The organism is Deltaproteobacteria bacterium, from assembly GCA_019310525.1.
Classification (GTDB): Bacteria; Desulfobacterota; DSM-4660; order Desulfatiglandales; family HGW-15; genus JAFDEE01.
This window is the reverse complement of the sequence record JAFDEE010000012.1, coordinates 1-115,343: the sequence shown is the minus strand read 5'-3', so window position 1 is coordinate 115,343 and position 115,343 is coordinate 1. Positions and strand designations below refer to the sequence as shown.

Here is a 115,343-nt window from a genome sequence, read left to right as displayed (position 1 = left end):
CCGCCTTTTTCCCGATCGGGATAACGGCGATTTCCCGATTGACCAGCTTAGGGGACCGCAGCGCCTTTACGGGGATGACCGTGGCCATGGGGGTGGTTTTCGGGTTGGGTGTGGCTCCGGTTGTGCTTGGAGCGATTGCGGATGAATGGAATTTCCGGGTGGGAATCCTTATGCTTGGAGTGCTTGTGACCGTATCAGGGTTTTTGCTCCGGTTTCTTCACGGCATAGAGGCCCGTGGGGAGTAATGGGAGGAGATCCTCCCCTTGCCAGGAGTTGGATTTGATCCCGTGACGGGACCTTTCCTGGAGAGGAACGTCCTGTCACGGGAATCCCTTTACAGATCGGGGATCAGCGGTCCAGGAGGGTGAGAATCAGCCGTTCCGCCTTTTCCAGGGAGATGTGTTCCATGTTCAGGGTCAGGTCATACGACCGGGGGTCCTCGTGGGTGCTGGGATCGGCAAAAAAACTCAGGAAGTTGGTGCGGATCCGGTCCTTGGTCCTAATGAGCCGCTCGGCATCTGATTCGCTTACCTTGTGGGTTTTCGAGACCATCCTGATCCGATCTTCCATGTTGTCCACCAGGAAGATCCGCCACACCCCCCTGAAGCCCTTAAGGATATATTGCCCTGCCCTTCCGACGATGACCACATTGTCCTGCTTGTGAAGCTCGTGAAGGATGGCTTCAACGGCCCGTGTGTAACGCTTTTCATCCACGTAGCCGCTCTTATTCGATACATGCCGATCGATGAAATTCCTGCTCACTACCATGTCCAGGAACTTGTTGAGCCGGGTGGCTCCTTCCTGCTCAAAGGCCCTTATGCATTCTTTCGTAACTCCGATCTTTTCAGCGATTTCGTTGATCATGCGTTCGTCGACATACCGATATCCCAGTGTTTTCGCAAGCCTTTGCCCCAGGGTCCATCCCCCGGCACCGAACAGCCTTGATACGGTGATGACTGCCATCCTTCTTTACCTCCCTGCTTTTCGGTTTCACCCACCTTAAAAACCTGATCTTCCATAGGGCCTTTTGCCGATTCTTATTTTAACACGGTCATCTCGCAGAATATACTGGATTCGTCCACCTCCATGACCAGTGGGGAGACGTCGAAATCCGACGCAAGGGTGAGGAATTCCTCGGCCCCGAAGGTAGTCGCCCTGAATCCGTCCTTGCAGACGATAACCCCGTTGCCGGTGGCCTCGTAATCGATCTCCCCGAGGAGACCCTGTTCCGCCTGCCTTTGAAACCACTCCAGGCGTTCGTTCCAGAATCTGTGCGAATAACTGGAAAACAGGACTTTCCCTCCCCGGCGGGTTACGCGGAGGGCCTCCTGGACAAGGCGGCGCGGCTCCACCTTGAAGGCGGAAATACCGTTCTGTATGCACAGTACCCGGTGGAAAACCCCTTTTCGAAATCCGAGCCTGGATGCGTCCATGGCAGCCAGGCGGCATGCAGGATGGCTGCCCACTTCTTCCCGGGCCAGGGCCAGACTCTCCAGGGAGTTGTCGATCCCCACCACGATTTGGGCATGCCCCAAGATCCGTTTCAGGACCCGGCCATAGCCGCAGCCCAGTTCCAGGACCAGGTGTCGGTGCCGGATTCTTTCCAGTACGAAAGCGATTTCGGCCTCCAGGTATTGTTTCACCCGGGGCGGGGCGATTTCGTAACACCGCCTGAGGCGTTCGGCGGAAAGTTTCTCCTTATAGTAGTGATCGTCCATCCTTTAGCTCCAAGTTGGAGCCCGGGGGATGCCGCTCCAGGGTCAGGTCCCTTCCGGGAGCCGGATCGAAAGTTTCTTCGCCAGGGTAGAGAAGTTCAGCATCCATTCAGCGGCGGTCTTGTCCCCCTGCTCGGCTTTCATTTTCATGGCTTCATAGCTTATTTCCAGGATGTCGTAACAGGTGTTCTGAATGGTCCAGAGATTGACCTGGAAGGGAAGTGTGTTAAGGATTTTCAGGGCGGTTGCGAGTTCCCGGAGCCTCTCCAGATCACGGGGAGAACGGGAAAGATCCTCCGCCATGGCTTCCAGGGATTTCCTCAAGGCGTATTCGAGGGTTTCCCCCTTGAGGGAAGAACCCGTGAGCCGGGCCTCTTTCAGGAGATCGTTGATCCGACCGGGATCAAGGGGCCGCTTTTCAAAGGCCCGCTTGAGGTCTGCGTTGATCACGAATTCAACGGCGATGGAGAGGGCCCTGGGGATGGGGTTTTTCGTGGCCTTGAGAAAGCGGATCATGGAGCCATAATATTCATAGAGCTGCCGGTAGGCATTCTCCGCCTCCGCCAGCACGGGGGACATGATTAGACGGAGAATCCGCCTTTGTTCGTCCCGAAAAAGGGATTTCAAAGTATAGGTGAAGGGGGCGAAACGGGCGTCCATTCGGCGGATAGTGCTCGGAACGTCTCCACCTTCGAAGGCCTGGAAAATTTCTCCCAGAAGGGCCTGATACGCGGTTTCATCCCGGAATTCCCGGATCCCACAGACCATGTTGTGGTCTCCAAGGTGAAGGGCGCAAAATACAAGACGGGCGGATTCGGTGGTGATCCGGGAGGTCAATTCCGCCTTACCGGCCAGGAGACGGGTCTTTCCGGACCGGGCCGCTTTTTGGTCCTCCCTACGGACGTCGTAACAATAAATGCGGGCTTTTTCCTCATAATCCCTGAAAAGGGAGCTGAGGGCATAATGGGCGCAGACACTGTGGAGATCAGCCACCGCCGGTTCCACGAATTCCCGGAAGACCTGCCGGCCGTCCCCGTATTCGGGCAAGTTGCTCTGGGCTCGCCCCAGGATCTCCAGAAAAGGCCCCTCGAGATCCATACCCAGGGCCTCCCGGGCCAACTGGAGGACCCTGCCTGCGTACTGGAGGACCTGGAGGGTCTCTATGCCCGTGAGTTCGTCAAAGAACCAGCCGCAGCTCGTATACATGAGCAGGGCGTACCGCTGGAGCTCCAGCAGTTGGAGAAGGACCCGCGTCTCCTCAGGCCTTAGGTGTCGGATCCCGTGCCTTTCGAGGAAGGCCGCGAGGGTTGATGGGGACCGGTCGAGAACGATATCAATATAGTCGTCCCTGGCCTTCCAGGGATCTCGCAGAAAGATCCCGGCCTTTTCCTCGAATGCGGGGACCAGGGAATCCCGAAGCCGGTCAAGGGCCTCCCTCAGGGGCCTCCGCCAGCGCTGGTTCCATTCGGGATGGGTTCCCGTGTGGCAGCCGCAGTGCTCCCGCCATCGCTCCACCCCATGGGCACAGCTCCAGGATGTGTTTTCAGCGATCTTCACCTCCCAGGTGGGAGGGTGTTTTTCCAGGAATTCCCCGTAGTTGGTGAGCCTTACGGAACCGTCATGCTCTATGATGTTCAAAGCATAGGCCAGGGCCATGTCTCCGAAGCGGTGATGATGTCCGTAACTCTCTCCATCCGTGGCGATGTGGACGAGTTGATGATGGTCGCGGTCCTTGGAGAAGGCCTCCATGAGGCGCCGGGCGAACATCTCACCGTTTTCCAGAAGGTTTTCAAAGGCGACGGCCCGGGAAAGACCTCCGTTGTAAAAGAAGAGGGCGATGGAGCGGCCAGAAGGGAGGGTGAGGCTATAAGCCATGGTCGGGTCGATCTTCCCCTTGCCCGCATCCCGCCACTCCTTCTCCCCGATGGGACGGACGCTTTTGGCTTGATGGGGCGCCAGGATCGTAAAAAGAATGCCTTGTTCGGCAAGGATATCCAGGGTCTCCAGGTCGACGGCCGTCTCCGGAAGCCACATCCCTTCGGGAGGCCTCCCGAAGCGGTGCTCGAAGTCCCGAATTCCCCAAAGCACCTGGGTGACCTTGTCCCGGTGGTTGGCAAGGGGGAGGATGAGGTGATTATAACCCTGGGCCAGGGCGGCTCCATGACCCGAGCAGCGTTTCATGCTCTCCCGGTCGGCCTCTAAGATAGCCTCATAGACCCAGGGAACATTCACTTCAATCCACGAGAGCAGGGTGGGGCCGAAGTTGAAGCTGATCCTGGAATAATTGTTGACCAGGTGGACGATTCTGTTTTTTTCATCAAGGATCCTGGACTTCGCGTTCGGGGCATAACATTCCGCTGTGATCCTGCAATTCCAATCGTGGTAAGGGTAAGCCGAGTCCTGCAGATCCACGGCCTCGATCCAGGGGTTTTCCCTGGGGGGCTGGTAGAAGTGGCCATGGATGCAAATGTATTTTTCCATCGGATTTAACGCCTCTTCGGTTTATCCTCAGAGAGCAAATAATCCCGTCACCTGATAGAAGACTCCGGTTCTCGGTTTGGTCCTGTAAGGTTCAAGGGGTCGAGGGTTCGAGTGTCGGTGTTTCATCCATTTTATCATGGCCCCGAGCAATCGCCACCCCCTTGAAATAAAGCACTCCTAATGGGGGGAGTGTCAGGTTCAGGGAAAACCCCCTGCCATGGGCCGGAACAGGCTCAGCCTCCATCCCTCCCATGTTCCCCAATCCGCTTCCACCGTACTCCCTGGCGTCACTGTTCAGGATTTCCCTCCAGAACCCTCCGTTCGGGACTCCGATCCGGTAACCGATCCGGGGGACCGGGGTGAAGTTGCAGACGATGAGAAGAGGATTCTTGTTGGATCGGTCCTTACGGAGCAGGCTTACGACAGAGGCATGGGAGTCGGTGCAGTCCACCCACTCGAAACCCTCCGGATCAAAATCCAGTTCGTGGAGGGAGGGATCTTCCCGGTAGAGGAAGTTGAGGTCCCGCACCCATTGTGAAATCCCGAGGTGGAGGGGAGATTCCAGCAGGTGCCACTGGAGGCTTGTCTCGTGGTCCCATTCGTTCCATTGGCCGAACTCTAATCCCATGAATAGAAGCTTTTTCCCGGGCAGGGCGTACATGTATCCGAAGAGGAGCCGCAGGTTGGCGAATTTCTGCCATTCGTCCCCGGGCATCTTCCTGAGGAGAGAGCCCTTTCCGTATACGACCTCGTCGTGGGATAACGGGAGCACGAAGTTTTCATGAAAGGCGTAGAGCATTCTAAAGGTCAGCTTGTCATGGTGGTAGCCCCTGTGGATGGGGTCCTTTGACATGTATTGCAGCGTGTCGTGCATCCAACCCATGTCCCATTTCATGCCGAATCCCAGTCCACCCAGGTAAGTCGGCCTGGATACCATGGGCCAATCCGTGGATTCCTCGGCAATGGTCTGCACCTGGGGATAGTTTCGGTAGATTTCTTCGTTAAGTTTTTTCAAAAAGGCGATGGCGTCGATGTTTTCCCTTCCCCCGTAAGGATTCGGGATCCATTCTCCATCCTTTCGCCCGTAGTCCAGGTAGAGCATGGAGGCCACGGCGTCCACACGAAACCCGTCCACATGGTACTTGTCCAGCCAGAAAAGAGCGCTGCTGATCAGGAAGCTTCGGACCTCGTTTCTTCCGTAGTTGAAGATAAAGCTGTTCCATTCCGGATGGATGCTCTTGCGGGGATCCTCGTGTTCATAGAGATGGGTGCCGTCGAAGAAGCCGAGCCCGTGCTCATCCGTAGGAAAGTGAGACGGGACCCAGTCCAGGATGACACCGATGCCCTCCTGGTGGAGGGTATCGATAAGGAACATGAAGTCCTGGGGCGTCCCGTAACGGCTGGTGGGTGCAAAATAGCCCAAGGTCTGGTATCCCCAGGAACCATAAAAGGGGTGTTCCATGACAGGGAGAAATTCCACGTGGGTGAACCCCATTTCCCTCACATGTTCAACGAGCCTGGGTGCCATCTCCCTGTATGTCAGGGACCGGTTCCCCTCTTCGGAAACCCTTGCCCAGGATCCGAGGTGGACCTCGTAGATTGCCATCGGAGCCTCAGGTCGCATGCGTTCTTCACGATGAGTCATCCATTCCCGATCGTTCCAAGGGTAATCAAGGTCCCAGACCCGGGAGGCGGTCCGCGGGGGCACCTCGGTGTAAAAAGCAAAAGGATCGGCCTTGTCCGCTCGGTAAAGATGATAGCGGGACCGGACGTGGAACTTGTAAGTATCCCCCTTGGTTACCCCAGCTATGAAACCCTCCCAGATCCCCGATCGGCCCCTGGGGCGCAAGGGATGACTCGTTTTGTCCCATCCATTGAAATCCCCGATGACGAATATCTGCTCCGCATCCGGCGCCCAGACGGCGAAATAGGTCCCCTGCTCTCCGTCGTGCCCCATAGTGTGGGCCCCCAGCTTCTCGTAAAGACGAAAATGGTTGCCTTCATTGAACAGGTGAAGATCTTCTTCACTCAACAGACTGATGTCCGTGCGAACAGGTTCAGGCATTTGTTTTTCCTCGGCGTTTCTTGAGCAGGCCATGATAAAGTCTAACATATTCCCGGGCCGATCGGGTCCAGGAGAAGTCCTCCGCCATGCCGTTTCGCATAATGATCTCCCAGAGATCCTTTCTCTGGAAGAGCCGGATGCCCTTTTTCAGTGCTTTCAGAAAGGCCTTTCCGTCGAAAGGGCGGAATTTGAACCCGGTCCCCTTCCCTGTGGATGGACTAAAGGGTGTGACCGTATCCTCCAGTCCGCCGGTAGCCCTTACCAAGGGTACGGTCCCGTACTTAAGGGCGTACATTTGGGTCAGCCCGCACGGTTCATACCGGGACGGGATGAGCAGGAGATCCGCGCCGGCCAGGACCCTGCGGGCCAGGGGCTCGTTGAAACCAAGAGAAAGCCCGAACCGCCGCGGGTAGCGTCCTGCGGCCTCCCGAAGGTCTCGTTGGATCTTTTCATTCCCGGAGCCCAATATTACCAGCCCAACGTCCAGGGCCATGACCTCATCCAGGACAGCAATGAGTAGATCCAGGCCTTTCTGACGGTCAAGTCGAGTCACCATGCCCAGGAGGGGCCTTTTCAGGAGGGAAGACTCCAGGCCCATCTCTTCAATCAGGGCCTTTTTGCAGGCCTTTTTAGGGGTTAAATGTTCCGGGGTGTAGCGGGCCGGGAGACAGGGGTCCCGGGCCGGGTCCCAGTGGTCGTAGTCCGCACCGTTGAGGATGCCGTAAAGGTCCTTCTTCCTTTTCCTGAGGATGCCTTCCATTCCTGCGCCGTATTCCGGGGTTTGGATCTCCTTGGCGTAGGTTGGGCTCACGGTGGTAACGGCCCGAGAGTAAACTATACCTGCCTTGAGGAGGCTGATATTATCGAAAAACTCCAGGCCCTCCGGGTGGAAAAATTCTTTGGGAGAGAGCCCTGTTACAGGCAGCTTTTCGCCGGGAAACAATCCCTGGTAGGCCAGATTGTGGATCGTGAACACCACGTACGGGGATCCGAGCTTCGAATCGTTTCGGTAAGGCCCCTTTAGGAGGGCGGGAACCAGGCCGCATTGCCAGTCGTTGCAATGGATGACGTGGGGGCGGAAGGAGAGGTGCCTGGCAATTTCGAGCGCACCCCGGGTGAAAAAGGTAAAGCGCTCCAGGTTGTCATAGTAATCTCCCTCCGTATTTCCGTAAAGGTTGGGCCGGTCGTAGAGATCTTCCCTCTCTAAGAGGTAAACCGGGATTCCATCTTCAGTAGATGTTTCGAAAATCTTCGCGGGAAGTTTTTCCCTGCCCAGGGCAATGGACAGCCTTTCTTTGAAAGGCCGGACATGGAAATCCTTTCTTCGTACCGAACGATAATAGGGGAGAACAAGACGGACGTCGATCCCCAGGGCCTTCAGGGCCCGCGGCAAGGCCCCGGCGACGTCGGCCAGCCCTCCCGTCTTGGCAAAGGGTACGGCTTCCGGGGAAAGGAAAAGCACCTTCAGCTTCGATTTCATAGGAAGAACCTTTTTAGTGATCGATCGTACCGATTGTAACAGCTTAGCTCTTTTCTAACCTGTCGATAGAGGGTCAGTATCCTTTCGGGGTGACTGTCGTAAGGGCGCCGTCTTTTGGTGACTTATCCGTGGGGGAAACCGCAGCTCGAGGAAGTCGAGAATGCGGAGGGGGCAGGGATCCCCCGCAGATTAGTCGCCTAAAAAGACCAGCCGGGGAGACTTTCGAACATAGAAAGGATGCTGATCCTCTATTCATGTATTTCATAAGGGCAAAATGTTACTACCGATTTAAGATGGAGGCCCCTCAAGCGTTGTCCGTCTCAACCGCCTCAAGGAGCATGTTGTAGATATTGGGGACACTGTATGCGACCCGGTTCCAGGGAGGGATAAGGGTGCTTTGATGGGGTCCCTTGATCTGCTCCCAGGCCGTCCAGAGGAACCCTCGAAAGTATTGGGCCGTCAGTTCTTCCTGGTACCGGTCATAGTAGAGACCGTTCACTTCCGCATCGTCGCTGTAACTCTTGATGAAGCCCAGGGTGTTCTCGTAATAGGAATGGAGGATCATATCCACGGTGGCATCGTCCAAGGGGAATCCGTGGGATCGGACATAGTTCAGGAAGAATTTGGCGATATCCACGACCATCCTGTGAAGACCTTTCCCGGCGTCCTCCTGGGACAGTTCCTGGTGCTTGTGGTCGTAGTTGGGGGCGAGATCTATCTGGGCGATCTTTGGGGGAATGACCCTTTTGTAAACTTCCGAGAGGGTGCTCACTTCGAGCCCCCAGTCGTAAGCGATGCTGATGCCACGGGCGAGTCGGGTCACGAAACTGATTTCCCCGGCGAGGGGATAGTTGAAGGTCCGATGGTAGCTGAAAAAGCGGCGAAGTTCGTTCATTCCCCTCTCTCGCATTATGCGGCTCATGGTGTCCACAAAGGGGGTTACGAAGATCCGGGTGACCCGGCCCTTCATGGTGCGCTCCTCAGGCGAGATCCGCGGATAGTATCCCTTGCAGAACTCGAAGTCGTTGTTGGGATTGGCCGTGGGTTCTATGAGCCGCCCGAGGAGGATGCGGTCATAGGTAAGGATGTCACAATCATGAAGGGCGATGACGTGGCAGTCCTCCTTGGCGAAAAGATAACCAAGGGCGACCCAGACAGATTGACCCTTCCCCTGTACACCCGTGGAGATGTCCCTCTCCTGGATCTCCTGTAATACCTTTTGAATACGCGACCCTTCGACCCATACCACCTTTACATCCAGGTCGGGTTTCCGGAGCCGGCTGAAATACTTTTTCGCTTTCCGGAACTTGGATTCTTCCTGGGCGCCGCCGAGGGCCACAACGACCCTGTGAAGGTAATTCACCTTTCCGATTTCTTCCAGGATCTGGTCGAGGGCAACGGGGTTTTGGATCTCAGAATAAAGGGAAGGGAGAAGGAGGCTGATGTGGACGTGACGCGCGTATTCCTCCAGCTTCCGTTCAAGTATATCCAAGTATTCTTCTCGGTCAAAGGCCTCGTATAGCCCGTGGAGGGTCGTGATGATGCCTTCCTGGTGAAAATCGGCCATGATTATGTCTCCCTTTTCGGATTCCGCAGGATGCCGGCGGAATCAAGATCTCCCTGAACCGGCCGGGTACCCCAAGCGCGCGGTATTGTACCGCCTGGATCGAATTTTTCTGGGGAAAACGATTATGAAAGTCTTTCATCTTAACACAAAAGGAATTTCCTGTGCAAAAGGGCGTCAACCCTTAAAGAAGTTCGAAAAAAGCCAAAACCCGGCGTTGGATTCCTTTTTTCCATGCCGGCAGGGATCCGGGTGCTCTATTCCGGGTTGGAGACAGATATCGCATTGAAATACCCACTCACTGGGTTTTTTTGTTTGATTCCGAATTTTCCGGCCTGGTTATTTCAAGGGATTAGGGGAGGATCAAGGGGAAGCTTCGAGCGGCTCAGAGCCCATAACCTGTTTTATTAAGAGAGAAAACATGTTAATTCTAATATTAAACTCCAGGTAGATCCTTTGTGAATAAAAATGCCGTTTCTCTCGTGAATGGGAAATCGCAGATAAATACAACCGAAAAAGTCCGGAACCTGACGGGTTTTATCGACCCATAGTTGTCTATTCAAATGCAACAAATCCTCCGGACCCCTTGTCCCACGTTTGCGAGATTTAACCCCGTATTTTCTTCCCCCACCCCAGGGAGGCAGCAGGACATGGGAAAGATACCCAATTACGAAGAATTGGAGCAGAGGCTGGCGAGACTCGAGAGAGCGATCGCAAAGAGACCCGGCGTGGAAAATTCCGTTTCCGCAAGGAGGAAACGATTCCAGAACCTCATAGACAATGCCCTTGTCGGGATATTGCGTTCCACCGAAGAAGGGAAGATCCTCCTGGTGAATCGGAAGCTTGCCAATATATTCGGCTTTTCCTCACCTCAAGAATTCATGGAAGCCATTCCCAATGAATCGATCCTCTTTTTGAATCCCGAAGACAGAGAGAACATTCTGCAGGAGATGAAGGAAAAGGGCTTCGTGGACGGGGTAGAGGTGGAAGCCCTGGGCCGGAATGGAAGAGCCATCTGGATCAGTCTGAGCGCTCGGGTGATCTTGAAAAATTCCCGTGCGGTTTTTCACGAGGCTTTCATCGTGGATGTCACGAAAAGAAAGGAGGCCGAGAATTCCCTCCACGAAAGCGAGAAGCGGTTCAGGATGCTCGTGGAACAGGCCGGTGACGCCTTCTTTATCCACGACTTCAACGGCAAGATATTCGATGTCAACCGGCAGGCCTGCGAGAGCCTGGGTTACACCCGGGAAGAACTCCTGGAAATGAAGATCTCGGACGTGGATATCGAAGTCGGCCACAAGCGGCACAAACCGCGCTTTTGGAATTCCCTGTCTCCAGGCCAGTACATCACCTTTGAAGGTGTTCATCGGCGAAAGGACGGGAGCAGGTTTCCCGTCGAGGTCCGCCTGGGCCGTCTGAACCTGGGGAACCAGGCCCTGTTTCTTTCCTTGACCCGGGATATCACGGAGAGGAAGGAGGCGGAGAAAAACCTGAAAAGGGCCTTCGAGGAGATCAAGGCCCTGAAGAACCGCCTGGAAGAAGAAAACATCTATCTCCGCCAGGAGATCGAGATCCGTTACAGGCATGAGGAGATCATCGGGGAGAGCCTTGCCATCAAAAAGGTTCTGAGCGCCGCCGAAAAAGTGGCCAAGGAGGATACCTGCGTCCTCATCCTGGGTGAGACGGGTACTGGAAAGGAACTCCTGGCACGGGCGATTCACAACATGAGCCCCCGCAAAGGCCGGTCCATGATCAAGGTAAACTGCGCCGCTCTCCCGGCCACCCTGATCGAGAGCGAGTTGTTCGGGCGGGAAAAGGGGGCCTTTACCGGTGCCGTCTCCAAGCAGGTGGGGCGTTTCGAAGCGGCTGACGGTTCTACGATTTTCCTTGACGAGGTAGGAGATCTCCCCCTCGAACTCCAGGCCAAGCTGTTGCGGGTCTTACAGGACAACAAATTCGAACGGCTCGGGAGCCCGGAGACGATCTCCGTGGACGTCCGGGTGATCGCCGCCACCAACCACGACCTCGCCGAACTGGTCAAGGAGAAGAAATTCAGGAGGGACCTCTATTACCGCTTGAATGTGTTCCCCATCACCTTGCCGCCCTTGAGGGAGCGCAGGGAGGATATCCCTCTCCTCGTCTGGGCCTTTGTAGAGGAGTTTTCCCAGAGCATGGGAAAATCCATCAAGCACATCCCCAAGAAAACCATGGAATTCCTGCAGGGCTATTCATGGCCGGGAAATGTGAGGGAACTGAGGAATGTCATTGAGAGGGCGTTGATCCTGAGCAACGGAGAAACCCTGATCATCGACCGGCTGGAAACGGAGGTTTCCAATCCGGAGGAGATCAAGACACTCGAAGAGGTTGAAAGGCAGTACATTGTAAAGACCCTGGAAAAGACAGGCTGGCGTGTGAGTGGAAGGAGGGGCGCCGCGGAACTCCTGGGCCTGAAGGAGTCTACCCTGAGATCAAGAATGAAAAGACTCGACATCGAAAGGCCAAGGTGATCTGCGATATATTGCGAAACTCGCGACATTTCACGCAAGCAATTCCCGGTGTTTGTCCGGACCTCTTTTCCTTAGGGAATAGAAAAGCTTTGATATCGGCGGCTTGGAACGTATTTCCGGCCGCCGATTTTTTTGGCAGGAATCTTGATTTCGTTAAAGAAGGGACCCCTTATTGGGATGTTCGCGTAAGGAGCAAGAGATCGAGGAAAGTGAAAGGTTCCCGGGATGTATCTGGTGGTTTTGACCGTAAAGGTCCCGTCTTCTAAGAGATCCGATGTCATCAACATCTTCGAGTCCTTTTCCGGGCCGATCTCGGTACAGCCCGGATGCAAGGGCATTCGGCTTTACTCTGACGTGAACAACGATGACGACCTCATCCTGGTGGAGGAATGGAATTCCCCGGCGGATCTCAAGCGACATGTACTCTCCGATGATTTCCTGAAGATCCTGGCCGTGATGGACATGGCCGATGACCCCCCGGAAATCCATTTCCACGAGGTGTCTTCCACGAAAGGATTCGAGTTGGTGAAGAAACTCAGGAACCATGGATCGGAAAAGGGAGAGGAGAGTCCCTGACCCGGGGGATGACAAGGCCCTTTATCCGCGAGGGTCGGAGGCTCCCGTTGCTCTGGACCGGGGGAAGGCGTACCGATGGGGGGAGATCCTCACCTTTCATGGGAGGGCTGATGACGGATATCCTGGTAGCGAGGAATCTGCGAAAGACTTTCGGAAAACTGGTGGTGGTGGATAACCTGTCTTTCGAGGTCAGGGAGGGAGAGATCCTGGGTTTGATGGGGCCCAACGGGGCTGGAAAGACCACGGTTTTCAACCTCCTGACCGGCATCCTTAAACCGGAGAGCGGCACCATCACCTTCGGGGGGGGAGACATCACCTGGTTGTCCCCCTCCAAGAGGTGCCGGCTCGGAATGGGCCGCACCTACCAGATTCCTCGCCCCTTCGGCAAGATGACCCTTTTCGAGAACCTGCTGGTGGCAGCCGTGCACGGAGGCGGCCTCAAGGAGAGGGAGGCCCGAGTGGAGGTACTCGAGATCATGGATCTGATCGGCCTTCATCCTTTGAAGGACAGGCTGGCTGGCGGCCTTCCCCTCCTGGATCGAAAGAAGCTGGAACTGGGCCGTGCCCTGGCCACCCGGCCGAAACTCATCCTTCTCGACGAGGTCGCGGGAGGGCTTACCGAGGCCGAAACGGAACAGGTCATCGGCATCGTGAAAGAGATCCAGAGGCAGGGAATCACCATTCTTTGGATCGAGCACATCCTGATGATGATGTCTGAGGGTGTGGACCGGTTGCTGGTGATTTCGGAAGGGCGGTGGCTTCACTGCGGCGATCCCAAGGAAGTGATGGGTTCCGAGGAGGTCCTGGAGTGTTACCTCGGAGCGGAGGAAGAGGAGTGAATGGAGAAACAGCCCTGAAGGTGAATGATCTGGAGGTCCATTACGGAGATTTCAAGGCCCTCTGGGACGTCTCCCTCGAAGTAAGAAAGGGGGAGATCGTTTCGGTGATCGGGGCGAACGGGGCCGGGAAATCCACCCTCTTGAACACCGTGGCGGGATTGATGCGTCCCAGCGAGGGAACCATCGAGTTCAACGGGAAGAGGGTAGACGGACTTTCTCCCCACCAGATCGTTCCCATGGGAATGACCCTCGTCCCGGAAGGAAGGCGTGTCTTCGCACGTCTCAGCGTTTACGAGAACCTCGTGATGGGCTCCTATATTCCAAGGGCGCGCTCCAGGAAGGGGGAGGTCCTGGAAAGGCTCTACGAGCTGTTCCCCCGTTTGAAGGAAAGGCGCCACCAGATGGCGGATACCCTCAGCGGGGGGGAACAGCAGATGCTGGCCGTGGCCCGGGCCATGATGAGTGAGCCGAAGTTGATGCTCTGCGACGAGATCTCCCTCGGGCTTGCGCCGGTAATCATCAAGGATATTTACAAGCGGCTCGTGAAAATCAACCAGGAGGGCATCACGATCGTCCTCGTGGAGCAGGACGTCAAGCGCAGCCTAAAGGCCGCGGATCGGGCCTACGTCATGCTCGAGGGGAGAATCGCCCTGGAAGGGAAGCCCTCCGCCCTTTCCGAAGACCAGGTGAAGAAGGCCTATTTCGGAGTTTGACTCAAGGGGGGAGAAGCCCTTGGAAAGTCTTATTCAACCGATCCTTAATGGAATACTGCTGGGCGGTCTCTACGCCGTGATCGCCCTCGGCATGTCCACCATGTTCGGTATCGTCAAGCTGGTCAACCTGGCCCATGGCGATCTCATGATCCTGGGGAGCTATCTCAGCCTGGTGCTGGTTTCCTGGTTAGGCATCAGTCCCCTCCTGACTCTTTTCGCCGTCGTTCCGGTCATGTTCTTCGTCGGTTTTTTCGTCCAGGGTTTCCTGCTGAACCGGGTCCTTGGAAAGGAAATGGAGCCGCCGCTCCTGGTGGCCTTCGGGCTTTCCATCATAATTCAGAATTTTCTTCTCCTGGTTTTCACTCCGGACGCCAGGAGCTTGATGACAGGGCTCTCCGTCAAGACGATGGACCTTGGAGGATCATTGAACCTGCCGGTGATCTATTTCGTGGACTTCGTGATTGGGGTGGCCGTCATTTTCGGGCTCCAGGCCTTCTTCAAGTTCACCTATCTCGGGCGGGCCATTCGGGCGGCCTCGGATGATGAGATCGGTGCCCGGTTGATGGGGATCAACACCAAGCACATCTATGCCTACGCCATGGGTATCGCCATGATGACCGCAGCGATTGCGGGCGTCCTGGTGGGGATGACTTTCACTTTTTATCCCCATACCGGGGCCCAGTACCTGATCATCGCATTCGGGGTCATCATTATCGGAGGGGTGGGGAGCGTCAAAGGGACCTTGGCCGGCGGGGTCATTCTGGCCGTGTCCCAGACGCTGGGCGCCCACTTCGTGGGCCCGGGATACCAGCTCCTCGTTGGATACGGGGTATTCCTCGTCGTACTCGGTATTCGGCCCCAGGGGATATTCGGAAAGATCTAAGGTGAAATAGTGAAAATTCGCGCATTGAGCAAGTGGTCGATCATCGTGTTCCTCTTCGCGGGACTGGGCACCGTGCCTCTTTGGGGAACGGAGTACGTGCTCCTTTTTTGTCTCCTTTTCTGCCTCTACCTGGCTCTGTCTCAGATGTGGAATCTCCTCGTCGGTTACTCGGGACTGCTTTCCCTTGGACAACAGGCCTTCATTGGCTTCGGCGGTTATTCCATGGCGGTGATGATCAACTATTACGGGGTCAATGTCTGGCTGAGCGTTTTCCTGGGCGGAGTCTTCTCAGTTCTTCTCGCCCTTTTCATGTCCCTATTCATCTTCAGGATGAGGGGAATTTACTTCGCCATCGGCACGTGGGTGTTCGCCGAAATGCTCATGTTGTGGTTCAGCAACTGGAAGTACGTGAAGTACGCCACCGGGCTCTTCATTAAGCCGGAGAATCCTCCTTCCATGTCCGCTATCTACTACGCCGCTTTCATCATGGGGGCGGTGGGCTTGGCCGCGGTCTACGTGATTCTGCGTTCACCGGTGGGCCTGGGGCTCATGGCCATGCGGGACAACGAGGAAGTCTCCGAGACCATGGGAGTCGAGGTCTTCCGCTGCAAGCTGTTCTGTTTCCTGGTGGCGGCCTTCATCACCGGGGCGACGGCGGGCGTGTTTTATCTTTTCCAGATTTTCATCCAGCCATACAAGGCTTTTGCCATGGACTGGACGGTGAAGCTGGTCTTCATCGTCATCATCGGCGGAATCGGCACCGTCGAGGGGCCGCTGGTGGGGACCTTCGTTTACGTGCTCCTTTCCCAGTGGTTGGCCGAGTACGGTTCCGTGAGCATGCTCATCCTGGGGATCATCGCCATTACGATCATCTTGGCTGCTCCCAAGGGAATCATGGGGACGCTGCAGGAGAAAACCGGGTTCGAGATCCTCTCTCCACGCAGGGTCTAGGAGGGCGGTCTGTGGTGGAAAAGAAAGACAACCTTTATCCGAGAAGTCAGGAGGGAGAAAAATGAAAGAGAAGAGGGAGAACAAAGGGGTAGAGCGGAAAGGCATGAACAGGCGGGAATTCATGAAGAAGGGGGCCATTGCCGTGGGAGCGGCTGTAACCTCGGGACTGGTGTTCCCGGGCTCGGCAAGAAGGGCCGAGGCCGCTAAGCGGGACTACATCCTGATCGGAAGGCCCAATCCCACAACGGGGCCTCTGGCTTCCTTCGGAGAGGGGACTCCCTGGACGGATGAAAGGGCGCTTGCGGAAATCAACCGGGACGGAGGCATCTACTTGAAGGAATTGGGGAAGAAGCTGCCCGTCAAGATCAAGGTGGTGGACACGGAGAGCAATCCGACGAAGGCGGCCGAGGTGGCCTCCAGGCTGATCGTGAAGGACAAGGTGGATCTCATGGTGTTCTACCACACGCCGGACACGGTCAACCCCATCTCGAGCATATGTGAGAGATACCGGGTCCCCGGGATTTCCCTGGACTCGCCGCTCGAACCATGGCTGGAGGGCGGACCCTATAAGTGGGTCTTTCACGCTTTCTGGTCCGTAGAGAAAGACATCGTTCCGGCTTACATCGGCATGTGGGAAAAGCTCAATACCAATAAGGTGGTTGGAATTCTCATGGGGAACGATCCCGATGGCGTGTCCTGGTCCGCCACCTTCAAAAAGGCCCTGGAACCCCGGGGGTACAAGGTCGTGGACCTGGGGCGGTTTCCTTACGGCATGCAGGACTTCAGCTCCTTTATCGACGGATGGAAGAAGGAAAAGGTCGAGATCATCCTCGGCAATATGATCCCGCCGGATTTCGTGACGGCCTGGAGACAATGCCATCGGCTGGGATTCATTCCCAAAGCGGCCACCATCGGAAAGGCCATCCTGTTCCCCTCCGCCGTGGCGGCCCTGGGGGGAGACCTTCCCAACGGTCTGACTACGGAAGTCTGGTGGAGCCCTCACCATCCCTTCAGCAGTTCCCTGGCCGGCTATTCGGCCAAGGAACTCTGTGATGCGTGGACAAAGGCCACCGGAAAACAACCTCTCGCGACCCTGGGTTACAAGTATGCCGGGTACGAGATCCTGGCCGATGTGCTCACCCGGGCGGGGAGTCTGGATAAGAAGAAGATCCGAAAGGCCATCGCCGAAACACGCCTGAACACCATGGTGGGCCCCATCCAATACAACGAGCAGAATTACAGTCGGACTCCCGTGGTGGGGGGGCAATGGGTCAAGGGGGACAAGTTCCCCTGGGAGATCAAGATCGTCTATAACGGCGAACATCCCAATATCCCGTTGACGGGTGAAATTTTTCCGATCCGCAAGTAAGGAACGCCCTTGCAACCCGGGGGAGATCCGGGCCCCTTCCGGAGCATCGTTACCGTGTCCGGGCGAGGCATTCACGGGCTCGCTGGGGGCCGGATTTTCCCTTTTTTGATGGATGCCGGGGATCGCAAGAAGGGGATTTCCCTCCTTGGATTAAAACGCCTGCTGGGTTTTTCCCAGGGGACCCGTTCCGGCGTTCATCCCCGAGTCCCCCTGGAGAGAGGAAGGATCCCGGCTGCGGCCCTTCTCCGGGGTGGGGGTATTGGGTGGATTCCGCAATAGCCGGGAAATATGCAAAAGGGAGGTTTTCAAAAAATGGGAAAGGTCAAACTTGTCGATCTCAGCCACAAATTCGGCCACAATTGTCCGCTCTGGCCCTATTTCCCTGACGTGAAGATCGAGCGCTTCCATTATCACGCCAAGTCCGGCGTCCTTTCGCAACAAATAACGACTTTCATGCATTGCACGACCCATGCCGATTCACCGGCCCACGTAATCGAGGGATTGGAGTACACCGATGAGATCCCCCTGGAGAAGTATTACGGCACGGGGGTGGTGGTGAGCATCCCGAAAGGAAAATGGGAGGTGATCACTCCGGATGATCTGGAAAAGGCGAGGCCGAAGATAGAGAAGGGAGACATCGTTATCATCAACAGCGGTTGGCACAAGTACTGGGGAGACAACAAGAAATACTTCGCCTATTCCCCGGGCTTGTACAAGGAAGCGGGGGAATGGTTCGTGGAAAAGGGGGTCAAGTGTGTGGGCGTGGATCAGCAGGCCCTGGATCACCCCCTGGGGACAGCCATCGGTCCCCATGGCCCGGGTCCCCTGCTCCCGGATGTGTGCGAGGAATACCGGAAGGAAACGGGAAGGGACGTCAAGGAGGATTTCCCTTACTGGGAACCCTGTCACCGCGCCCTGCTGGGGAACGGGATCATGGGTTACGAGAACGTCGGCGGAGACATCGATCAGGTTACCGGCATGCGGGTAACCCTGGTGGGATTTCCCATCCGTTGGGAGAAGGGAGACGGGTCCATAGTCCGCCTGGTGGCTATCGTGGACAGCGGGGATCAATAACCCGAATCTGGAAATTTGCGCTAAACGAAGCACCCGGAGGGACCGGGGTGCGGTGGATTCGGTGATTGGAATGGATCTCCCTTTTTGGGATTCGGACGTCCGGCAGCCCTGGACAGGGTCGGGGCAAGGCCTTCCAAGCAGGCAATAGAAATGATGGGGAAAGGGGGAGGCCTTGCCTTTTCCCCGCAAAGGGCCCCGGGGAGCCTGACCGGGCACGGGCGATAACCCGCAGAACAGCGAGCCGAAAGGAGGATCGGCATCATGAAAAAGGTGGAGCTGAAGGATGTAAAATCTTACGAAGCACCCGGACATTTCGGTATGACGGCCATGAGGCTTCACGGAAAAGAAGAAACGGGTACACAGAGGTTCTGGATGGGGCTGTCCCATTTCTTGCCGGGCGGGGGGGCGGAATGGGCCTATGAGGACTCCCCCCTGGAGAAGATCTACTTCGTTCTCGAGGGAGAGATCACGGTAAAGAGCAAGACGGAGGAATACGTTCTCCGAAAGTGGGACTCCATCTATCTTGCTCCTTACGAGGGAAGAGAGTTGATCAACCATACCAACAAGCCTGCCAGCATGCTCGTGGTCATCAATTACCCGGACTAGGGCCGGTACGGCCGCGAAGCGCTTAGAGCAAAAACATTCAAAACTGGAGGAAATGAATGGGTAAAGTCATTTTCACGGCCGCCTTGACGGGCAATATCCACACCCCCTCCATGTCTCCCTATCTGCCCCTTACCCCGGAGCAACTTATTGACGAGGCGGTCAGGTGCGAGCAGGCGGGGGCGGCGGTGGTTCATGTGCATGCCCGGAATCCCGAGGATGGAAAGCCGACGACGGATGTCGAGATCTACCGGGAAATCCTGAGCGGCATTAAGGCCAGGTCCAGGGTCGTGGTGAGCCCTACAACCGGGGGCACGGCCACCATGACTCCGGAGGAGCGGATCGCGGTGGTGCGGGAGCTTAAACCCGAAATGGCCACCTTCAACGCGGGGTCCATCAATTTCGCCCTGTATCCCATCGTGGGAAAGATCAAGGAATTCAAGTACGGGTGGGAAAAGGAGTTCCTGGAATCCACCGAGAGCTTCATATTTTCCAACACCTTCACCTCTCTCAAGGTGTTCTGCCGGACCATGAACGAAGTCCAGACGAAACCGGAACTGGAGGTATACGATGTCGGACAGATCACCAACCTGGCCCAGATTATCCGGGAGGGCTACCTGAAAAAGCCCCTTTACCTGCAGTTCGTGCTCGGCATTCTGGGAGGAATTCCCGCAACGATCGACAATCTGGTGTTCCTGACAAATACGGCCCGACGGGTGCTCGGGGATTTTGAGCTCTCCGTTTGCGCCGCTGGCCGGCACCAGTTCCCCATGGGGGTGGTGAACATGCTCCAGGGCGGGCACATGCGGGTCGGTCTCGAAGATAACCTTTATATCTCCAAGGGACGGCTCGCTAAGAGCAGTGCAGAGCAGGTCGAAAAAGCGATTCGTATCGCCGGGGAACTGGGTCTTGAACCTGCTTCGCCGGACGAGGCGAGGGAGATCCTTGGGCTCAAGGGCCCCGATAAGGTGAATTTCTAGCGGAAGGAGGTCGACCACATGGGAGCCTTGAAAGGAACCTACGACGTAAAATCTCTCTTCGACGTGTCCGGGAAAGTTGCGCTGATCACGGGCGCCACGGGCGGGTTCGGGCGGGCCGCATCCATGGGCTTGGCCTTGGCAGGTGCCAAGGTAATGGTCACAGGCCGAAACGAGGAGACCCTGAAACCCCTCGCCGAGGAGATCCAGGCAGCCGGCGGCCGGGCCGCTTTCTGCGCCGGGTCCCCGATCGTCCATGAGGACGTGAAAAGGGTGGTTGAGGAGACCCTGAATCACTTCGGAGAAATCGATATTCTGATCACGGCCGCTGGGGTCAACAAACCTGCTCCAATCACCGAGCAGCCCGTTGAGGAATGGCAGATGGTGATGGACGTCAATGTCAAGGGGACTTGGCTTTACTGCAAGGAGGCGGGAAGGGCCATGATCGCCCAGGGACGCGGGGGAAAGGTCATCCTGGTCTCTTCCACGAGGGGGATGCTGGGCATGGCCAACTATACGGCTTACAGCCCATCCAAGGGCGCGGTCAGCCTAATGGCCAAGTCCTTGGCCTGCGAATGGGGGCCATACAAGATCAACGTGAATGCTGTCGCGCCGACCGTGTTCCGGACCGCCCTGACCCAGTGGATGTTCGAGGATGATGCCTTTTACAAGAACTTTCTGAAACGTATACCCATCGGCAGGTTGGGGGAACCCGAGGATTTCATCGGAACGCTGATCTTCCTTTCTTCCCGGGCATCGGATTTCATGACCGGGGCCGTCCTTTACGTGGACGGGGGATACACAGCGGGCTGAAGGGAGCGCAAGGACATGGAAACAAGAAACATCGCCGTCGTGGGCGCCGGCCTCATGGGTCACGGCATCGCCCAGGTCTTCGCTGCGAAGGGATACGAGGTGAGTCTGGTGGACCTGTCGGAGGAACTTCTGGCCCGGGCCCTGGATATGGTCCGATCCAACCTGGCCTTGATGGCGGAGCACGGGATCGGACTCAGGGAAGACATTGATGGGATCCTTGGCAGGATCACACCTACAGTCGACATGAAACGGGCGGCCTCGGACGCCCATTTCGTCGTGGAGGCCGTTGTTGAAAAGGTGGAGCTCAAACAGGACATCTTTGAAGAGCTGGATTCCATCTGCCCCAGGGAGACCGTTCTTGCCACGAACACGTCGGTCATCAGCATCACGGAAATCGCCCAAAAGTCAAGATACAAGGATCGGATCGTCGGGACCCATTTCTGGAATCCCCCCTACCTGGTTCCCCTGGTAGAGGTCGTAAGGGGCGGGGAGACCTCGGATGAAACCATGGATCGAACCTTTTCCTTGCTTGAGGCGGTCGGAAAGCACCCTGTCCGGGTGAACAAGGACGTGCCGGGATTTGTCGGAAACCGGCTCCAGCATGCCCTCTGGCGGGAAGCGATCAGCATCGTGGAACACGGAATCGCGGATGCTGCGACCGTGGATGAGTGTGTTCGTTACGGGTTCGGAATGCGGCTTCCCGTGCTCGGTCCACTGGAAACGGCGGACATGGTGGGGACTGACCTGACCCTGGCCATACACGAATACATTCTCAAACACCTCGAGAGCTCACCGGACCCCTCTCCTCTTTTAAGGAAACTGGTGAAAGAGGGGTGCCTGGGGTTCAAGACGGGGCGGGGCTTCCAAGAGTGGCCCACCGAAAAGGCTGAGACCTCGCGGGCCCGGTTAAAGGAGCATCTTCTGAAGGTGACGGGTGGCGGCTAGCCCATGGCCGGGGACATGGGAGTGGAGAGAGGGGTTGGGGTTCTCCCGGGTGCTCTGGCGCCACCAATCTTGTGTTGTCAGGGTGTCGTTTCTGGAAAACCAAGGATGTAGGGGTAAGAGATGGCTCTTGAAAAAGTGCAGTTTTCGGCATTCCTTCTTGGGCTTGAGAAGTTGATGAAACATGCCGCCAAGAAACGGCCTTCCTTCAGGAAGCGGTTGAAGGAGAAGAACTTCATCGCGCAGATCAAGGTCCGGGATGAGCCCCGGGGACGGTATTTCATTTTTAAGGACGGGGAAGTGAGTTCCAAGGCCGGCATCCATCCGGAACCGGACATCACCATCACTTACCGGGATGCCCGGCTTGCAGCCAGACTCATGAGGCCGAACCGGGATCAGCTCGAGCAGATCAACGCGATGAAGAACTTCCAAATCGGAATGGAAGGCCCGGACGAGTTGACGTCCTGGTTCACGGAAACCCTCAGCCTGCTTCTTACGGGTGGATGGGAGTATGGTACAGACATGGGCGACGGGGTAAAAAGGTACACCAGCAATACCAACGGAGGCCCCGTTTTCGTCTATGTAAAAGATGGGAAAATCCAGCGGATCACGCCCATCGAGTTCGACGGGGAGGACGCCGGACCCTGGACGATTCGGGCCCGCGGGAAGACCTTCACCCCTCCGCGAAGGACCACCGTGTCCCCTCACACCCTGGCCTGGAAATCCATGGTCTATTCACCGGACCGCCTGCTCTATCCCATGAAAAGGGTCGATTTCGACCCGGAAGGGAAGCGCAACTGCCGAAACCGTGGGATATCGGGATATGAGCGGATAAGCTGGGATGAGGCCACGGATATCGTGGCATCGGAGATCAAGAGGGTAAAGCGGGAATACGGCCCGGGGGCCATCATGAACGGGAGCGGATCCCATCATACCTGGGGTGCCCTGGGATACTGGTTGAGCGCGAGGATGCGGTTTTTCAATTCAATCGGCTGGACTCCCGTGGTCCACAATCCCGACAGCTGGGAAGGATGGTACTGGGGGGCCATGCACCACTGGGGCTACAGCATGCGCCTCGGAGGAGCGGAGGCTTACGGGACTGTGGAAGATTGCCTCAAGCACTGCGAGATGGTGGTGTTCTGGTCCAGTGACCCGGAGTCCACCAGCGGGGTTTACGGCGCCTTTGAGGGGACCGTGCGCCGTCAATGGTTGAAGGAACTGGGTATCAAGACGGTCCACATCGATCCCTACTACAACCATACGGCAGCACTTCTCGGGGGAAAGTGGCTCGCGCCCAGGCCGGCCACGGGCAATGCCCTGGCCCTGGCCATCGCCTACGTGTGGATTACGGAGGGCCTCTACGACAAGGACTACGTGGCGCGGCGAACGGTGGGATTTGAAAAGTGGCGGGACTACATCCTGGGGAAGGAGGACGGCATTCCCAAGACCCCCGAATGGCAGGAAAAAGAGGCGGGAATTCCGGCTAAGGATGTCAGGGCCCTGGCAAGGGAATGGGGCACCAGGAAAACCTACCTGGCGGCGGGTGGAATAACCGGGTTCGGGAGCGCCTGCCGCTGCGCCACAGGTAACGAATGGGCGCGTTCCATGGTCTGCCTCATGGCCATGCAAGGACTGGGAAAACCCGGAATCAACATGGGGGGAATGCAGCAAGGGGCTCCCGTGGATTATACTTTCTTCTTCCCGGGCTATGCCGAGGGAGGATTGTCGGGGGACCTGGAGGGAACCGCCCTGGCGGTCAATATGTACCAACGGATGCCCCAACTCGCTACGGTGAACACCGTCTACCAAAGGGTGCCGAGGCTGAGAATCCCGGAAGCGATCCTGGAAGGACGGACCTTTGGTTATCCAACGGATCCCAAGACCATCGAAGGGCAGTTCATGCGGTTCGACTACCCGGCCCCGGGCCACTCCCCGGTCAGACTCTACTATAAGTACGGTGGATCCCATTTCGGCACCATGTGCGATACCAACCGGTATGCGAGGGCTTACAGGAGTGAAAACCTGGAATGCGTGGTCAACCAGTCCATATGGTTCGAGGGGGAGGCCAAGTTCGCCGACATCCTCCTGCCTGCGTGTACGAGTTTCGAGCGGTGGGACATCAGCGAATTCGCCAATTGCGGGGGGTACATCCAGCACAGTTTCGACCAGTGCAATCACCGGGTCGCCGTGCTCCAGCACAAGTGTATAGAGCCCCTGGGTGAGTCCAAGTCGGACTTTCAGATCTTCCTGGAAATCGCCAAGAAACTGGGCCTGGCGGCCCCCTTCTCCGAGGGGGTGACGGAACTGGATTGGTGCAAGCGCCTCTTTGACGCCACGGACCTGCCGAAGCATATTTCCTGGAAGAAGTTCCTGAAAAAGGGGTACTACGTGGTTCCGGCACCTCCCGAGGAGCTCAGGGCCCCGGTTTCCTTCAGGTGGTACGCAGAGGATCGGCCCAAGGATACCCCGGAGCTGGCCCCCCTTCCCGCGGACTACACCGAGTCATTTGGGAAGGGGCTCCAGACCCAGTCCGGCAAGATCGAGTTCGAATGTTCCAGCCTGAAGCGTTTCGATCCGGAGGACCCCGAGAGGCCGACCATCAGCAAGTATATCCCATCCTGGGAGGGCCACCACAGCAAGGAACTCTACGAGAAGTATCCATTACAGCTGATTTCTCCCCATCCCCGATACAGCTTCCACACCATGGGAGACGGCAAAGACAGCATCGTCAATGACGTAAAGGATCACAGGGTCCTGATCGACGGCTACTACTACTGGATTGTGCGGATCCACAGGAAGGACGCCGAGGCCAGGGGTATCAAGAGCAACGATCTGGTCAAGGTCTTCAATGATCGGGGGGCGGTCATCTGCGCCGCCCAGGTAACCGAGCGCGTACGCCCTGGCACCGTGCACTCTTACGAGTCTTCCGCGGTGTACGATCCCATCGGTGAACCGGGTCAATCCCCGGACCGGGGCGGGTGCATCAACCAGCTCACCTCGAGTCGGATGATGATCAAGAAATCCCACAGCCATGCCGCCAACTCCTGCCTTGTGCAGATCGAGCCATGGAAGGGAGAGTGAGGGCATCATGAAGAGGTGGAACCTGATTATCGACGTGGAGAAGTGCGAGGACTGCAACAATTGCTTTCTCTCCTGTAAGGACGAACACGTGAACAACGATTGGCCGGGGTACACCTTGGCCCAGCCCCGTCACGGCCACCGGTGGATCAACATCATGCGCAAGGAAAGAGGACAGTTTCCCCTCATCGATGTGGCCTACCGCCCGACTCCCTGCATGCACTGCGACCGGGCGCCCTGCATCGAGGCGGCCGGGGACGGCTCGGTCCACAAGAGGGAGGACGGAATCGTTTTGATCGATCCGGTAAAGGCCAAAGGGAGGAGGGACCTCCTGAAGGCCTGTCCCTACGGAGCGATCTGGTGGAACGAGGAACTGGGGGTACCCCAGAAATGCACCCTTTGCTCCCACCTCCTGGACGCCGGGTGGGAGAAGCCGCGGTGTGTCCAGGCCTGTCCGACCGGCGCCCTTCGAATCCTGCGGGTCGAGGATCCGGAAATGAAGCGTATCGTGGGTGAAGAGGGATTGGAAGTCCTCCATTCCGAATACGATACCGCCCCCAGGGTCTACTACAAGAATCTGTATCTTTTCGAGAAGTGCTTTATCGGCGGCAGTGTGGCCTTTGAGAGGAAAGGGATCAAGGATTGCGCGGCTGGGGCTGAGATCACTTTGAGAAAGGACGCGACCGAGATCGCCCGAACCTGCACCGACGCCTTCGGCGATTTCAAGTTCGACCGTCTCGAGGAGAACAGCGGAAAGTATGTCGTCGAAATCAAGTACCGGGAACATGCCCCAAAGACCCTGGAAGTGGAATTGACCAATAGCGTGAACGTAGGAACCATTGTGGTATAGGCGGAAATCAAGCCGACTCGATCTTGGAGAGAACTCGGTGGAGATGAAATCCTGGCACCTCCTTGAGCAGGGCAGATACCGGTCGTGAACGAGAGAGAGGGGGAAGACTCATGGGTGAGGTTCAAAAACTGACCAATGGCACGACGGGGGGACCGGTTTTCGTCTACGTGAAGGACGGCCGGATCATCCGCATGACGCCCATGGAACTGGACCAAAGCGATGCGCCCTCCTGGGTGATCAGGGCGAGGGGAAGAGAATTCTCTCCTCCCCGCAAAACCACCCTTTCCCCCTATTCCTTCGCATGGAGGTCGATGATCTACTCGCCCAACCGCCTTCTTTACCCTATGAAGCGCGTGGACTTCGACCCGGCGGGGAAGCGGAACTGTGAAAAGAGGGGGGAGTCGGGATACGAGCGGATCAGCTGGGACGAGGCCGCCGACATCGTTACGGGGGAGATACGGCGGATCAAACGGGAGTATGGCCCGGCAGCCATCCTGTCCACCGCCAGTTCTCACCACCTCTGGGGTCACCTTGGGTATCGGCACAGCGCCTATTTCAGGTTCATGAACCTTGTCGGCTTCACCTATGCCGATCACAATCCGGACAGCTGGGAAGGATGGCACTGGGAAGGGATGCACCAGTGGGGATTCAGCCACAGGCTTGGTATTCCCGAGCAGTACGACCTCCTGGAGGATGCCCTGAAGCATACCGAGATGATCGTCTTCTGGTCAAGCGATCCGGAGACCACCAGCGGGATCTACGCCGCCTTTGAAAGCACCTGCCGCCGGATGTGGCTCAAGGAACTTGGGGTCAAGATGGTGTTTATCGACCCGTTTTTCAACCACACGGCAGGCCTTTACGCAGACAAGTGGTTTGCCCCGAGGCCGGATACGGGGAACGCCGTGGCCTGCGCCATCGCCTTTGTCTGGATCACCGAAGACCTCTACGACAAGGAATACATCCAGGGCAGGACCATTGGGTTCGACAAGTGGAAAGACTACATCCTTGGGAAGGAGGACGGCGTCCCGAAGACCCCGGAATGGGCGGAGAGGGAGAGCACCGTCCCCGCCCGGGAGATCAAGGCCCTGGCCAGGGAGTGGGCCTCCAAGAAGACCATGCTTGCCGCAGGTGGACTGGGGGGCTGGGGCGGAGCCTGCCGGTCCGCCACAGGGGGAGCCTGGGCACGGTTGATGATCAGCCTTCAGGCCATGCAGGGCCTGGGAAAACCCGGAATCAACATCTGGGGCACGACCCAGGGGGCACCCCACAACTCCGATTTCCTGTTTCCGGGGTACACGGAGGGAGGCATGTCCGGGGACGTGGACAACTCGGCTGCTGGATTCCGGTTCGTCTACCGGATGCATGAGCGGCCGACGCGTTCGAGCATCAACACCCCGATGGGGCAACATATCCCGAGACTAAGGATCCCGGAATGCATTTTGGAGGGGCACTACGAATGGAGGGGGAAAGGATTCTGCGGCCAGTCCATCGAGGCCCAGTTCCATAAGTACAAGTACCCGGCGGACGGTTACCCGGAGATCCAGATGTACTATCGCTATGGGGGGTCCTTCATCGGCACCATGAACGAGACGAACCGGTATGTGAAGGCCTACCGGACGGATCGTTTGCCCTTCGTGGTGAATCAGTCCATCTGGTTTGAGGGAGAGGCACGGTTCGCCGATGTCCTGCTGCCGGCCTGCACCAATTTCGAGCGGTGGGATATCAGCGAATTCGCCGGTTGCCACGGATACATCCCGGACAACACCAGCCAGGTCAACCACAGGATCATCACCCTGCAAAAGAAGTGCATCGAGCCCTTGGGAGAGTCCAAGTCGGACTATGACATCTTCGCCTTCTTGTCTCGAAGGCTGGGACTCTACGATGTTTACACCGACGGTGGATTGACGGAACTGGATTGGGTAAAGAGGCTTTTCGACGCTTCCGACTTGCCCAAGCACATCACATGGGAGGAATTTTTCAAGAAGGGCTATTTCGTTGTCCCACTTCCGGAAGACTACCGCCCCACACCCGCCCTGAGGTGGTTCGCGGAGAACCGGAGGCGTGATACCCCGGACTGGGGACCTCATCCCGAGTCCCAGGAAGTATTCGGCGAGGGTCTCCAGACCACCAGCGGCCTCATTGAATTCGAGTCCTCCAGCCTGAAGAAATTCGATCCGGGAGACGAGGAGAGGCCACTCATCCCGAAATATATTCCATCCTGGGAAGGCCACCACACCACGAGACTTTACGGGAAATATCCTCTCCAGCTCATTTCACCTCATCCCAGGTTCAGTTTCCACACCATGGGCGACGGGAAAGACAGCATCATCAATGACGTCAAGGATCACAGGGTGCTGATCGACGGTTATTACTACTGGATCATAAGGATCCACACGAGGGATGCGGCGGAGCGTGGAATCAGGAACAACGACCTTGTTAGGGTATTCAACGACAGGGGGGCGGTCATCTGTGCCGCCCAGGTTACCGAGAGGGTTCCCCCGGGGACGGTTCATTCCTATGAATCATGCGCGGATTACGATCCCCTGGGCGACCCGGGAGAATCGCCGGATCGGAGGGGCTGTATCAATATCCTGACCCCGAGCCGCTTCATTTCCAAGAACGCCTGCGGAATGGCGCCCAACTCCTGCCTGGTGCAGATCGAGAAATGTTAGGGGGTGTAAGGGATGAAAAGATGGAACCTTGTCGTCGACGTGGCCAAATGCCACGATTGCAACAACTGTTTCCTCTCCTGCAAGGATGAGTATGTGGACAATGATTTTCTCCCCTATTCCCTGGCACAACCCAGGCACGGGCATCGCTGGATGAACATCATGCGGAAGGAGCGGGGCCGGTATCCCAAGGTGGATGTCGCCTACTTACCCGTCCCGTGCATGCATTGTGACGATGCCCCCTGCATCAAGGCGGCGCGGGACGGGGCCGTCTACAAGCGGGAGGACGGGATCGTTCTCATCGACCCTGTGAAGGCACGGGGACAGAAGGGTGTCGTGGATGCCTGTCCTTACGGGGCCGTATGGTGGAACAGTGAAAAGGCGGTGCCGCAGAAGTGCACTTTTTGCGTTCACCTTCTGGATGAGGGCTGGAAGGAGCCGAGATGCGTCCAGGCCTGTCCGACGGGAGCCCTGAGCATAATCCGGGCCGATGATGCCGAAATGGCCAGGATCAGGGAATCCGAGGGCCTGGAGCCCTATCTCCCGGAACTTGGTACCAGGCCGCGGGTCTACTACCGGAACCTTTACCGGTACACGAAATGTTTCATCGCGGGGAGCGTTGCGCTCAGGGACCCTGACGAGTGCGCCGAAGGGGCCAGAGTGATCCTGATGGATGGTACCCGTGGTGAGATCGGAGAAACCACCACCAATAATTACGGCGACTTCAAGTTCGATAATCTCGAGGAGGAAAGCGGGAGATATATCCTATTGATTCAGTACCCGGGGCATGAAGAAAAGAAGATCGAGGTGGAGTTGAACACGAGCCTGAATATCGGGACGGTTTTCCTGTGACCCACCAAGACGTGTCCGGGATCCAGGGGAGGTGAATTCCCTATGCATCCCGGATAAATGGCGCGTATGAATATTTGCACCTATACCTTTGAAGATTATTTATCCCTCGTTCGGTCCTTTCACGGGCACTTGGCGCCGGGCGTGGTGATCGGGGGCGTCATGGTTGACGTGGCGTACAGGCGACTTCCGGCGGAAGGGCTTTTTGACGCCATATGCGAGACGCGGGCCTGCCTGCCCGATGCCGTCCAGTTGCTTACCCCATGTACGGTCGGCAACGGTTGGCTTCGGATCGTCGACCTTGGAAGATATGCTCTCGCCCTTTATGAAAAGACCGGGGGGAAAGGCATCCGTGTGTTCCTGGATCCCGCAAGGCTTGAGAAGTGGTCTGAAATCCGGGCGTGGTTTTTCAAGACGAAACCCAAGGCCGAACAAGACCCCGACCGTCTCCTGGATCAGATCAGGGAGGCCGGGGAGAGCATTTACGGCGTTCAGGAAGTGGAGGTTCATCCCTGTTTCCTGGGAAGGCCCCACAGGGGTGGTTTCGCGGTTTGCCCCCTCTGCGGAGAATCTTACCCTGCAAGAGACGGTGGAATTTGCAGGGCCTGCCAGGGAGAGAGCCCCTATCGTGATTCCGTAAAGGGGACCCTTCCGGTGGTTTCCTAGCCCCTTTTCACCCGGATCAGTCCGTGCTTAAAACGATGAATCATCGAACAACTCCTTCATTTGTCTTTGTTTTTTTACACCCACCCTTCGCCAAAGCCATTTTTCCTCTTTCTTGAAGAGTTCCTGAAGAAAGCCCATGCCTTTTCCCGTCTTCCACACGGTCCTGTCATGAGGGTATCGCGTTGGTCAATTATTTGACGATACCGTGGAACCAAAGAAGTCGGAGGTAAGGGAAGCCTTGAGCCTGATTCCCGAAAAAGTGCGGTCAAAACAGATGGTTGGGTTCAATCGCCTTTTGGCTGTTTTGGTATGGATTATGCTATATTCAATCTCGTAAAGAAGATTTCAGGGTGAGACCGTATTCCTCGAGGGGGAAAATTTCGTGCCTGGCATCTGATTTGACCCTTTGAGAAACACACTTTAAAGGAGGCTGGGGATGAAGATATCGACAAAACTATACGCAGCGATCATCTTGCAGTTCCTTATTGCGATTTCTCTTATCTGGATTGTAATCAGTATGCAGAAACAGCAGGCCCATGACAGCGTGGTGGTGAATCTGGCAGGGCGGCAGCGGATGTTAAGCCAAAAAATGACCAAGGAAGTATTGCTTTATTTGCAGGGCGGTTTTTCATCGGACAAGGTCATGAATACGGTTGATGTATTCCACAAGACCCTGAAGGCTCTTCTTTACGGGGGTGAAGCGCCCCTTGACCTGGAACAGACTGATTTTACTACACTCCCCCAACCGGAGAGTGAGGATGTCATAGGACAATTGAAAACAGTGGAATCCATTTGGAGTGTGTTCAATGAAAAGATCCGGACCTTTCTCAAGAAAAAGGATAAGGAGTCACTGGATTATCTGAAGAACAACAATGAGACATTGCTCAAGGAAATGAATAAGGCCGTTTTCCTCATGGACCATGAGGCTTCAAACAAGGTGAAGTTGGTGGGAAATGTCTTGCGATGGGGCGCGGGTATTCTCTGTGCCCTTTTCCTCATCAGTCTCTTTATTGTGAGAAAGAATGTGCAGGTTATCTTCAGATCTCTGAATAAATTGTCCCGAGATCTGTCTGACGCATCTTCAAAGACATTGGATGTGGCTTCCATGATGAACGAAACGAGCATGCAGCTCGCCGAAGGATCAACGCAGCAAGCAGCCACGCTGGAGGAGACCTCCTCGGCTCTTGAGGAGATATCTTCCATGACCAAGCAGAGCGCGGAAAACGCAGCCCAGGCCGATAATTTGACCAAGGAGTCCGATGCGATCATCCGGCGGGCCAACGAGTCCATGTCCCGAGTCATTGCTTCTATGGAGGAGATTTCAAGGGCAAGCGAAGAGACTTCCAAGATCATCAAGACGATCGATGAGATAGCATTTCAAACAAATCTCCTTGCACTTAACGCGGCAGTGGAGGCTGCCAGGGCGGGGGAGGCCGGAGCCGGGTTCGCCGTTGTGGCCGATGAGGTGAGGAATCTTGCAATGCGGGCGGCCGAAGCCGCCAAGAGCACGGCGGAACTGATCAAGGGGACGGTTCAGAAAGTGGAGGAAGGCGGGGATTTGGTACAGAAAACCAACCAGGAATTTTCTGAAATCGCTGAAACCAGTAAAAAGGTGAATGATCTGGTCAGTGAGATCGCTGCAGCCTCAAGTGAGCAGGCCAAGGGAATCGAACAGTTGAATCTTGGTGTGGCGGAAATGGATACGGTGGTTCAGCAGAATGCCGCCCGGGCTGAGGAGTGTGCCAGTGCTGCGCAGGAGATGACCTCAGAGGCCGAGGCCATGAGGAACCTGGTCTCTGAATTGGTTACCCAGGTCGGGGTGGGTGCCGGTAAAAAGAATAAAAGAGCTCCCAAAGCGCTGTCGGACAAATCAATCGGTCCTTCGCGGGATATCCCTGACAGGGCCGGTGGGGTGGTGAATAAGAGGGCAGGAAAATCTCCCTTGCCCGCGCCGCACCGCCCGAAAGAAGTAAGGCCCGATGAAGTGATTCCCCTGGACGATGATGATTTCAAGGATTTTTAGGAGGGAATCCTAAAGACAATCCACTATTAGGCTTGTAAAGGGACTCTATCCATCTATTCCGTATGGACGGAGCACCCTGATACCCTTCTTTTCCTTTACTCATTACTACCTGAGGTGGCAGGCGACCCAATGTTCACCGCCCATGTTTCTGAAGACAGGTGTCTCCTCGGTACATATTTCCTTGCGTTCCGGGCACCTGGTGTGAAAGGGACAACCTTCGGGAGGGTTCAGGGGGCTTGGTACATCCCCCTGAAGAAGGATTTTCTTTCTGCTGATCTCAGGGTCGGGAATGGGAACCGCCGAGAGTAATGCCTGGCTGTATGGATGCAGCGGATTACGGTAGAGTTCCTTGTCTGTCGCCAATTCCACAATATGCCCCAAATACATGACGGCCACCCGGTCGCTGATGTGTTCCACGACACTCAAATCATGGGCGATAAACAGATATGAAAGGTTCATCTGTTCCTGAAGCTGGACTAGGAGATTTATTACCTGGGCCTGAATGGAGACATCCAGGGCCGAGACGGGTTCATCACAAATGATGGCAAGGGGATTGAGAGCCAGGGCCCGGGCGATACCGATCCGCTGGCGTTGTCCTCCTGAGAACTCGTGAGGATAGCGATTCATCTGGTCGGGGTGGAGCCCGACGCGTTCCATCAAATAGGCGACCTTGTCCCTGATTTCCTTTTTTGAAATCTTCATGTGGTTTTGGATCGGTTCTCCTATAATTTGGGCGACACTCATACGGGGATTCAGAGACGAGAAGGGGTCCTGGAAAATAATTTGAAGTGATGCTCGAATGTTCCTAAGTTCTTCACGGTCCAGGTCAAGCAAATTCTTTCCGTTGAAGACCACACGGCCGTCGGTAGGTTCGATGAGGCGTAATATCGAGCGACCCACGGTAGTCTTCCCGCATCCGCTTTCTCCCACCAGGCCGAGGGTTTCACCGCGATCCAGGGTGAAACTGACCCCGTCCACCGCCCGCACATACCCGACAGTACGGGAGAGTATTCCTTTTTTGACCGGGAAATACTTCTTCAGGTTTTCAACTTCTAAAAGTGCCATGGGAATCCCTTTTCCCTTTTTTTCATGGTTGCATATTATCCTTCCTTTATGACACTTCAGCCTGAAGCCAGCAATTGACCCGTCTGTGTTCGCCCAGACGGGTCATCGGCGGTTCCTGCCGGCGGCACCGATCCATTGCTTCACTGCATCGAGGATGAAACCTGCACCCGGAAGGCATTTCATTCGGACTGGGAACGATACCTGATATTTCCTGAAGGCGGCGGCCGGTTTGTTCCTTGCGGCCTATTACTGGTATCGATCCCAGCAGACCTTGTGTGTAAGGGTGCCTGGGATCTCTAAAAAGATCTTTAACCGGTGCCTCCTCCACCACCTTGCCCGCGTACATGACGATGACCCTGCTGGCCATTTCCGCAATAACACCTAGATCATGGGTAATCAACAAAATGGCGGTATTAAATTCATCTTTAAGTTGCTGTAAAAGGGCCATGATCTGGGCCTGGATGGTTACATCCAGGGCCGTGGTCGGTTCATCCGCCAAAATGAGCCGTGGGTTGCAGGACAGGGCCATGGCGATCATGGCCCTCTGTCGCATGCCTCCGGAGAACTTGTGAGGATATTGCCTGGATCTCGCATCAGGTTCCGGTATTTGAACCCTCCGCAACATCTCAACCGCCCACCGCCAGGATCCCGGGCGATTCATGGCTTTGTGCAGCCTGGCGGCCTCAGCGATCTGCTCCCCGACTTTTAAAACCGGATTCAGAGAGGTCATGGGTTCCTGAAAAATCATCGATATATCATTTCCTCTGATTTTTCTGATCTTTTCTCGGTCGAGTTCCAGGAGGTTTTCACCCTCGAAAAGAATCCGCCCTTTGATTTCAGCCGGAGGACAACGCAAAAGCCGCAAAATGGAGAGGGCAGTGACGCTTTTGCCGCAACCGCTTTCCCCGACCAACCCCAAGGTTTCGCCACTATAAACTTCAAAATCAACCCCGTCTACGGCACTTACAACTCCATCCATTGTGTGAAAGCGGGTATGCAGGTCTTGAATTTCAAGAAGGGGTTTGGGCCGTTCATTCATAGTTTGAACCTCGGATCAAGTGCGTCCCTCAGGCCGTCACCCAAGAGGTTGAATCCCAGAACAGCAAGAAAGATGGCGATGCCGGGGAAGGTGGCGACGTGGGGTGCGCGGAAGATATATGCCCTGCCGGATCCAAGCATGGTTCCCCACTCCGGTGTGGGCGGCTGTACCCCGATGCCCAGGAATCCCAGTCCCGCTGCAAACAGGATGGCCATGCCCATGGCGAGGCTCGTTTGAACAATGATGGGAATCATCACATTGGGCAGAATGTGCCTGATCAGGATGACGGAATCCCTGGTACCAACCGCCCGGGCCGCCTCCACGTAAACTTCCTCCCTGACCGCCAGGGTGCAGCCTCTGACAAGGCGGATGTAAAGTGGAATCATGGCGATACCCACGGAGACCATGGCGTTCTTGAGACCCACTCCCAGGACGGCAACGAGGCCCAGGGCCAATAAAAAACCGGGAAAGGCCAACATGGTGTCGGTTATTCGTTGAATGATGAAATCGATCTTTCCTCCATAGTATCCTGAGATGAGCCCCAGGGGCACTCCGATAAACAATCCCACCGAAACGACCCCTACGGCGATCAAAAGTGAAACCCGGGAACCATATATGATCCTGCCAAGAATGGATCGACCCAGTTCGTCGGTTCCCAGGGGGTGTTCCAGGGTGGGGGGTTCCAGGGCCATGCCGAGATTAGGGACCGATGGGTTCCCGGGAAAGAGAACCGGTGCCAGAAGCGCAGTGCATAAATAGAACAGTATCAGGACTCCTCCAGCCAGAGCTGCCTTGTTTCGCTTGAGCTTGAACCAAAAGCGTCTGAACCGGCCGGCGGGTGTTGGACGATTCAGGGTAAGACATCCTGTGCTCTGGATTTCATCAGTCATAACGAATCCTCGGATCCACAAAGGCGTAAATCACATCAACTATAAGGTTAACCAGTATGTAAAGGAGCCCAAAGATGAGGATGGCTCCCTGGATTACTGGATAGTCACGGGCCAGAATGGAATCCACGATCAAACGGCCCAGTCCTGGCCATGCAAATACAGTCTCTGTTAAAACAGCCCCCCCCAGGAGCATCCCGAATTGAAGGCCGACTACGGTGATAATTGGAATGAGTGCGTTTTTCAGGGCATGTTTTATGATGACCACCTTTTCCTTCAGCCCTTTAGAGCGGGCTGTGGTCGTATAGTCCTGGGAGAGGACCTCGAGCATGCTTGAACGGGTCATCCGAGCAATGAAGGCCACCACGAAAGCGCTCAGGGTGATGGAGGGCAGGATGAGATGTTTCCATGAACCCGTCCCGCCGGCGGGCAACCAATGAAGCAGAACGGAAAAGACGACCACCAGCATGAGCCCGAGCCAGAAGACGGGCATGGAGATGCCGAAGAGGGTCGCGGCGGTAACGAAATAGTCCAGCACAGAATACGGCCGGACGGCCGAGATGATGCCTGCGGGGATCCCAAACAGGCAGGCCAGGGTTATGGCGATCACTGCCAGGATGATGGTATTCGGTAGACGGGCCCAGATTTCAAGGATAACGGGATTCTGGGTCCTTGCCGATCTCCCCAGGTCAAACCGGATCAAACGCCAAAAAAAGGTCGCATACTGGATGTAAATGGGCCTATCCAGTCCAAGCTGGGTGCGAATGAGTTGAATGTCTTCCTGCGTTGCCATTTGGCCGGCGAGCACTTGGGCGGGATCGCCGGGAAGAGCGCGCAGCATGAAGAAGAGCATGATGGAGATTCCAATGAGAACGGGTATGGTGGAAATAAGACGTTTAACAACGTATTGGGACATGGTATTCCCCTGAAATTTTTATTGGCTTCTTCAAGGAATGGGGGAAAATCCTTGGTTGCTGCCGCCTGGCCGGCCTTCAGGTGGAGACTTGAATTTTTTGTCTGAAATGATTCGAGGGACCAAAGGTTTCCACTCCGTAATGGAGGCTGGCCTACCTCCGACCGGTTTCAGTGCTCGATCGACCGTTCCGGGCCCGGATTACCCTGGGGCATAAACCGAAATTTACGGTCCGATTTCCCAGGGATTTTTTCTTTGGATTCTAACCGTACGTTGTTTCGTAGCAGTCCAGGATCTCGCCGAAGTATAACGTATGGTAGTCTTTCTCGGGATAGAGCCTTTCGTCGTATTCCTTTGCCAGGTATTTGGGATCCATGGGCGCCTTGAAAACGATCCTGCACTCGAACTGGATCCCAGGGATGTCTATGATAGGAGAGGATGTCGTGCGGCCGTCTCTGGTCTTGAGGTTACATTCCCGGAACTTGTCCACATCCCTTCCCGATTTCGTGCCGCAGTACATGAGGGCGTCTTTCATGTCTGCCGTGGGTACCGTAACGGTAAAATCTTCGGCCTTCTCTATGATCCCGAAGGTATGGCGGGAGTCCCTCACCGCCACCATGAACACGGGTTTGTTCCACACGAACCCGACAGCGGCCCATCCTATGGTCATGGTGTTCAGGGCGTCACCGGCCTTGACGGTCAGAAAGGCACCCCTCTTGATCTGTTTCATGATTCTCTCGGCTACGGCCATGTAATCCAGCTTTTTCATGTCTTGGCATCTCCTTTTCTTGGAAGTGGGGATGGATTTATCATCCCGGTTGTTGTAAAGGATTTTCACGTGGCCGGATCGCAGCTCTGGCTGCGGTCTGTGATAGCCGGTAAGAAAAATGTGAGTGTGGTCCCTGATGATACCTAATATTGCGGCCCGCCTGGATTGGAGCCCCCGGAAAGGGCTTTACTCGCCATTTTAACCATGGAGGAAGGCGAGGGTAAGGTCGGGATCTTGGACGTTCCCGCCACCAGAGGAAAGATCAAATCGCTTCCTGTCCGGAAATTCCCGCATCAGGGTTTTCGGATACACTGATACCGACTCTCATTTCAGTTTTTCTCAAAAAGGGTTCCTTGGGTCTCGAAATGTCCAATGTGGTCTAAAGCGTTTTCGGGATGAATTATGAAATCAAGATAATATGTTTTTTTTCGTCTGTTGGCAACTTTATCTAAACGTGGACCTTGCAGCAAGGATGAGGATTTTGGTGATATGGGGCAGGGACGGGCAGAAGAGGCGAGTGGAGATATCACAGGGGACCTTTAGGGAAATACGTAATAAGGCTCCTTTGGTCCCCGAAGGTTGAATTCGCCTTAACAGGCTGTTGAAAAACCACTGCGCTTGCAATGTTTTTCAACAGCCTGTTGGATCTTGAATAATCGGGGATTTCATGCGAACGGTTTTTGTAGCGGGAAGGGAATGAGTCAGCTCCCCGAGCTTTTCAGCTTGTCCGCTTGCTTCCTGTTCCTTTCGGGGGCCTCCTCGATTTCAGAAGTGTTTTTACGTAGTTGTCTTCTCTTGGCCATATTCCTGCAATAACTGCATTGTTCCTCGATCAGTCCATGCTTACAACGATGAATCACTTATTATCTCCTTTCTGCATAATAAAAGCGGCCCTCAAAAATGGGTGCCGCGCGAATAACAGGGATGCTAGACTAACCGGATATTCCGTTTTGTCAAGCACTTTTTTCCTTTTTTTGAAGGGATAATCTTCGGGGATATCCTGATCTGATCGGTTTTTGGCAGGACTGGATCTTGCAGGGGTTTTTGGAGACCATAGAATCAGGGAGATATTCGTATATACCATTTGATTCCAAGGCAAGGTTCCTTTGCGGTCTCTGCTTGAAGCGGTAAATTATTTTGATCAAAAATGTTTTGGTTGTTTTTTCAAAAAAGCATATTTTTGGGGTCAAGACGGGAGAACTATCATGCGAGAGAATCAGTATGTTGTGGATGAGTTGACCAGGGACGAGACCTGGCGGATGTTTAATATCATAGCTGAATTTGTAGAGGGCTTCGATGTCCTGCCCGATGTACATCCGGCCGTTACCATCTTCGGGTCGGCTCGGGTACACCCAAACCGCCGCATCTATAAGGTTACCGAAAAGGTGGCCAGGCTCCTGGTCGAGAGCGGGTTCAATGTCATTTCGGGGGGAGGGCCCGGCATCATGGAGGCGGCCAACAAGGGTGCGGCGGAGGCGGGTGGGAAGTCCGTAGGGCTCCATATCCATCTTCCGAATGAGCAGCGGCCGAACAAGTACGCGAATCTAAGGCTGGACTTCAAGTATTTCTTCATTAGGAAGGTGATGTTCGTCAAGTATGCCGTGGCTTATATTATCATGCCGGGTGGTTTCGGGACACTTGATGAGCTTTTCGAATCTCTCACCTTGATTCAGACGAAAAGGATCAAACCTTTTCCCGTTATCCTCATGGACACCAAGTACTGGAAGGGGTTACTTGACTGGATGAAGGACACTCTCCTCAGGGAAAAGTCCATATCTCGTTCAGACCTGGAGATCTTCAGGGTCGTTGACAGCCCGGAGGAGGCCGTCGGCATCATCAAGAGGAGGGTGATTCTTTAGAGGTGTCAGGGAAGGAAATGGACCTGCTGAGAGCCCGGAGTAGAGATTTCGGGATCGAATTGACCCCGGATCAACTGGATCTCTTTCAGATCTACCTGGATGAACTTTGGGACTGGAACCAACGTGTGAACCTTATAGGCCTCTCCAGGATGGAAGACGTAATCAACGAACTCCTTCTGGATTCCTTGCTCCCGTTACCTTGGCTCCCGGAGGAGGGGACGTTGTTGGACGTGGGCTCCGGCGCCGGTCTCCCGGGGATTCCCCTGAAGATTTGTTCCCCAAGGCTCCAAACGGATCTTCTCGAACCCCACTCGAAAAAAGTCAGCTTCCTGAAACATGTCTCCAGGCTTTTGAACCTGAAGGATCTCCGGGTTATCCGGGGAAGGATGGGGCATAAAACCCCGCCCCCTATCAGGCCCCACTACGATATCGTGACGGCACGTGCTGTGGCCGACCTGGGGAGAGTCATAGGGTTGTGTGCTCACCGTATTACCAGGGCAGGGGGTCTGGTGGGGTTTCTGGGAGCGGCAGGGGAAAAGGACCTGGAGGTCTGCCGGGGTGTCATGGAGGAATACGGGCTGAAGATCGCGAAAAAGCGGACCTATCGGCTCCCGGGGAAGAGGAAACGAATGGTGGTTTTTCTGAAAAAAAGGTAAAGGAATTGTGCCTTAATTCATTTTAAAGGGGATTTGCCGATTGACGTTCCGCTGCAAGCGGGATGAAAAGAAGCCATTTATAGGTTGAAACCAGCTTTCATTCCTTTTCGGGGGACCGGTCGGTCTCCCTTTTGCAGAGGGCCCTCATGATCTGTGTCAACTGTAGGTCCGTATACCGGTCATGGGTGAGCCTTTTTTTGAAATGCCAATGCTTCAGGACCCACATGTGGGCCATCATGATGATATTGTAAGCCGCCAGGTCCACATCCACGTCCTTGAATACTCCTTTGTCTATGCCTTCCTGGATGATCTCCCCGAACACTTTGGAGACCTGAACCTCTAGGTCCATTATCTTGGTCTTGTCCGATTTCTCCAGGGAACTGGATTTTTGGTAGATCAAAAGTGCCTTCTTGTTGTGCTGTTCCACAACCCGAAAATAGATGATGACCGCAAGCGCAAGTTTTTCCTCGGGGTCCTCGATATTCGATATCTCCCTGGTGAGGGTTTCCCGGAAGATATTGAGAACATCCTCCATGATCATTCTCATTATGCCCGATTTGTTCCGGGCGTAATGGTAGGTGACCGGGAGACTCACACCGGCCTTTTCCGAGATCTCCTCGATGGAAGTGGCCCTGTACCCCTTCTTGGCATAAAGGATGCTGGCCGCATCGATGATCTTTCTTCGGACCTTGTCCGAGGCGGTAATTTGATCGAGAACCGTTAGTTTCTTTTTAGTGATATCCATTCAAATCTCCTCGGATGTGCGTAAAAAGCCTTGAGACCTTTGAAAAATGCTCAAGTTCAAGGAAGGCGAAAATTTCAACCGCAGGAATACATTTAGTATTTTGAGGATTGAAATTTGAGCCTGACGCCGCAATTGGGCAAAAGGGGGCGTTTTTCAAAGGTCTCGCCTTACCTCCGGCAGAGGAAAAGGACCCGGAACCCCCGGGTCCCAGCTATGGATCCTAATCTTTCACGTATTTGAATGAAACGTTTACCCGGGCCCTGTAATTTCTGACCTTTCCGTTTTCAATGGTCAGGTCCAGCTTTGTGACTTCGGCGATCCTTAAGTCTTTGAGACTTTCAGCGGCGGTTTCCACGGCGACCTTGGCGGCCTCTTCCCAGGAGGTATCGCTCGTCCCAACGAGTTCAATGATCTTATAAGTGCTTCCGGCCATGATGTGTCCCCCTTCCTATGGGATGAAAGTTGAAAATGGGTGTGGTGGAATCGAAATTCACCTCCTTTCCGTCATGGTATCCTACTTTACGTTAAAAGAGCAGCGGGGAAGGTGTCAAGTTTTTGTGGATCCATTCTCTCCGGGTTTTTCGGGCTTCACGGCTTGACGGCCCATCCGGCCTGTCTTAGAATTCAAACAGGAACCATCAGGTACAAGTCACCTGCCGACCCGGCTTGCGGTTTTCCCTGCCTCTCGTCCGTTTGCCGCGGCCAAGGGGGATCAGTGTGGATACGAAAACCACCACCCGTCCATGTGTCGTTTCAAGGGATAAATTTGGCGAACCTTTCGAGTTAAAGTTCGGGACGGGGGAGGATATAATCGGTCTGATGGAGATGTACGATGATTTTTCACCACGCCCTGCCTCCCAGGGACTTCCACCGGAAGATTCTGAAACCCGCCGTAGCTGGGTGGAAAATGTTTTTACCACGGGCATGAATTTCCTCGCCTGTCGGGAGGGAAAGGTGCTTGGCCATGCCGCCCTGATTCCCGATCCAGGCGGGAGATCGGCGGAATTCATCATATTCGTCCACCAGGATTACAGGAACCTAGGTATTGGGACGGCTCTGGCCCGCCGAAGTCTCGAAGAGGCGTCTCGGATGGGCTATGAGTCTGTCTGGTTGACGGTCGCAAACACCAACTATATCGCCATCAAACTATACCGCAAGCTCGGTTTTCAGATTTGCGAAATGGACGCCTGTGAAAGGACGATGGAGATCGGGACCCGTTAGGGTTATAGGAAGGGCATCTTCTTCCCGGTATCAGGTTTGATTTCTACGGTAGAATTTCAAGATCGCTTCGGTGAGACCCTCAATCGTGTATTCATGAGACACCAGGGTGACCTTGAACCCCAAAGCGCCGGCCGTATCAGCCGTAATGGGCCCGATACAGGCCACATGGACTCCTTCCATCCACTGGTGGAGCCGTTGAACCTCATCCTCACTGAACATGTCTAAAAAATTCTTTACAGTGGATGAGCTGGTGAAGGTGATCATGTGGATCTCCCCTCCCTCCAGCATCTTCATCACTCGGGTCTTTTCCGTTTGGGGCTTCACCGTTCGGTATGCCTCCACAACATCCACGAGCGCGCCCATCTTCTCCAGTTCCCTGGGGAAGACATCCCTGGCCTGGGCCGCCCTTGGAAGCAGGATCCGAAGTCGGGTGTTCTTCTTCTTTCCAAAGGCCTCCACCAGGGCTTCCGCCCGGTATTCTCCCGGAACGATGTCGGGGTGTATTCCCCTTGATTCCAGCGCACTTGCGGTCTTCGGTCCGATCGCCCCGATCCGGATTCCCCCGAGTACCCTGACATCAAGACCAAGGGCGGGTAACCGCTCAAAGAAAACCCTGACGCCGTTAACGCTGGTAAATACCACCCAGTCGTAATCTCCCAGGGATCGGACGGCCCTGTCCAGTGATCTCCAGCTCTTTGGAGGGGCGATTTCTATGGTAGGGAATTCGATGCATTCGGCCCCCAACTCCCTCAAGCGCGCCAGGAAATCGCTTGCCTGGTTGCGGGCCCGGGTCACCAGAATGCGCTTGCCGAAGAGGGGGAGGGTTTCGAACCAGTTGAGTTCCCCCCTCAGGGTAACGACTTCTCCAACCACGATCACGGCGGGGGGTTTCAAACCCGCCTGATGGGCCCTTTCCGTAATGTCCTCCAATGTGCCCACAACGGTCCTCTGGGCAGGGGAAGTACCCTTTTGGATGATTGCCACCGGTGTTTCAGGCGACCTGCCACAGGCAACGATGTTTTGGATGATGCGTGCCAAGTTTCCCACGCCCATGAGCACGACCAGGGTTCCGGCCCCGGTGGCCAGCTTGTCCCATGCAATACCCGAGGAGGCCTTTCCTGGATCCTCGTGTCCGGTGACAAATGCGACCGTGGATACATAATCCCTGTGGGTCAGTGGAATTCCCGCATAGGCGGGAACGGCTATGGCCGAGGTCACTCCCGGGACGATTTCAAATGGGACCCCGGCTCTCTCCAGCTCCTGGGCCTCTTCCCCGCCCCGGCCGAAAATAAAGGGATCTCCCCCTTTAAGCCTTACAACGGAGAGGCCTTCCCTGGCCTTTGAGATGATGAGTCGGTTGATCTCCTCCTGGCTCAGGGTATGACACCCTCCTCTCTTCCCGACATAGACCCGTTCGGCTTCAGGCCGCCCGTATTCGAGAAACACCTCATTGGCCAGATAGTCGTAAACCAGAACATCCGCCTTTTCGATGCACTCCTTCGCCCTCAAGGTCAAGAGACCCGGATCACCGGGACCTGCACCCACGAGGTAGACCTTTCCTTTTTTTCCCATTCTCAGTTCATCCCAACTTGTTCGACCCCTTGAATCCTCAAAAAACGGAATACCGCCATGATAGGTCTGCCAGCCTTATTTATTCGTCTGGGATTAATTCCGCCAGTATCCGCTCAGCCCCCGATGCCAGGAGCCGTTTTGCGAGGGTGATTCCGATCTTTTCAGGGTCTGAGCCGTTACCGTCCAACCGATCCCGAATGATCCCGCTACCGTCCAATTCCGCCACCATGCCGCTTAATTCGATTTTCCCGTTTTCGTACCTGGCATAACCCGCGATGGGCACCTGGCATCCACCACCCAGTGTCTTCAGAAAGGCCCTTTCCGTCCTGACACAGAGTTCCGTTTCCCGGTGGTTCAGGAATTCGACCTGTTCCCTAACCCGGGTATCCTCGCGCCGCAGCTCCAGGCCGAGGGCCCCCTGTCCGATAGCCGGAAGGATTTTTTCGGGATCAAGGTATTCCATTATGTTCTCCTTGAGCCCCAACCGCCTTAGGCCCGCCGCTGCAAGTACCAGGGCGCCCAAATTTTGCTCCCGGAGTTTCTTCAAGCGGGTGTCCACATTACCCCTTATTGAAACGATCCGGAGATCGGGCCGCAAATGAAGAATCTGGGCGGCGCGTCTCAGGCTCCCGGTCCCCACCGAGGCTCCTTCGGGCAAATCGGACAAGGTGCGGCAATTCGGTGAGACGAGGACGTCCCGGGGATCTTCCCTTTCCGGGAAAATGGAAATATCGAGCCCTTCCGGCAGGTCGGCCGGGACGTCTTTTATGCTATGGACCGCCAGATCCACCTCACCCCGGAGCAGAGCCGCCTCGATTTCCTTCACAAAGAGGCCTTTCCCCCCTATCTTGCTTAAGGGGGAATCCAGGATTTTGTCGCCCTTGGTCTTGATCTTGACGAGAGATACCCGGAGGTCGGGATGGCGAAGCTGGATCTGTTCCTTCACCCATTCACTCTGGGCAAGGGCCAGTCTGCTTCCCCTTGTACCGATTCTCAGATGCATGCCCATTGGAGTCTCCCATGCCCCCCTGGGGAAAGCCGGTTCCCGCCTCCACAAAAAACCTCCCCAGCAGCAAGTCTTTCGGAGTGGTAATCTTGATATTCTCCTCTGATCCTTCGATAACTTTGACGGGAATCCCCATCCGCTCCATGAGCAAGGCGTCGTCTGTCAAGTCCTCCCATCCTTCCCGCTGGGCCCGGCGATGGGCCGAAACAATGTCCCGGTATCGAAAGACCTGGGGAGTCTGAATCATCCATAAACGCCTTCGATCATGGGTCCTAATAACCCATCCCTCCCCGTCCACCTCCTTTACAGTTTCCCTGGCCCGCAGTCCTGCCGTGGCGGCCCCGTATTGCGCTGCGGCCGCCACGATACGGGATATCAATTCGGGGGTAACGAAGGGACGGACGCCGTCATGGACAGCCACCAGATCAAAGTCTCCCCGGGTGGCCTCGATCCCCATGCGCACCGAATCCTGCCGCCTCTCGCCCCCCACAACGATTTCCGAGACCTTGCTCAGGCCGTAAGGCTTTACGACTTGATCCAGGCAAAAGTCCACGCTTCCCTCGGGAACCACTACGATGATTTCCCGGATGTCGGGGCAGGACTGGAACTTCTCGAGGGTATGGGTCAGGATGGGTTTCCCCTGGAGTTCCAAAAACTGCTTGGCCAGGTCACTCCCCATCCGCACACCTGCGCCGGCGGCCGTGACCACGCCTACTGCGTTGAATGGGGTGATAAGCTTTTCCTTCACCACGAAAGGGTCTCCACCGAGCCCGCCCAGGGAGCGGGAAAAAAGCAGGCCCAGTGAAGCCCTCACTTCCGTGGGCCTGCCTGGGCGCCCGTTTTCAACCAGGATCCGCCTCAGACTGCTTTTCGGGTCTGCTTTTTAAGGCGGTTGATCCGTCTTCGTAAGATATCGCGTTCCTTTCGGGAAGACGAGGGAAGCGCGCGTTTTTCTTCCCGGAGACTGGAGATTTTCTTTTTTAAAAGGCGGACGTCGATCTCTTTAGTCGATTTTGTCTTCTTTTTTTTCTTCGGTTCTTCGTCCGCAATTCCTCTGGCTTCCTTGATGGCGGCAAGAAGTTCTTCTTTTTTCATGGCGTGGACCCCGGTAATGCCCGGGATTCCGAGGGCCACTTCCCGAAGTTCCTTGGCGGTCATCTTTTCCAGGGGTTTTTCTTCCTCGCTTGTCTCCGCTTTTTGTTCTTCGGCAACGGTTGAGTCCTGAGTCTCTTCCTGTTTGATTTCTTCATCCATGAGACTTTGAATCACTCCTTTCTACCATGGTCTGTTTAATGTTCCAATCCGGGAATGGAAAAGAATCCCTCGCCTTCAGGCGAAGATTTTGGTTTGATCGTTTTAATAATAGGGTCCAAGGATCCAAGGGTTCAAGTGGTTGGTTGAGCCTTCCAAGCCTGCCTCTGGGCATTTCACTTGGCCCCTTGACCCCTAAAGCTATCGGCTTCAGCCGATAGAAGTTTGCTCTCATTATAGCCTCGAAAGACCTAAGCTTTCCCCTCACTTTTTTTGATAAACGGGGCGAGAAGATCTATGGGAATGGGGAACAGGGTCGTCGAATTGTTCTCAGAGGCGATTTCCCTTAAAGTCTGCAGATACCTCAACTGCAAGGCCTCGGGATATTTTTGGATGATTCCCGCGGCCTGAGCCAGACGGTCCGCCGCCTGATATTCCCCCTCGGCGTTTATCACCTTGGCCCTTCTCTCTCTTTCCGCCTCGGCCTGCTTGGCCATGGCCCGCTGCATCTCCTGGGGAAGATCGATGTGCTTGACCTCCACAGTGGTCACCTTGATCCCCCAAGGATCCGTATGGTGGTCAAGGATGCTTTGAAGTTCTGTGTTGATCTTCTCTCTTTCGGAGAGCAAATCATCCAGTTCCACCTGTCCGCAAACGCTTCGAAGGGTGGTCTGAGCCAGCTGGGAAGTAGCAAAGAGGTAGTTTTCCACCTCGATGGTGGCCTTGGTCGGATCCATGACCCGGAAATAAATCACTGCGTTGACCTTGATGGAGACGTTGTCCCGTGTAATGACGTCCTGCGGGGGGACATCCATGGCCACCAGGCGCAGGCTGACCTTGACCATCTTATCAATGATGGGGATGAGAATGATGAGCCCCGGTCCCTTGGTCCTGATGACACGTCCCAGCCTGAAGATCACTCCCCGTTCATATTCCTTGAGGATCTTGATCGCCGACCAGAGGAACAGGACAACGAGTACGATAATAAACACCAAAAAAGGCATCTCTTTCCCTCCTTCTCCCGAATGGAATCATGGGTTTTGATCAAGGCGGGAAGCCTTGAAAATCCCTCAGCTTCTCCCGCTCTTGGAAGGCCCCCGGGAGAAATTTTCCTCTCCGATCTCCTTTACCTCCAGCACCAGGCCTTCCATTCCCTCCACGATCACCTTTTTCCCCGATTCGATGGGATCCCTGCTGGCCGCCCGCCAGTATTCCCCATGGACAAACACTAATCCCTCGGGGTCGATCCTTTTTTTCACGATCCCTACCTCCCCGATGAGCCCTTCCTTCCCGCTCTTCGGTTTGGAGAACTGGGCGCGGAAGGCCAGGGTGGAGGCCAACACGAAAAATCCCCCTATGAGGGCCACGGTGGGAATCAGATATGTCAAGGATACCTTGACATCGTCAAAGAGCATGATGGAACCCAACACCAAAGATGACAGCCCCCCCAATGAGAGGAAACCATAACTGGTCACCTTGATCTCTGCGATAAAGAGCACGACGGCCAGAAGGATCAGGAGCACCCCAGCGTAATTGACCGGCAGGGTTTGAAACGAGTAAAAGGCCAAGATGAGGGAGATGGCGCCGATGACCCCAGGGAAAATGGCACCGGGATAGTAGATTTCCATGAAGAGGCCCGCCATCCCGATCATCATGAGGAGGTAGGCGATGTTCGGGTCGCTGATGGTTCGAAGGACCCGGTCCCTCCATCCGGTACGATAATAGGTTTTCACAAGGTCACCGGTCTGCAAGGTGATTTTCTGCCCTTTGACGAGCACCTCCCGACCGTCGATCAGCCGTAAGAGTTCATCCAGGTTCTCCGCCACTAGATCCACCACACCCTTTTTTACGGCCTCGTCTGCGGTGATGGAAACACTTTCCCTGATGGCCTTCTCGACCCACTCCGAATTCCTGCCCTTGTCTTTCGCGATGCCCCTGGCATAAGAGGCCATGTCGTTGACCACCTTCTCGGACATGGTCTTTTCAATGTCCTTGCCTCCGGCGCTTACAGGGTGGGCCGCGCCTATGTTGGTCCCCGGCGCCATGGCGGCCACGTGGGCGGAGATGGTCACCAGCACGCCGGCCGAGGCTGCCCCCGCCCCCCTCGGGGCGACATAGACGACCACCGGGACAGGAGAATTCAGGATAGCCTTCACCATGGTCCGCATGGATGAACCCAACCCCCCCGGAGTATCCAGCCGCACGACAACAAGAGCGGCATCCCTTTCCTCGGCCTCGCTCAGGCCCCTGGTGAGAAAAGAGGCGCTGGCTGGACTGATGGGACCCTCAAGATCAAGAATCAGGGCCTCCCGTTCCCCGCAGCGGGCAGGTTGGGTCGTGAAGCCCCACAACAGGGCAAGGCCTGCGAGAAGGATCATCCCGGAGAGCATAATAAAGCCGTAACGCCTATTGCGCATTCTTCCTGACCTCCAATCCCAGCCGTTTCATCACCGCCTGGATGTCCGACCATACCATGCCTTTCAAGGTTTTTTCCATTTCCGGTTTTCTCAGGATATAGGAGGGGTGAAAGGTGGGCATGAGTGGAATCCCCATAAAGGATTGCCATTTCCCCCTTTCGGCTTTGATCCGGAACTCCCTCCCCAGCAGGCTCTTGGCCGCGATTCGACCCAAAGTGCAAATCACCTTCGGCCGGATCAGGCGGATCTGTTTTTCCAGGAAGGGCAGACAGGTCTCGATTTCATCTCTCTGGGGATCCCGGTTTCCAGGGGGGCGGCACTTGACCACGTTGCAGATATAGACTTCTTCTCTCTTCAGGTTCATCCCTTTTTCTATGATCCTCGTAAGCAGTCTCCCGGCCTCCCCGACAAAGGGCCGTCCGCTCAGATCTTCGTCCTTTCCCGGGGCTTCCCCCACGAACACCAGTTGCGCCCGGGGGTCTCCCTCGCCGAACACGGGCTGGGTCCTGCTTTGGGAAAGCCTGCAACGCCTGCAATCCATGACGGCTTCCTTGAGGGTTTCAAGGGATCCTGCCATGGAGGGCCCCTTTTCCAGGTAGGACAGTGAGGCCTCGGAGAGGGGCGGGGCATCGAGTCCCAGGTCATGGTCAAAGGTCAGCAGGTTTTTCAACTGGGTCACGATTTCCCTGAGTTCTTCCCGGGGGGTCAGGCTTCCTTCTTCCATAACATCTTCACGCTGTCCAGGATATGATCAGCTACATCCTCTTTGTTCATCAGGGGCAGATCTTCCGTGTGTCCGTCCCGATAAAGAATCTTGACCTGGTTGGTATCCGCGTCGAACCCGGCGTCCTTTCTGGTTACGTCATTGGCCACGATGAGGTCGAGGTTTTTTTGGTTCAATTTCCGGGAGGCATGGGCCAGGAGATCTTCCGTCTCGGCCGCAAAGCCCACGAGAATACACGGGGGAGTGTCCTTTGTTTTTCCCAGTTCCGCCAGGATATCCGGGGTGCATACCAGATCGAGGGATGGGGTCCCGTTCTCCTTTTTTATCTTCTGTCTGGACATCTCCCTGGGCTTGTAATCGAGAACAGCAGCCGCCTTTATGATTACGTCGACCCCCGGCCTCTCCTTCAAGACGGCCCGCCGCATTTCCTCAGTGGTCCGGACCCGATGAAGCCGGACGCCGACCGGCGGTTTCAAATCGCAGGGACCGCTCACCAGGGTCACCTCGGCCCCCCTTTGAGCGGCGACCTTTGCAACGGCATAACCCATCTTTCCGCTGGAGCGGTTGGTGATATAACGGACCGGATCGATGGGTTCCTGGGTGGGGCCCGCCGTTACCAGGACCCTGAGACCTTCGAGATCTTTTCCCCGGACCAAGGCCTCGATCTGTTCCAGGATCTCGGTGGGCTCGGGCAGTCTCCCCGGCCCTTCGGTCCCGCAGGCCAGTTCTCCTTCTCCGGGTGCCATGACATGGTATCCTCGGTTCCGAAGGGACAGCAGGTTATCCTGAACCACGGGATTCTGGAACATCCGGGTATTCATGGAGGGGCAGACCAGGATCCGGGCCGTTGCGGCAAGGATCATGGAGGAGAGGAAATCGTCTCCCAAGCCGTGGGCCATCTTGGCGATAAAGTCGGCCGTGGCCGGGGCTATGACCACGAGGTCCGCTTCCTGGCCCCATTGGATATGATCCAGGGGTTTGGTCTCACGGCCCCACATGTCCCAGACGACCCGATGCCCCGATAGGGCCTCAAAGGTAAGAGGGGTGATGAACCTGGTTGCGTGGGCCGTCATGGCCACCCGGGTATCCGCCCCCGCCTTGACCAGCAGGCGGACCAATTCCGCAGCCTTGTAAGCGGCGATTCCCCCGGTGACCCCCACCACGATCCTTCTGCCTTTCATCATTGTAAGGAGTTCTCCCGATCGTTTTCCTGGTATCCTGCGAATTCTTCAAGTTCGGCCGTGCTGACCTTCGTAACCCACAAATCCCCAAATTGCAACATCGCCTTGATTTTTTTACTTTCGGCCTGCGCTTCTTTTTTGCTCCGATAAAACCCCACCCGGAGCCTGATCCATTCCTCTCCCTTTACCTCGGCACGGGTGAGATAGACGGGATATCCTTCCCTGATGAGCCTGAGGGCGGAAGGAATTATTTCCGCTTCGCGCCTGGAGGAAAGGACGTTGATGATCCACCGCCGCTCAGTCCTTTTCCGGCCCTCTTCCCGGCGGGGGATTTTGAGTCGAAGTCCTTCCCGGAGTTTCTTCTCCGGCGCTGTTTCATCCGGACCGACAAAAGCGAGTCGATCCCTGTTGAATCGGTAAAGGACCGGCCATTTCAAGGGATCCCCGTAAACATCGTTCCTGCCGGCTATCCCTTTGAGTGTATCACCTTTCCTGACCACATAATACCCTGCCGCATTTTCTCCAGCGGAAGGGAAGGCTTCTCCGGATTCAGGTTCCGGGGGCTTCGATCCCCCATCCTTGGAGGGCCCCGCCTCAGCAACCGGTTCGGCGGGCTTGTCACGGGAGATGTCCCCTTCCTCTTGGAAGTTGGATCCTGAGTCCAGGGACTTGTCTTCATTCCGGCCTGTCCCTTTTTCTTCCGGAGGTTTCTGAATCGGTCTCTTGATCAGGCCCGTGACCTTCTGCCTCTGCTCGGGAGGAGGCGCCTGTTCATCCTTCGAACACCCGGGAAACAGGAAGAGAAAAGAAATCAGCGCGAAAAACAAGGGAAACAACCTTGCTTTGTGCAGCATCATATTCATGGTTCCTCCTAGAGTGCCTGGAGCCCCTGGAATAGCAGCAGAAAAGAAATTTCCCCAATGGCTCAGTGTCCGTCCAAGGAGCATTTTCCCATCAACCCGCAAAGATGTCTCTTTGAGGGAAAAGGCTGGTTTTCCCCTCCCCGGGCCGGAAAAGGATCCCCCGATAGATGAAAATATCAGAATCCGGACCAGATGAGATGGGCAAAGCCGCAAACAAGAGGAAAATTTGAAAACAATAACCGGAACACATTTAAGTATCCATTATTAAAGCGCAAGTTGGATCATTTGACAATATAAAATACCTGCTTCCCGGAATCCTCCATAATCGGAGAAGGTCCCTGGACCCAGGGAACGCCCAGGCCCGGATACTTCAACCGTCCGGGCCCGTGGAGAAGAGAGTCCTCGCCGATCCTTGACACCCCATTTCCACTTTCCTATACTCCCCGGAATCCGTTTCATTTTTACGGGGGTAATATAATGAAAGTATTGGTTTACGGTTCAGGAGGAAGGGACCACTGCCTGGCGGACAGCTATGCCGACAGTCAGCATGTGGACAAAGTTTACCTGGTCCCGGGTAACCCTGGAGTTCTTTATACGCCCAAGGGAAAAAGGAAACTAATCGAGGTGGTGAGGCTTGAGGATTTCGGGGCCGTCGCTGAATTTTGCAAAGAGAAGAAGATCGACCTCGTGGATGTTGGCAGTGAAAATCCGCTGGGTGAAGGCCTGATCGATGTCCTGAACGAGAAAGGGATTCGAACCGTAGGCCCAAAAAAGGAATATGTACGCCTGGAGGCTGATAGGGCCTTCACCGATGATCTGCTCACGCGTATCGGTGTCCCCAAGCCCGAGTACCGTGTCTTTGATGACCCGGCCGAGGCCAAGGCCTATGTACGCAACATCGGGTACCAGGTGGTGGTCAAGGCCAATGGGCTGGCCGCCGGCAAGGGGGCCATCGTATGTGAGGACGTCCCGGATGCCGAGGCGGCCGTGGAGCGGATCATGGTCGAGAGGGCCTTCGGGGATTCCGGGAACCGGGTGGTCATCGAGGAGCGCAAGTACGGGACCGAGATCTCCTTTTTCGCTTATCTGGACGGGGAACATGTCATGCCCCTCAAGATGTTCGCCCAGGACTACAAGCCGGCCTTTGATCCCGATGACACGGAATCCATAGCGAAATTCGGAGGGAATTTGAACACGGGGGGAACCGGCTGCTATTGCCCCCATAAGCTGGTCAGCCCCTGGCTGGTCAACCGAATCGTTAAGGAGATCGTCAACCCGACGGTCAACGCGATTTACAACGATCTGGGGTGGGCCTACAAAGGGGTTGTCTACTTCGGCTTGAACCTCGATCCTTACGACAATCTTGAGGTATTCGAGATCAATGTTAGGCATGGAGACCCTGAGTGGGAAGTCCTGGCCCGGAAACTCAGCACGGATCTGTTCGAAATCGGGACGGCGGTCTGGGAAGGCACCCTGGACACCGTGCGGCAGGTCTGGAACAAGCAATATTATGTGGACGTGATCGCCATGGAGGGTCGGTCCAAGGCCTCCCGGGGATGGAACAAGGGCTACCCCGGCAGGTATGGAAAGGGACACAAGATCCTGGGTCTCGAGGATCTGGAAAAGGGAGTCGCCGTCTATTTCGCCGGGGTCGACGAAGACCCCGAAAAGGGGCTGGTGACCTTCGGGGGAAGGGTCCTCCATGTGATCGCCGGCGATTCCACTCTGGAGGATGCCCGAAAAAAGGCCTACCGAAACATTGAAAAACTCACCTTCGCGGACCACAACAACGAGGGCAAGAACTGTATGCGGTATCGGAAGACGATCGGCTTATGAAACAATGAGGCCTTTGAAAAACGTTCAATTTTGTTCAAGATCAAGTCTCCGGCCAGGAATGGAACACGGAAATTTCAACCGCTCCGTTTAGGATACAAAGCGGTAGAGGCACCATACATTGAAGTATTTTGAATATCCACTGAAGGGGCATGGGGGTCTTTCCCTCGTTTCCGGTCTCACGGCCTGGTTATTTCAAGGGTCTCGATAAGCATCTCACCTTACGGCCCGATTGAAATACCCCAACTCGACTTCCGGTAAATTTTTCTTAACAATTCCTGCCAGCTGCCTCATACCCATGGCGGGTGAATCCGTTCTGGGTATGCTTCTTAGATAAAGTTCCGGGTCTATGCACAGGTTTTTCAAGTGGATGAATTGGACCCCCGTTCTTTCCACCAGTTTCTCGAGGGCGGTAAGTTCCTCTTCCTGGTCGCTTATCCCCGGGAAGACCAGGTAATTGACCATGGTGTAGAGGCCCATTTCCCGGGATAGGGAGATGGATTGGAGGACATCCTCGAAATCGAAGCCCCTTGGCCGGGTGTAGGCCCGGTAGACCTCCGGCCTCGCGCTGCACAGGCTGATCCGGATCGAGTCCAGGCCGCTTCGGGCGATTTCCCGGACCCGCTCGGGCCTGGATCCATTAGTGTTGAGGTTGATGGTGCCCTTCCCGGTGCGTCTCCGAATCTCGCGGATGCTTTCCGCGATGAGCCGGTATTCCATAAGGGGTTCCCCTTCACATCCCTGACCGAAGCTCACGATGGCGTCGGGGGCTTCCTCGAGGTGGCGAACGGCCAGATCCACGATCTCTTCCCTGGAGGGGCGGAAGGAAATGCGGTGGTGGGACGCCTCGCAGGAGCCATAACCTTGAAGGGAAAGACAACCCAGACACTCTGCGTTACAGGTGCGGCTGACGGGGAGGGGGGCTTCCCATCGTTTCATGAAGAGGTTCTTGGCCGCAAAGCAGTGATTCAGGGTGGCGCAGTCAATCAGATGCCGGGTCAGGGGGCCTGCGGGGTATTTATTTTGAAAAGACTCGATGGCCGGGACAAGCTCAAGGTCGTCATAACGGCGGGGATCCCAGCGATGGTTATACTCGATCCTGAAGGCCGAGGCCCAGTATCGATCATCCTTGAATCCTACGGCGGTATAGGCCCACATGGGGAGTACGTAATCCTTGGCCCGGTAATCCGCGGCGGGGAGATGTGTGCGGACCATTCCGGGTTCCAGAAAGGCGGCGACGGCAAAGCAAGGTGCGTTTTTACCTTCTATCTCGGTCTCCCGCACAACCTCGATTTTCCCCGTGTCGGGGTTCAGCCCCAAGGGAGGGCATTTCGGGAGGAAGAAGAGTTTGCTGAATTCAGGTAGAAGAACCAGGTCCTCCCTTTCCGGGAGACAGGGGGTGTCCCCGGAAAACCCCACCATCCGTAAATGGGGGTGATCATATATGCGGCCCTCCCCATCGGCAAAGAGCATTGCAGGGAGGAATTCATAGTCTCTTGTCACCATCCTTTATCTTTCCTTCTGAACGGGATCGTTCAAGATGGCCCAACGGGTGTTTTTCAAAACAATCCTGGAGATTGATCGCCCGGGTCAAAAGAGGAGACCCGAGCCGAATTTCGTCCCGTGAGATTACACGGAAGATTCAGGGCAAGTCAATACGAGACCTTTTCAAAACGCCTGACTTTGCCTGAATCTTCCGCCTCCGTCACGGCCTTCGGCGGGTGAACTGCGGCTTCCCCCACTGATAATCCCGCCGGTCACTCCAGAAAAGGGGTCATCGGCCCCTGCTTGAGCCATCCTTCCAGGCCGTAAGACCGGGAACGAGGAAAAGATCCCCATGCCCTTTCAATGTATGGTGCCTCCACCGCTTGGCATCCCTCACGAGGCGGTCAAAATTTTTACCTTTCCCTCCAGGGCGTAGGTCCTAAGGGCCTGGCCACTAATAAATTTTTTAGGAGATTCAAGATTGTTTATGCCAGATTCAGGTGTTATAACTATTGGAAATCTTTAAAGGCCTCCCCGGCTCTCCCGAAAAGCCGCCAAAGGGAGAATTTTTTTGTTGAGGAAATCGTTCATGGTGCCTGCTTCGCAGAAAGCGCCTTCAGAAGGGAAACAATTTCGTCTGGTCAAATTTTTCGCATGGGCGAGCTTCATCGTTTTGGTGATTTTCAGCTTTCCTTTTTCCATGGTCATTTCCCAGCAGGCCAAGGAGATTCTCTTGAGGAGTTATGAAAATTACGCCCTTCTGGTCGGCCAGAATCTCAACCACCAAGTCTTTCAAAATTTCGTAATCCCTGTTTACAGGAGATACGGGCAGATCCGTCTGAGGGAAGAGGAACAGTACGAACTGATGGACCGGGTGGTCCGAAACACCATCCACGGCTTCAACGTGGACCTGGTCAACATCTATGACATCGGAAAGGGGGTCATCGCTTACAGCACGGATAGGGGACTAATCGGTAAAGAGTGCAATAAAACCGCCGGGTACCTGAAGGCAGTGAAGGGGGAGAGTTCCTCGCGGCTCATATCCAGCAGTTTCGAACTCTGGGGCCTGGGGTTGGAGATGGGTGGAACGCGGAAGTTGCGGACTTACATCCCTTTCCAGGACGTGGATCCATTCACAGGGGACAAAGGACACATCGGGGGTGTCTTCGAACTCATCCAGGATCTGACCCCCCAGTATGAATCCATCGTGCGGTTCCAATTTCTGGTCATCGGGCTTTCCATCCTCATCATGGGATTGATTTTCGTGGTCCTTTTATTAATTGTACACAAGGCCGAGACCGTTATCGAGCAACGGGCCCGGGAGAGGCGGGAACTGGAGGCCCAACTCCACCAGGCGGAACGCCTGGCTGCCCTGGGTGAGATGGTGGCCGGGGTCTCCCACGAAATCAAGAATCCTCTGGGCATTATACGCAGCACGGCGGAATTGTTGGGGAGCATGCCCAATACAGATGAGACCCAGAAAAAGCTCTCAGAGGTCATCACGGAGGAATCCACCCGTCTCAACCAGATCGTTACCGAATTCCTCGATTTCGCTCGACCCCAGGAACCCAATCTTCATCCGTGCAACCTGGGAGAGATCCTTCGGAAGAACCTTTCCTTCCTTGAACCGGAACTGGAGAAAAGGGGGATCACGGTGAGCCATAACATCGGGGAGCAACCCTTGGAACTGTCGGCGGATCATGACCAACTCTACCGGGCCTTTCAGAACCTCCTCATCAATGCTATACAGGCCATGGATGACGGGGGGCGGATCGACATCCATGTCGGCGAAGGAAACGGCAATTATCTGGTGGCCATTAGAGATTCCGGCTGCGGGATCAGTCCCGAAAACCTGAGGAAAATTTTCAATCCCTTTTTCACCACCAAGGAAAGGGGAAGTGGGTTGGGACTTTCCATCGTGAAGAAGATCGTGGAAGGTCACAACGGGCGGATTTCCATTGAAAGCCGGGTGAACCAGGGGACGAGGATCCTGGTTCGTTTGCCGCGCAACCCATAAGTCCGTCCTGAAGGAAAGGAACGGGCCCTTGGGGCGCAGTTTATCAATTTAAGGGGGAGGGGGGAGTCGAAATCCCATGGATACCATCCTCATCGTGGATGACGAGAAAAACTACCTCGTGGTATTGGAGGCCCTGCTGGGACCGGAAGGCTACGAGATCAGGACGACGGACAATGCCAAGGAAGCCCTTGGTATGATCCGTGATTCCGACCTGGATCTCGTTATCACGGATATGAAGATGCCCGGGATGAGCGGCATGGAACTCCTCGAAGAGGCCAAGAAGATCAAGCCCGAACTGCCGGTCATCATGATGACGGCTTACGGGACCATCGAGATGGCCGTCGAAGCCATGCGGCGGCAGGCCTACGATTATATCACCAAGCCCTTTCGGAACGAAGAACTCAAGCTTACTGTCAAAAAGGCCCTTGAAAACCACCGCCTCATAAAGGAAAACCTCAGGCTCAGCCAGGCACTTCTCGACCGTTATCGTTACGGCAACATCATTGGAAAGAGCAAACCCATGCTGGAGATCTATGATCTAATCGGCAAGGTCGCTCAATCCAGGGCCTCGGTGCTTATCACGGGTCCGTCCGGGACCGGAAAGGAACTCATCGCCAAGGCTATCCACTACGAGAGCCCCCGCAGGGACAAACCCTTTATTTCCATCAACTGCGGGGCCTTGACCGAGTCCCTTCTCGAAAGTGAACTCTTCGGACATGAAAAGGGCGCTTTTACCGGGGCGTCGGCCATGAAAAAGGGCCGGTTCGAACTGGCGGACGGCGGGACCCTTTTCCTGGATGAAGTCGGGGATATGCCTCCATCCCTCCAGGTAAAACTCCTGAGGGTGCTCCAGGAGATGGAGTTCGAAAGGGTAGGAGGCACGAAGACCATCAAGGTGGATGTCCGGGTTCTATCGGCCTCCAACCGGAACATAAAGGAGGATGTGGCACAGGGTCTTTTCAGGGAGGACCTGTATTTTCGGTTGAACGTCATCCATATCCAGGTGCCTTCCCTCATGGAGCGCATGGAGGATATCCGCCTCCTGGTCAACCATTTTATCCACAAATACGGCCGGGACGAGGGAAAGGAGAATGTGGAGGTGAGCCCTGAGGCCTGGAAGGCCCTCTATAGCTACCACTGGCCGGGAAACGTCAGGGAGTTGGAAAATGTTGTCGAGCGGGCGGTTGTATTAAACGGCGATGGGATCATAGGAATCGATGACCTCCCTCCGGAACTGTCGAAGAGAGAAACGGAGCTGGACGTCGAAAAATTCATACCACCCGGCGCCCCTCTCCAGAAGACCCTGGAGGAAATCGAAGAGAAATTGATTCGGAGGGCCTTGAGGGAAAGCAACAATGTGCAGGCCCACGCAGCCGAACGGCTTGGAATCACCAAGAGCCTCATTCAACACAAGATGAAGAAGTACAATATAGTGATTGAGGGGTAAAATATTTTGTACCGAAAATTGTTTAATTATTTCAGCTTATTACAAATAGCTGTGGGGACATTCCCTGTTTTTCGGTACAAAATGTTGTACCGGGCGAATTTTATTTGGAAATTGTTTCAGTTTAAGTATCTAGAAAAACAAAGTGATAACAATAGGTTGCAATTATTGTTTTTAATTTGACCTTTTTGGCAAGCATCTTGCTCTATTAATAGCCGAAACAGAAAAAGACTCTTTCCTCCTAAAGAAAAAAGCCAACCTTACCCGGGTTGGCTTTTTTTAAGGGGTCCTCCTCCATAAAATTTGAATTTTAAAGGGACCGACATATGGGTATCTCTCTGATTTTATTAGACATGAGGTGTGAAATGACTCTATTTCAGACACCTATGATGTTGCTAATATCCTAACTTTCTCAAGGCCTTAGGATCCTTGCTCCAGTTTTTCTCTACCCGGACCATGAGATCCAGGTAGACTTTTACCCCGAAGACCCGTTCAATCTCCTTTCTCGCCGATTGGCCGATGGCCTTGATCATATTTCCTCCTTTGCCGATCAAGATGGCCTTCTGGGACTCGGACTCCACATGTATTTTCGCATGGATACGCATCAAGGTCCTCCCTTTGGCCTCTTCAATCCCCTCCACGGTGACGGCCGCTGAGTATGGGAGTTCCTTTCGGGTAAAAAGGTAGACCTTTTCACGAATGAATTCAGAGACCAAAAAGGGTTCCGTCTGGTCCGTGGTCATGGATTCGGGGAAGAAGGGTGGCCCCGGTGTGAGTCTGGCCCTGAGTTCAGCCAGGAATTCCCGGATTCCTTCTCCCTTGAGGGCTGAGATAGGGACGATGGCCTTGAAATCGTGCAGGCGGCTGAAGGTCTCCATGATGGGCAAAAGTCGTTCCGGACTCCCGCGGTCGATTTTATTGATCGCCAGGATGGCGGGGTTTCCCACCCTTTTGAGATCCCTGAGGATGCGGGTGGCTTCGGGGTCGTCGGGGCGGGTCATATCGATCATCATGGTCACGAGATCCACCTCCACAAGGGCCGCTTGGGCCGAGGCAACCATGCTTTTGTGGAGGGGGGTCCTGGTGCGGTGAATTCCCGGTGTATCCAGGAAGACCATTTGGCATCCTTTTTCATGGTACACCCCCAGTACGCGGTTTCGTGTGGTCTGGGGTTTGGGGGATACAATCGCCACCTTCCGCCCTAAGAGACGGTTCAGAAGGGTCGATTTGCCAACGTTGGGGGGACCGACGATGGCGATAAATCCAGACAAAAACTTCTCTTTGTCGTTTTTTTTCATGTCCCTTCTGCCTGTAACCCCTTTATTGCCCCATTCGGGGAATGAGAGAAACCTGTGCCGTTCGATCGTTTTTTATAAGGTTCAAGGATTTAAGGGGTCCTGAGGTCGAGTGAGAGAAAAGAATTTGAGGTGAAATGGTTTTCGCTTGAACCGTTGGAACCCTAAATCCATTCCGAACCGGAATGGTCATGACTTGAAACGGCCTTCCTTGAATTCCAGGATTTCTACCTTGATCCTCCCCGGCTCATGGATCCCGTAAGGGATCACTTCAACCGCTCCTGCCCCGGTTCTCTTCTTAATCCAGTGCAAGCCTTGATTCCTATGCCCCCGGACGAGGGAAATTTCCCTCGCGGGGACCCTCAGCCGGATTTTTTCTGCAATCCCGTATTCGGGGAGCAGGGGGCCGATGTTTTTTTGATGGATCATGGTACGGACTAAGTGCCCGAAGGCTTCGTGCCAAGGTCCTGCCAGAATCTGTCCTTCCGCACGCAAAGAGGAGGAAGACATGAGGCCGATCCGAATTACAGGAATGCCCTGGCTTTCAAGCCGAATACAACTATCCGCGCAAAGCCTGACTGCATCTTCGAGATTCAGGGGGCGGTAAGTCCCTTCCCGAAACATTTGGGCCATCCGGGTTCCCCTGATGACGATCGCCGGATAAAGGCGGACCATGTGAGGCGTCAGCTTGAGCACTTTTTCAATAGTGTCGCGGAAACGTGCCTCCGAATCTCCCGGCAGACCGGGCATCAATTGGAGCCCTACTTTGAATCCCCGCTCTTTGAGGAGTCCGACGGCCCTTACGGTGTCCTCCGCGCTGTGCCCCCTTCGACTTTTTTCCAGCACTTCATCATCCATGGACTGGGCGCCCAGTTCGATTGTCGAGACTCCGAAACGGCTCAAGATCTCGAGCCGCTCTTCATCCAATGTGTCGGGGCGGGTGGAGACCCGGATGGAATCAAACTCTCCCCTTTCCAGGTAGGGTCTTACGGCATCCAGGAGCCGGATTATTTCTGAAACCGGCAGACCCGAAAAGGTGCCTCCGAAAAATGCGATCTCGCGGGGCCGCCGGGTCCGGAAGCCGCTTGAATGCATGGCCGTTTCGACGATGTCACGGATTCTTCGGGTAGAGACGAGTTCGTGTGAACAGGCAGTGATCCGCTCTTGCTGGCAGAAAACGCATCGGTGGGGGCATCCCTGGTTAGGAATGAATATAGGAACTATGAGAGGAGTTCCCGCTCGTTTTTTAGACAAAGAAACGCCTCCTTCGCCGCCTTCTGCTCCGCCTCTTTCTTGCTTCTTCCCTCCGCTTCGGCCATTGTTTTTCCTTGCAGCCGAAGGGCCACCCGGAAGACCTTTCGGTGGGCCGGGCCGCTTTCCTTGACAAGCACGTATTGGGGCCGGGTCTTGAAGGCGGCCTGGGTGTATTCCTGGAGGAGACTTTTGAAATCATTCAATCCCTCTCTTGAGACGATTTTTTCTAGATGTGGAGTAAAGAACCGCCTTATGATTTCTTTACTCGCCTCGAAGCCCCCGTCCAGGTATACGGCACCCAAAAGGGCCTCCACGGTATCCGCCAGAATACTCGGTTTCCTGCGGCCCCCTGTCAATTCCTCACCTTTCCCAAGGAGGAGAAAATCTCCCAGCCCGAGCTCTTTTGCCACCAAGGACAGGGTTTTCTCATTGACCACAGATGCCCTGTACTTGGACAGGTCTCCTTCCCTTGCTGAGTCGAAGAGCTCCATAAGGATATCACTGATGGCGAGATCCAGGACAGCATCGCCCAGGAATTCAAGACGTTCATTGTCCCGGACATCCTCCTCGCCGATTTCGTTTACAAAGGATGAATGGCGAAAGGCTTCCGCCAGCAGGTTTGGATTTTTGAACCGGTACCCGAGCCTATCCATCAAGTCGTGAAAATCTTTGTTTTCAATGGAATGGTTCATATCAGCTTGGTCCCTGTCTCGACCTTTTTCTCGACAAGAGACACTATAGAAATCCTCTGACACCCAAGTCAAGTAAATCCCGGGACCCCGGCGGGTCCGCCTGGGGATCTTTAGTTTGATATTGATGATGCTCTCTGCTATAAATCTTTTCTGTCTAAATGCCCGGGAGGCGGGATTGATGAAAAGGAAAAAGAAAAGGTCGAAAAAGAGGCCGGAATTCCCTCCGCTGGCGGCCGGCGAAGAAGCCCGCTTGGAACAGCTTATCGGGGATCTTTCCTGCCTTTCTCCTGAAGATTTACAGGAGCGGATCACGAGCCCGGCAATGGCCGTGGCCTTCCTTGAGAGAATGCCTCTGGATTTTCCCAGGGCCGTGGAATTGATTCCTTCAATCCAAAAAGCTTTTCCACAGAAAAGCGTTCAGAAGATCCTTAAAAAGACGATATTCAAGTTGAAACAAAAGGGAATCACGGTCTATATCGAAGAAGAAAAGCAGGGCACCGGGCTTTCTTCCTTAAAGGCAAGACGGCCCGAGCCCCGTGCCTGGCTTGGCGCGGTGGACGGTGCAGGCAATCGATCCGTCTTGGTGGCCATGCCTCGGATACCCGCCGGATACCACGTTGGAATGGGTTTGGTGGGCGATGAGCAGGGGATCTCGGATTTTATTTATGGAGAATGCAGCGGGAAACAGTTTAGAGAAGTCCGAGAGATCTTTTTGCGCAATTTCGATGCGGTGATTGAAACTTCCCTCTCCCACGCCGCAGCCGTTCTCGAAAAGGCTTACGATTTCCATGGCTCCGCTCCTGCGGAGTCCGTGCAGCGTTACCTGGCTCTCAGACCCCGGATCCTGGATAGTGCCGCTCCTCTGGATCATGCCCCTATTTACGATCATATCCTCCTGAAAAATATAGCCGATGATGTGCTCACTGCAACTCGAATGGAAGCCCTTTTCTCCCATAAAACTATGGCCTCCTGGTTCCTGGACTTGGAAACAACAAAGGCCCTTTTGAAGGAGATCGATGAAGTCGAGAAAAGCCTGATTCTTCTCACTGAAGAACAAACGGCGGAACGCATCAGGAGGCTCAAGGAAAAGGCCATTGCCGAATACTTTACGGAAGAGAGACGTCACCTTTTAAAGTATCGTCTCGAGGAGCAGGCCTATGTCCTCTTCAAGATGGGGGAGGAGTCACTGGCCCGGACATCCCTCGTGGCGGCCGCTTCTATGGGGAAAGCATCGTCACTTTTGGAAACGAATCCCTTTCTGATGTTTATACTCGAAAGGACCCTTGAGCCCATTCAGGCCTTTTCCAATGAATTTTCCAGTGAAAAGGACATCACAACCGGGCAGGACCGGGATGAGCCTTTGATCATTTTACCTTAGGGGTCGCCGTTGCTTTTCCTTTGAGCTTTTTGTACTCATCGACCCCCGGATCCTCGGAAACGGCCGGGCCTTTTATGAATCATGGCCCGGAGGGGAGCCCAGAGAAAACCAGACTTTGATGAGCACCAACAGCTTGCTGAAAAGTGCTGGGAGGTTGAGCAATATGCCCGAGATCATCCGGATCAATACACGATCAAGGATCGAGATGGTGGATATCACCGCCTCCGTGCAGGACATTATTCATCGGAACTCCGTGACTGAAGGAATTTGCACGGTTTACGTGCCCCACACCACTGCGGGGATCACCATTAATGAAGGGGCGGACCCGGCGGTCTGCGTCGACATTCTCACCAGATTGAACGACCTGGTGCCTCCCCATGCCGGATACCGCCACATGGAAGGGAACGCGGACAGCCATATCAAGGCTTCAATGATGGGCAGTTCGGTCTCCGTTATCGTGGAAGAAGGCCGGTTGATACTCGGAACCTGGCAAAAGATCTTCTTTTGTGAATTCGACGGCCCCCGATCACGAAAGGCATATGTCAAGGTATGATGGTCTTCCTGTCCGGGGGGCATCCCGTTTTTCTTCATCGGGAATGTTTCCCTCGCGACCCCTTTTTTGAAAACTGGTAAATGGAATCTTACCTGCGGAAGATAAAATCGATAAAGGCCCTTGGGGATGATATTGGGAACCTCAAGGGCCGAGGGAAAAGAATAGTATTCACCAACGGTTGTTTCGACCTCTTGCACCGGGGTCATGTCCGGTACCTTTCAGAGGCGCGGAAATTAGGTGACTACCTGATCGTAGCTGTCAACAGCGACCGTTCCGTACGCGCTATCAAGGGGCCCGGAAGGCCTGTCATGCCGGAGGAGGAGCGTGCTGAACTCCTCTCGGCCCTTGAATTCGTGGATGCCGTCACCCTTTTCGATGAGGAGACTCCTTTGGAAGTGATCCGTTCCCTTATGCCGGACGTCCTGGTAAAGGGTGGGGATTGGCCGGTGGACAAAATAATAGGAGGTGACCTGGTAATAAAGGCGGGAGGTGAGGTCCGTTCCATACCCTTTGTCTCCGGCCATTCCACAACAGAGATTATCAGACGGATAAGGGATGGATCCCCGCCGGGACATCTGGATCAGTGATCCTTATTTTTCTATCAGCGGATGCCACGGTACCGAAGGGATAGCGTACTTTTCTTGCTTGACAGACCCACGTTTGATATGATTCTTTTTACATGCTCTCTGAAATGAAGGGGCTGTGAGAAACCATTGCGCCCATAGCTCAGCTGGATAGAGTGACGGACTACGAATCCGTAGGTCGCAGGTTCGAATCCTGCTGGGCGCACCACCATGATGAAACAGGGCTCGGGTGAACTTCACCCGAGCCTTTTTTTCAGGTGCGCCCCATCCTTCCCCGATTCCCGAAATCAATGGTCCGCTTCTTTTTCAGTGAATAGCAGCGAGGAAGGTTAACAAGAGAGAATCCAGTGCCCTGTTGTACTGGGTTCTCTCTTGTTGAAAGTTCGATATCGGAAAAAGGAATTTCCGGTGTGAAAAGTGCTCCCAGGGCCTCACTTAGATTTTTATGTAGACGCCTTTGCGTGCGCTTTTGATCTTGCCCTGGGTCTTCAGCCTGTTAATGGCGTTCCAGATCTTCTTATCGTTAAATCCTGTCTTCTCTTTGATGGTGGCCGTATTGACCCCTTTCCTGCTTTTGGCCACGATGCTGTAAACCGTGTCCATGGCCGTAGACTCTTTCTTCCTTCCTCTTGCCGGGGCGGCCTTTTTTACCTTCTTTGCAGCTGCCGGACGGCCCCTTTTCGCCGGTGCTTTGGCGGCCGTACCTTTGTCGAGCTTATCGATATTTTTTACCATCTTCTCGACTTTAGAGGTTAAGGTTTTTAAATTCTTTACCATGGCCTGAAGGTCTTTTTTCAGTGCTTTCATAAATGACTACCTCCCTTTTTTGTTTATATTAAAAGATAAAGCAATTAGATTGAAAAAGTCAAGAACAAACATCAGGTTATTTATTAAAATATGACTTCGATCTGATTTTATCGGTTGGGAATTATTGTTCTTGGCTTTGGAAATGGCGAAAAATTGCCCTTTGTGGATCTTTATTGAACGCAAGAGGAATAGCATGAAAATGGTGTAATGAGAGGGATGAGAATAGGAATTCGACAGGGCCTTGAGAACGCTGTGTAACCAGGATTATGGAAGTCTTTTTGTGAAACCATCCATTGTGCTTTATGGCTTTTCGCAGGTCTTCCCTCGAAATTTAGATGGAAACAGAGCCTGCATGAACGTGTACCCATCAATATATTGTGGGCTTGTATGACACGTCGTAAGGGCGACACTGACTGCCGATGAACATGCAAGAGCGATTTTTCTTCTCGTACTCTCAGGTTCAATGTATCAGCCAATGGCTTGGGGAAAGGGTGTATTATCCCCCTCTCAAGAATGGCCGTTGATGGAAGTTGGTTCGCTTTCAGATACGGTTCCTGCAAAGGAGACACATCTGGAACAAGGAAATAGTGTCCATCCATAAATGGCCCTTTTCAATCTCTGCGTCAGGCTCAGATTTTAATCCTCGAAATACTTCAATGTATTCCTGTGGTTAAAATCTTCGCCTTCCTTGACCTTGAATAAAATTGCCTATTTATGGATGGACACGAAATAGGTTTTGAAGAGAGTCAACCGGAAATTTCGGTCATGTTTTCTGCAGCATGACGGGAAACGCAAAATAGTTTCATATCGTGAAACCATTGTTTTTTCTTATCAAATAGGCTTGGCCCTCAAGAAAACAATGGTGATCTTTTTGGGTTTGCTGTATGTTCCCATAGGTCATTTCAACAGGTTGTTGAAAAACTACTGCGCTTGTTGATGTTCGGGTTAAATTGAGGCTTAAAATGCTCATTTATTGGATGTAAACTCCTCCCTTAAGCTTCATTTTATCTTGCCTCAGCAACGCTCGCTATGTTTTTCAACAACCTGTTAGGGATGGAGAGGTAATTCTTTTGCTGAACAATGGGCCTTCGCGGTCCTTCTCTAAGACTTTGGAATCAGTGATGGAGAGGGAATGAAATTATTTGTTAACACGATGGCCTTGTTTTGGACCTTTGCCGAAGGTGTAATCCTGATTTACGTCCGGTGGGGGTTTCTTTATTTGAAAAACAGAAAAGTTTCTCAGAAAAGCCTCGTCTTTTCTTTCCTGTTAATTTTTTTCATCCTTTGCTGGTTAATGCTCTTTGGAGAAAATTTTCTGCGAGGGTTTTTAGGCCTTGAATCCGCCTTTCGGCGAGGTCTTTATAGATGGGGGGTTTGGGATCTCTTTTGCACGGTTTGGGTCTCCCTGGAAGGCCTTATCATGCTCTATGTAATACGTATCTTTCATGTTCTTAGGGAGGATGCCGGAGAAGGAAAACACCCCTTGAAGACCGGTGAAGAGAAGGAGGAAAAGGGAAAGTGGACGGCTTGGGCTATCCCCCTCCTCGTGGTCTTTCTCGGTCTCCTCTTCGGACTCTTGGAGTACGGTCTCCTCTCTTTGGCAAAAGAAGGGGTTGTTCATTCAAAGGGAGTGACACGCATTTCGCTTTTCTATATTCGAATCTGCGGGGTGTTCTGGATCCTTTTCGAGTGGGTCGTGGCTGTTTACGGTATACGGGCGTATTTTCTGTTGAAGAGAATTATGGAAGGAAAACATGTATAATCTTTGTTCCCTTCTTCTGTGGGTTGCGGGTCATTTTGACACCCGTCTCTACCTGTTGAGTTCCAAGGTGCAGGGTATCCTCTGGAGTGGAGCGGATATCGTAATCGTGTTCGTCCTGCTGAAGATATCCGCTCTTTTCCGGCAGCGGTCCGGAAAGTCAAGGATCTTTTTCCGGTACGTGCTCCTGGCAGGTACCGCTCTATTGACACCCGCCCTTATCGTGGTGAAAACACCAAGGAGCTTTTTTTATCTGGAATCCATAATTTGTGGCGTGCAGTTTCTCATTCTGCTTTACACGGTTGTGGTCGAAAGAAAGGGCATGCCGGAGGTAATACTCTCACTAATCGGGAAAACCCGGTTGGAAAAGGAAACAGGTGCGGTGGATCCGCCGTAGAAGTTAATGAGAAAGAGATGAAGGGGACTACGGGCGCCTGTTGTAAATCCCGGATTTTTTGCCGGGGCATGGTTCCCATGGGGCAGGTAAAATGGGCGGGGGGAGCCTCCTCAGAAGCTTCCCCGGAACAAAACGGTTTTTTTATCGGACCCCATGGGCCAAGGCTTTTCGACAATGGGAGAGGTAGGGTTCAACCTCGGGGGATCCCTTGTATGGAGAGAAGTGAGAAAGGGCGAGATCGTATTCCCCCAGGTTCATGTGGCTGATGCCTGCACATACATGAAGGGATTTGCTTTCCGGAAAGAGACGAAGCCCCTTGTTGAGCACGACGAGAGAGTCCCTGAAGGCTCTCCTTTTCTGCTTGATGATCGCAAGACCCAGATAGGCCCTTTGGTTTGGGTGATATCTAAGGGAGCTTTCATAGAGGTTCTGCGCTATCGTCTCTCTTCCTTTGATGGATGGCACCCTGGCGTAATCGCCATGGCTGAAGGTCATGGCCAGCCTGGATAAGAAGTCGGCATGAAAGGGGTAGAGATCCTTTCGGTCGACGAGATCCATTTCATCGGCATCTGCAAAAAGGTGGAGATGATTGTAAAATGCCTCCCGGAGCCTTTTCCCGTAATCCAGGATTTTTTGTCTCGAGATTGCAGGGTCCACCTCGAAGTAAAGGATCCCCTCGATCTTTTTAAGCCAGATTTCATCCGTAAGACCCATCCTTTCTTTCACGCTCTCGAAGAGCCGGGTTCCAGGGAAGAGATCCAAGACATAGAATATGGTGCTCAGCGGCTTGATTTCATTAATCAAGGTGATGGTCTCTCCAATTGTTTCGTCCGTCTCTCCCGGAGAGCCGTACATGAAATAGGCCCGGGGCAGGATACCGTAACGCCTCGTGAGGCGAAAGGCCCTTAAAATGTCATTCCTATTGATCCGCTTGTTCAGCACCCTTCGTATCCGCTCGGAGCCGCTTTCGATCCCGTAGCTGATTTGAATGCATCCCGCCTTTCTCATCCAATAGAGAATTTCTTCATCCACGCAGTCGACCCGGGATATGGCATACCAGGTGATGTCCAGCCCCTGTTCCAGGATCGACTTGCAGATCCCGATCGCCCTTTCCCTGTCCAGGGTAAAGGTGTCGTCTGAAAAGTAGAAAAAAGTATGTCCCCTTTGGTAAAGCAGGCTCAACTCCTCGACGAAGTGCCGGGGGGAACGGAACCGGATTCTCCTTCCCCAGAATTTTGGGGATCCACAAAAGGCACAATCCCAAGCGCAGCCCCGACTTGAAGAGACATGCTGGTAAGCATAGTACTTGGCGGGGATCGGAAGGGCATCCAGGTCCTTGATGGGTTCGGGATCGCTTGTCTTGTTGGGGATTCCATGATCCCTGTAAGCGATGCCCGGGATATCCGGCGCACCGGGACTCCCTTCCCGTTCCAGGTATTGCAGGAGCCGTAAAAAGCTGTGTTCACCCTCTCCCAGGACGACGAAATCGATATCCCGGAAGTTGGCCAGCAGATGTTCCCATAAGAAGGTCGCCCCGATACCCCCGAATACGATCGTGATTCCCGGGTCGATCGCCTTGGCGATACGGGCGACCTCAATGCCGCCCCACCGGTTTCCGTGGAACAGGGAAACCCCGATGACATCGGGTTTCCTGTCCCGCAAGATCTCTTTCATCTCACCGGTTCTGCCCGACATCTCGTGCCAGTCCAGGATTTCCACATCATAGTCCTTTTCTTTCAAGACGGCCGCCACCGAGTAAAGTCCAATCGGAGGAGGTGAGATTTCCTCTACGTGAATGCGATCGTCGATAAAGTAGGGATAGATGAGCAGGACTTTTTTCATCGCCTATTGGATGACCCCTCTGGAGTAAAAATCCTTGATGGTTTCATCACGATATCCCAGACCCAGCAGAATTTCCCGCGGATCCCCCGAATTTCTTCTCTCGCGGATTTCACCGGGGGTCCTCGACAGTTTCGGTGCAGGAGAGGGCTGGAGATACCCGTTGGCATATGACAGGAGTCTACGTCCCTTGTTTTGGGGATGCAGGTTTACTTCGTCCAGTTCCAGAACAGGCGTGACACAGGCGTCTTTTCCTTCAAAGACGGCCGTCCATTCCTCTCGGGTTTTCTCCTTGAATAATTTTTCGAAGAGATCCCTTGTTTCGGGCCAGAAAGCCGGGTCATTTTGTGGTGGAAGGGTGGCCGGGTCCAGACCCAGCTCTTTGAGCAGTTTTTCGTAGAAATGTTTTTCCAGTGCTCCGACCGCCATGAATTTTCCGTCCGCCGTCTCGTAAACCTGATAGAAGGGGGCGCCTCCGTCCAGCAGGTTGGTCCCGATCTCAAGGCCCATAAGGCCGTTGGCGAGAAGCCCGTAGAACAGGGTCAAAAGGTATGTCGTCCCATCCAGCATGGCCGAATCAATGATCTGCCCCTCTCCTGACCGGCCCCTCTCGATCAGGGCCAAAAGGATCCCAAGGGCGCAGAGCAGCCCTCCTCCTGCGAAATCCCCGAGAAGATTGCAGGGAGGCAGAGGTTTCTCCCCTTTCCGCCTGAACAGGGACAGTGCCCCTGATAGACCGATGTAATTGATGTCGTGTCCAGCCATCCGAGCGTAAGGGCCTTCCTGCCCCCACCCGGTGAGCCTGGCATAGATGAGCCCAGGATTCAGGGCCAAGGCGTCATCCGGGCCCACCCCGAGGCCCTCCATGACCCCGGGACGAAAGGGTTCGAGGAGCACGTCGGACTGCCTGATCATCCTTTTCAGGATTTCTATGCCCGCATCCGTTTTGAGGTCCAGCTTGATGAGCCGCTTACCCCGCTCAAATGGATTCCTTGACATGGCGTTGGGAATTTCGGCTTCTCTGTGGGAGGGTCGGCCTATGACGGTGACGTCGGCCCCGAAATCGGCAAGGATCATCCCGCAGAAGGGGGCGGGAGCAAGTCCTGAAAGCTCAATGACCTTAACGCCTTCAAGGGGTCTCATTGAAAATATCCCTCCTGTTAATCGCAGATTCTTGATTCGGGGCAAAGAGGACCACCCCGGGCAGACGCCTTTCAAAAAAAGAGAATCCCTTATCCCACTTTTGCCGAAATGTAAGCCATGGAGGGTGTTTCAAGCCCTGGGTATAAAGCGAGTATATATCTATTCACCGGATTTTGAAAGCCGCTACGGGATCCGCTTGGCAGAAAGGGCGGACATACACCGGAATTGGGAGGAGCGGAGGCTTGATTTATGGACCCCGAGGATATATAAATTTCAATTATATCTGATGATTTTCTTGATCGAAGCAGGATGGCATCTTGAGTACCAGCGGAGTCGGCATATGATCGATATCCATAACATGACGGTTCTCATCGTAGATGATTCCGTTCCCATGTGCCAGTCGATCCACGCGATGATGAAAGTGATGGGTTACGGAAAGCGATTTCTTTTCGCCAATAACGGAAAAGAGGCATTAGCTGTATTGCAAAAGGAATCAGTGGACCTGGTTCTAATGGATTACATTATGCCCGTGATGACGGGAGCGGAGGTTTTGAGGGTCATACGGGAGGACAGGGAATTGCGGGATCTCCCCGTGATCATGATCTCCGCCCAGGCCTACGAAGACTACGTGGCGGAAATCGGGGAATCCGAGATCGATGCCTTCATCCTTAAACCCCTCACCATAAAAGTCCTTGAAGGAAAGGTGGCCGATGTCATTGAAAAGGCCAACAATCCTCCTCCAGTGGTGGTTCACCTGAAAAGAGCCCGCAAGTACGAGGAGAAGGGGGACCTTGAAGGCGCCATCCGGGAAACCCGCAAGGCCATGGAGCTTAATCCGAATTCGACCCGTCCCATCCGCGAACTGGGATACTTCTATTTTAAAAAGGGGGAGTACAAGGAGGCCGAGAAATGGTTATTGAAGGCGGCCAAGATGAATTGCCTGGATGTTTTTGCCTTTCATTACCTCGGTGAATTGTACCTGAAGGCGGGTGATATCGACAAGGCGGCTCAATATTTCGAAAAAGCGATGAAGGTGAGCCCCCGCCAACTGCATCGTGGAATCAACTTCGGGAAGGTCCTTGCCGCAAAGAAGCTGTTCAAAAAGGCCGCAGAGGTCTTCGACAGGGTCCTGGCGCTTCCGGGCGCTACCTCTGAGATCAAGGAGCAGATCGCTGATTTCTGTGCCGAGAAAGGCATGGATGAATACGCCGCAAAACTCCTGGAATCTCTCACGGAAGAGAATTCCAATCGTTGGGATCTTCCTTTCAAACTGGGTAAGGTCCTGATGAAGATGGGACACCAGACAAAGGCCCTGAATTTCCTGACTCATGCGGTCCAGATGGACAAGGGGAACATTGAAATCCGGTTGTATCTGGCCAAGCTCTATCTATCCCTTAAAAAACCCATCCTGGCTGAAAAGATCATTGTTGAGATCCTTGAAATCGACAGGGATCATGAGGAAGCGAGAGAATTACTCAAACAGTGCTGATGGTGTAAGGACATTGCCATGGAACGTGACACCTTAATATTGAAAGCCCTCATGGCGATAAACGGCATTTCCCGGGATCGTCGTTTGGCCTTCAACGATAAGCTTGAAAAGATTCTCCGTGAGATCGTCCGCTGCATGAAGGCCAAGAGTGGTTCCATCATGCTTATAAAGGGGCGTAAAAATCTGGAAGTGGCGGCCTCGACCAAACCGGAACTGGTCGGCGTTCGTCAGTCCCTGGAAGAGGAGAGCCCTTCGAGCTGGGTCGTTCGGCACAAGAAGCCTCTACGGGTGGACGATATCCACAGGAGTCGCCGGTTCCATAAACGTTTTGACCGTTACCGGGGTGCTGCCTTTCTACTGGTTCCCATCATCGTGGATGAGAAAGTGATCGGGGTCCTCAGCGTGACGGATAAACTGGGAGACGATATATTCTCTGCCGCAGAACAGGAAGGTCTTCTCTGCCTTGCAGGACAGGTTATCGGAGCCCTTGAAAACCAGCGCCTGGCCGAGTCCCTCAAAAAGAAAGGACGCATACTCCAGCAGAAAAACAGAGAGTTGCGAAAGCTCGAAAGGCTCAAGACAGACCTCTATAATATGATGATCCATGATTTGAAAGGCCCCATTTCCGAGATCGTGGCAAACCTGGATATCTTATCCTATACGTTGAACGGGGAGAACTTGGAGTTCGTACGCGCTGCTCAATCCGGCTGCGATACCCTCTACCGGATGGTTTCCAACCTTCTGGACATCTCACGGATTGAGGAAGGCAAACTTCAGCTCGTTTACGAGCGTATCGATCCACGGGACATATTTAAAGAGGCGGTGGCCCGGGTCTTTGGACTCACGAAGTCCAAGGACTTACGCGTGCAGGAGGATATCCCGGAATCCGATTCCAGAGAATTTCTATGGGCCGACCGGGATATTCTCCTTCGGATATTACAGAATCTTCTGAGCAATGCTATTCAGTATTCCCCCGCCGGTGAGACCATTGAGGCGGGTTTCCACTTCCCGGATAAATCGAAAATCGAGTTTTACGTGAAGGACAACGGCCCCGGGATTCCCCCGGAATACCAGGAGAGCATCTTTGACAAGTATCATCAACTGAAAAGGGAGACGGGGACCCGTCTTTACACTACGGGACTGGGATTGACGTTCTGCCGGATGGCTGTTGAAGCCCACCGGGGGAGCATCAGGGTCATCAGCGATGGAAAACAGGGAAGCACCTTCACCTTCACTCTCCCCCTCCAGCCCAAATCCGTGCGCTGAACCCTTTCCATAAAACCCCCTTTGATCTTGCCTTTTCCCTTTTCGCCCGGTTTGACCGGGGAAGGAAATTTTGTTATAAATCAAATAAGACGCGCCTTCTGCAACCGCCAACCTTAAGCGAAAGGGGGTTGAGAGCGGAATGAACGACCAGAGCCCTTTGCAAGACAAGATGATCCTTGTGGTGGATGATGAACCGGACGTGCTCGAGGTTGTGGAGGAAGAGCTTGATATGTGCATCCTTCACAAGGCGACGAACTACGAGACCGCCCTCCAATACCTGCTGGGTTATACCTATGACGCCGTCGTCCTCGATATCATGGGAGTGAACGGGTTCGAGCTTCTGAAGGATTCCGTGGCCCGAGGCTTCCCGACAGTCATGCTCACGGCACACGCCTTGACCCCCAAGGCCTTGAAACAGTCGATCAGACTCGGGGCCATCTCCTTTCTCCCCAAGGAAAAGATCTCCGAACTACGTCCTTTTCTTGAGGAAGTGGTCGCGGGAGTCAGCAAAAATCAGCTTTGGAGAAAACTCTTCGAGAAGCTGGGAGGACATTTCAATCGGAGATTCGGGCCCGATTGGAAGGAGAAAGATCGTTTTTTCGCCGAATTCGAGGAGGAGCTGCGGAGGGAGTCGGCGGCGGAGAACTGACCCCGGTTCCCCAGGTTTTTCCCATGGCTCTGTGGATGCCGGCATTCCTTTTTGCCCGAAGGACTGCAAGCGTTGTTCCAAGATTGAAGGCGGGCATTCCCTTGATCCACCGGGGAGCGTTCATCCCCACAACGATCCCTCAAGTACCGCAAAATTCCTTAGCATGTTGTTGAAAAACGTAGCAGGTGCACCTGAGGCAAGGCGAAATGAGGCTGAATGGCGGAGTTTGCATTTAGTAAATGAGCATTTTGAGCCGAATATATACGCAGCATTTGCAAACGCAGTAGTTTTACAACAGCCTGCTCAGGATTTTCTGCCGAACACCGGGGAAAATTCCACCCGATGGAAGATATCACCGGGGCGATTCTATTGCTTCCGGATCTCGAGAAGCATGAAAGACGAGATCTTTGAAAAACGTTTAATTTTGTTCAAGGTCAAGGAAGGCGAAAATTTTAACCACAGGAATACATTGAAGTATTTCGAGTATTAAAATTTGAGCCTGACGCCGCTTGTCCGCCGGCTGTCTGGCGGGCTTGTCACGCCGTAGCCATAGCGAAGGCGGAAGATTGGGCAAAAGGGAGCGTTTTACAAAGGTCTCCCAGTAAACTTGCAAGGGGCGGGGAGGTGTGCCCGTTTGTTGCGGCGGTCCCTGTTTTCCTCACCATGATTTCTGGAGGGTAAACCAATGGGAATTTATGATTTTACCTTTTATGATCTAATCAAACGCAATGCGGTGACTTTCGGAGACAAGGAAGCCTGGTACGGGGTGGAGGATGAGCGTTCCCTGACCTTTTCAGAATACCTGGAACAGGTCGAGCGTTTGGCCCTCGGGCTCCGGGAAAAAGATGTTAAAAAAGGGGACAGGGTGGGCGTGCTGGCCAAGAACAGCCTGGAGTATTTTCTCCTTTTAGGGGCCACGGCCGCTCTTGGGGCGATCCTGGTTCCCATCAGTTGGAGGTTGTCCAAGGAGGAGGTCCGTTATAACCTCGAGAATTGCAAGCCTGTCGTGGTATTCGTTGACGACGAGAACCAGGCGGTCATCGGAGATCTCCGTGAAAATTTGCCTTTTGTGAAATCCTGTTTCAGCCTGGAACGCACCGAAGGAGGACAATATCCTCCTTTTTCCAGTTTGATGGAAAAGAGCGGCGATTTTTCCCCACCGGATGTGGGCGCGGAAGACGGGCTGGTCATTATTCATACGGCGGCGGTTGCCGGAAAACCGCGGGGCGCTCTCTTGAGCCACGCCAATTTGCTTTGGGCCGATATGCATTTTGACTACCTGATGAATGTGACGTCGAAGGATGTCCACCTTAATTTTTTGCCCTTTTTCCACGTGGGGGGATTGTTCATGACCACCGCCGCCTTCCACGCGGGAGCCCTGAACGTTCAAATGAAGGGATTCGACGCGGTCCGGGCCGTCGATATCATCAGGGAGAAAGAGGCGTCTTTCACCATGGTTTTTACCCCGATCCTCTCCTCACTCCTGGACGAGGGGGAAAAGAAAGGAGTTGACATCAGCCCGTTGCGGGCTGTGACGGGGATCGAAACCCCCGAAACCATAGAAAGGTACCAGAAAGCAAGTGAAGGAACCTTTTATTCCATGTACGGACAAACAGAGACATCCTGCCTGGTCTCTTTCGGTCCTTACGACGAGAGGCCCGGGGCCGCCGGGCGGATGCTCCCCATGATCGATGTCAGGCTGGTGGATGAATATGATCGTCCCGTGGCCCGGGGCGAGGTGGGCGAGATAACGGTAAAAGGCCCCATGGTATTCAAGGGGTATTGGGGACTGCCCGAAGAGACAACCCACACCTTTCGGGAAGGGTGGCACCACACCGGTGATCTGGGACGTTTCGACGACGAGGGGTATCTCTGGTATGCGGGGAGGAGCGCGGAGAAGGAACTGATCAAGCCGGGAGGAGAGAACGTTTACCCGGCCGAGGTGGAGAAGGTGATCCTGCAGCATCCCGCCGTGGAAAAGACCGTTGTTTTCGGGGTCCCGGATCCAAAATGGAAGGAAGGTATCAAGGCCGTGTGCCAGCTCAGGGAGGGGGAGCGACTTGATGCTCAGGAACTCATCGATTTCGTCGGAGAGCGGATAGCCCGTTACAAGAAACCTTCCTACGTGGAATTCGTAAGGGAACTTCCCCTCCTGAAGGATGGTTCCATCGACCGGGCCGAGGTCAAGAAGCGTTATGGCGGTGAGCAATGATCTTTTATGTTCTTGGGGTGTCCCCGGGTTTCCTTCCTGTACCCCCCCAAGGAGACACGGTCTAGGGCTTCCCGGTAAGGTCCCCCGGATGGACCTGATTCAGATCAGAGGACTTGAGCGGCTATGGCAACCAAGGATTTGCTGCCACAGGAAGCTTTTTGGGTTGCGGATTCCTTCGACTTCATAAAGGCCGAAGAATTCGAAGCCCTGGGGATCGAGCCTTCCGATATCCCTGCCGGGACCATTGCCGCCCACAAGCATCCTTCACAGATTCCCAGTCGTTTTGGAGGGAATGCCTACGGGTTCGGGTTTTTTGAGGTCTATGACAGGTTGAGACCCAAAGAGATAGATCTCATTCAGTCCATCGATTTCCAGGATCCGACTCAAATCCGCAAACATTACCGGGAAATCAACCGGATCTACCGGAGTATCGGCCTATTGAAGAGGTTCTCCCGGCAGGGAAAACCCTATTACCTGATCCCCCTTCACCTGGTTTCCTCTTCTCTCAGCAACATCAAGAGCAAGACGGATGAGATCAGCAAGATCATCCGATTTCATCGCACGAAATATCTCAAGGAGAGTCATAAGATAGGCATACTGACCCACGCTGATGATCTCATAGTGAACGATCTCTCACTCCGATTCAAAGAACACCAATTCATCGTATTCGACTCCTTTGAGAAACTGAGATCCACCCGAACTTCCCTGGACCTGGTCATCCTGCCGAAGGATATCTACCAGGTGCTCTTTATGGAAAAGTATATTCCCCGCTATGAGGGAACCCTGACCAAGAGGCGCCTGGAGGACTATGCCTACTACATGCTGGGAAAGATATACGGTCTGTTGAAGCCCGATGGAGAGATCTTCATCGTCGCCAATCGTTTCACCCTGAAAACGAACCAGGTTGTTGAGGTTGCCTTTCGGACCGAGCAGGAAATGAAGAACTTTCTGCTCTTCACCCACCTTTTCAAGACGAAAAAGAAATACCAGGCTGGAGAAGGCCCTCTTCAGGTCAATGTGTATGATTTTCAGAGTTTCCTGAACCCCCCTTACGTGGAAAAAGAGATATGGGACAAGCTTCTCGGAGGGCGGAGCCCTGAAGAGATATCATTCCAGGAAATCAATGATCTCCCCTACCTGAACCTTCACCTAGAAGATGATTTCGCCTATGACCAGGACAAGACCTGGGCGAAGGTCCTGTCTAACTATTTCGATAAAATTTTCCTTAAACCACTCCTCCCGGACTCCATCCGGGAGGAGTGGAGCCGGCGTTTTACGGTTACGGGGTATACCCCCGGCTACATGCTGATATACCTGGGCCAGAAAAAGCCCCTGGCTACCACATTGAGCAAGTTGACCCAGGAGGTGCGGGAATCCCAGTTGAGCGGCTGTCCCCTTGCCCTCCTTTCCGATTATCGGGACACCTTCGATTATGCCGTCCGGACCCTCACGGTCTTGAAAAGGATCAGGAGCGGGGATCATTCTTCCCTGCCGGGGCTTTTTTTTGAGAGGTTGAAAGAACCCCTGGAAAACAAGAAAAAACGGTACCCCGCCCTGAACGATGTGCTGCGGTTGATGTCCAAGGTCAATCGCCTTCAGCGGATCAAGGGATATCTCAATCCGGACAACATAGAGGGACCCAGGACCCCCTTGCTGAAGCACCTCGAAGTGCTGTCCCTTTTCGGATTCACCCCTGGGGAATTGAGAGAGCTTTTCCTCATCGTCGTAGGCCACACCCCCATGGGCCGGATCCTTTCGGGGAAAATGAACGAGAGGACTTTGAAGGCTGTATCCGACCTTGCCAGAAGCCAGCCCCCCCTCCAGGCCCTGAACCTGCTTCGTTTTTGCCGTCTCATGAGCATGGCGGAAACCGCGGCTTCCAAACAATCCGACCTGAATCAGGAAGAACTGGCGGAGCTATTCGACCTGTACGAGTCGATGGTCAAGGTTGTCACCAATCGGGAGATGGATTGGGATCGGCTGTTGGACGAGCAAATGAGCGCAGGAGGCGGGATCCGGAGCAAGGTTATTCGAAAGTTGCTCAAGATGATGAACCTCTTCCAGTTCCTTGACACCTGGTCCGAGCTCCGCAGCAAGGGGCGGATGGAAAAGGAGGCCCTGGCCGACTACGATGTTGAAAAACTGAAACAGATCGAGAGTGTCATCGATCTGCTTGCCATCATTGATCGATTCGAGGAGTTGTATTACCAGGAGGATCCCCTCCGTTTCTCCATTTTTTACCGCAAGCTGCTGAACCTGGAGTTTCATGGTACGGTTCACCTCTTCGAAAAGATCAACAGCCGGCTCGTCTTTCTTCTTCTGTGGATAACCGCCAACGTGGTCCGCAGCGAGATCGTCAACTTCAACAATGTATTGGGAAATGTGGAACCAGAAGAAATCGGCCATTATCTGCGGCGGGTCGAGGAGGAAACCCACGCCGTCAAGGTCAAATACCTCGATTTCCCCACCCTTCAGCGCCTGAGCGACCAACTCTATGAAAATCATACGGCTTTCATCGTGGGGACCGGTTTCCAGTTGAAGGTCAACCAGAAGACCCAGGCCCTGGATGTCGATTACATCGACCTGGATGAAAACATCGATGAGCTAGATCGCTTGATCAATAGATCCCTCGGCCGGAAGATATCGGAGATCCCCACCGAGGATCTCAAGCAGATGGAGCGCCTCTTCGCCAGACTGGAAAGTTTCTATCAGAGTCACCTAAGGCTTGTGGCCCAGGAGGACGAGGGGTTCAGATTGCCGGAAAGGCAGAGGAAATGGGCCGAGGATGCCGGGAAGTTGAGGGAGGCCCTGAAGGAACACTTCACCGGAGTGATTTTCCAGCCGGACCATATCTACTCTGACTTGATCCTGCTCTTCCGGCATGCCCCTTCCATCCTCCACTTCGTGCTTCCTGAATTCATGGCGCTGAGGGATATCCGGTTGCCAGTAAAGGGTTATCTTAAATCATCCTTGATAGGGCACATCCTGGGCAGCACGAGGAGACTCCAGGCCCTCATTCGTAAAGACAGGGGAAGCTTCCAGGACACGGAAAGCCTGCATAAATTGGCCCAGAGGGAGTTCGGTCCCCTGGCCGCAGGAATCGTCGGCCTGAACGAATTCCAGATCGAGACCCTTGAGAAGATCGTAAGCCGGATCAGGGAAATTCCTCCCCTCTTCGATGCGCTGCTCAAGTCTTTCCTGTTTAGGGACATCGGCTTGATTCCCGAGTTACGGGAAAAATACCAGGACCAAATCCATCCCGCGGACCATGCCCAGGCCGGGGCCCTCTTTTTAGAAAGGGAAAAGATCCCGCAACGATACGGGATGGGAAAAGAGGCGGCAGACTACCTGATTTATCTGGTGAAAAACCACGATCTTCTCCATCATATGATACGGGGAGAGTATTCCCTCTTTGCCATTCAGGACGCCCTCGACTGGGGAGACAAGGATGTCTTCGATGCGTTTTTCGTCAGTTCCTTTACCATGTTCTCTTCCATGAGGGAGGACCTGATCCTGGAGGACTTGGCCAGGCGCATCTTTCAATATCGAACCTTGTGCCATAGGATCCTTGAGGGTAAGACCACACCGGAGGCCCACCTGAGGGAGATTTACGCGGCAAAGGGTCACATCTATTGCGCCCTGGAGGCCTATCGCAGAGACGGTCTCCCTGACGGCGTTTCTCCCGCCCATTATTTCGAGTCCTTTGAGTGGCGCAAAGAAGATGAAGAGCAGTATGTCGAGTCCGGGAAGATGATCTACGCCCTGGAAAGGATATTGAGACTTCGGGGGATCCGGCACGTTGAGTTCCCCGAGATGGCGGATCTACTCGTAAAGGTTCCCCTCAAGTACATTTACAAGAAAAGGAGCTATTACGGTATCGGCTATGCCTCCTTTGAAAAGGAACTCTTCGAGGCCCTTCGTATTTACAACAGCTTTCGGGTCCTCCCCGAGGATGCCCGTCATTATATCCTGCACCGCCTGGTGCGGGACGAGGTCCGGATATACGGTTTTGAACATGTCAGCACCTATCTGAACTACGCGAACATCATCAAGCTCCTTTTTCTCGCTATCCTGGGGGCTCGGTCCTTTGAGCAAGGGGAAGGGAGGCCCGTTTGTCTCAATTTCTTGGCCCTTGGCGATCAGATTGAAAAGCGCTATGAGGCGGTCAATGACGCCTTGAACAAAATATCCGCCGAGCAGCTTTGGAAGAGTGATACTTACTTAAACCAATTTTTCAAGGCAAGGACCGGGATGTTGCTCCGGCTGGACAAGTCTCGGAAGGTCCTTTCGGTGGATTTTTCCGACAAGGTCAACATCTCCAAAAAGATCGCCTATATGAGGACCGTTACGGACCTTGACCAGTTGAAGAATTACTACCACTACAGTCTTCGTTCCCTCAGAAAGGTTCCTTTCCATACCGAAGACTATGAACAGCAACTGGAAAAGGCCTTTGAGGAGCGGATGAAGGAGATCACCGATCTCATGATCGACCAGGTCAAGATCAAGATGTCCTTCATCGAAGATTTCGAGGAGATCACCGGCCTGTACAACGATCTGATGGACCGGGCATTGGAGATTGGGTTCTCCGATGAGCAGAGGCACCGCTTGAACGATCTGTTTGAGTTGCGTAAGGATCACCTGCGGCGGGAAAAACTGGAGGAAATCGAAGAGATCTTGAATCGGATAACGGATGAGCAGGAACTTCTGGACTACTGGGAAAGTATCAAGTGGTACCTTCAGAAGAACCGCCTGTATTCCGGGAAGGAATTTGAGAACTTGGTGGCCAGGAGATTCGATGAGACAATGACCCGCATCAAGTGTGGAGGATGTGGAGGGTGAAAGAGAACAGAAGGTCGGCGGGGAGGCTTTCATGAGCGGGTATCTGCAAGTATTCGTGACGGTTGAGAAGAGAGAGGAGGCTGAGCGGATCGCCGGGCGTCTTCTGGAGGAGAGGCTTGCCGCCTGTGTGCAGATCATCGGCCCCGTCAGGAGCACGTACTGGTGGCGGGGAAACATTGAAAGCTCGGAGGAATGGCTCTGCCTGCTGAAGACAAGAGAAGACCTTTACGACGACCTGGAGGAGACCGTCCGCAATATCCATTCCTATGAAGTGCCGGAGATCCTTGCCCTTCCCATCGTGAGGGGCAATCCGGATTATCTGAAATGGTTGACCGAGGAGACCAGGGGCGGATAAGAGAAGGTGACCCTGGATTCGCCTTGCTACGGCTGTGCTTGCCAGCGATGGCCCGAGAGATGGACTCTTCAGGGTACGGCGCAGTCGGAAGGATCTCCCCCCAATTTCGAGAGGGCGTGTTTCAAGGCAGGAAGCACGACGGCCAGGTTTTCCTTTACGCCCGCCGGACTTCCCGGGAGATTGATGATCAGGCAAGCTCCCCTTACCCCCGCCACGGCCCGGGAGATCATGGCATGAGGAGTCTTCTTCAGGCTTTCCGCCCTCATGGCCTCCGCCATCCCCGGCACGGGGTAATCGATTACTCGTTCCGTGGCCTGGGGAGTGACATCCCTGGGACTCAGGCCGGTTCCGCCTGAGGTGACGATCAGGTCCATCTCCCCTGAATCCGCCCAGGATGAAAGCGTTTCCGCAATGGCCTGAAGATCATCGGGAACGATTTCCCGCTTTAATACCGGAAATCCCTCCGAGGTCAGGATCTCCTCGGCCACTCGTCCGCTTTCGTCTTTCCTGAGTCCGAGAGAGCCCTTGTCGCTCACGGTCAGGATCCCGGCCCTGAATTTGGCGCCCATTTCCTTATTCCGCAGCCTTGGCCTCAGCGATCACCTTTTCGGCCAGTTGCGCGGGGACCTCCTCGTAGTGGGAATGCTCCATGGTGAAGGTTCCCCTCCCGGCGGTCATGGCGTTCAGGTCCAGCGCATAGGTAAGGACCTCGGCCATGGGGGCCTGGGCCATGATCACCTGGTACTTGCCCTTGCTTTCCATTCCGAGGACACGGCCTCTCCTCCCATTCAGGTCTCCCATCACGTCTCCCATGACCTCTTCGGGTACCGTGATTTCCATTTTCATGATGGGTTCGAGAAGCACCGGGTTGGCCTCCTGGAGGGCCTTTTTCAGGCACATGCTCGCCGCGATTTTGAAGGCCATTTCCGATGAATCCACGTCGTGGGATTTTCCGTCATAGAACCGTACCTTGAGGTCGACGATGGGGTAGCCTGCCAGGACTCCCACCTGGATCGCCTCCTGAAGCCCCTTTTCAACGGCCGGGACGAAGTTCCTTGGGACATTCATGCCGACCAGGGCCTCTTCGAACTCGAAACCCTGACCTCGTTCGAGGGGTGTGACGTCGAAATGCACCTCGGCGAATTGCCCCCGCCCGCCGGATTGCTTCTTGTGCCTGTAAATCACCTGCTTGACGGGCTTTTTGATGGTTTCCAGGTAAGGGACCTTGACGGGTTTCAGGTTGACCTCCACGCCGAATTTCCGGTTGACTTTTTCGCACGTGGCTTCCAGGTGAATCTGCCCGGTTCCGGAGACGATGATCTCGGAGGTCGTCTGGTCCCTTTCCAGTTTCAGGGTGGGGTCTTCGTCGAGCAGCTTGCTCAGGGAAGAGAAAACCTTGTCCTCGCTTCCCTTGACCTTGGCTTCAACGGCGTAAGAGATTACGGGCGGGAGGGGTTCTGCGGGTGTAAAAATGACGGGATCGGTCTCCTGGCAGAGGGTATGCCCGGTCTGGGTTTCCTTGAGCTTGGGGATGGCGATGATATCTCCGGGGATGGCGCTTTCAACGGATTGCTGCTTCTTACCCTCCAGGAGGAAGATCTGGCCGAATTTTTCTTTGAAGTCCTTATTGGGGTTGTAAACCGTGGACTCGGCCTGTAGGGTGCCCGAATAGACCCTGACCAGGCTCAACTTGCCTGCGAAGGGATCCGCCATGGTTTTGAAGACGATTCCCGCAAAAGGACCATCCACGGCAGGTTTCACGGTGATCTGTTCATCCGTTCCGGGTTTTTTCCCTTCCGGAGGTTTTCTCTCGAGCGGTGAGGGGAGCCCCTGGACGACCAGATTCATGAGATGGGGCACTCCTATGTTCAACATCGCCGAACCGCAGGCGATCGGAACCAGCATGCCGCTCTTGAAACCCTGGTAAAAGGTCTCTTCGATTTCCTTGGTGGATAGTTCTTCACCCTCGAGATATTTCTCCATGAGTTCATCGTTGGCCTCAACGATGTTCTCGATCATCTTCTCCCGCCACTCCTCGACCGTGTCCGACATGTCTCCGGGGATGTCGGCTTCCTTGAAATCCCCGCTGCCGTCCTTGGAGTATAGGTAAGCCTTCATCTTGATGAGGTCGATAATCCCTTTGAAATCGTCCTCGGCCCCAATAGGCAGAAATATGGGCGTGAGCTTGGCATCAAAGGTCTCGCTCATCCCATCGATCACGGAGAAAAAATCCGCCCTCTCCCTGTCCATCTTGTTCACGAAGACGATCCGGGGCAGTTCCTGCTCGTCGGCGAACCCCCAGACCTTTTCCGTCCCGATCTTCACGCCCGCCGTGGCGTCCAGAACCACGACCAGGCCATCGGTGGCCTGGAGTGACAGCCTGGTATCCGAGAGAAAGTTGTCGTCCCCCGGCATGTCGATCAGGTTGATCACATGTTTTTTCCAGGTGCAATGGTGGACGGCCGTACTGATGGTGATTTTCCTTTTCACTTCCTCGGGTTCAAAGTCCAGGTTCGAAGTGCCTTCGTCCACCTTGCCGAGCCGGGTTACGGCTTTTCCGTTAAAGAGCATGGCTTCCGCCAGTGAGGTCTTGCCGGAGCCCACATGGGCCACGAAACCGACGTTCCGCAATAGCTCACTTTTCCTTTCCATGGTCCGTTCCTTTCCAGATTTTTTATCCCCTTGGCCTATTTGAGTTGATGGTGGGGGTATGTATGGATGACCCGAGTTTTCGCCCCGATTTTCCTCAATCGGGAATTGAGTAAATAACAAGAAGGGTGTAAAACCTCTTGAAGGGCCTCTCAGCCCTTCAAGGCGCCCCCAAATGGAGAAAGGGCGAAAAGTAAACTACTATCGGCTGAAGCCGATAGTTTTAGGGGCCAAGGGGTCGAGGGTTCAAGGGGTCAAGTGAAATGCCCAGAGGCAGGCTTGGAAGGCTCCACCAATCACTCGGCCACTTGAACCCTTGGATCCTTGAACCCTATTATAAAAACGATCGAACTAAAGTCTTCGTCTAAAGGCTAGAGATTTTCTCCCATTCCCAGATTGGGGCATTAACGGGTTCAAGATTGTTTATGCAAAATTCAGATAAAAGAATTATCAACGTTACATCAACATATCAAACAAAGTCAAGATTTGTTTAAAGTCAACGATTTTTTCGTTGCCAAATAATGAAAATGTGTTAAATTACTAATTTTTTCCAAAGGATAGGAAGCTCCGGCAAATGACGGCGGAAGCGCTGGTGGAAGAATTCATCGGGTACCTCAGTAGCCAGAAAGGTTACTCCGCCCATACCATTCGGGCTTACAGGAGTGATCTATTGCAGTTCCTTCGATTCTTGAGGGAAAAGGAGGAGCGGGCGGGTCCTGAAGGGGGCCCGAAACATGGCCTGAATGGGGTCGATTTTGCGCTCCTCCGCGAGTACTTGAGCGGCCTTTACGGGAATTACAAGAGGGTCACCATAGCCAGGAAGCTTTCGGCCGTCCGCACCTTCATGGCTTATCTCGCCAGGAAGGGTGTCCTTCAAAGCAATCCTGCCGCTGAGATCTCGACCCCCAAGGTGGAAAAGAGCATCCCCGCCCACCTTCCAGTGGACGAGATGTTCCGGCTGCTGGAGATGCCCGAAAGAGATCATCCTCTGGGTTTAAGGGACTTGGCCGTCTTGGAGGTGTTATATTCCTGCGGGTTGCGGGTCAGTGAACTGGCGGGGATGGATGTCTCCAGCATTGATTTCGAACAGCGCTTGGTCCGCGTGATCGGGAAAGGCAATAGGGAAAGGATCGTACCCATTGGAAAGAAGGCTCTCCAGGCGGTCGAGGCTTACCTGGAGGCCACCTCTTCGTTGAGGAGAAAACAGGGAAAAGGAAAGAATGAGGGCCCCCTTTTCTTGAATTACCGCGGCATGCGCCTCTCGACCCGGAGCATTTTAACGATCGTAAAGAAATACGGTCGGGAGTGCGCCCTCATGAGCGAGATCAGCCCCCATGCCCTGAGACATACCTTTGCGACCCATCTGCTGGATGGCGGGGCCGACCTGAGATCGGTCCAGGAGCTTTTGGGCCATGCAAACCTTTCGGCTACACAGAAGTACACCCACGTGAGCCTCGACAGGCTCATGGCGGTTTATGACAAGGCCCACCCGCGCGGCTGAGGAAAGAGGATCAGGATGAAGAGAACGGATATCAGAGCGACGACTATCTTGGCCGTTCGAAAGGACGGAAGGTCCGTCATGGCCGGAGACGGCCAGGTGACCCTCGATAACACCATCATGAAACACAAGGCGGTAAAGGTCCGTTTTATGTACAAGGATCGTATCCTGGTCGGTTTTGCCGGGGCCGCCGCAGATGCCTTCAATCTCTTCGAGCGCCTTGAAGGAAAACTGGAGAAATTCAACGGGAATCTTACTCGTTCCGCGGTGGAGCTGGCCAAGGACTGGAGAACGGACAAGATCCTCAAAAGGCTAGAGGCCCTTCTGCTCGCCATGGACGAGGCATCCACCTTTATCATCTCGGGAACCGGGGATGTCATCGAGCCCGATGAGAACGTTGCGGCCATCGGTTCGGGGGCGGGTTTCGCACTTGCCGCGGCCCGGGCCCTCGTCAGCCATTCCAACCTGGACGCTTATACCATAGCCCTTGAGGCCATGAAGATCACGGCCTCCATTTGTCTATACACCAACGATCAGATCGTCATCCATGAAATCGGCGAGAAGGGGTGATAATGGATATGAACATCGTCAAGCGGGACGGATTCAACCAGGTCCTGACGCCCAGGGAGATCGTCTCGGAGCTGGACAAGTACATCGTGGGGCAGAACTCCGCCAAGCGTTCCGTGGCCATCGCCTTGCGGAATCGGTGGAGACGCCAACAGGTCCCTCCGGAGTTGCGGGATGAAATCGCCCCCAAGAACATCATCATGATCGGTCCCACGGGAGTGGGGAAGACGGAAATCGCCCGGCGGCTCGCCAGACTGGCCAAGTCTCCCTTCTTGAAGGTGGAGGCCACGAAATTCACCGAGGTAGGATACGTGGGCCGTGACGTGGAGTCCATGATCAGGGACCTTGCTGAACTCGCCGTCAACATGGCTAAGAGGGAGGAACAGGAAAAGGTCAAGGCCAAGGCCCGGGAATTGGCCGAGGAGAGACTGCTGGACATCCTTCTCCCGAAAAGGAGGGAAGATCCACGGGTCGAGGAAGAGGGTGAGAAGGAAAAGGTGCTGGAGGTCGTTCGGACAGACCGGCAGGAAAGCAATTCCACCCGTGAGAAGCTGAGGAGATTGCTGAGAAGCGGTAAACTGGATGAGCGCTATGTGGAACTCGAGGTCGAGGATAGGAGTTCGCCCATGGTGGAGATCTTTTCCAATGCCGGCCTTGAGGAGATGGAATTCAACATCAAGGAGGTCTTCGGCAACATTTTCCCCTCCCGTAAAAAGAAGAGGAGGGTGAAGATCCCGGAAGCCATGGAGATCCTATTCCAGAACGAATCTCAGAAGCTTATCGACATGGACCATGTTATCCAGGAGGCCGTCCGGATGACGGAGCAAAACGGCATCATCTTCCTGGACGAACTGGACAAGGTCGCGGGCTCCGAGTCCAAGTACGGCCCCGACGTATCCAGGGAAGGCGTGCAGCGGGACCTCCTTCCCATCGTGGAAGGCTCCACGGTCATCACCAAGTACGGCATGATCAAGACGGATCACATCCTTTTTATAGCTGCCGGGGCCTTCAACGTGAGCAAACCCTCGGATCTCCTCCCCGAGCTCCAGGGGCGCTTCCCTATCCGTGTCGAACTGGACTCCCTCACCGAGAAGGATTTCGTGCGGATTCTCAAGGAGCCCCGTAACGCCCTGATCACCCAGTACAAGGCCCTCCTGGAAACCGAAGGTGTGGAATTGGTGTTCGAGGATGAGGCCATTGAGGAGATCGCGTCTATCGCCAGCAAGGTCAATGAACGGATGGAGAATATCGGGGCTAGACGTCTCCACACGGTCATGGAGAAACTCCTGGACGAGATCTCCTTCGACGCGCCGGATATGGCGGAGAAACGCATTGTGATCGACCGGGACTACGTGGTGGAAAAGCTCAAGGATATCTTCGAGGACGAGAACTTGAGTCGCTATATCCTTTAATGTCCCGGTCGGGGAATGGGAGAAAATCCGTAGCCTTCAGTCGAAGACTTTAGTTCGATCGTTTTTTATAATAGGGTTCAAGGATCCAAGGGTTCAAGTGGTCGGTGGAGCCTTCCAAGCCGGCCTCTGGGCATTTCACTTGACCCCTTGGCCCCTAAAATTACCGGGTTCAGCCGATAGCAGTTTGCCCAATAAGCGCTTTCTCGCTCAGAGGGGCGGAAAGGCGGAACGGGATTGTCGATGGGAAATTCAAGAAAAGAGGACAACGAATCCTCCAGGGCCAGGGTCCTCATCGAGGCCCTCCCATATATCCGGCGGTTCAACAAGGCCACCATCGTGATCAAGTACGGCGGCCACGCCATGGTGGATGAAGAGCTGAAGAAGAACTTCGTTCTGGACGTCATCCTCATGAAGTACGTGGGGTTTAATCCGGTCGTGGTTCACGGCGGCGGGCCCCAGATCGGAGGGCTTTTGAAGAGACTGTCCATCGAGTCGGAATTCGTGGACGGTATGCGGGTGACCGACAAGCAGACCATGGACGTGGTGGAGATGGTCCTTGTAGGCAAGGTCAATAAGGAGATCGTGTCACTGATCAACCTGAACGGGGGTCAATCGGTCGGACTTTCCGGGAAGGACGGGAAGCTACTAACGGCCAAGAAGATGAAGTATGTCCGGAAGAAGGGAAATGATCAGCCGCCCGAGATCATTGACATGGGTATGGTGGGGGAGATCGTGGCCGTGAAGACCAGGATCCTTGAGAGTCTTCTGGAGAGCCAGTTTATCCCGGTTATCGCCCCAGTGGGTTTCGGCACAAAGGGGGAGAGTTACAATATCAATGCTGACCTGGTGGCGGGGAGGATCGCGGCTGCCCTCAAAGCGAGGAAGCTGATCCTCCTCACGGACACGGAGGGGGTCCTGGACAAGAAGGGAAACCTGATCTCCACCATACGCCGACGGGAAGTTGAAGGATACATTGAGGACGGAACCATCCAGGGCGGAATGATTCCCAAGGTGAGATGCTGCCTGGATGCCCTCAAGGGAGGTGTGAGAAAGGCCCACATCATCGACGGCCGGAAAGAGCATGCTATCCTGCTGGAGGTTTTTACGAAAAAAGGGATTGGAACCCAGTTGATTCGGTAGGTTCCGGCGTGGGATCGGGAATCCTAATTTAAGAGAAGAGCGGGGGGCTTCATTGTCGGAAGAGAACAACGAAACAGCGAATCGAGGGGAAAAATGGATGAGAATCATGTGAGGGTTCGGGATACCATGGAAACGGCCGATCGGGTCCTGTTCCCCACCTACAAGAGGACCCCGGTGGTTTTCACGCGGGGAAAAGGGTGCCGGCTCTGGGATGAAAAGGGCAAGGAGTACATTGATTTTGTTGCAGGCATTGCAGTCTGTTCCCTGGGGCACAGTTCGCCGCTCGTCAGCGACGTCCTGGAACGCCAATCCAGGGAATTGATCCATGTATCGAACCTTTACTATACCGGACCCCAGGTGGAGCTGGCCGAGCTTTTGGTCAAACACTCCTTTGCGGACAGGGTCTTTTTCTGTAACAGCGGCGCAGAGGCGAACGAGGCGGCCATCAAGCTGGCCCGGCGGTATTCAAGGGAGAAATTCGGCCCTGGACGACACCGGATCCTGACCATGGAAGGATCCTTTCACGGCCGGACCATGGCCACCCTCTCCGCTACGGGGCAGGCGAAGATTCAGGTGGGTTACGATCCTCTCCTCAATGGTTTCGGTTACGTGCCTTTCAACGATCTCGAGGCCCTGGAAAAGGCGATCGATGATTCCGTTTGCGCCGTGATGCTGGAACCCATCCAGGGCGAAGGCGGTGTAGTGTGTCCCGATCCCGACTACCTCAAGGGAGTTCGGGAGTTATGTAGGGGCAATGACCTGCTTCTCATATTCGATGAGGTCCAGGTCGGCCTGGGCCGGACCGGAAGGCTTTTCGCCCATGAGCATTTCGGGGTGACCCCGGACATCATGACCCTGGCCAAGGCCCTGGGAAACGGGCTTCCCATCGGGGCCATGCTGGGCGTGGAGGCCTTGAGCGAAGCCTTCGGCCCGGGGAGTCATGCCACCACCTTCGGGGGAACTCCCTTGGTGACGGCGGTGGCAAAGGCAGTGCTGAAAAGCCTCATTGAAGACGGCTGGGTGGATCATTGCAGGGAGATCGGGTACTATTTCAAGGAAAGATTGGAGGGGCTCCGGGAAAGGCACTCCCTGGTGAGGGAGGTCCGGGGTCTTGGTCTTATTTTGGGCATGGAATTGGAGGTGCCTTGTGCCCCTGTCGTGGACGCTTGCAGAGAGAGGGGTTTCCTGATCAACAACGCCCAGGAGACCGTGCTCCGTTTCGTTCCGCCCCTCATCGTGACCCGGGAGGAGATCGACCTCCTGGTCCGGGCCCTTGATGAAATCCTGGGGTCGCTATGAGCAGGGCTCCGAGGGAGATGCTGGGCCGGAAAGGAAAGTTCGCCGGTTGATGGACCACCGGTCAGGGGAGAGAGGGAAGAAGCCGGCTTTTCGGAATTTGGGAGGAAGAGAGATTGAGTGAGGAAATCAAGAAAATCGTGCTTGCTTATTCAGGGGGCTTGGACACCTCTGTGATTTTGTCATGGCTCAGGGAGGTTTATCAATGCCCTGTTATCGCCTATTCGGCTGATGTGGGTCAGGGCGAAGAGACCAGTGGCCTCAGGGAAAAGGCGATGGCCACGGGGGCGGAAGATGTTGTAATCGAGGACCTCAAGGAGGAGTTTGTCCGGGACTTTGTTTGGCCGGCTTTCAGGGCGAATGCCGTCTATGAGTCAGGGTATCTGCTCGGGACCTCCCTGGCGCGTCCTCTGATCGCTATGCGGCAGGTGGAGGTGGCCCGGAAATTCGGGGCCGACTCCGTGAGTCACGGGGCCACGGGAAAAGGAAACGATCAGGTCCGTTTCGAAATGGCTTACATGGCCCTTGCGCCGGATCTCAAGATCATCGCACCATGGAAGATCTGGGATTTCAAAGGCAGGGAAGACCTGGTGCAATACGCCCGGACCCACGGTATCCCCGTACCCGTGACCAAGGAGAAACCCTATTCTACGGACCGTAACCTTCTTCACATCAGTTTTGAAGGAGGCATCCTGGAGGACCCCTGGAATGAACCCAGCCAGGACATGTTCGTCCTGAGTGTTTCACCGGAAGAAGCGCCCGATCGTCCCACCTACACGGAGATCGAGTTCCGGGGAGGGGATCCGGTGGCGGTGGACGGCCAGCCCATGAGCCCGGCCCGGCTCCTGGCCCACCTCAACGACCTTGGAGGCCGAAACGGAATCGGCCGGTTGGACATGGTGGAAAACCGTTACGTTGGCATGAAATCCAGGGGGGTCTATGAGACGCCGGGTGGAACGGTGTTGAGGGTGGCCCACCAGGCCATGGAGTCTATCACCCTCGACCGGGAGGTCATGCACATCAGGGACAGCTTGATTCCCCGTTATGCTGAAATGATTTATTACGGATACTGGTTCAGCCCTGAGAGGAGGATGCTCCAGGCCCTGATCGACGAATCCCAGAGGGACGTGACTGGAGTGGTCCGCTTGAAACTTTACAAGGGGAACTGTATCGTGGTGGGGAGAAAGTCGGATAAGTCCCTTTATGACCCCGAAGTGGCTACCTTTGAAGAGGATGAGGTCTTCAACCAAAGGGATGCCGAAGGTTTTATCCGGTTGAACGCCTTGAGGTTGAGGATCGCGAGGCTCATGGGTCGAAGATGACGGTGCCTGATTTGGGAGGGAAGCACAGGGGAGACGATGGTCTCCGGCATCGAGGGAGAAAGGAATGACGAAAAAGGTCTGGGGAGGACGATTTCAGGAAGATACGGACGAAATGGTGGACCGGTTCAACGCATCCCTTCGCTTCGACAGGCGTCTTTATGCCCAGGACATCTTGGGCAGCATGGCCCATTGCAGAGTGCTCGCCAAGCAGAAGGTCTTCTCGGAACAAGAGGCCTCACAAATCCTTGAAGCCCTGGCCGCGATCAAGAAGGAACTGGAAGAGGGGAACCTCCAGGAAGACGGGTCCCACGAAGACATCCACACCCTGGTGGAAAAATCCCTTATCGAGCGAGTAGGCCCCTTGGGCGAGAAGATTCACACAGGCAGGTCCCGGAACGACCAAGTAGCGTTGGACATGAGGCTCTACGTGCGAGAGGCCGCCCAAAGGGCCGTCCGCCTCATCAAGGGGCTTCAGGGTGCCCTGGTGGATCTAGCGGAGAGGAATCTCGACCTGATACTGCCCGGATACACACACATGCAGCGGGCGCAACCCGTGCTGGTGTCCCATCATCTCCTGGCTTATTACGAGATGCTCCGAAGGGACCTAAGACGGTTCTCTCATGCCCTTGAGGGCACGGATGTGCTCCCCCTGGGGAGCGCGGCCCTGGCCGGAACCACCTTCGCCCTGGACCGGCAGATGGCGGCGGAGGAGCTTGGTTTTTCCGAGATCTCCCAAAACAGTATGGATGCGGTGAGCGACAGGGATTTCATCCTGGAATATCTCTTTGCCGCCTCCTTGTTGATGATGCACCTCAGCCGCCTGAGTGAGGAATTGATCCTCTGGTCCACCCGGGAATTCGATTTCGTGAACCTGCCGGATGCCTTCTGTACCGGGAGCAGCATCATGCCCCAGAAGAAGAACCCGGATGTCCTCGAACTCATCCGGGGAAAGACGGGGCGCGTTTACGGCCACCTGATGGGACTCCTGACAGTGATGAAAGGCCTACCCATGTCCTACAACAAGGACATGCAGGAAGACAAGGAACCCCTTTTCGACACCGTGGACACCATCGAGGAATGCCTGGAGGTGCTTGCCAGGCTCCTTGGAGGCGTGACCTTCAACCGGAAAAGGATGCGGGATGCTGTGGCGGAAGGATACCTGGCGGCCACTGACCTGGCGGACTACCTCGTGTTGAAGGGGGAGACTTTTCGCCAGGCCCATGAGTCCGTTGGAAGAATGGTCCTTTTCGCCATTGAGCAAGGAAAGGAACTGAACCAGTTGACCCTGGAGGAAATGAAGCGTTTCAGCGGAAGAATCGATGGGGACGTATACGATTGGCTCGACCCGGAATCTTGTGTGAGAAAACGGAACCTGCCCGGTGGGACCGGCCCGGAGGCCGTAAAAGAGAGTCTTGAACGGGCGAAGAAGGAGTTGTCCATTGAATAATAGGACGCTGTTTGTCAGCATCGTGGGCCTTTGTGCAGCCTTTTTTTTCTTTTCTTCTTGTGGGAAAAAGAGTCCTCCTTTTATCCCCAAGGAAAAATTTTTCTTGAGGGTGGCCGACTTACAGGGTAAATGGATAGGAGGATCCTTTCATTTAAGGGGTCGGATTGAGGGCCCCGGAGCACGGGAAGGGGCAGGGGATTCCATCCAAGGGGGGAGGGTGTATTTTGCTGTATACCCTCAGGACAATCTCCCTTGCAAGGATTGCCCGATCGCCTTTCAGGAATACCGCACCTTCGGAAAGGAGGCCATCAAGGGGCAAACCTTTTATTTCCGGTTCCCGGCTCCGATCGAGAAAAGGGTCTATTTCTTCAAAGTCTATCTGATCGGTCCTGAGGGCGTGATCGGCCCGCCCTCCAATCGGATTGAAATCCCTGAGACAGGTTCGGGGTAAGAGTCGCAAGGAGCCTGGATCTTTCTGTGACCAAGTCTGCTTTCAAGGAGAAGACATCAGTTTGGGTTTTTCCAAAGGGTTCGAGAGGCCAAGGGGGCAAGTGTCTTTTCGTGATCTTACGATCATCTTAATTGCAGAAAGGTTGAATTTCCACCAGTATGACCTTGAAATCCATTGTTTCCAAGACCTTTTACTTGAACCCTTAAACAACTTTTGACCGGAATGGTCGTTCTCTTCAATCGGATTGTAGAATTTAAGGGATACTACATCAAGAGCCATGCACCATTTCCTATATCGAGACAAAGAGCTTTATTGCGAAGAGGTCCCCGTTTCCAGGATCGCTGAGGAGGTGGGCACTCCTTTTTACCTTTACTCCCATGCCACCCTGATCCAACATTTCAGGGCCTTTGATCAGGCCTTTGAAGGCATGAGGCATCTGATCTGCTTCTCCATGAAGTCCAATTCCAACCTGGCGATTCTACGGTTGTTCGTCCGGGAAGGGGCGGGCATGGACATCGTATCCGGCGGTGAGCTTTACAGGGCCTTGAAGGCAGGAGTGGAGCCGGGCAAGATCGTCTATTCCGGTGTGGGCAAGAGGGCCGAGGACATGGAGTATGCTCTGCAGTCCGGGATACTCCTTTTTAACGCTGAATCTTCCCAGGAAATCAGACTGCTCAATGAGGTGGCAGGGAGGATGGGAAAGGTGGCTCCCATCGCCATCCGGGTGAATCCCGACGTAGACCCCTTGACCCATCCTTACATCTCTACGGGTCTGAGGGAGAACAAGTTCGGGATTGATATCCTTCATTCTTTTGAAGAGTATACCCGGGCAGCCGGATTGGACCATATCAGGGTCGCAGGGGTTTCCTGTCACATCGGATCCCAGCTCACACAGGTCAGTCCCTTTGTAGATGCGCTCAAGCGTCTGAAGGTTCTAATTGACAAGCTCACGGCTGCGGGTATTCGGATATCCTACCTGGACCTCGGCGGGGGCCTGGGGATCACTTACGACAAAGAGGCCCCTCCCCACCCAAAGGAGTATGCGGCGGCCCTCAAGGAGGAGTTGGACATGGATCACCTCACCCTGATTTTGGAGCCGGGGCGGGTGATCATGGGGAATGCGGGAATCCTGGTTACCAGGGTCCTGTACACGAAATCCACAGAGCGGAAGCGCTTCGTCATCGTGGATGCAGCAATGAATGACCTGGTGAGGCCGAGCCTTTATGGATCCTACCATGGTATCCAGCACGTAAATATCAAAGGGCGGGAGAAGGTAAAGGTGGATATTGTGGGCCCGATATGCGAATCAGGTGACTTCCTGGCAAAGGACAGAGAGATCGAGGAGGCGGAGCCTGGTGATCTTCTCGCGGTGATGAGTGCGGGGGCTTATGGGTTCACCATGGCATCCAATTACAATTCGAGGCCCAGGGTTCCGGAGGTGATGGTTCGGGAGGGAGAGTTCGAGATCATCCGGGAACGGGAAACCTATGAAGACCTCGTAAAGGGAGAGAGGATCCCCGATTTTTTGGAACAGCCCGCGGCTTGATTAGGAAGGGATATTTTCCCAGGGGAGTTAAGATACAATGCCGGAAAATCAAGATTCCACATCCACTGATTGGATCGAGTTCTGGAAGATGAGCGGCAGCGGTAACGATTTCATCATCTTCGACAACCGCGAAGGGGTGGTCCGCGACGGGGAGCTTGAGACCTTGGTGGCGCGCGTTTGCCGCCGGAGGGAGTCCGTCGGGGCCGACGGCCTCATCGCGGTGGTCGGCTCGGAGCAATATGATTTTGCCTGGCGTTTTTTCAACGCCGATGGAGGGGAGGTGGAGATGTGCGGCAACGGGGGGCGTTGTGTCGCCCGTTTCGCCTACTTAAAGGGGATCGCTGGATCCAGGATGACCTTCGAGACCCGGGTGGGTCCGGTTTCCGCAGAGGTCAAGGGGCGCGTGGTAAAGGTCTTGATGCCGACACCCGGCGGCCTGGAGCGGAATATCGCCCTCTCCCCGGAACCGACTTGGATTCACTGGGATTTCATCAACACCGGCGTCCCCCATGTGGTCATCCAGGTCGATGACCTGTCGGGCCATCCTGTTGTGGAGGAGGGAAGGGCCATACGCCATCATTCCGCCTTTTCCCCCGGAGGGACAAACGTAAATTTCATGAAGGTGTTGGACCAGGGATCCATAGAGGTCAGGACCTATGAAAGGGGCGTGGAGGACGAAACCCTTGCCTGCGGGACAGGTTCCATCGCTTCGGCCCTTGTGGCCGCTTCGAGGGGCATGGTTCGCTCCCCGGTGAGGGTGCGGACAAGGGGCGGAGAAATACTCCATGTCCACTTTACCCAGGAGGGAGACCGGTTCAGGGAGGTGTGGCTCGAAGGAAACACCTCCCTTGTCTACAAGGGACGGCTTTGCCGGGAAGCCCTGTAAGCTGTAAACCCCACCCGTTTATTATTTTTTCCAACACCATTCCTTGACTTTGGAGGTACACATGTTTCAAGGATCCATCGTCGCGATAGTGACACCCTTTAAAAACGGTAAGGTGGACGAGGACGCCTACCGGGAGTTGATTGAATTTCAGATCGAGAACGGAACGAGTGCGATTGTTCCCTGCGGGACTACCGGGGAATCGGCGACCCTGAGCGTGGAGGAGCATTGCCATGTAATCGATATCGCCGTTGACGCGGTCAATAAGAGAATCCCCGTTATTGCCGGTACAGGAGGAAACAGCACTCGTGAGGCCATTGAATTGACGGAACACGCCAAAAAGGCGGGGGCCGATGCGACACTTCAGGTCACGCCTTACTATAACAAACCGACCCAGGAGGGGCTTTTCCAGCATTACGCGGCCATAGCCAAGGCCGTTCCCCTCCCCCAGGTCCTTTACAATGTGCCCGGAAGGACCAGTGTCAACATGCTTCCTGAGACTGTGGCCCGGCTCGCGGAACTTCCCGAGGTCGTGGCCGTCAAGGAGGCCTCCGGCAACCTCGGCCAGATGGCGGAGATTGTTCGACTGGCGGGGGACAATATCACCCTCCTGTCCGGGGACGACAACCTGACCCTGCCTGTTCTCGCAATCGGGGGGAAAGGAGTGATTTCCGTGGTCGCTAATATCGTGCCGCGGGAGAACGCCGACATGGTCCAGGCATGGTTGGACGGGGAGGTGGAAAAAGCCAGGGAGCTTTATTATCGGCTTCTTCCCCTGTGCCGGGCCATGTTTTTCGAGACCAATCCCATACCTGTTAAAACTGCGGCTGCCCTCATGGGAAAGATCGACGCGGAAATGAGGCTTCCACTTTTTCCCATGGCTCCGGCAAACCTTGAGAGGCTCAAGTCGGTACTAAAAGATTATGGATTGATTTGAGAGCTTGGCGTAGGACAAGGCGCGGGGACAAGATATGAAGGAGAGCAGCCATGGTTAAAGCCATCATTGCAGGTGCAGCGGGCAGGATGGGAAACCGTATCCTCCACATGGTCCGCCGGAGCGGGGAAGTTGAACTCGCCGCGGCCTTTGAAAGGCAGGATCATCCGGAGATCGGCCAGGACGCGGGACACGTCGCGGGTCTCGGAAACCTTGGAATACCTCTGGCAGGATCCCTCGAAGAAGTGATCGACCGGGGGGATGTCCTTATCGACTTCACGACCCCCCAGGCGACCCTGGACCACCTGAGACTCGCTCTCAAAAAGGGGTTGGCCATGGTCATAGGCACCACGGGGTTCGATGGGAACATGCTCGCGGAAGTTCGAGAGCAGGCAAAAGGCATCCGGTGCGTCATGGCCCCCAACATGAGCGTCGGGGTCAATGTGATGTTCCGAATCGCTGGAGAGATGGCCAGGATCCTCGGGAAGGACTATGACATGGAGATCCTGGAAGTCCACCATCGATTCAAGAAGGATGCCCCAAGCGGAACGGCCATGGCCCTGGCCCGTATCCTGGCGGAGGCCGTAGGACGTGACCTGGACAGGGTGGCGGTCTACGAGAGAAAGGGAATCACGGGGGAGAGATCCGAGGAGGAGATCGGTATCCAGAGTTGGCGGGCCGGGGACATCACCGGCGAGCACACGGTGATGTTCGGGGGAATCGGAGAGAGGCTGGAACTCGTTCACCGGGCCCATAACCGTGACAACTTCGCCCGCGGTGCCGTGCGCGCGGCAGCGTGGGTCGTAGGGCAGCCTCCGGGCCTCTATGATATGCAGGATGTGCTGGGTCTCCGCTAGGTGGTGAAGAGAACATGTCAGCCTCTGCTTGAAGCGACAAACCCTCATTTTGACGAAGAGATTGCGTAAAAAGGCCATTTATGGATGGAAACTAATTCCTGACAAGGTGGAAAGGAAAACATGACGGTGTTTGAAAAAGCCCAGAGACTCAAACGACTTCCCCCCTATCTTTTCAAGGAAATCGACCGCAAGAAGGCGGAGGTGCAGGCCAGGGGGGTGGATATTATCGATCTGGGAGTGGGGGATCCCGATCTGCCCACTCCGGATCATATCATCGAGGCCCTTTTGGAGGCGGTGAGGGATCCGGCCAATCATCGGTACCCCAGCTATTCCGGGATGGCGGCGTTTAGGGAGACCGTGGCGGATTGGTACAAAAGCCGGTTTGGGGTGGAATTGGACCCGGGCAGTGAGGTGGTCATTCTGATCGGCAGTAAGGAGGGCATTGCCCATTTGCCCCTTGCTTTCGTCGATCCAGGGGATGTCGCCCTGGTGCCCTCGCCGGCCTATCCGGTCTACCATATCGCCACGCTGTTTGCAGGAGGTGAGTCTTATTTCATGCCCCTGCTGCGGGAGAACGACTTCCTGCCCGATCTTGATGCGATCCCGAGGGACGTGGCTGAGAAGGCCCGGTTGATGTTCATAAATTACCCCAACAATCCCACCTCGGCGGTGGCGGATGGGGCGTTTTTCGAGAGGGTGGTTGACTTTGCCGCGAAAAACAGGATCCTTGTCTGTCACGACGCCGCCTATACGGAAATGGCCTTCGACGGGTACCGCCCTCCCAGCTTCCTGGAAACAGAAGGGGCGAAAGAGGTGGGTCTCGAATTTCACTCTCTTTCAAAGACCTACAATATGACGGGCTGGAGGATCGGTTTTGCCGTGGGCAACCGGGAGGCCATAGAGGGACTGGGGGCGATCAAGAGCAACATCGATTCCGGGGCCTTCCAAGCCGTTCAACTGGCAGGGATCGCCGCCTTGAAGCAGGATCAGTCCTGCGTTGAGGAGATGAGAGATATCTATTCCCGGCGGCGTGACATGATGGTTCAGGGACTGCGTGAGGCCGGCTTCGAGGTGGATGCCCCGAAAGCCACCTTTTATCTCTGGGTCCGGGTCCCAGGTGGAATGACTTCGGCCGAGTTGACAAGCCGTTTCCTGGACAAGGGGGTGGTGGTGACCCCGGGGAACGGGTTCGGGGATCCAGGGGAAGGATATTTTCGGATCGCCCTCACCCAGACCCGGGCGCGTTTGGCCGAGGCGATAGAAAGAATAAAGGGGCTTCAGTTTTGACCATGGATTATGGGCTTCCATCATAGCGGCCACGGGTTTCCCACTGAGGTGAAACGGGTCACGGCTTACATAGGAATAGGGTCCAACCTGGGAGACAGCCTCAAGCACTGTCATGTGGCCGTGGACAGGATCGAAAGGCTTCCGGGATGCCGCGTCATCCGGGTGTCCGATTGGTACCACACCAGGCCTGTTGGGGTGATAGAGCAGGATTGGTACGTAAACGGGGCTGTTGCCCTGGACGTGGAAGTGGAGGCCCGGATACTGCTCACCAGGTTATTGGCTATTGAAAGGGAAATGGGTCGTGTGCGGGTGGAGAAATGGGGCCCTCGCGTCATTGATTTGGATATCTTGTTGTATGGTGATCAGGTTATCCGGGAGGAGGGACTTGAGGTCCCACATCCCCTCATGCACTTGAGGCGTTTTGTCCTCGTCCCTTTGGCTGATATCGCTCCGGAGGTGGTCCATCCTTTTTTTAATATCACTGTCCGAGAATTGCTTGACCGTCTCGCGGAAGATGGGCAGGAGGTCCTGCCGCTGAATGGAAGGGTTCAAGAGGTAAGAGGGATGAGTGGTTGAGAGGTCAAGTGGAAGAGATCTTTGAAAAAGGTAAAATGTCAAGACGGTCATTAACATTGCAGTATCGGGATGCCGATTGATACGGGAGGAATCATGAAATTTTTTATCGATACGGCCAACATTGAGGAGATCAAGAAGGCCAACGAAATGGGACTTTTGGACGGTGTGACCACGAATCCCAGTCTTGTCGCCAGAGAGGGCCGGGACTTCAAGGAACTCATCCAGGAGATTTGCAGTATTGTAGACGGTCCGGTGAATGCTGAAGTCGTCAGCACTGATGCCGAGGGAATGGTTCGGGAGGCGAGGGATCTGGCAGCTTTGGCGGAGAATATCGTGGTAAAGATCCCTCTCATTAAAGAAGGGCTCAGGGCTGTGAAGACCCTTTCCGAAGATGGGATCCGTACCAATGTGACTTTATGTTTCTCGCCTATCCAGGCCCTCATGGCCGCCAAGGCGGGCGCCTCTTACATCAGCCCTTTTATCGGGAGGCTGGATGATATCAGTCAGAGGGGAATGAGTCTCGTTGAGCAGATTATGACCATCTATGAAAATTACGGCTATGAGACCGAGGTCCTGGTCGCCAGCGTAAGGAACCCTGTCCACGTACTGGAGGCGGCTTTGATTGGCGCGGATATTGCTACGATTCCATTCAAGGTTATGGAGCAACTGATCAATCATCCCCTGACGGATATAGGACTTGAGAAATTCCTGGCCGATTGGAGGAAGATGGGATAACCATGCGGGCAGCAAAGCCTAAAGAATCCCTGCTGGTCTGTTTCCTGATCCTTTGGGTCGCCGTTCCAATTGCTTCGGCGGACATTTACCGCTATTGTGACAAAAACGGGGTCTGGCACTTCTCGAATATCAAATCTGACCCCCGGTACAAGCTTTATATACGAAGCCGCCCGAGACGAGACGAACTCAACGTCAGGGACTATGATCGTATTATCCTTCAGGCCGCCAGGAGGTTCCGTGTGGATCCCCATCTCATCCGGGCGGTGATCAAGGCCGAGTCCGATTTCGACCGCAGGGCGGTCTCGAAGAAGGGGGCCCGCGGATTGATGCAGCTTATGCCGGAGACGGCCTATGCCATGAAGGTTTCCAATCCCTTTGATCCCAGGGAGAATATCATCGGGGGGACCCGTTACCTGAGGCTCCTGTTGGAGCGATTTAACCAGGATAAAAAGTTGGCCCTGGCAGCTTACAATGCCGGCCCGGAGACGGTGGAGGCCTTCAATGGAATCCCTCCCTATCCTGAAACAATGACCTACGTAAAAAGGGTGCTGACCTACTACGAGCGTTTTCGGTCAGGCATCCCGACCAGATAGCATCCCATGGGCGGAAGGAAAGATAGTCGGGATGTTTTACTGAACCTGCCTAATACCCTTACTCTCTTCAGGTTTTTCTGTATCCCCTTGGTGGCTGCCTGCCTGAATTTTCAGGGCAGATTGGGAAGTTTCCTGTCGGCCCTCTTCTTCGGTCTTGCCTTCGTGACCGACTTTTTAGATGGGTATTTCGCCCGAAAACATGGAAATGTCACGGCCTTGGGCAAATTTCTGGACCCATTGGCCGACAAGATCCTTGTTTCGGCCACCATGATCCTTCTCATCCCCTTGGATCGTATTCCGGCGTGGGTGGTGATGTTGATTGTGGGGAGGGAACTGGCCGTAACCGGTCTTCGAAGTATCGCCGCAAAAGAAGGGACCGTGATCCAGGCAAGTTCTCTGGGCAAATACAAGACCATTTTTCAATCAGTGGCCACGATAGGCCTTTGTCTCCATTACGAATACTTTCACGTGGATTTTCATCTGATAGGCATGGTTTTTCTTTGGGCGGCCTTGGGCTTGACCTTGTGGTCGGGATGGGAATATTTCCTGCGGTTCAGGGAGGTCTTTTTCCACGGTGATTGAGGGGGATGATCACGTTTCCCTCACCACGGTTTTTCATTGACAAACCGAAAAGATTTTATAGAATGCCGTATATCTATGCGGGAATAGCTCAGTTGGTAGAGCCCCACGTTGCCAACGTGGTTGTCGCGGGTTCGAGTCCCGTTTCCCGCTCCATTATCAAAAAGAAAGGCGGCATAGCCAAGTGGCTAAGGCAGCGGTCTGCAAAACCGTTATTCACCGGTTCGAATCCGGTTGCCGCCTCCATAAAGAAACGGAAAAGGCCTGCAAGAGGGAAGAATCCCTTATTGAACAGGCCTTTTTTTATCCGCCTTCGCGTAAGACCACGGGCTTGCCCGTGGATGAATGTGCAAACAATTGTTGTGCTACGGCGTGATGTCGCCCAAAGCCTAAGGTGGATAACCACGGGTTTACTCGTGGGGCTCCATGTCCCCTTTTTGAATCTGCCAGCCCACCGACTGGAAATGGTTTCAATTCAAGGGGGGGTGGAATAGGAGATGATACGAAATTGCTTGGCTGCCATCCATAAATGGTTCGTTTTGTCCGTTCCGGATTGGCAATTTCCCGCGGCGCCTAAAATTGAATCCTGCAAATTTTTCATGCTATACTTTATTTTGTGCGTTTCTCTGACGATAAAAATATATTAGGAGTCGATTCGGTATTGGATGAATGCGGCTCTTGCGAGTGGATACCCTTCGACACGAGTCAAAGCTTTTCCCCGATTTGCCTCGATGAGTGCTGTTTGAAAACAGCAGTATGGCTGCAGTGAGAGCTGGATTTATTCAGCAGGCCAAGTTCAGTCGCTTGAAGCCGCCGCTTTTTGGGAGAAAAGAGACTTCACTTTTTACTTCATTAGGTGAGTTTTGATTTTGGATCTTATTTTGGTTTGAATTCGATATACGGGGGAAAAATGAAAAACAGAAGCAGGCGAAGAAAGATCCTGTGGATTCTTGTGATGATCGCCGGAGTGGCCTTAGCCTCAGGGTGCGCGAGCAGTGAAGAGAAAATAACCAAACACCTTGAAAAGGCCAGGCAGTATGTCCGGGATGGTGAGTTGAAAAAGGCGGTCATTGAGTACAAAAATGTTGTCCAATTGAACCCCAAGCACGATGCAGCCTATTACGAGCTTGGAGAGGTCTATTTGAGGCTGAAACAAGGTAGGCAGGCCTTCCAGGCATTTTCTCAGGCCGTCTCGGCCAACCCGGGAAATGTGAAGGCCCAACTCAAACTGGGGCAGATCTATTTGCTCGCCAGAAAACCGGATGAGGCGGAGAAGAAGGTAGACAAGATCCTGGAGAAATCCCCGGACAATGTCGAGGCCCTTAAATTGCTCGCCGGAATACAGGTCCAGGAAAAAGATATCGATAATGCATTGAAAACACTCGGAAAAGTTATCGAGATCGATCCCAGGAGTTTTCATGCGCGTCTTTCGATAGCCCGTCTTTACCTGATGAAGGGAGAGAAGGAGAAAGCGGAGGAGGCCTACCATAAGGTCCTTTCGTTGGATTCGTCCTCACGGGTCGCTTATGTCGAGCTATCCAGGCTTTACGGTTCCATGGGCCGGTGGAACAAGGCCGAAGAGACGCTTAAGAAAATGATCAATACAACAGGTTCTGATTCTCAGAGCCTGAATGTCCTGGCCATGTTTTACGAGAGCAGAGGAGAGCGGAAAAAGGCCGAAAAGACTTACAAGAAGGCCGTTGAGTCCGCCCCCAAGGGAGAAGTCACCTCCCTCATGACCCTGGCGGGCTTTTATGCCAGGCAGAGATCGTACGAAAAGGCCCTGGATGCCGTGAATCGTGCCCTGGCATTGAAGAAAGACGACGTCAATATACTCATGAGCCTGGCTGATCTTCATTTCAGGTTCAAGAAATGGACGGAGGCCGAAAAGACGATTGACCGGATTCTCGAAAAGGACAAGGGGCATATCGGGGCTAATTTTCTGAAGGGAAGACTCTACTTGGTCCGAAAGGAGTTTGACCAGGCGATTGAGAGATTTGATTCGGTGATTCATGACGCCCCCCGCCATGCCGGAGCCTATTATTACAAGGCCCTGGCCCTTTTGGGCAAGGGCAAGAAGAATCTCGCCCAAAAGGCATTGGTAAAAGCAGTGGAACTTAATCCCCGCCTGGTTGGGGCTAGAATGATCTTGGCCGATTTCTATATCAGGGGCCACGAGATGGATCTGGCGAGGGAGCAGATCGATAGCATACTAAAGATATCTCCCCGTAATCCCAAGGCATACATTCTTCAGGGCAATCTGGAGATGATTGGAAAGAACCCCACTGGAGCAGAGAAAGCCTTCAGGAAGGCCCTGGAGGTAAATCCGACTTATGCCCCTGCGTACGTCAAGCTTGGCCTCGTTTACAACTTTACCAAACGTCCCGCCAAGGCCATGGAAAGTTTTCGTAAGGCCCTGGAACTGGACCCCAAGAATATCACGGCCTTGGACTTGCTGGTGGGTGCCTATATTCGGGACAAAAAAGTGGACGAGGCCTATGAGCTTTGCAGTCGTCATGCGGAAAAGGTCAAGGGAACACCAAAACTCCTGGCCTCCATTCAATATCTTCAAGGCCGTATCATGGCGGGGAAAAAGGACCTGGAATCCGCAAAGCGGCATTTCGAGAAAGCCGTCGAACTCGATCCATCTCTCCTGCCTCCTTACATTGCCCTTGCCGGTTTGTACATGGCGGCTGGAAATGTGGATGAGGCAGTAAAGCAATACGAGACTATTTTGAAAAAAAAGCCTGATTTCGTCCCCGGATATATGACCCTGGGGACGATTTATGACCAAAAGGGGGAGGGGGCCAAGGCTGAGGCCTATTATCGAAAAGCCCTTGAAATCAATGAAAATTTCGCCCCCGCCGCCAATAACCTGGCTTGGAATCTTGTCAAGAGGGGTGGTAACCTTGACGAGGCCCTCAAATATGCCCAAATGGCCAAGGAAAAGATGCCCAAGAACCCGAATGTGATGGATACGCTTGGGTGGGTATACTATAAGAAGGGCAGCTATCTCAACGCGATTGCCGAACTGAAGGACAGCCTACAGTACCAGCCGGACAATGCGATGGTTAACTATCACCTGGGTATGGCCTATTACAAGAGCGAAAAGGAAAGGGAGGCTAGAGAATACCTGCAAAAAGCCCTTGAACTTGACCCGAATTTCGAGGGTTCGGATAAGGCACGGCGGTTGTTGAAAGAACTGGAAGCATCAGGAGCCTCTTCTTGAGGGGATTGCCGGGTCCATGAAGCGTTTCCCTTTCAAAGTTCTTTTTCTTTGCGTCCTTCTGCCTCCCCTGGCCTATATTCTGACCCTGCAGGGCCTGGAAGGATGGCTTAAAAGCCGTGAAACCGCCGAGTTGAACGGCATCCTCATTCAAAACCAGGAGGCCCTTTTTGAAGGCCGGTACAGTGTCAGAGAAGAGGTCAACCGGAATATAGAAGCTTACCTGCGCCATAATTTTATGTATTCCCTGGGAATACAGATGAGTATCCTGGTCAAAACCCGGGATGGTCATATCCTTTATCCAGGGGGGTTCCAGGATGAGGGTACGAGTCTGGAGGGGCCGGACGGATTGACTCTATTTTCCAGGAAGCCCCTTGATTATACGGAGGTTGCTGCAGAAAATTACCGGATCCTCAACGATGGACTGGTGTTGTCTGTGGATCTCCGAATAAAGCATAACAGTTGGCTGTCCAATGGTGTGCTGGTTCTTTACGTATTGACCGCGGCACTGATCCTTCGCGCCTTCATCCGTAAGGGAATGCTGGTTGCGGAGAAGCAGGCGGCGGAACAGGAGAAGATGGTCCGGCACCTCTCGGAGCAATTGAAGGTAGCTGAATCCAATCTCTCCGAAGTGAAGGCCCATGAGAAGTCCTATCAGGAGCGGATTGAGAAGCTGAGGGAAGACAAGGAGGGCCTTTCCAAGGACATCGACGGTCTTCTTGAAGAAATGGAAAAGTTGGAGGCCGGACTGGAATCTCAAAAACGGCGCAAGGAGGAGATGGAAAACCAGGTCCGGGAACTCAGGGAAGAGTTGCTCAATGTCAAGGAAAAGTCTCAGAAGCCCAAGAAAAGGAAAAAAAAATCGGATATAACGGACAAGAGATTCCGAGTGCTTTACAAGAACCTCGCTTTCACCGAACGGGCCTTGGAAGGTTTTGTATCTCTCCCCGATGAAGTCCAGATCAAGGCCGAGGAAATCATCCACAAACTAAACGAGGACGATTCCGCAGTCCCCGTGAAGCGAAAGGTTTTTGGCAAGAGGGGGAAGATGAATATTCTCGAGACAGAATTTGCTTACTCCGGAAGGCTTTATTTCCAGAAAAATTCGGATGCAAAGATCACCGTGGTGGCCGTTGGGACCAAGAATACCCAGGACAAAGACCTTGCATTTTTAGAAAATTTTAATCGGATAAAATCCCGGGGAAGGTAGAAATACATGGGAAAGGAAGGAAAGAAGGTCATTCTGATCATCGAGGACGATCCCGATGTCCTGGCGATGCTTATCAAACACCTTGAATACCTCGGTTATGAGGTGATTAGCGCATCCGATGGGATGGAGGGCCTGAAAAAACTTGAGGCCGGCGGCTATGATCTTGTCATCACGGACATCGTCATGCCTTACGTAAGCGGTGTTGGGGTGGTCACGGCCTTGAAGGAAAAGAACCCCGATTTGCCCGTCATTGCCATTACGGGCTATGGCCGGGAACCCGAAGCAGCCGCCATTGAGAAGCGGGCCGATCTTGTGCTGGCCAAACCCGTTCGAATAGCAGATCTCAAGCAGCACATCGAAGCTCTTTTGGGGCGAGTTTCCTGAAAGCAGTTTTATATTCACGGAGGGCTGACTTCATGATGAAGATTTTCTTGATGAACGGCTCCGAGAAGGGCAAGATTTACGCCTTGTCTGAAGATAGAGTTCTTATAGGCCGCTCCAGGGAAAACCATGTCTTCTTGTCTGACAAATCGGTCTCCCGGAAGCATTTGGAGATCATCAAGAGGGGTGAGCATTTTTTCGGGATCGACCTTGAGAGCACGAACGGCACCTTTATCGGGTCGAAACCCATGGTCCCTGGAAAGGAGTGCGAGATCGGCGAAGGGGTGCCGATAAGGCTGGGGAATCTGGTTCTGTCCATCGGGAAAGCTCTTTCCAAGGACTCGATAAGCAGAGAGAAATATGATTTTGTGGCTGAAGATCTGGATGACACCGGCCTTTTCAACCGTCCGGCTACTTCTCCCAAGAACCTGGAACTTATATACAAGGTATCCAACGCCTTGATGGAATCTCTGGATATCAATACGATCCTTGAAAAAGTGCTTCATGCGATCTTTGAGCTTCTCAAGCGGATCGACAGAGGAGCCATCATTCTGGTGGATAGCAAAACCGGAAAGATATCCAAGGTCATCGCAAAATCAGTCACAGGAGAAAAAGACCTGGAAAGGACTTTCAGCAGGACCATCGTGCAACGAGTGATCAGGGAAAGGAGACCGGTAAGTTTTATGGATACCCTGGATGGTGAGACTCCTGATCCGTCCCGCAGCATGATCCTGATGAATATCCGGAGCGTCATGTGCGTCCCTTTGATCAGCCGCTCCAGTATCAGGGGGGTAATCTATGTAGACTCTTTGAAAAAACCATACGGTTTCAGGAAAGAGGATATTTCTTTGTTGATAGCCTTGAGCGGACCCGCAGCCGTCGCCATTGAAAACGCTTTGCTTTATGCTGATGCAGAGAAACTTGTTGAGGAGAGAACACGAAGTCTCAAGGAGACAGAGAGACGGCTTAGAAAAAGTGAAGCCCGGTTCAAGGCCATATTTGACAATATGAGGAGCGGTGTAGCGGTTTTCAAGGTTATCGAAGGAGGGAAGGACTTCCTTATCCTGGATCTGAATCGAGCCAATGAACGGATAGAGAAGGTCAGAAAAGTCGATGTCCTGGGAAAGCAGGTATCCGAAGTCTTCCCTGTGCTTCGTGAAAGCGGACTGTTCGAAGTGTTCAGGAACGTTTGGCGTACCGGAAAGCCGGAGCATTATTCCTTGACCTTCCAGCAGGATAGGGAAAAGATGTGCTGGAGAGAATATGATGTTTACCGGCTGCCTTCCGGGGAAATTGTTGCGATTTTCGATGACGTTACGGACAAGAGGAAGGCTGAGGAAGAACAAAAGGCCCTCCAAAGGCAGCTCCTTGTATCCCAAAAAATGGAATCCATCGGGGCCTTTGCAGGCGGAACGGCCCATAATTTCAGGAACATCCTCCAGGCCATCTCGGGAAATGTTGAATACCTGGAACTCTTGTACGGAGAAAACCAGGAAGTCAAAGAACTGGCAAAAAACATCTACGACTCGGTAGAAAAAGGCGTAGACCTCATAAACAACCTGCTTCACTTTTCAAGACGGGGGGACGGATACCAGATAACGGACGTGGACCTCTCAGAAGTGATTTCCAAGACCTGTGAGATAATCAAAAAGGTGTTTGATAAGAATATCGAAATCAGGGTGAACCTGGAGAAAGGACTTTTCGTGGCGGGAAACCAGTCGCTCCTGAGCCAGGTTTTTATGAACCTTTTCACCAATGCAAGGGATGCCATGCCCGGGGGGGGCGTGTTGGCGGTGGAAGCCAAGCGGGTCAACGGCAGAGTGGTGGCCAGGGTCAGGGATACGGGCCATGGCATGGATCAGGAGACCATTGAAAAGGTGTTTGATCCCTTTTTCACGCTCAAGGAAGTGGGGAAGGGAACCGGCCTTGGATTGTCCACCACCCATGGCATCATAGAAGAACACAAGGGCACGATTTCCGTTTCCTCCAAGCCGGGAGAAGGCACTGAATTCACTATCACTCTCCCTCCCGTTAAACCATCAAATGTGCAGGAAGAGAAACCCCCGAAGCAATTAAAGATGGGCCAAGGCCAGAAGATCCTGATCGTAGATGACGAACCCACCACCCTGGAAGCTTTGTCCAACCTGACTCGTAGTCTGGGCTACCAGACGATCCCATTTGAGAAACCCCTTGAGGCAGTTCGTAATTATCCGAAGGTGGCGCCCGACCTGGTGCTTATGGACAGGAGCATGCCTGAGATGGACGGGCTGGCTTGCATCAACGAGATCATGAAAACGGATCAGAACGCCCGGATCATTATCGTTTCCGGCTACGAGGAGTCAGGCCCTGACGGAATAACGGATGAGATCAAGGGCCGGATCAAAGGCTATTTGACAAAACCTTGCGGAATCGAAGAACTCAGCCACACGATTTCCAGGGCCCTGGAAGGGTGAAGGGCTTAATCACTAGCGAGGCTTGACCATGATGAACGAGACCAAAATCCTGCTTATCGAGCCTGACCTGTTGGTGCGCCACAAGATCATGGCTCTTTTGAGGGCGGCAGGTTTTGAGTCTGTTTTTGAAGGAGAGCCTTCCATTACTGTGAGTGAAGTTGAAGTGGCGGGTCCGGACGCGGCCGTTCTTGGCCCGAGTCTTGGTAGGCGGGTGCTGGGTGAATGTATCCACAAGTTGAAGATCCTGAATGTATTTATGCCGATACTGGTCCTTGGCGGGAAGGGAAAATTGCCGGGTAGTACGGAAGACATGGCTTTTGAGGGTGTCCACATTCTGCCCGTAAATCCCGCTCCAGATGCAATCCATGGGATTCTTCGAGAGGCGCTTGAGGAAGAAAAGATCGCCCGGGAGAGTACTGATATGGAGTTTCCGATCCTCGTGGGGGGATCCCGGGCGATTTCAGAAATCAGGAAAAAGATCCGCCGGGTGGCGGATAAGGACATTACCGTACTAATCACCGGGGAAAGCGGTACAGGAAAGGAATTGATCGCGAGATCCATCCATCGCTATTCCCTCCGAAGAAGCGGTCCCTTGGTCAAAATTAACTGTAGCGCCCTGCCGGACGATCTCCTGGAGAGTGAAATCTTTGGTTTTCAAAAGGGGGCTTTCACCGGGGCCCACCAGGATAAACCTGGAAGATTCGAGCTGGCTGATGGGGGGACGCTTTTTATAGACGAGATCGGAGATCTCTCCTTGCCCCTCCAGGTAAAACTGTTGCAGGTTTTAGAAGAAAAAGTTTTTTCGCGGTTGGGTGATACGAGGGACAAGGTCATTGATGCGAGAGTCGTGGCAGCTACTAATTCAAATCTGGAACAAAAGGTGCGGGAGGGTGAGTTCAGAAAAGATCTGTTTTACCGCCTGGACGTGGCCCGGATCCACGCCCCGTTATTGAGGGAACGGAGGGAGGATATCCCGATTCTGACCCACTATTTTCTGAACAAGTATTGTTACGAGTTCAGGAAGGAACTATTGGATGTTCCTTCAGAGGTAGTAGATTACCTCCGGTCTTACGGGTGGCCCGGAAACGTAAGGGAGCTGGAAAACGTCGTTCGAAGGGCTATTGTCCTCAGGGATTGGAGGTTCATCTTCCAGGAGCTTGAGGTGTCCCAGGAGGAACCCGACGATCAGGACAAGGTCCCTTATCCAGACGGTGGCGTGTTTCCGGAACTATGGGACGACGAAAAGTTGATGAACGCATTCAAGGATGAGGATTTTTCCCTCAAGAAAATTACCAAGGAATACATCTCGGAAGCGGAGAGCAAGGCCATTCTTGAGGCCTTGAAAAAGACGCAATGGAACAGGAAAAAGGCGGCTGCATTATTGAAAGTAAGTTACAAGACTCTCTTGAACCGGATCGATGAATTCGGCCTTACGCCTTGACAAAAGAAAGGGTTCGAGGGTGCAAAGGTTTTGTAAGTGACTTGGTCATGTATTTGGTCCCCTCTAATCTATCCAGTTGTCGAAATCCTTATGTTTGTCAGTCCTTCACTTGACCCCTCGGCCCCTTGAACCCTTGAATCCTCTAAAAATTCACATCTAACCCCGGATTTGCCCCTGTCTGTTTTTATGAAAAAAAATACTATTTCATGAGATATCATTTCACAAAAAAGCGGCAATTATTTCCACACTAACTCGGCGGAATCGGAATACCCTGTTTTACCTCTTGTTTTTTTCTGCAACTATTTTATTATTCAAAAGATATTTGGCTAGACCTTTTCTTCGTATCCCGGACAGGATGGCACGGGTGTTGCTCAATAAAAATGAAAGCAACGGTAATCCGGTCCTGTTTTGGAAGATGAGGGGAGGCCCATGTTAGTTCTTTTCATCAACTCCGACCGGGTGAAGGGCGAGGCGAGGGTGGGGCGACTAACATTGCTGTGGCAGGCATTGGGAGGTATTTCAATATACCCCTCCAATACACAAAATGATTCATCCAAAGGCAGAGGCGATGGATATATTTAAACTTTACAGAATTAAGGTAAATGATTTTTTAAATGTTTATGAGATGCGGGAAGGGATTTAAAACCGTGAGCGAGCAGCAGGTAGTGTTCAACCTTGTTGACAATGGCGGGAGGCGTTCCGGGATGGACCGCCGGCGTTTTTCTTATGCGGGATATATCCCTGAAAGACGCTCTGGAGAAGATCGAAGAAAGATTCCCGATAGGAGGAGTGGAACGGATCGCAGGTGTGGTATGGACCGAAGGCAAAAACAAGGTGAACTCGTGAATCTCCAGGATTATCGAAGTGGGAAGGACCGCAGGCGACAGGGAGAACGAAGGAGTGCATGGGGATTCCTTCTATGCTCCGATTTTTAATGTCCCATTTTGGGAATGGGAGAAACCCGCGCCTTCAGGCGAAGACTTTAGTTCGATCGTTTTTATAATAGGGTTCAAGTGGCCGAGTGATTGTTGTAGGGCCAATTAAGCTGGTTTATATGTATTTTTTTCTGGGGCCCCTCGGACCCTGGATAAGTCAGGGTGCAAGGATTCCAGAGGTCGAGTGAGAAATCGGGATTTAAGGAAAGATGATTTCCCCTTGAACCCTCGGCCTTAGAGCTGAGACCTTTGAAAAACGTTCAATTTTGTTCAAGGTCAAGGAAGGCGAAAATTTTAACCACAGGAATACATCGAGTATTTCGAGGATTAAAATTTGTCCGCGCTTCACTTGGACTCCCCACCCAACGGGTGGGTCCCCGGTTTGAGCCTGACGCAGCCTGGTCACGCCGTAGCCTTGGCGAAGGCGGAAGATTGGGCAAAAGGGGGCATTTTTCGAAGGTCTCGAGCTATCGGCTTCAATCGATAGTAGCTTATTGATTCGCATATTTGTTCCCCCCTTTTTAACCTCTGAAACTACCGTTTCAGCCCAGGTTTTTCCTGCCAATATTCATTCTCGATTGACAAGTGTCGAATAATATGAAAAAAATTACCACATCATGGAACACCAGTTGCTGGGGAACCATCCCTCGATCCAGAAAATCCGCGAACTGATCCGGGTCGTGTCGGATACGGCCCTGAGCGTCCTTATTTTGGGAGAAACCGGTACAGGAAAGGAAGTGGTTGCCCGGCTGCTTCATGGGGCCTCTTCCAGGAGAGAGAACCCCTTCGTGAAGGTGAATTGTGCTGCTTTGCCCCATGCCCTGCTGGAAAGCGAACTGTTTGGCTATGAGAAGGGGGCTTTCACAGGGGCGGAACGGCGCAAGCCCGGAAAATTCGAGCTTGCATCCGATGGGGTGATTTTCCTGGACGAGATCGGCGATATGCCGATGGTGTTACAGGCCAAGTTATTGCAGGTCCTTCAGAGTGGAGAATTTACCCGACTTGGTGGAACGCAGGATGTCAGAGTCAATACCTGGGTGATTTCCTCCACAAATCAGGATCTTTCCCGCAATATCAAGAAGGGCCTTTTCAGGGAAGATCTCTATTACCGACTGAATATCATTCGGGTCGAGTTGCCTCCCTTGAGGGAAAGGAAAGAAGACATTCCCCTGCTGGCGGATTACTTTCTGGAGAAATACAGGAAAGAATTGGGTTTCGGTGGCATATCCGGGATCGATAGTAAAATGATGGACCTCTTTTTGAGGTACTCTTGGCCCGGCAATGTTAGGGAACTCTCCAGTACGATCCTTAAGTTGGTCATAGGGGATGACCCGAAGACGATATCCGAAGGGCTGGAAAGGAATATCATCGGTGAGGTGGGCGCGGGGGGTGGAGATTCCTCGGCACAACCGGCTGAGGCACTGGTCCCGGGAGATGAGTCGGAAAAGGGGCCTTTGGCCCTAAAGGAAGTCAAGCGAAAGGCTACTGAGTATATTGAGAGGAAGGCAATCCTTCACGCATTGAGAATGACGGGATGGAACAAAACTGAGGCTGCAAAAATTTTAAAAATCAGTTATAAGGCATTGTGGTACAAGGTAATCAATCTGGGTATAGAAAAACCCCAGGGGAGTTGATTCGTTGCATTTAATGATACATCAAATCCCCGATGAGGAGGTGAACCAGCCGATGAAACACCGGAAGAACAGCAGCCGATGAAACACCGGAAGAACAGCAAAAAGAGATTTTCTTTGGGGATTATTTTGGCCGTTTTTTGCTTTCTCACCACCTTTCCTTTGATTCAAGCCGCCGCCCAGTCCCAGCCCAAGGACGGGGACTCACATTACCTCATCGGCCCCAACGATCTCCTGAACATTTTCGTGTGGAAGGAAACGGAGCTTACCAGGGATATCACAGTGATGCCTGATGGCAGGATTACATTTCCCTTGATCGGTGAGATCATGGCGGAAGGAAAAACCGTTACTGAGTTGAAAGATACCATCACCGAGAAACTAAAGAACTATATCACGGCACCTGAAGTTACAGTGATTGTCAAAGAGAGTAGAAGCCGAATCATCTATACTATCGGGAAGGTGGTCAGACCCGGACCTTACGGTCTGGCGCCCGACATGACGGTTTTGCAAGCCCTCTCCAACGCGGGTGGTTTTGCGGAATGGGCGGATGAGAAAAACGTCCTGATTATTCGAAGAGAAGGGGGCAAGGAGACCCAGCTTCATTTCAATTACAAGGAATACATTGCGGGAAAAAATATCGAACAGAATGTAATTTTAAAACCGGGTGATACGATTGTGGTCCCCTGAGGAAGGTCTGGGGGGTAAACATAGGAGTGTAAGGCAAAGAGGAGGGGGAAAGATGAGCAAGGATCGAGTTTCATCGGTCAGGAAGGTTCTCTTCATTTGGTTCCCGGTAATACTGGGCTGCTTACTGGCGCCGCCGGTCTCCTTTTGTGGAAATCAGGTCGATTTCACTCCCAGCATCACGGTAAGCGAAACTTACAATGACAATATTTACCTGAACAGCACGAATGAACGATCGGATTATATCACGTCGGTTTCACCGGGGTTCGATCTCTCCCTGCGCTCAGAGAAGACAGAACTGGCACTTCATTATTCCCCCTCCTTTGTGCGTTATAATAAGTACAGCCGGAACGATACCGTCAGGCATTCCGGCCGGCTGAATCTCCGACATGAACTGGGACCGAATCTGGAGTTGGTCTTTTCGGATTCTTATACGAGATCGGAAGAGCCCATTGAAGAACAGGAAGATATCCAGGGCGTAAGGAATACCCGGAATACTTACTGGCGAAACAACGGCAATGTTACCCTGCGATTCACCTTCGGCCCCGAAAACGTCCTTTCAGTCGGTTACGGGCAATCCCGCCTGGAGAATGAAGATCTCACCATCGATGACAGCCTGAGCCAGAACGCCTTCAGTACCCTCACGTATTGGTTCAATGAAAAGCACGGCCTGGAATTGACCGGCCGGTACATAAAGGCGGATTTCTGGCGGGACGACACCTCTCAACCTGGCGATGACTATGATGGGTATGAGTCAGGAATCAAGTACCTGCACCGCTTTAATCCACATAGCACCGGTTTCGTAAGTTATACTTATTCCACACGGGATTTTGAAGGGAATTCCGAGGATTATGATGTCCATGACGGGAATGTCGGAATCACCCATACATTTTCTCCCAATACGACCTTGACGGCCAGCGCGGGCTATTTTGTCCAGAAAAATACTCGAACTCCTGATGAAAGTGGGCTTGATTACAGCGTCTCTTTAAGCCGGCGTTTTGAGCGGGGTGATGTTCAATTGATTGGGCAGGGGGGCTGGAGTGAATCCTATCAGGATGCGGAAAGAAGAGGATTCACCCGGTTTCGGAGCGGGGGAGTCACGATGCACTACCAACTCCTGGAATCCCTGTCCGCAAACGCAGGGGCTCGATTCAGATGGGACAAGGAGGACCAGAGCAACAGGAAGTGGAATACCTTCCGGGGAAATCTCGGCCTGAGTTGGAATTTTATGCGATGGTTTGCCCTTTCTCTTGATTACAGCCGAGCTGATAGGGACGACGATATCAATACGGAGGACTACACGGTCAACAAGGTAATGTTGACACTCAGGGGCAGTCGGCTTTTCAGATGGTAGACAGAATAAGAAAGGGTCCATAAGAGAGGGTCCGAGTGGTCTAGGGTTCGAGGGTTCAAGTGAGGAAGTTCCGATACGAGGGATGGTTTTTGGGGAGAACCACTTGGCCCCTAGGCCCCTTGGATCCTTGAATCCTGTTGTAAGAGAGGGTTCGAGTGGCCGAGGGTTCGAGGGTTCAAGTGAAGAAGTTCCGATACGAGGGATGGTTTTTAGGGGAATCACTTGACCCCTAGGCCCCTTGACCCCTTGAATCCTGTTGTAAGAGAGGGTCCGAGTGGTCTAGGGTTCGAGGGTTCAAGTGAGAAAGTTCCGATACGAGGGATGGTTTTTGGGGGAATCACTTGGCCCCTTGACCCCTTGACCCCTTGAATCCTTTTAATCGGTTAGATATCGAAGGAATTCATGTGCACTCAATGATACGACCAGTCAAAAACGCCAACCAGAATCAATCAATGTTCCCTACCGTATACACCCTGATTGTGTTATAGTTATTTCCAGTTAAAGTTAGCTTTAAGTTTTGCCGAAACATAGGAATATGAAGTAATTCCTCGGCATGAAAAACCGGTTTCTCAATAGATTGCCGGGGATGGGACTTTATTTTGATGCCTATTCTGGGAATGCTAGAAATCTGCGGCTTCAGGCGAAGACTTTAGTTCGATCGTTTTTTGATTAGGGTTCAAGTGGTTGTTGGAGGCTTATAAGCCAGCCTCTACGCTTTTTCACTTGACCCCTTGGCCCCTCGGACCCTCGTATAAGTCAGGGTTCAAGGATCCAATGGGTCCAGGAGTCGAGTGAAGGAAAAGGATTTCAGTAAAATGATTCACTTGAACCCTTGCCCCTCTGAACCCTCAAGCCGTTCAGATTGGAATGGCGGTTGATTTCCATCGAGGTTATTCATGGAACAATTTGATCTTACGAGATACCTGGACATGGCAGACCGGCGAAAGTACTGGATGATCATCCCCTTTCTCCTGGTTGTCCTCGGAGGTTTTTCTTACATTTTATGGGCTCCCAGTATTTACGAAGCCGAGACCCTGATTCTGGTTCAACGCCAAAAGGTCCCGGAAAATTACGTCCAGGAGATCGTTTCGACCGACCTGGACTCAAGATTGATGACCATCTCTCAGCAGGTGATGAGTCGCACCAACCTGGAAAAAATCATCAAGCAGTATCATCTCTTCCAGGACGGAGATATCTCCTTGTTTGAGAAAGTCGAGAGAATGAGAAAGCGGATCAACATAGAGGTGAGCAGGGGGGGGAGAAGAAAGGAGGCCGGAGCCTTCACAATAGCTTTCCGGGACAGTGATCCGAAAACCGCCATGGTAGTCACCAATGCCCTTGCCTCCAATTTTATCACCGAAAATCTCAAGATCCGGGAGGCACAGGCCCTTGGCACATCGGATTTTCTGGCTGATGAGCTGGCCGGACTCAAGAGAAAACTCGACCAGAAAGAACAGGAACTCAAGGATTACCGGGAGCGGTACATGGGAGGGCTTCCCGAGCAACTGGACTCCAACCTCAAGATCCTTGAACGGCTCCAGGGGCAACTGGATCAACTACAGAACAATCTCCGGGATGCCGAAAACCGGAGAATCATGTTGCAGAAAGAGATAGCGGAGGCCGGTCGGCGGATCCGGGAGTCTGAAGTGGTGGTCTCCAAGTCAGGAGAAGGGGTTCCCAGGGACATAACGGTCCTTCGGAACCAGCTTGCAGCACTCCAGGCGAAATACACCGAGAACCATCCTGATGTGATCCGGTTGAAAAAGATGATCGCCGATATCGAGCAGCGACAGCAGGGTGGCCCGGGTGGACCCGCCGAAACGATAAAGAAAGGTCCGGCGGAAGAGACTCCCATGGAGAAGCAGTTGAGGGAGTTGGTCCTGGAAATATCCGCCTTGCGCTCAGAGATCGCGAAAACCAAGGCCCAGATCGCCAGGTACCAGACTTATGTGGAAAATACTCCCAAGCGGGAACAGGAACTCCTTTCTTTGAAAAGAGACTATGACAACCTCAGGAATATCTATAATTCGGTGCTGAACAGAAAGCTGGAGGCGGAGATCGCCGTCAGCATGGAAAGAAAACAGAAAGGTGAGCAGTTCACGGTTCTTGACCCTGCGAGGATGCCGGAATTGCCTGTGGAACCCGACATTCCCAGAATTTTCTTGCTGACCCTGGTTCTCGCCGTCGGGCTCGGGATTGGAACAGGGTATCTCGTGGAGATGCTGGATACATCCTTCAAAGACCCGGATGAACTGGAGCAGGCCCTGGGACTCCCAGTCCTGCTCAGCATGCCGATCCGATACACTGAGGCGGAACGCAGGGCCATGAAACGAAAAGGCCTGCTGATGGGCCTCTCTATTGCGGTAGGTTTTATTCTTTGCTTTGCAGGTATTGTTGTGGCTTTTAAGGGGCTTGACAGGACAGCATATCTTACACGGATGATGTTGAGCCGGCTGTTGTAAAAGAAAGGGTCCGAGTGGTCTAGGGTTCGAGGGTTCAAGTGAGGAAGTTCCGATACGAGGGATGGTTTTTTGGGAGAGTCACTTGGCCCCTTGACCCCTTGGACCCTTGAACCCTGCTGTAAGAAAGGGTTCGAGTGGAAGGTGTGGATACGAGGGATGGCTTCTTAGAAGAATCACTTGGCCTCTTGGATCCTTAAATTCTGAAGAATCTTATGTATACTGAATATTACGGCCTCAAGGAAAAACCGTTCAACCTGAATCCATCGGCAAGGTACCTCTACCTCGGCGAGAGTCACAGGGAGGCCCTTGCTCTCTTGAGTTATGGGGTGCATGAGCGGAAGGGGTTCATATTGCTGACAGGAGAGGTGGGAACAGGAAAGACTACCATGGTGCAGACCCTCCTCTCGGAACTGGATGAAGACATAGAGTATGTGTACCTTTCAAATCCTGTCCTCACTCCTCATGATTTCCTGAAATACCTCGTCTCTTCGGCCCTGAAGAAAAAACTGCAATTCAAATCCAAGGCGGATTTTTTGTTTGAATTCGAGGACTTCCTTAAGAAAAATTATCAGCAGCAAAAAAATTTCGTGCTCATCATCGACGAGGCCCAGAAACTTTCCTTCGAGTTGCTGGAAGAGATTCGACTTCT

Annotated in this window: 95 protein-coding genes and 3 tRNA genes (1 of these 98 running past the window's edge); 66 read left to right on the top strand and 32 right to left on the bottom strand. The window is 53.9% G+C overall.

Annotated features, from left to right (window positions below; all coding sequences use genetic code 11):
* Window positions 1-245, top strand: the final stretch of a protein-coding gene (locus JRF57_03445) for an MFS transporter (protein ID MBW2302749.1). The gene continues 907 nt to the left of window position 1, outside the view; the window shows 245 of its 1,152 coding nt (coding positions 908-1,152); its start codon lies beyond the left edge, outside the window; it ends in the stop codon at window positions 243-245.
* A 103-nt stretch (window positions 246-348) separates the two neighbouring features.
* Here the strand turns inward: JRF57_03445 and JRF57_03440 are convergent, their stop codons facing one another.
* From JRF57_03440 to JRF57_03415, 6 genes are all read right to left on the bottom strand, one after another.
* Window positions 349-963, bottom strand: a complete 615-nt coding sequence (locus JRF57_03440; GenBank protein MBW2302748.1) for a cytidylate kinase-like family protein — start codon at window positions 961-963, stop codon at window positions 349-351.
* A 74-nt stretch (window positions 964-1,037) separates the two neighbouring features.
* Window positions 1,038-1,718, bottom strand: a complete 681-nt coding sequence (locus tag JRF57_03435; GenBank protein MBW2302747.1) for a class I SAM-dependent methyltransferase — start codon at window positions 1,716-1,718, stop codon at window positions 1,038-1,040.
* A gap of 42 nt (window positions 1,719-1,760) precedes the next feature.
* Window positions 1,761-4,196: a DUF3536 domain-containing protein gene (locus JRF57_03430; GenBank protein ID MBW2302746.1), complete on the bottom strand. Its 2,436-nt coding sequence runs from the start codon at window positions 4,194-4,196 to the stop codon at window positions 1,761-1,763.
* Between the two features lie 91 nt (window positions 4,197-4,287).
* Window positions 4,288-6,261 carry a 1,4-alpha-glucan branching protein GlgB gene (gene glgB / locus JRF57_03425; GenBank protein MBW2302745.1) on the bottom strand — a complete coding sequence of 658 codons (1,974 nt, stop codon included), beginning with the start codon at window positions 6,259-6,261 and terminating at the stop codon, window positions 4,288-4,290.
* The gene (glgA, locus tag JRF57_03420) at window positions 6,254-7,729 is read right to left on the bottom strand and encodes a glycogen synthase GlgA (protein ID MBW2302744.1); all 1,476 of its coding nucleotides are present in this window, start codon (window positions 7,727-7,729) and stop codon (window positions 6,254-6,256) included. Before glgA ends, glgB begins: the two co-directional genes overlap by 8 nt.
* Window positions 7,730-8,045: 316 nt before the next feature.
* Window positions 8,046-9,308, bottom strand: a complete 1,263-nt coding sequence (locus JRF57_03415) for a glycosyl transferase (protein MBW2302743.1) — start codon at window positions 9,306-9,308, stop codon at window positions 8,046-8,048.
* Window positions 9,309-9,955: 647 nt separating this feature from the next.
* Here JRF57_03415 and JRF57_03410 point away from each other — a divergent pair.
* From JRF57_03410 to JRF57_03325, 18 genes are all read left to right on the top strand, one after another.
* A complete protein-coding gene (locus JRF57_03410) occupies window positions 9,956-11,812 on the top strand; it encodes a sigma 54-interacting transcriptional regulator (protein ID MBW2302742.1) in 1,857 nt (618 codons plus the stop codon).
* Between the two features lie 234 nt (window positions 11,813-12,046).
* Window positions 12,047-12,388 carry an antibiotic biosynthesis monooxygenase gene (locus tag JRF57_03405; GenBank protein ID MBW2302741.1) on the top strand — a complete coding sequence of 114 codons (342 nt, stop codon included), beginning with the start codon at window positions 12,047-12,049 and terminating at the stop codon, window positions 12,386-12,388.
* Window positions 12,389-12,498: 110 nt separating this feature from the next.
* Window positions 12,499-13,227 carry an ABC transporter ATP-binding protein gene (locus JRF57_03400; GenBank protein ID MBW2302740.1) on the top strand — a complete coding sequence of 243 codons (729 nt, stop codon included), beginning with the start codon at window positions 12,499-12,501 and terminating at the stop codon, window positions 13,225-13,227.
* A 14-nt stretch (window positions 13,228-13,241) separates the two neighbouring features.
* Window positions 13,242-13,940: an ABC transporter ATP-binding protein gene (locus JRF57_03395; GenBank protein MBW2302739.1), complete on the top strand. Its 699-nt coding sequence runs from the start codon at window positions 13,242-13,244 to the stop codon at window positions 13,938-13,940.
* A gap of 31 nt (window positions 13,941-13,971) precedes the next feature.
* Entirely contained in the window at window positions 13,972-14,823 is an 852-nt protein-coding gene (locus JRF57_03390; protein MBW2302738.1) for a branched-chain amino acid ABC transporter permease, read from the top strand.
* Between the two features lie 9 nt (window positions 14,824-14,832).
* A complete protein-coding gene (locus tag JRF57_03385; GenBank protein ID MBW2302737.1) occupies window positions 14,833-15,774 on the top strand; it encodes a branched-chain amino acid ABC transporter permease in 942 nt (313 codons plus the stop codon).
* A gap of 61 nt (window positions 15,775-15,835) precedes the next feature.
* Window positions 15,836-17,143 (top strand): ABC transporter substrate-binding protein, encoded by a 1,308-nt coding sequence (locus JRF57_03380; protein MBW2302736.1) that lies wholly within the window; start codon window positions 15,836-15,838, stop codon window positions 17,141-17,143.
* A 312-nt stretch (window positions 17,144-17,455) separates the two neighbouring features.
* Entirely contained in the window at window positions 17,456-18,217 is a 762-nt protein-coding gene (locus JRF57_03375) for a cyclase family protein (GenBank protein MBW2302735.1), read from the top strand.
* A 261-nt stretch (window positions 18,218-18,478) separates the two neighbouring features.
* Window positions 18,479-18,823, top strand: coding sequence for a cupin domain-containing protein (locus JRF57_03370; protein MBW2302734.1), 345 nt, complete (start codon window positions 18,479-18,481; stop codon window positions 18,821-18,823).
* 56 nt (window positions 18,824-18,879) lie between these two features.
* Window positions 18,880-19,800 (top strand): 3-keto-5-aminohexanoate cleavage protein, encoded by a 921-nt coding sequence (locus JRF57_03365; GenBank protein MBW2302733.1) that lies wholly within the window; start codon window positions 18,880-18,882, stop codon window positions 19,798-19,800.
* Between the two features lie 18 nt (window positions 19,801-19,818).
* Window positions 19,819-20,610, top strand: coding sequence for a glucose 1-dehydrogenase (locus tag JRF57_03360; GenBank protein ID MBW2302732.1), 792 nt, complete (start codon window positions 19,819-19,821; stop codon window positions 20,608-20,610).
* A 15-nt stretch (window positions 20,611-20,625) separates the two neighbouring features.
* The gene (locus JRF57_03355) at window positions 20,626-21,555 is read left to right on the top strand and encodes an NAD-binding protein (protein MBW2302731.1); all 930 of its coding nucleotides are present in this window, start codon (window positions 20,626-20,628) and stop codon (window positions 21,553-21,555) included.
* A gap of 120 nt (window positions 21,556-21,675) precedes the next feature.
* Complete coding sequence (locus JRF57_03350) at window positions 21,676-24,633, top strand: molybdopterin-dependent oxidoreductase (GenBank protein MBW2302730.1); 2,958 nt, start codon at window positions 21,676-21,678, stop codon at window positions 24,631-24,633.
* A gap of 7 nt (window positions 24,634-24,640) precedes the next feature.
* Window positions 24,641-25,480: an oxidoreductase gene (locus tag JRF57_03345; protein MBW2302729.1), complete on the top strand. Its 840-nt coding sequence runs from the start codon at window positions 24,641-24,643 to the stop codon at window positions 25,478-25,480.
* A gap of 110 nt (window positions 25,481-25,590) precedes the next feature.
* Entirely contained in the window at window positions 25,591-28,152 is a 2,562-nt protein-coding gene (locus tag JRF57_03340; protein MBW2302728.1) for a molybdopterin-dependent oxidoreductase, read from the top strand.
* 12 nt (window positions 28,153-28,164) lie between these two features.
* Entirely contained in the window at window positions 28,165-29,001 is an 837-nt protein-coding gene (locus JRF57_03335; protein MBW2302727.1) for an oxidoreductase, read from the top strand.
* A gap of 66 nt (window positions 29,002-29,067) precedes the next feature.
* Entirely contained in the window at window positions 29,068-29,664 is a 597-nt protein-coding gene (locus JRF57_03330; GenBank protein MBW2302726.1) for a formylmethanofuran dehydrogenase subunit E family protein, read from the top strand.
* Between the two features lie 436 nt (window positions 29,665-30,100).
* Complete coding sequence (locus tag JRF57_03325; protein MBW2302725.1) at window positions 30,101-31,687, top strand: type IV pili methyl-accepting chemotaxis transducer N-terminal domain-containing protein; 1,587 nt, start codon at window positions 30,101-30,103, stop codon at window positions 31,685-31,687.
* Window positions 31,688-31,792: 105 nt separating this feature from the next.
* Here JRF57_03325 and JRF57_03320 read toward each other — a convergent pair whose 3' ends face one another.
* The 6 genes from JRF57_03320 to JRF57_03295 form a co-directional block, all read right to left on the bottom strand.
* Window positions 31,793-32,752, bottom strand: coding sequence for a dipeptide ABC transporter ATP-binding protein (locus JRF57_03320; GenBank protein MBW2302724.1), 960 nt, complete (start codon window positions 32,750-32,752; stop codon window positions 31,793-31,795).
* A gap of 46 nt (window positions 32,753-32,798) precedes the next feature.
* The gene (locus JRF57_03315; GenBank protein MBW2302723.1) at window positions 32,799-33,791 is read right to left on the bottom strand and encodes an ABC transporter ATP-binding protein; all 993 of its coding nucleotides are present in this window, start codon (window positions 33,789-33,791) and stop codon (window positions 32,799-32,801) included.
* Window positions 33,788-34,681 carry an ABC transporter permease gene (locus JRF57_03310; GenBank protein MBW2302722.1) on the bottom strand — a complete coding sequence of 298 codons (894 nt, stop codon included), beginning with the start codon at window positions 34,679-34,681 and terminating at the stop codon, window positions 33,788-33,790. Before JRF57_03310 ends, JRF57_03315 begins: the two co-directional genes overlap by 4 nt.
* A complete protein-coding gene (locus JRF57_03305; GenBank protein MBW2302721.1) occupies window positions 34,674-35,594 on the bottom strand; it encodes an ABC transporter permease in 921 nt (306 codons plus the stop codon). Before JRF57_03305 ends, JRF57_03310 begins: the two co-directional genes overlap by 8 nt.
* A gap of 259 nt (window positions 35,595-35,853) precedes the next feature.
* Window positions 35,854-36,360, bottom strand: a complete 507-nt coding sequence (locus JRF57_03300) for a flavin reductase family protein (protein MBW2302720.1) — start codon at window positions 36,358-36,360, stop codon at window positions 35,854-35,856.
* 701 nt (window positions 36,361-37,061) lie between these two features.
* Window positions 37,062-37,220 (bottom strand): hypothetical protein, encoded by a 159-nt coding sequence (locus JRF57_03295; protein MBW2302719.1) that lies wholly within the window; start codon window positions 37,218-37,220, stop codon window positions 37,062-37,064.
* A gap of 345 nt (window positions 37,221-37,565) precedes the next feature.
* Here JRF57_03295 and JRF57_03290 point away from each other — a divergent pair, with 345 nt between their 5' ends.
* Window positions 37,566-38,219: a TIGR00730 family Rossman fold protein gene (locus JRF57_03290; protein MBW2302718.1), complete on the top strand. Its 654-nt coding sequence runs from the start codon at window positions 37,566-37,568 to the stop codon at window positions 38,217-38,219.
* 2 nt (window positions 38,220-38,221) lie between these two features.
* A complete protein-coding gene (gene rsmG, locus JRF57_03285; protein MBW2302717.1) occupies window positions 38,222-38,875 on the top strand; it encodes a 16S rRNA (guanine(527)-N(7))-methyltransferase RsmG in 654 nt (217 codons plus the stop codon).
* Between the two features lie 97 nt (window positions 38,876-38,972).
* Here rsmG and JRF57_03280 read toward each other — a convergent pair whose 3' ends face one another.
* Window positions 38,973-39,620 (bottom strand): TetR/AcrR family transcriptional regulator, encoded by a 648-nt coding sequence (locus tag JRF57_03280; protein ID MBW2302716.1) that lies wholly within the window; start codon window positions 39,618-39,620, stop codon window positions 38,973-38,975.
* Between the two features lie 220 nt (window positions 39,621-39,840).
* Entirely contained in the window at window positions 39,841-40,053 is a 213-nt protein-coding gene (locus tag JRF57_03275) for a dodecin domain-containing protein (protein ID MBW2302715.1), read from the bottom strand.
* 284 nt (window positions 40,054-40,337) lie between these two features.
* Between JRF57_03275 and JRF57_03270 the strand changes: the two genes are divergently transcribed.
* Window positions 40,338-40,841, top strand: coding sequence for a GNAT family N-acetyltransferase (locus JRF57_03270; protein MBW2302714.1), 504 nt, complete (start codon window positions 40,338-40,340; stop codon window positions 40,839-40,841).
* A 30-nt stretch (window positions 40,842-40,871) separates the two neighbouring features.
* On the opposite strand, the gene cobA is transcribed toward JRF57_03270, so the two are convergent.
* The 9 genes from cobA to JRF57_03225 form a co-directional block, all read right to left on the bottom strand.
* On the bottom strand, window positions 40,872-42,413 hold the full coding sequence (cobA, locus tag JRF57_03265; protein ID MBW2302713.1) for a uroporphyrinogen-III C-methyltransferase: 1,542 nt from the start codon (window positions 42,411-42,413) through the stop codon (window positions 40,872-40,874).
* A 79-nt stretch (window positions 42,414-42,492) separates the two neighbouring features.
* Window positions 42,493-43,422 (bottom strand): hydroxymethylbilane synthase, encoded by a 930-nt coding sequence (hemC, locus tag JRF57_03260; GenBank protein MBW2302712.1) that lies wholly within the window; start codon window positions 43,420-43,422, stop codon window positions 42,493-42,495.
* Window positions 43,364-44,233, bottom strand: a complete 870-nt coding sequence (gene ispD, locus JRF57_03255) for a 2-C-methyl-D-erythritol 4-phosphate cytidylyltransferase (GenBank protein MBW2302711.1) — start codon at window positions 44,231-44,233, stop codon at window positions 43,364-43,366. Before ispD ends, hemC begins: the two co-directional genes overlap by 59 nt.
* Window positions 44,234-44,277: 44 nt before the next feature.
* Window positions 44,278-44,577 carry a transcription termination factor Rho gene (locus tag JRF57_03250; GenBank protein MBW2302710.1) on the bottom strand — a complete coding sequence of 100 codons (300 nt, stop codon included), beginning with the start codon at window positions 44,575-44,577 and terminating at the stop codon, window positions 44,278-44,280.
* Window positions 44,578-44,921: 344 nt separating this feature from the next.
* Window positions 44,922-45,674, bottom strand: coding sequence for a slipin family protein (locus JRF57_03245; protein MBW2302709.1), 753 nt, complete (start codon window positions 45,672-45,674; stop codon window positions 44,922-44,924).
* 66 nt (window positions 45,675-45,740) lie between these two features.
* A complete protein-coding gene (locus tag JRF57_03240; protein MBW2302708.1) occupies window positions 45,741-47,048 on the bottom strand; it encodes a nodulation protein NfeD in 1,308 nt (435 codons plus the stop codon).
* A 28-nt stretch (window positions 47,049-47,076) separates the two neighbouring features.
* Window positions 47,077-47,811 (bottom strand): uracil-DNA glycosylase, encoded by a 735-nt coding sequence (locus tag JRF57_03235; GenBank protein MBW2302707.1) that lies wholly within the window; start codon window positions 47,809-47,811, stop codon window positions 47,077-47,079.
* Window positions 47,793-48,995 (bottom strand): bifunctional phosphopantothenoylcysteine decarboxylase/phosphopantothenate--cysteine ligase CoaBC, encoded by a 1,203-nt coding sequence (coaBC, locus tag JRF57_03230; GenBank protein MBW2302706.1) that lies wholly within the window; start codon window positions 48,993-48,995, stop codon window positions 47,793-47,795. The genes JRF57_03235 and coaBC overlap by 19 nt, the downstream gene beginning before the upstream one ends.
* Window positions 48,992-49,849, bottom strand: coding sequence for an SPOR domain-containing protein (locus JRF57_03225; GenBank protein MBW2302705.1), 858 nt, complete (start codon window positions 49,847-49,849; stop codon window positions 48,992-48,994). Before JRF57_03225 ends, coaBC begins: the two co-directional genes overlap by 4 nt.
* Before the next feature lie 483 nt (window positions 49,850-50,332).
* Here JRF57_03225 and purD point away from each other — a divergent pair, with 483 nt between their 5' ends.
* The gene (purD, locus tag JRF57_03220; GenBank protein ID MBW2302704.1) at window positions 50,333-51,691 is read left to right on the top strand and encodes a phosphoribosylamine--glycine ligase; all 1,359 of its coding nucleotides are present in this window, start codon (window positions 50,333-50,335) and stop codon (window positions 51,689-51,691) included.
* Window positions 51,692-51,904: 213 nt separating this feature from the next.
* On the opposite strand, the gene JRF57_03215 is transcribed toward purD, so the two are convergent.
* Window positions 51,905-53,194: a radical SAM protein gene (locus JRF57_03215; protein ID MBW2302703.1), complete on the bottom strand. Its 1,290-nt coding sequence runs from the start codon at window positions 53,192-53,194 to the stop codon at window positions 51,905-51,907.
* A gap of 568 nt (window positions 53,195-53,762) precedes the next feature.
* Here JRF57_03215 and JRF57_03210 point away from each other — a divergent pair.
* Both JRF57_03210 and JRF57_03205 read left to right on the top strand, forming a co-directional pair.
* A complete protein-coding gene (locus JRF57_03210) occupies window positions 53,763-55,190 on the top strand; it encodes a GHKL domain-containing protein (GenBank protein MBW2302702.1) in 1,428 nt (475 codons plus the stop codon).
* Between the two features lie 76 nt (window positions 55,191-55,266).
* On the top strand, window positions 55,267-56,637 hold the full coding sequence (locus tag JRF57_03205) for a sigma-54-dependent Fis family transcriptional regulator (GenBank protein MBW2302701.1): 1,371 nt from the start codon (window positions 55,267-55,269) through the stop codon (window positions 56,635-56,637).
* A 392-nt stretch (window positions 56,638-57,029) separates the two neighbouring features.
* On the opposite strand, the gene era is transcribed toward JRF57_03205, so the two are convergent.
* From era to rnc, 3 genes are all read right to left on the bottom strand, one after another.
* Entirely contained in the window at window positions 57,030-57,932 is a 903-nt protein-coding gene (gene era, locus JRF57_03200) for a GTPase Era (protein MBW2302700.1), read from the bottom strand.
* Window positions 57,933-58,118: 186 nt separating this feature from the next.
* Window positions 58,119-59,183, bottom strand: a complete 1,065-nt coding sequence (locus JRF57_03195) for a radical SAM protein (protein ID MBW2302699.1) — start codon at window positions 59,181-59,183, stop codon at window positions 58,119-58,121.
* Complete coding sequence (gene rnc, locus JRF57_03190; GenBank protein ID MBW2302698.1) at window positions 59,150-59,875, bottom strand: ribonuclease III; 726 nt, start codon at window positions 59,873-59,875, stop codon at window positions 59,150-59,152. Before rnc ends, JRF57_03195 begins: the two co-directional genes overlap by 34 nt.
* 178 nt (window positions 59,876-60,053) lie before the next feature.
* Here rnc and JRF57_03185 point away from each other — a divergent pair, with 178 nt between their 5' ends.
* The 4 genes from JRF57_03185 (at window position 60,054) to JRF57_03170 (ending at window position 62,598) form a co-directional block, all read left to right on the top strand.
* Window positions 60,054-61,253 carry a hypothetical protein gene (locus JRF57_03185; protein MBW2302697.1) on the top strand — a complete coding sequence of 400 codons (1,200 nt, stop codon included), beginning with the start codon at window positions 60,054-60,056 and terminating at the stop codon, window positions 61,251-61,253.
* A gap of 163 nt (window positions 61,254-61,416) precedes the next feature.
* Window positions 61,417-61,806, top strand: coding sequence for a YjbQ family protein (locus JRF57_03180; GenBank protein MBW2302696.1), 390 nt, complete (start codon window positions 61,417-61,419; stop codon window positions 61,804-61,806).
* A gap of 80 nt (window positions 61,807-61,886) precedes the next feature.
* Entirely contained in the window at window positions 61,887-62,393 is a 507-nt protein-coding gene (gene rfaE2, locus JRF57_03175) for a D-glycero-beta-D-manno-heptose 1-phosphate adenylyltransferase (GenBank protein ID MBW2302695.1), read from the top strand.
* Between the two features lie 128 nt (window positions 62,394-62,521).
* Window positions 62,522-62,598: transfer RNA gene (locus JRF57_03170), tRNA-Arg, on the top strand.
* 227 nt (window positions 62,599-62,825) lie between these two features.
* Here the strand turns inward: JRF57_03170 and JRF57_03165 are convergent.
* On the bottom strand, window positions 62,826-63,197 hold the full coding sequence (locus JRF57_03165) for a hypothetical protein (GenBank protein ID MBW2302694.1): 372 nt from the start codon (window positions 63,195-63,197) through the stop codon (window positions 62,826-62,828).
* A 1,420-nt stretch (window positions 63,198-64,617) separates the two neighbouring features.
* Between JRF57_03165 and JRF57_03160 the strand changes: the two genes are divergently transcribed.
* Together JRF57_03160 and JRF57_03155 are read left to right on the top strand one after the other, a co-directional pair.
* On the top strand, window positions 64,618-64,959 hold the full coding sequence (locus tag JRF57_03160; protein ID MBW2302693.1) for a hypothetical protein: 342 nt from the start codon (window positions 64,618-64,620) through the stop codon (window positions 64,957-64,959).
* Window positions 64,952-65,353 (top strand): hypothetical protein, encoded by a 402-nt coding sequence (locus JRF57_03155; protein ID MBW2302692.1) that lies wholly within the window; start codon window positions 64,952-64,954, stop codon window positions 65,351-65,353. The genes JRF57_03160 and JRF57_03155 overlap by 8 nt, the downstream gene beginning before the upstream one ends.
* Before the next feature lie 141 nt (window positions 65,354-65,494).
* Here the strand turns inward: JRF57_03155 and JRF57_03150 are convergent, their stop codons facing one another.
* On the bottom strand, window positions 65,495-67,195 hold the full coding sequence (locus tag JRF57_03150) for a B12-binding domain-containing radical SAM protein (protein ID MBW2302691.1): 1,701 nt from the start codon (window positions 67,193-67,195) through the stop codon (window positions 65,495-65,497).
* Between the two features lie 3 nt (window positions 67,196-67,198).
* The gene (locus JRF57_03145) at window positions 67,199-68,335 is read right to left on the bottom strand and encodes a CoA transferase (protein MBW2302690.1); all 1,137 of its coding nucleotides are present in this window, start codon (window positions 68,333-68,335) and stop codon (window positions 67,199-67,201) included.
* Window positions 68,336-68,675: 340 nt separating this feature from the next.
* Between JRF57_03145 and JRF57_03140 the strand changes: the two genes are divergently transcribed.
* From JRF57_03140 to JRF57_03115, 6 genes are all read left to right on the top strand, one after another.
* Entirely contained in the window at window positions 68,676-69,824 is a 1,149-nt protein-coding gene (locus JRF57_03140) for a tetratricopeptide repeat protein (GenBank protein MBW2302689.1), read from the top strand.
* A gap of 18 nt (window positions 69,825-69,842) precedes the next feature.
* Entirely contained in the window at window positions 69,843-71,090 is a 1,248-nt protein-coding gene (locus JRF57_03135) for a GAF domain-containing protein (GenBank protein ID MBW2302688.1), read from the top strand.
* 139 nt (window positions 71,091-71,229) lie between these two features.
* Window positions 71,230-71,739, top strand: a complete 510-nt coding sequence (locus JRF57_03130) for a response regulator (protein ID MBW2302687.1) — start codon at window positions 71,230-71,232, stop codon at window positions 71,737-71,739.
* Window positions 71,740-72,424: 685 nt separating this feature from the next.
* Window positions 72,425-73,951, top strand: a complete 1,527-nt coding sequence (locus tag JRF57_03125) for an AMP-binding protein (GenBank protein MBW2302686.1) — start codon at window positions 72,425-72,427, stop codon at window positions 73,949-73,951.
* A 123-nt stretch (window positions 73,952-74,074) separates the two neighbouring features.
* A complete protein-coding gene (locus JRF57_03120) occupies window positions 74,075-78,790 on the top strand; it encodes a hypothetical protein (GenBank protein MBW2302685.1) in 4,716 nt (1,571 codons plus the stop codon).
* A 31-nt stretch (window positions 78,791-78,821) separates the two neighbouring features.
* On the top strand, window positions 78,822-79,145 hold the full coding sequence (locus tag JRF57_03115) for a divalent-cation tolerance protein CutA (GenBank protein MBW2302684.1): 324 nt from the start codon (window positions 78,822-78,824) through the stop codon (window positions 79,143-79,145).
* Window positions 79,146-79,213: 68 nt separating this feature from the next.
* Here JRF57_03115 and JRF57_03110 read toward each other — a convergent pair whose 3' ends face one another.
* Window positions 79,214-79,714: a MogA/MoaB family molybdenum cofactor biosynthesis protein gene (locus tag JRF57_03110; GenBank protein ID MBW2302683.1), complete on the bottom strand. Its 501-nt coding sequence runs from the start codon at window positions 79,712-79,714 to the stop codon at window positions 79,214-79,216.
* A 4-nt stretch (window positions 79,715-79,718) separates the two neighbouring features.
* Window positions 79,719-81,797 (bottom strand): elongation factor G, encoded by a 2,079-nt coding sequence (gene fusA, locus JRF57_03105; GenBank protein ID MBW2302682.1) that lies wholly within the window; start codon window positions 81,795-81,797, stop codon window positions 79,719-79,721.
* A gap of 571 nt (window positions 81,798-82,368) precedes the next feature.
* Here fusA and xerC point away from each other — a divergent pair.
* The 29 genes from xerC to JRF57_02960 all read left to right on the top strand — a co-directional run.
* Window positions 82,369-83,295, top strand: coding sequence for a tyrosine recombinase XerC (xerC, locus tag JRF57_03100; protein ID MBW2302681.1), 927 nt, complete (start codon window positions 82,369-82,371; stop codon window positions 83,293-83,295).
* A gap of 15 nt (window positions 83,296-83,310) precedes the next feature.
* Window positions 83,311-83,862: an ATP-dependent protease subunit HslV gene (gene hslV / locus JRF57_03095; protein ID MBW2302680.1), complete on the top strand. Its 552-nt coding sequence runs from the start codon at window positions 83,311-83,313 to the stop codon at window positions 83,860-83,862.
* 8 nt (window positions 83,863-83,870) lie between these two features.
* Window positions 83,871-85,271 (top strand): ATP-dependent protease ATPase subunit HslU, encoded by a 1,401-nt coding sequence (gene hslU / locus JRF57_03090; protein ID MBW2302679.1) that lies wholly within the window; start codon window positions 83,871-83,873, stop codon window positions 85,269-85,271.
* A gap of 240 nt (window positions 85,272-85,511) precedes the next feature.
* A complete protein-coding gene (argB, locus tag JRF57_03085; GenBank protein MBW2302678.1) occupies window positions 85,512-86,411 on the top strand; it encodes an acetylglutamate kinase in 900 nt (299 codons plus the stop codon).
* Between the two features lie 126 nt (window positions 86,412-86,537).
* Window positions 86,538-87,710, top strand: coding sequence for an acetylornithine transaminase (locus tag JRF57_03080; GenBank protein MBW2302677.1), 1,173 nt, complete (start codon window positions 86,538-86,540; stop codon window positions 87,708-87,710).
* Between the two features lie 113 nt (window positions 87,711-87,823).
* Window positions 87,824-89,029, top strand: coding sequence for an argininosuccinate synthase (locus JRF57_03075; protein ID MBW2302676.1), 1,206 nt, complete (start codon window positions 87,824-87,826; stop codon window positions 89,027-89,029).
* A gap of 64 nt (window positions 89,030-89,093) precedes the next feature.
* Window positions 89,094-90,476, top strand: coding sequence for an argininosuccinate lyase (gene argH, locus JRF57_03070; protein ID MBW2302675.1), 1,383 nt, complete (start codon window positions 89,094-89,096; stop codon window positions 90,474-90,476).
* Window positions 90,477-90,693: 217 nt separating this feature from the next.
* Window positions 90,694-90,927, top strand: coding sequence for a hypothetical protein (locus JRF57_03065; protein MBW2302674.1), 234 nt, complete (start codon window positions 90,694-90,696; stop codon window positions 90,925-90,927).
* Window positions 90,928-91,204: 277 nt separating this feature from the next.
* Window positions 91,205-92,473 carry a diaminopimelate decarboxylase gene (gene lysA, locus JRF57_03060; GenBank protein ID MBW2302673.1) on the top strand — a complete coding sequence of 423 codons (1,269 nt, stop codon included), beginning with the start codon at window positions 91,205-91,207 and terminating at the stop codon, window positions 92,471-92,473.
* 37 nt (window positions 92,474-92,510) lie between these two features.
* Complete coding sequence (locus JRF57_03055) at window positions 92,511-93,359, top strand: diaminopimelate epimerase (protein MBW2302672.1); 849 nt, start codon at window positions 92,511-92,513, stop codon at window positions 93,357-93,359.
* Window positions 93,360-93,420: 61 nt separating this feature from the next.
* On the top strand, window positions 93,421-94,293 hold the full coding sequence (locus JRF57_03050; GenBank protein MBW2302671.1) for a 4-hydroxy-tetrahydrodipicolinate synthase: 873 nt from the start codon (window positions 93,421-93,423) through the stop codon (window positions 94,291-94,293).
* 50 nt (window positions 94,294-94,343) lie between these two features.
* Complete coding sequence (dapB, locus tag JRF57_03045) at window positions 94,344-95,147, top strand: 4-hydroxy-tetrahydrodipicolinate reductase (protein ID MBW2302670.1); 804 nt, start codon at window positions 94,344-94,346, stop codon at window positions 95,145-95,147.
* Window positions 95,148-95,267: 120 nt separating this feature from the next.
* Window positions 95,268-96,434, top strand: coding sequence for an LL-diaminopimelate aminotransferase (locus tag JRF57_03040; protein MBW2302669.1), 1,167 nt, complete (start codon window positions 95,268-95,270; stop codon window positions 96,432-96,434).
* 9 nt (window positions 96,435-96,443) lie between these two features.
* Window positions 96,444-97,010 carry a 2-amino-4-hydroxy-6-hydroxymethyldihydropteridine diphosphokinase gene (gene folK, locus JRF57_03035; GenBank protein ID MBW2302668.1) on the top strand — a complete coding sequence of 189 codons (567 nt, stop codon included), beginning with the start codon at window positions 96,444-96,446 and terminating at the stop codon, window positions 97,008-97,010.
* Between the two features lie 93 nt (window positions 97,011-97,103).
* Window positions 97,104-97,745: a fructose-6-phosphate aldolase gene (fsa, locus tag JRF57_03030; protein MBW2302667.1), complete on the top strand. Its 642-nt coding sequence runs from the start codon at window positions 97,104-97,106 to the stop codon at window positions 97,743-97,745.
* A gap of 2 nt (window positions 97,746-97,747) precedes the next feature.
* Window positions 97,748-98,338 (top strand): lytic transglycosylase domain-containing protein, encoded by a 591-nt coding sequence (locus JRF57_03025; GenBank protein MBW2302666.1) that lies wholly within the window; start codon window positions 97,748-97,750, stop codon window positions 98,336-98,338.
* Between the two features lie 6 nt (window positions 98,339-98,344).
* The gene (pgsA, locus tag JRF57_03020) at window positions 98,345-98,920 is read left to right on the top strand and encodes a CDP-diacylglycerol--glycerol-3-phosphate 3-phosphatidyltransferase (protein ID MBW2302665.1); all 576 of its coding nucleotides are present in this window, start codon (window positions 98,345-98,347) and stop codon (window positions 98,918-98,920) included.
* Between the two features lie 77 nt (window positions 98,921-98,997).
* Window positions 98,998-99,073 (top strand) — tRNA-Gly (locus JRF57_03015).
* 14 nt (window positions 99,074-99,087) lie between these two features.
* Window positions 99,088-99,163, top strand: a tRNA-Cys gene (locus tag JRF57_03010).
* A 664-nt stretch (window positions 99,164-99,827) separates the two neighbouring features.
* Window positions 99,828-102,146, top strand: a complete 2,319-nt coding sequence (locus tag JRF57_03005; protein MBW2302664.1) for a tetratricopeptide repeat protein — start codon at window positions 99,828-99,830, stop codon at window positions 102,144-102,146.
* Between the two features lie 16 nt (window positions 102,147-102,162).
* The gene (locus tag JRF57_03000) at window positions 102,163-103,353 is read left to right on the top strand and encodes a hypothetical protein (protein ID MBW2302663.1); all 1,191 of its coding nucleotides are present in this window, start codon (window positions 102,163-102,165) and stop codon (window positions 103,351-103,353) included.
* 6 nt (window positions 103,354-103,359) lie between these two features.
* Window positions 103,360-103,737 (top strand): response regulator, encoded by a 378-nt coding sequence (locus JRF57_02995; GenBank protein ID MBW2302662.1) that lies wholly within the window; start codon window positions 103,360-103,362, stop codon window positions 103,735-103,737.
* Window positions 103,738-103,769: 32 nt separating this feature from the next.
* On the top strand, window positions 103,770-106,187 hold the full coding sequence (locus JRF57_02990) for a response regulator (GenBank protein MBW2302661.1): 2,418 nt from the start codon (window positions 103,770-103,772) through the stop codon (window positions 106,185-106,187).
* Between the two features lie 28 nt (window positions 106,188-106,215).
* The gene (locus JRF57_02985) at window positions 106,216-107,628 is read left to right on the top strand and encodes a sigma-54-dependent Fis family transcriptional regulator (GenBank protein MBW2302660.1); all 1,413 of its coding nucleotides are present in this window, start codon (window positions 106,216-106,218) and stop codon (window positions 107,626-107,628) included.
* Window positions 107,629-109,180: 1,552 nt separating this feature from the next.
* Window positions 109,181-110,197: a sigma-54-dependent Fis family transcriptional regulator gene (locus tag JRF57_02980; GenBank protein ID MBW2302659.1), complete on the top strand. Its 1,017-nt coding sequence runs from the start codon at window positions 109,181-109,183 to the stop codon at window positions 110,195-110,197.
* A 78-nt stretch (window positions 110,198-110,275) separates the two neighbouring features.
* Window positions 110,276-110,881 (top strand): polysaccharide biosynthesis/export family protein, encoded by a 606-nt coding sequence (locus JRF57_02975; protein ID MBW2302658.1) that lies wholly within the window; start codon window positions 110,276-110,278, stop codon window positions 110,879-110,881.
* Between the two features lie 52 nt (window positions 110,882-110,933).
* Window positions 110,934-112,232 carry an outer membrane beta-barrel protein gene (locus JRF57_02970; protein MBW2302657.1) on the top strand — a complete coding sequence of 433 codons (1,299 nt, stop codon included), beginning with the start codon at window positions 110,934-110,936 and terminating at the stop codon, window positions 112,230-112,232.
* An 896-nt stretch (window positions 112,233-113,128) separates the two neighbouring features.
* Window positions 113,129-114,694: a protein GumC gene (locus tag JRF57_02965; GenBank protein MBW2302656.1), complete on the top strand. Its 1,566-nt coding sequence runs from the start codon at window positions 113,129-113,131 to the stop codon at window positions 114,692-114,694.
* Between the two features lie 212 nt (window positions 114,695-114,906).
* On the top strand, window positions 114,907-115,343 hold a 437-nt coding region (locus JRF57_02960; protein ID MBW2302655.1), incomplete at its 3' end, for an AAA family ATPase.

What these genes read in the sequence shown, in the direction of transcription:
- cobA (MBW2302713.1), bottom strand. Translation starts at nt 42,413, where the DNA reads ATGGGAAAAAAAGGAAAGGTCTACCTCGTGGGTGCAGGTCCCGGTGAT.
- JRF57_03335 (MBW2302727.1), top strand. Translation starts at nt 28,165, where the DNA reads ATGAAAAGATGGAACCTTGTCGTCGACGTGGCCAAATGCCACGATTGC.
- rfaE2 (MBW2302695.1), top strand. Translation starts at nt 61,887, where the DNA reads ATGGAATCTTACCTGCGGAAGATAAAATCGATAAAGGCCCTTGGGGAT.
- JRF57_02995 (MBW2302662.1), top strand. Translation starts at nt 103,360, where the DNA reads ATGGGAAAGGAAGGAAAGAAGGTCATTCTGATCATCGAGGACGATCCC.
- dapB (MBW2302670.1), top strand. Translation starts at nt 94,344, where the DNA reads ATGGTTAAAGCCATCATTGCAGGTGCAGCGGGCAGGATGGGAAACCGT.
- JRF57_03080 (MBW2302677.1), top strand. Translation starts at nt 86,538, where the DNA reads ATGGAAACGGCCGATCGGGTCCTGTTCCCCACCTACAAGAGGACCCCG.
- JRF57_03375 (MBW2302735.1), top strand. Translation starts at nt 17,456, where the DNA reads ATGGGAAAGGTCAAACTTGTCGATCTCAGCCACAAATTCGGCCACAAT.
- JRF57_03240 (MBW2302708.1), bottom strand. Translation starts at nt 47,048, where the DNA reads ATGATCCTTCTCGCAGGCCTTGCCCTGTTGTGGGGCTTCACGACCCAA.
- JRF57_03245 (MBW2302709.1), bottom strand. Translation starts at nt 45,674, where the DNA reads ATGCCTTTTTTGGTGTTTATTATCGTACTCGTTGTCCTGTTCCTCTGG.
- lysA (MBW2302673.1), top strand. Translation starts at nt 91,205, where the DNA reads ATGCACCATTTCCTATATCGAGACAAAGAGCTTTATTGCGAAGAGGTC.
- JRF57_03410 (MBW2302742.1), top strand. Translation starts at nt 9,956, where the DNA reads ATGGGAAAGATACCCAATTACGAAGAATTGGAGCAGAGGCTGGCGAGA.
- coaBC (MBW2302706.1), bottom strand. Translation starts at nt 48,995, where the DNA reads ATGATGAAAGGCAGAAGGATCGTGGTGGGGGTCACCGGGGGAATCGCC.
- JRF57_02980 (MBW2302659.1), top strand. Translation starts at nt 109,181, where the DNA reads ATGGAACACCAGTTGCTGGGGAACCATCCCTCGATCCAGAAAATCCGC.
- folK (MBW2302668.1), top strand. Translation starts at nt 96,444, where the DNA reads ATGGGCTTCCATCATAGCGGCCACGGGTTTCCCACTGAGGTGAAACGG.
- JRF57_03050 (MBW2302671.1), top strand. Translation starts at nt 93,421, where the DNA reads ATGTTTCAAGGATCCATCGTCGCGATAGTGACACCCTTTAAAAACGGT.
- JRF57_03145 (MBW2302690.1), bottom strand. Translation starts at nt 68,335, where the DNA reads ATGAGACCCCTTGAAGGCGTTAAGGTCATTGAGCTTTCAGGACTTGCT.
- JRF57_03040 (MBW2302669.1), top strand. Translation starts at nt 95,268, where the DNA reads ATGACGGTGTTTGAAAAAGCCCAGAGACTCAAACGACTTCCCCCCTAT.
- JRF57_03110 (MBW2302683.1), bottom strand. Translation starts at nt 79,714, where the DNA reads ATGGGCGCCAAATTCAGGGCCGGGATCCTGACCGTGAGCGACAAGGGC.
- JRF57_03325 (MBW2302725.1), top strand. Translation starts at nt 30,101, where the DNA reads ATGAAGATATCGACAAAACTATACGCAGCGATCATCTTGCAGTTCCTT.
- JRF57_03115 (MBW2302684.1), top strand. Translation starts at nt 78,822, where the DNA reads ATGAGCGGGTATCTGCAAGTATTCGTGACGGTTGAGAAGAGAGAGGAG.
- JRF57_03290 (MBW2302718.1), top strand. Translation starts at nt 37,566, where the DNA reads ATGCGAGAGAATCAGTATGTTGTGGATGAGTTGACCAGGGACGAGACC.
- JRF57_03160 (MBW2302693.1), top strand. Translation starts at nt 64,618, where the DNA reads ATGCTCTATGTAATACGTATCTTTCATGTTCTTAGGGAGGATGCCGGA.
- JRF57_03005 (MBW2302664.1), top strand. Translation starts at nt 99,828, where the DNA reads ATGAAAAACAGAAGCAGGCGAAGAAAGATCCTGTGGATTCTTGTGATG.
- JRF57_03210 (MBW2302702.1), top strand. Translation starts at nt 53,763, where the DNA reads ATGGTGCCTGCTTCGCAGAAAGCGCCTTCAGAAGGGAAACAATTTCGT.
- JRF57_03185 (MBW2302697.1), top strand. Translation starts at nt 60,054, where the DNA reads ATGAAAAGGAAAAAGAAAAGGTCGAAAAAGAGGCCGGAATTCCCTCCG.
- JRF57_03215 (MBW2302703.1), bottom strand. Translation starts at nt 53,194, where the DNA reads ATGGTGACAAGAGACTATGAATTCCTCCCTGCAATGCTCTTTGCCGAT.
- JRF57_03345 (MBW2302729.1), top strand. Translation starts at nt 24,641, where the DNA reads ATGAAGAGGTGGAACCTGATTATCGACGTGGAGAAGTGCGAGGACTGC.
- JRF57_03140 (MBW2302689.1), top strand. Translation starts at nt 68,676, where the DNA reads ATGATCGATATCCATAACATGACGGTTCTCATCGTAGATGATTCCGTT.
- fusA (MBW2302682.1), bottom strand. Translation starts at nt 81,797, where the DNA reads ATGGAAAGGAAAAGTGAGCTATTGCGGAACGTCGGTTTCGTGGCCCAT.
- JRF57_03430 (MBW2302746.1), bottom strand. Translation starts at nt 4,196, where the DNA reads ATGGAAAAATACATTTGCATCCATGGCCACTTCTACCAGCCCCCCAGG.
- JRF57_02975 (MBW2302658.1), top strand. Translation starts at nt 110,276, where the DNA reads ATGAAACACCGGAAGAACAGCAAAAAGAGATTTTCTTTGGGGATTATT.
- xerC (MBW2302681.1), top strand. Translation starts at nt 82,369, where the DNA reads ATGACGGCGGAAGCGCTGGTGGAAGAATTCATCGGGTACCTCAGTAGC.
- JRF57_03135 (MBW2302688.1), top strand. Translation starts at nt 69,843, where the DNA reads ATGGAACGTGACACCTTAATATTGAAAGCCCTCATGGCGATAAACGGC.
- JRF57_03235 (MBW2302707.1), bottom strand. Translation starts at nt 47,811, where the DNA reads ATGGAAGAAGGAAGCCTGACCCCCCGGGAAGAACTCAGGGAAATCGTG.
- JRF57_03350 (MBW2302730.1), top strand. Translation starts at nt 21,676, where the DNA reads ATGGCTCTTGAAAAAGTGCAGTTTTCGGCATTCCTTCTTGGGCTTGAG.
- purD (MBW2302704.1), top strand. Translation starts at nt 50,333, where the DNA reads ATGAAAGTATTGGTTTACGGTTCAGGAGGAAGGGACCACTGCCTGGCG.
- JRF57_03205 (MBW2302701.1), top strand. Translation starts at nt 55,267, where the DNA reads ATGGATACCATCCTCATCGTGGATGACGAGAAAAACTACCTCGTGGTA.
- JRF57_03025 (MBW2302666.1), top strand. Translation starts at nt 97,748, where the DNA reads ATGCGGGCAGCAAAGCCTAAAGAATCCCTGCTGGTCTGTTTCCTGATC.
- JRF57_03360 (MBW2302732.1), top strand. Translation starts at nt 19,819, where the DNA reads ATGGGAGCCTTGAAAGGAACCTACGACGTAAAATCTCTCTTCGACGTG.
- JRF57_03370 (MBW2302734.1), top strand. Translation starts at nt 18,479, where the DNA reads ATGAAAAAGGTGGAGCTGAAGGATGTAAAATCTTACGAAGCACCCGGA.
- argH (MBW2302675.1), top strand. Translation starts at nt 89,094, where the DNA reads ATGACGAAAAAGGTCTGGGGAGGACGATTTCAGGAAGATACGGACGAA.
- hslV (MBW2302680.1), top strand. Translation starts at nt 83,311, where the DNA reads ATGAAGAGAACGGATATCAGAGCGACGACTATCTTGGCCGTTCGAAAG.
- JRF57_03440 (MBW2302748.1), bottom strand. Translation starts at nt 963, where the DNA reads ATGGCAGTCATCACCGTATCAAGGCTGTTCGGTGCCGGGGGATGGACC.
- JRF57_03125 (MBW2302686.1), top strand. Translation starts at nt 72,425, where the DNA reads ATGGGAATTTATGATTTTACCTTTTATGATCTAATCAAACGCAATGCG.
- JRF57_03435 (MBW2302747.1), bottom strand. Translation starts at nt 1,718, where the DNA reads ATGGACGATCACTACTATAAGGAGAAACTTTCCGCCGAACGCCTCAGG.
- JRF57_03055 (MBW2302672.1), top strand. Translation starts at nt 92,511, where the DNA reads ATGCCGGAAAATCAAGATTCCACATCCACTGATTGGATCGAGTTCTGG.
- JRF57_03320 (MBW2302724.1), bottom strand. Translation starts at nt 32,752, where the DNA reads ATGGCACTTTTAGAAGTTGAAAACCTGAAGAAGTATTTCCCGGTCAAA.
- JRF57_02985 (MBW2302660.1), top strand. Translation starts at nt 106,216, where the DNA reads ATGATGAACGAGACCAAAATCCTGCTTATCGAGCCTGACCTGTTGGTG.
- JRF57_03380 (MBW2302736.1), top strand. Translation starts at nt 15,836, where the DNA reads ATGAAAGAGAAGAGGGAGAACAAAGGGGTAGAGCGGAAAGGCATGAAC.
- pgsA (MBW2302665.1), top strand. Translation starts at nt 98,345, where the DNA reads ATGGGCGGAAGGAAAGATAGTCGGGATGTTTTACTGAACCTGCCTAAT.
- JRF57_02990 (MBW2302661.1), top strand. Translation starts at nt 103,770, where the DNA reads ATGATGAAGATTTTCTTGATGAACGGCTCCGAGAAGGGCAAGATTTAC.
- JRF57_03340 (MBW2302728.1), top strand. Translation starts at nt 25,591, where the DNA reads ATGGGTGAGGTTCAAAAACTGACCAATGGCACGACGGGGGGACCGGTT.
- JRF57_03250 (MBW2302710.1), bottom strand. Translation starts at nt 44,577, where the DNA reads ATGACCGCCAAGGAACTTCGGGAAGTGGCCCTCGGAATCCCGGGCATT.
- JRF57_02965 (MBW2302656.1), top strand. Translation starts at nt 113,129, where the DNA reads ATGGAACAATTTGATCTTACGAGATACCTGGACATGGCAGACCGGCGA.
- JRF57_03225 (MBW2302705.1), bottom strand. Translation starts at nt 49,849, where the DNA reads ATGATGCTGCACAAAGCAAGGTTGTTTCCCTTGTTTTTCGCGCTGATT.
- JRF57_03400 (MBW2302740.1), top strand. Translation starts at nt 12,499, where the DNA reads ATGACGGATATCCTGGTAGCGAGGAATCTGCGAAAGACTTTCGGAAAA.
- JRF57_03155 (MBW2302692.1), top strand. Translation starts at nt 64,952, where the DNA reads ATGTATAATCTTTGTTCCCTTCTTCTGTGGGTTGCGGGTCATTTTGAC.
- JRF57_03315 (MBW2302723.1), bottom strand. Translation starts at nt 33,791, where the DNA reads ATGAATGAACGGCCCAAACCCCTTCTTGAAATTCAAGACCTGCATACC.
- JRF57_03330 (MBW2302726.1), top strand. Translation starts at nt 29,068, where the DNA reads ATGAATATTTGCACCTATACCTTTGAAGATTATTTATCCCTCGTTCGG.
- JRF57_03000 (MBW2302663.1), top strand. Translation starts at nt 102,163, where the DNA reads ATGAAGCGTTTCCCTTTCAAAGTTCTTTTTCTTTGCGTCCTTCTGCCT.
- JRF57_03280 (MBW2302716.1), bottom strand. Translation starts at nt 39,620, where the DNA reads ATGGATATCACTAAAAAGAAACTAACGGTTCTCGATCAAATTACCGCC.
- JRF57_03275 (MBW2302715.1), bottom strand. Translation starts at nt 40,053, where the DNA reads ATGGCCGGAAGCACTTATAAGATCATTGAACTCGTTGGGACGAGCGAT.
- JRF57_03355 (MBW2302731.1), top strand. Translation starts at nt 20,626, where the DNA reads ATGGAAACAAGAAACATCGCCGTCGTGGGCGCCGGCCTCATGGGTCAC.
- fsa (MBW2302667.1), top strand. Translation starts at nt 97,104, where the DNA reads ATGAAATTTTTTATCGATACGGCCAACATTGAGGAGATCAAGAAGGCC.
- hslU (MBW2302679.1), top strand. Translation starts at nt 83,871, where the DNA reads ATGAACATCGTCAAGCGGGACGGATTCAACCAGGTCCTGACGCCCAGG.
- JRF57_03365 (MBW2302733.1), top strand. Translation starts at nt 18,880, where the DNA reads ATGGGTAAAGTCATTTTCACGGCCGCCTTGACGGGCAATATCCACACC.
- JRF57_03310 (MBW2302722.1), bottom strand. Translation starts at nt 34,681, where the DNA reads ATGACTGATGAAATCCAGAGCACAGGATGTCTTACCCTGAATCGTCCA.
- JRF57_03120 (MBW2302685.1), top strand. Translation starts at nt 74,075, where the DNA reads ATGGCAACCAAGGATTTGCTGCCACAGGAAGCTTTTTGGGTTGCGGAT.
- JRF57_03415 (MBW2302743.1), bottom strand. Translation starts at nt 9,308, where the DNA reads ATGGCCGATTTTCACCAGGAAGGCATCATCACGACCCTCCACGGGCTA.
- JRF57_02970 (MBW2302657.1), top strand. Translation starts at nt 110,934, where the DNA reads ATGAGCAAGGATCGAGTTTCATCGGTCAGGAAGGTTCTCTTCATTTGG.
- rnc (MBW2302698.1), bottom strand. Translation starts at nt 59,875, where the DNA reads ATGAACCATTCCATTGAAAACAAAGATTTTCACGACTTGATGGATAGG.
- JRF57_03165 (MBW2302694.1), bottom strand. Translation starts at nt 63,197, where the DNA reads ATGAAAGCACTGAAAAAAGACCTTCAGGCCATGGTAAAGAATTTAAAA.
- era (MBW2302700.1), bottom strand. Translation starts at nt 57,932, where the DNA reads ATGAAAAAAAACGACAAAGAGAAGTTTTTGTCTGGATTTATCGCCATC.
- JRF57_03300 (MBW2302720.1), bottom strand. Translation starts at nt 36,360, where the DNA reads ATGAAAAAGCTGGATTACATGGCCGTAGCCGAGAGAATCATGAAACAG.
- JRF57_03180 (MBW2302696.1), top strand. Translation starts at nt 61,417, where the DNA reads ATGCCCGAGATCATCCGGATCAATACACGATCAAGGATCGAGATGGTG.
- JRF57_03305 (MBW2302721.1), bottom strand. Translation starts at nt 35,594, where the DNA reads ATGTCCCAATACGTTGTTAAACGTCTTATTTCCACCATACCCGTTCTC.
- hemC (MBW2302712.1), bottom strand. Translation starts at nt 43,422, where the DNA reads ATGGGCATGCATCTGAGAATCGGTACAAGGGGAAGCAGACTGGCCCTT.
- glgB (MBW2302745.1), bottom strand. Translation starts at nt 6,261, where the DNA reads ATGCCTGAACCTGTTCGCACGGACATCAGTCTGTTGAGTGAAGAAGAT.
- argB (MBW2302678.1), top strand. Translation starts at nt 85,512, where the DNA reads ATGGGAAATTCAAGAAAAGAGGACAACGAATCCTCCAGGGCCAGGGTC.
- JRF57_03130 (MBW2302687.1), top strand. Translation starts at nt 71,230, where the DNA reads ATGAACGACCAGAGCCCTTTGCAAGACAAGATGATCCTTGTGGTGGAT.
- JRF57_03150 (MBW2302691.1), bottom strand. Translation starts at nt 67,195, where the DNA reads ATGAAAAAAGTCCTGCTCATCTATCCCTACTTTATCGACGATCGCATT.